Here is a 115,343-nt window from a genome sequence, read left to right on the forward strand (position 1 = left end):
CGCTGCGTTCATCACCGAGTGCGTCCAGCTCGGCATCGCGTTCAAGCTGACCGGCGGACTGCACCGCGCGATCGCCCACACCGCCGGTGACCACGCCACCGGCGCAGAGGAGCAGTACGGCTTCCTCGGCATTCTGCTTGCGGTGCAGGCGGCACTGCTCGGCGGCGACGTCAGCGCGGCCCTCACCGACCGTGACGAAACCTCGGTCACCGACGCGATCCGCGCGATGTCCGAGGCCGACGCGATGACCGTCCGCAACGTCTTCACCAGCTTCGGCTGCTGCGACGTATTCGACCCGATCCACGACCTGGCCGCCCTCGGCCTGATTCCCGAAAGGAACGCATGAGCTCCGCCACCGAACTCTGGGGCATCGACAACCTCCCGTATGGCGTGGCCAGCACCACCGATGGCGGCACTCAGGTCGTCACGCGGCTGGGCGACGACGTCATCGAGCTGGCGACCGTGGCCAAGGCGGACAGCGTCCGCAAGTGGGCCCGAACCTTCAACAACAGTTCGCTGAATCCCTTCGTGGCACAAGGTCGCTCGTCCTGGTCCGCGGCGCGCGAGTGGTTGCAGGCAATCCTGCGGGACGACAAGCGCAAGGGACTCGTCGCGGCAGCCACCAAGCCCCTCACCGAAGTGACGCTGCACCTGCCGGTGCAGATCGCGGACTACGTCGACTTCTACGCCAGCGAGCAGCACGCCACCAACGTCGGGTCGATCTTCCGGCCCGACAGCGCCGCGCTGACGCCCAACTGGAAGCACCTCCCGATCGGCTACCACGGCCGGGCCGGGACGGTCGTGGTGTCCGGCACCGACATCGTGCGCCCGGTCGGACAGCGCAAGGGCAAGGACGACCCGGAACCCGTCTTCGGGCCGAGCATCCGTCTGGACATCGAGGCCGAGGTCGGCTTCATCGTCGGCGGCGAGACCGAGGTCGGCACAAGGGTTTCCGTCGACGGAGCCGGCGATCACCTCTTCGGCGTCGCACTCTTCAACGACTGGTCGGCGCGGGACATCCAGGCCTGGGAGTACGTCCCGCTCGGCCCGTTCCTCGGCAAGTCGTTCGCCTCCAGCCTCAGCCCGTGGATCACCCCGATGGAAGCTCTCGCGTCCGCGAAAGTTCCACTCCCGAAACAGGATCCGAAGCCCCTGGACTACCTGCAGGGCGACGACCTCTTCGGCTTGGACCTGCAGCTCGAGGTGCGGCTCAACGACACCGTCGTGTCGACTCCGCCCTACAAGGGGATGTACTGGAGCCCGGCCCAGATGCTCGCGCACCTCACGGTCAACGGCGCGAGCCTGCGCGATGGCGATCTCTTCGCGTCGGGCACGGTGTCCGGCGACTCGCGCGACCAGCGGGGCAGCCTGCTCGAGCTGACCTGGAGCGGCAAGGAGCCGCTGCAGTTGCCGGACGGCACCACGCGCAGCTTCCTGGAGGATGGGGACACGGTGACGATCACCGCCACTGCGCCCGCCACCGGTGGCGGCCGTATGGCGCTCGGCGAGGTCACCGGGACGATTCAGCCCAGCGCCTGAGAACGCCTGGCGTTGTGAGCGTTTCGGCTGCCCGCCGGCCCGTCAGCGCCTGCCGTATGGCGGCACCGCGCCGCCATACGGTGCCTTGGGCGGGCGAGCGCTCACGACATACGTCTTGGCGGCCTTGTCGTGCAATGACTGGGCACTCTGGTCGCCGAGTGGCACCAGCCCGTCGACGAGGCTGAAGACCGAGCCGAGTGAGGCCACGAAGGGCACGAACGACGTGATGTTGCTGACGCCCTTGACGAGTGAGCGGATCACGACGGCGCGCAGGTCTGGCTTCGCGGTCGACCCGGCGCCGCGCACGCGCACCCCGAGGAGCATGTGCCCGAGCGTCTGACCGCGCCACGCGACCAGCGCGATCTCGTAGACCAGGTAGAGCAGCAACGCGATCAGCGGGAACTGCCACGGCACGTTGTAGACCGCGTCCGGGATCGGCGGTTGCGACCGACCGTCGCGCGCCGCCTCGAGCAGGTCGTCATACCACGTGGTGATCGTGGTGACCCAGGGGTGCAGCCACGTCCACGAGATCGCCACCGCCACGACCGACAACAGGATGTTGTCGACGATGTAGGCGAACAGGCGGCGCCACCACGAGGCGGTCGGCTCGCCGTCGGGCGTCGTCTTGACCTGCCGCGGGGCGTACGCCTGCTGGTGTGCGTATGGCGACTGCGGGCCGCCGGGGTACTGCTGCGACGGCGGCTGCTGCTGGTAGGGGCGCAACTGCGGGCGCTGGCCGTAACCGGGCGCCTGAGCCTGCTCGGCAGCCCGCTTGCGCTCCTGCTCCTCTTCGTACTGCCGGCGCGCGTCGCCGATGCGGGACTGGTCGAGGTTCGGCTTCATCTTCGGCATCGTGCGGTCGCTCCACAGGATGCCGTCCCAGTAGCGAAGCAGGTTCGGGTCCTGGGGGTCGTCATACCAACCCGATGCGCGTTCGCTCATGATCACTCATCCTCTCATTGCGCCCCGACGCGTTGCGCAGGAGGCGCACACGACGACGCGCCTCCTCCCCCGCGTTCGGGGAAGGAGGCGCGTCGTGGTGGAGAGAGGTCGCTCAGGCCCCGGGGGCGAGCTTGTCCTCGTCCTCCTCGATGATCTCCTCGGTCTCGTTGAGGATCTCCTCGACGCGTTCCTTCGGCAGCTGGCAGTACCAGGCAATGGCGAGGATCACGGCCGTCAGGACGATGTTGGCGAGGATGCCACCGTTGAAGCCGTAGACGTTGGCCTCACCCGCGTCCTTGGCCTCGGTGCCCGAGTAGCTGCCCAGGTAGCTCACCAACAGGATCCCCGCGAACCAGACCAGCACCCACCAGCCGTACTTGAACTCCAGCTTGGGCGCGCGACCCTTGTCCGTGACCTGGAAGATGCCCAGGAAGATGTAGCCGATGGCGACCGCCGCCATCATCTTCCACACCTGGTCCCAACCGGCCCAGTACATGATCAGGTTGGTGGCCAGCAGCGCGAGCGGGGCGACGACCCACGGCATACGGCTCTTGTAGGGACGCTCCATGTCGGGCAGCTGCTTGCGGAAGGTCAGCAGGGCGATCGACCCGCTACCGAAGGAGAGCACGGTCAGCGATGTCACGATCGACACCAGTGACTGCCAGCTCGGGAACGGCAGGAAGAAGATGCAGCCGGCGATCCACGCCAGGATGAGGCTCACCCACGGCACACCGTTGGTGTTGACCTTCGCCAGCGCGGCCGGTGCGTTCCGGTTGCGGCCCATCGCGTAGGACATCCGCGCGGTGACGCTGGTGTAGATCAGGCCGGTGTCACCGGGGCTGATGAACGCGTCCGCGTAGAGCAGGCCGGCCAGCCAGCCCAGGCCGACGAAGGTCGCCAGAGCGGCCAGCGGGCTGAAGTTACCGGCGTCGCTGCCGACCTTGATCGCGTTACCGACGTTGGCCCAGCCGTCGTGCGCGAGGGCGGACGGGTCGAGCGCGGCGATGAAGGCGACCTGCAGCAGGATGTAGAGGACGCCGCAGATCAGGATCGAGCCGATCAGGGTCAGCGGAACGTTCTTCTTCGGGTTGTCGGTCTCACCGGCGAGCTCGATGCCCTGCCGCCAGCCGAGGAAGGAGAACGCGATACCGGCAGCCGGGATGGCCTCCATCGCGCCCTTGATGCCGTTGGGTGCGAAGCCGCCGCCACCCTTGGCGTCGACGGTGAAGTTGCCGCTGTGGAACGCGGCGATCATCAGCGCGGCGATGACCAGCACGATCATGATGAGCTTCCACCAGACCAGCACGTTGTTGATCCGGGCGAACCACTTCACACCGAGGAAGTTGATCAGCACGAAGAAGCCCAGCATCAGGATCGCGACGACCAGACCGGCCGGCTTCAGCGTTCCGTTGCTGTTCTCCAGCCAGCCGATGTATGACGACGCGTAGGTCAGCACGGCGGAGACCTCCACCGCGGCAACCGATGCACAGGCGAGCCAGGTGACCCAGCCGAACGAGTAGCTGGCGAACGAGCCCCACGCGTAGTGCGGGTAGCGCGCGACGCCGCCGCTTCGCGGCATCATCACGCCGAGTTCGGCGTAGCTGAGCCCGATGAACAGGAACATGATGGTTCCGACGACCCACGACAGGATCGCGGCCGGACCGGCCAAGCTGGAGGCGTGCAGTGAACTGAACAGCCATCCCGATCCGATGATCGAGCCAATGGCAGTGAAGAGGAGTCCGACAGTGCCGAACTCCTTCTTCAGATGTGGATCATCTCCGGCGATGTTGTCTACCTTGTCGGTGTCAACACTCATAGTTGTGCATCATCCCTTTCGGCTCCCATGCACGGTCCAAATTTCATGTCATGCTCCGCCGCGGACCACAACCTGTGAACTGTGACACACTCGGTGAGCGTTAGCACGCTAGACCCAGAAAGTATCGAAGGGTCAAGCGGCACACCGAACAAGTGCCAAATCGCAACCTCCCGGACCACGGTCGCGTCCCGGACCGCCGAGTAGGCTCGCGCGCATGCTGAAGCTGCTGTTGCTGCTGCACCTGTTGACCGCGATCTTCGCGATCGGACCGCTCGTGCACGCGGTCACCACCGCGTCGCGCGGCCTGCGGCAGGCCGATGCAGCGGCCATTGCGTCCTCGGCCCGGATGGCCAAGATCTACTCGATGGTGTCGGTGCTGGTCGTCATCTTCGGCTTCGGCCTGATGTCGCAGAAGCGGCGCGGCAAGGAACTCGGCTCGTTCGGCGACACCTGGATCTGGCTGTCGGTCCTGTTGTGGGTCGTCGCCGTCGCCCTGACGTTCGTCGCGATCGTGCCGGCCCTGGAGAAGGCCGCGGAGCAGCTCCGTTCCGCCGGCGGGTCGAGTAGCGACCCAAGCGGGTTGAGTAGCCCGGAGGAGCGCAGCGGAGGAGGGCGTATCGAAACCGCCCCGATCAACCTCAAGGCACAGACCGCACGCGTCGCCGCCTCCGGTGGTGTCGTCGGCATCATCTTCGCGGTGATCGTCGGGCTGATGGTCTACCGACCCGGCAGCTGATGACGCCCGACGAGGTCGCCGAATTCCTCGCGACCCTGCCCGGGTGCAAGAAGAAGGGCACCGCCGCCGTACCCGCCTGGTATGTCGATGACCGCATCGTCGCCCGCCTCGTCGCATCCGACGAACTGATGATCCGGTGCGCGTTCGACGTGCGCGAGCGGCTCGTCGTGGACGACCCCAACACCTTCGGCATACCTCCGTCATACGACGCACACATGAAGGTGCAGGCCATGTTGTATGGCGATGCGAGCGCCATACAAGACGCGCTGCGCGAAGCGTGGGAGTTGCAGCGCAAGCGTTGAGCTCAGGCTGGTCGCTTTCTCCTCCGCGAACGTCGGCGCCATGGCCCCCACCCGACTCCGCGAATATCATCCGGCACGGCGCCTTCCGTAGCGCAGCCCAGAGATGCAGCGGGCATCCCATGGGCCTCGGCCGGCCGGCCGGTTGTCCACATCCTGGGGCGAGAAGGGAGGGGATGTGGACAACATTGACGTCCGAAATCCGTTGAACCCCAGGGAAATTCAGGTATAATCGAACGCATGATCGATACACCGGCGGACGGCGAAACAGGCACGGTTGCTGCCTTCGACGCCGCTGCGGTGCGTGCGTTCCATGATCGGCTCGACGAGGCCATCGCGGTCGATGGTCTGGAGGATCTGCTGGCAGAGGCGCGAGCTCTGGAAGAAGCCAAGAACGCCATCACTGCGCGACAAGCCCGACTGACCGTCGAGGCACATGACCGGCAGCGACAGGTGGACATACCGCGAGGGATCGACCGCGCCACGACCGCTCGGAAGGTGGGCTCCGACGTCGCCCTCGCGCGGCGGTCGTCCCCGCACCTCGGGTCCCGACTACTGGGGCTCGCACACGCGGTGGTGGAGGAGATGCCGTGCACATTCCGTGCCCTGACGGCCGGCGTGATCACCGAGCGCGACGCCACCGACCTGGTGGCGGCCACGGCATACCTGAGCCGGGATGACCGGGCGCGCGTGGATGCGGCGATCGCCGATGACCTGGGCACCGTGTCGCATCGACGCCTGGTCGCCGCTGCGCAGGCGGCCGCCTACCAGGCCGACCCGGAAGCAGCCACCGCGCGCCGGGCCAAGGCCGAGTCGGAGCGCCGAGTCAGCCTCCGTCCTGCGCCGGACTGCATGGCCTATCTGACCGCATTGCTGCCGGTCAAGGACGGCGTCGCCTGCTACGCCGCACTCAACGCCGCAGCGAAGGCGCATGGGGACCAACCGCGCGGGCAGGTCATGGCCGACACATTGGTCGAGCGCGTCACGGGCCGTACGCCGGCGACCGGAGCCGATGTCCAGGTCAACCTGCTGATGCCCATCGACAGCCTCACCGGCGATGCGCCCGCGCACGTGCCCGACTACGGACCCATCCCCGGTGACCTGGCACGCGAATGGGTCAGGTCTGACGGCGCGCATGACAACGCGAATGACGATGCTCCCGACGACGCGACCGCTGAGTCGACCGGCAACGCGCACGTGCAGGTCCGACGGGTCTTCACCTACCCCGGCACGGGCGACATCGTCGGCATGGACTCCCGCGCCCGCACCTACCCGGGGCTGCTCGCACACCTCATCAAGCTCCGGGACCAGACGTGTCGCACCCCGTTCTGCGATGCGCCGATCGCACACATAGACCACATCCGGCCCTACGCCGAAGGCGGTCCGACGTCCGAGCGCAACGGCGAAGGATTTTGCGCCCGCTGCAATTACGTCAAAGAACATCCCGATGTCTCCGTCAGCGGCGACGCGACTGAAACCCGCACTGCCACAGGCGGATTCGTCGCTACCAGCAGACCACCGGCGCCACCGGGACAACCACCCCCAACAACATCCATGATCGAACGCACCCTCATCGACATCACTTGGCACCACTCCCTCAGCGGCATGTGACGTCGATCGGTCCGGCAGTGCCCGGCGCAACAAATCCGCTCCGTCACCCAGTGATTGCTAGCGTCGAAAGACTCGCACACGAGGGGGCAGGGCCATGGCAGCACAGGACGCCCCGATGGGGTTCGGCGCAGAGGGTATGTGGGACACCCTCGCGGGCGCATGGGACGACCGCGGCGAGTGGCACGCGACTGTCACCCGCGAGCTGACCGAGGCGATGCTCGAGTCACTCGACCCGCAACCCCACGACACGGTCATCGAGGTCGCGTGCGGGCCGACGGCGGACATCGCCTCGGCAGTGGCGCGGCGACCAGGTTTCACGGGGACGATCCGCGCCGGAGATCTATCCGCGCCGATGGTTCAGGCGGCCGAGCGCAGGGCACTGCGCAACAACCTGGACATCACCTTCCTTCAGCTCGACGTCACCGAACTCCCGCTGAAATCCGGCAGCGTCGACCGTCTCGCAGCGCGATGGATCTACATGTTGTTGCCGGACCCGTTGCAAGGACTCAGCGAGGCTGCACGGGTGTTGCGCCCCACGGGATCCCTGGTGTTCGCCGTCTTCGCCTCGGCAGCGGAGAACCCGTTCTTCATGGTGCCGGGAGCGGTGCTGGCCGAGCATGGCTTGTTACGGCCGCCTGTTCCCGGGCAGCCGAGCATGTTCGCGCTAGCCGACGTCAACGGCACCCACCAGCTCGTGCGCGACGCCGGCTTCACCAGTTCGTCGGTGCGCAACGTCCCGCTCACCTACCGACTCGCCGACCCCGATGACCTGTGGTCGCTGGTCAGCCACTTCGCCGGTCCGATCTCCCTCGCAGTTCGCAGTCAGGACGAGCACACCCGCGACGAGCTCCGAGGCGAGATCGAACGGCGCGCGGAGCAGTTCCGCGACGGCACCGGTTACGCACTGCCCGGCCTGGCACGCATCTTCACCGCGTCCTTCTGACAGTCCTTCTGACGCAACGCTGTCCGCTCGGACCCGGCACACACATCGGCCACGGCCGCAGTTGCGGTCGTGGCCGATGATCTTGCGAACCGCGCCGGAAAGTCACTGGGGGCGTTGGCTTCCGGCGCGGTCCGAAGTCTTCTCAGAGGTTGCCGCGCTTGTCCTGCTCGCGCTCGATCGCCTCGAAGAGCGCCTTGAAGTTGCCCTTGCCGAAGCCCAGCGAGCCGTGCCGCTCGATCAGCTCGAAGAACACGGTCGGGCGGTCACCCAGCGGCTTGGTGAAGATCTGCAACAGGTAGCCGTCCTCGTCGCGGTCGACCAGGATGCCGCGCTTCTGCAACTCCTCGACAGGGACGCGCACCTCGCCGATCCGGGCGCGCAGCTCCGGGTCCTCGTAGTAGCTGTCCGGAGTGTCCAGGAACTCAACACCGTTGGCGCGCAACGAATCCACCGACTTGATGATGTCGCCGGTCGCGACGGCGAGGTGCTGCGCACCGGCGCCGCGGTAGAACTCGAGGTACTCGTCGATCTGCGACTTCTTCTTGGCGATGGCCGGCTCGTTGAGCGGGAACTTCACGCGGTGGTTGCCGTTCGCGACGACCTTGCTCATCAGTGCCGAGTAGTCGGTCGCGATGTCGTCGCCGATGAATTCGGCCATGTTCACGAAACCCATGACCCGGTTGTAGAACTCGACCCACTCGTCCATGTGGCCGAGCTCGACGTTGCCGACAATGTGATCCAGCGCCTGGAAGAGCCGCTTGGGCTGCCCCTCGCGACGCTCGATGGTCGAGGACTGCGCGACATACCCGGGCAGGTAGGGGCCGTCGTACTTCGACCGGTCGACCAGGGTGTGGATCGTCTCGCCATACGTCCCGATCGCGGCGATGCGGATCGTGCCGTGCTCGTCCGTCACGTCCTCCGGCTCCCGCACGACCGTGGCGCCGGCCTTGCGCGCCTGCGCGATGCACTTGTCGACGTCCGGAACCTCCAGGGCGATGTCGACCACGCCGTCACCGTGCTTGCGGTGGTGCTCGACCAGCGGGCTGTCCGGGTCGACCGCGCCGTTGATGACGAAGCGGATCGAGCCGCTCTTCAGCACGAACGACTTGTGGTCGCGGTTGCCGGTCTCGGGGCCGCTGTAGGCGACCAGCTCCATGCCCCACGCGCTCTGGTAGTAGAGCGCGGACTGCGTCGCGTTGCCGGACACGAAGACGATCGCGTCCCACCCGGTCACCGGGAACGGATCCTTGTCGGCGTCGTAGTCGACCAGGCCGACCAACTGCTTCAGCTGCTCCAAGTCCTGGCCCGCAGCGAGTTCATCGGGCGTGAGGTTCACAGTCGTTGTCATGGGTTCACTGTGCGCCGAGTCACATGGTCGCGCAATCCGAGCAACTCCGGCTGATCACGATGCACACTCTGACCGGCCGTAGCCGGTTTTCGTCATACATTGTGACCAGTCGTCAGCCGTTGCGTGCGACCGCTCGGAACATCAGCCGAACAGCCGCGCGAGCTGACGCGACTGCCGGCATACACCGACGCAGCGGAGCGCTCGACCAGACTGCCGCGCCGGTGCGCAGCCGGTGGCTGGACATCTACCTCGCGGGACTCGCGCCGCGCTGACGCGCTTCGCTAGTTTCGACGTATGCCGACGATCGACGACCTCGATGCACGCCTCATCAGCCTGCTGAGCGACAAGCCGCAGATCGGCGTGCTCGGAGCCTCCCGCGAACTCGGGGTCGCGCGCGGCACCGTGCAGGCGCGGCTGGACCGCCTGGTCGAACGCGGGGTGATCGCCTCCCTTGCGCCGACCGTCTCGGCAGTCGCGCTGGGCTATCCGGTGATGGCGTTCTGCACCCTGCAGATCCAGCAGCGCAAGGGTCGCCAGGCGGTCGTCGACCACCTGGACGGCATACCCGAGGTATTGGAAGTACACACGATCACCGGCGCCGGGGACCTGCTCGCACGCGTGGTCGCGCGTGACAACGCCGACCTGCAGCGGGTCATCGATCAGATCGTCGAGACCGGTCTCGTCGTGCATGCCTCGACCACCATCGCGCTGGCCGAGTTGATCTCCCATCGCACGCTGCCGCTGGCCGAGGAGGCCGCGCGTCCGAGCCGCGGCTGAGCCGCAACTGAGCCGCGTCAGCGCTTTCGGCCGACGAACCAGTTGCGGATCATGGTGATTCGCTCGCTGACCTCGTCCGTGGAAGCCCGGTCCAGCGCCGGTCCACCGCACTTCACCCGCAGCTCGTGATGCACGTGGGCGTGCGGCTTGCCGGACTTGGTGGAGTATGCCGCCACGAGCGCGTTCAACTCCTTGCGCTGTGCCGCAAGAGCACGGTGCGCCGCCATCGGCTGGTCGTCCTTCGGCTGGCGCCGGCCGCTGCGCAACTGCTTGTCCTGACGTTGGCGCAGCAGATTAGTCACCTGATCCGGCTCCAAAAGGCCTGGCAGGCCGAGGTATTCGTCCTCCTCGTCGCTGCCCGCCACTGCTCCGAGGCCGAACTGCTGAGCATCGAAGAGCACATGGTCGAACTCCGCCTCCGACTCCAGCGCCTCGAACTTGCCCTCCTGCTCGCCGAGCGCCTTCTCCTCACGGTTCGCCTCCGCGAGCAGGCCCTCTTCCTCGTCCCAGATCGAATCCTCAGCCTTTTCAGGGCGATCCAGCGCGTGATTGCGTTCCTTCTCCATCGTGGCCGCGAGCTCCATGATGGTCGGCACGGTCGGCAGGAAGACCGTCGCCGTCTCGCCGCGGCGGCGGGCACGCACGAAACGCCCGACTGCCTGCGCGAAGTAGAGCGGCGTCGAGGTGGACGTCGCGAAGACACCGACGGCCAGGCGTGGCACGTCGACACCCTCGGACACCATCCGAACGGCCACCATCCAGCGCTCCTCCGAGGACGCGAACTCCTCGATCCGCGACGAGGCACCGCTGTCGTCGGAGAGCACCACTGTGGGACGAACTCCGGTGACCTCGGCCAGGATTCGGGCGTAGGCACGCGCCGCGGTCTGGTTCGAGGCGATGACCAGACCACCGGCGTCGGGCATGTGCCGGCGCACCTCGGTCAGTCGCTTGTCGGCCGCACGCAGCACCGCCGGGATCCACGCGCCCATCGGGTCCAGCGCAGTGCGCCAGGCCGCGGCGGTCGCATCCTTGGTGAGTGGCTCCCCGAGGCGCGCGGAGATCTCGTCGCCGGCAGAGGTGCGCCAGCGCATCGCCCCGCCATACGCCATGAAGAGCACGGGGCGCACGACGCCGTCGCGCAGGGCGTCGGCGTAGCCGTAGGTGAAGTCGCTGGCCGACCGGCGGATGCCGTCGGGTCCCTCCTCGTAACGGACGAACGGGATCGGTGCCGTGTCCGACCGAAAAGGCGTGCCAGTCAAGCAGATTCGTCGTGTTGCCGGCTCGAATGCCTCACGAATCGCATCGCCCCACGACTTCGTATCCCCACCGTGGTGCACCTCGTCGAGAATGATGAGGGTCCGCTTGCGTTCCGTGCGGTAGCGATGCAGGGCCGGCCTACTCGCGACACCGGCATACGTCACTGCGATGCCGTCGAATCCCTTGGCGTGCTGCTCCTGTGCGTTGGTGAACCGCGGGTCGATGTGTATGCCGACCCGTGCCGCTGCGTCGGCCCACTGGGTCTTCAGGTGCTCGGTCGGCGCGACGATCGTGATCTGCTCGATGATCCCCCGCTGCAGCAACTCCGTCGCCAGCCGCAGCGCGTAGGTCGTCTTGCCTGCCCCCGGCGTCGCCACCGCGAGGAAGTCGCGTGGCTGCTCGGTCAGGTAGGTCTCGAGAGCCGAGGCCTGCCAGGCGCGCAGCTTGCCGGCGGTCCCCCACGGCGCCTTCCCCGGGAAGGCCGGTGACAGGTGCGAGGCGGCGGAGGTGCTCACAGCAGCCCCCTCGTTCCTCGTGCGTTGCTATGCGTCCTGAGCCCGACCGGTTCCTCGCTGCGCTCGCTCATAGACCGACAAGGCTAACCTCCACCACCGTCACTCCCGTGACGCGGGGCTGCGGCCTCAGCCCTTGTCGTCGCCGCCGTCCTGCGGCGGGCGGATGCCCTCGTAGATCTCCTTGCAGGTCGGGCACACGGGGAACTTCTCGGGGTCGCGGCCGGGCACCCAGACCTTGCCGCAGAGCGCTGTCACGGGTTCACCGGACAGCGCGCTCTCCATGATCTTCTCTTTCCGCACGTAGTGCGCGAAGCGCTCATGGTCGCCCGGCTCCTGCAACTCCTCCTGCGCATCGGTGCGCTCGCGCTCCAGCGTCGCCGTGGACGTGCTGGGCAGGCTCGGCGCGCTCTCCGGTGAGGACAGGCGGTCCGGTTCGTCAATGGTGCTCATACGACCGATTGTAGTTCGGGGCTCAGTTGAGATCGGGATCCGAGGGGAAGGTGGCGGCGAACGACACCGGGCTGTGCTGCCGTTTCAGGACCCGCGTCCAGAGCCCGCCCGGATCCGCACTGAAGGCATCCCCGGGTTGTGCGTCGACCACGAACCACATGCCGACGTCGATCTCGTTCTCGAGTTGGCCCTCGCCCCAGCCGGCATACCCCGCGTAGATCCGCAGGCTGTCGACGACGGGCGCGATGATCGGTGGCGGGGCGTCCAGATCGACGAGGCATATCCCGCCGAAAAGGCTTCGTATGCCGAGGGATTCGTCTTCGTTGCCGTCGGCCGATGCCAGCGCGAGGGCCGTGTCCAGCGACACCGGACCACCCTGGAATACGCAGTCCGGGGATGACACGTGCTCCTGCCATCCGGGCAGCACGGCGTCCACCTCGGCGCTGAGCGGCCGATTGAGGATGAGCCCGTGCGCGCCCTCCTCGTCGTGATGGAGCACCAGCACGACGCTGCGCGTGAAGACGTCACCCTCGCCGAGCTCGGACTGCTCCTGCGGAACTGCGACGAGGAGTCGTCCGGTCAGGTCGGTCACCCAGCCATTATGAGTGACCGACCTGCGGATGTGGCTGTCTGCGGGGTCAGCGCCCCGAACCGCCCCGCTGGAACCGGTCCCGACCGCCGCCGCGGTTGCCGTCGCGACCACCGCGGTAACCACCACGGTCGTTGCCGAAGCGGCCGTGTCCGCCGCGGCCGCCATACGAACGACCCCCGCGGGAAGCGCGCGGCGGGCTGATCAGGCGCTGCAGGTCGGCGTCGGAGATCGGCGCGCCCTCCGGCGTGCTGCCACCGGCAGCGCGGATGACGTCGTCGCCGGGCCGGGCGTTCTGCACCTCGACGTCGACGCCGGCTGCGTCCAGGAGGCGCTGCATCGTGCGCCGCTGGTGCGGCAGCGCCAACGTCACGACGGTGCCCTTCTCGCCCGCGCGCGCGGTGCGGCCCGCGCGGTGCTGGTAGTCCTTGTGGTCGGCGGGCGGGTCGACCTGCAGGACGACGCCGACGTCGTCGACGTGGATGCCGCGGGCCGCGACATCGGTCGCGACGAGCACCGGCACCTTGCCGTCCTTGAACGCCGACAGCACCCGGTTGCGCTGGCTCTGGTTCAGGCCACCGTGCAGCGATGCCGCCAGAACGCCCTGGTCACGCAGCTCACCGGCGACGCGGTCCGCGCCGAGCTTGGTGCGGACGAAGACGACGGTGCGCCCGGCCCGGTTCGCGACCTCGGCGGTCACCAGCTTCTTGTGGCGCGGCTCGATCAGCAGCGCGTGGTGGTCCATCTCCGCGATCGACGACGTGCCGTCATCCGTGGCGTGCTCCACCGGGTCGGTCAGGTAGCGCTCGACAACCGTGTCGATGCCGCGGTCGAGGGTCGCCGAGAACAGCAACCGCTGACCGTCGGTGGGGACCTCGTCGAGGATCTGCTCGATCGCCTCCAGGAAGCCCATCTCGGCCATGTGGTCGGCCTCGTCGAGGACCGCGATCTCCACCCGGCTGAGGTCTGCGGCGCCGCGCTCCATGAGGTCGATCAGGCGACCGGGCGTGGCGATCAGCAGGTCGACGCCGCGCTCGAGAGCCGACAGCTGCGGCTCGTACGGCATACCGCCGGCAACCAGCTTGTGGCGCAGGCCGATGACGTGGACCAGCGGCTGCAGTGCGTCGCTGACCTGCATCGCCAGCTCGCGGGTCGGCACCAGCACGATGGCACGGGGCTGACCCGAGCGCGCCTTGCCGCCCGCTGCGAGCCGGGTCAGGGCCGGCAGTCCGAACGACAGGGTCTTACCGGATCCGGTGCGGCCACGGCCGAGCACGTCGCGGCCGGCGAGCGCGTCGGGAATCGTCGCGGTCTGGATCGGGAACGGGGCGGTGATGCCGTCGCGTGCGAGCCGCTCGACCAGCGAATCCGGCAGGCCGAGGGCAGCAAAACCGTTGCCCTCCAAAGAGATCGGCTCCACCGGACGTTCCTCGCGCTTCACCGGGCGGGACTCGGCGGCCTGGTCGTCACGACGGGGACGGTCGAAGTCGCGCCGCTGCGGGCGCTCGTCGCGTCGGCCCTCGTGGCGGTTGTCGCGGAACGAGCCCTGCCGGTCGTCCCGGCGGTTGTCGCGGTATGACGGACGGTGGTTGTCGCGGTCGCCATACGACCGGCGGTCATCGCGGCGGCCATCGGTGCGTTCGGTCCCACGATCGAAGCTGCGACGGTCCTGCTGCTTCTCATAGCCACCACGCCGGTCATCGCGACGCTCGTAGCCACCGCGCCGGTCGTCACGACGGTCCTGTCCGCGGTCGTCACGGCGGCCGTAACCGCGCTGGTCGTTGCCGCGCTGGTCGTTGCCGCGCTGCTCGTTGCCGCGCTGCTCGTTGGCGCGACGGTCGTAGCCCCGGTTGTCGCCGTCCCGGCGGTCGTTGCCACGACGGTCATCACGATCCTCGAAACGACGCTTCGGCCGATCGTTCGACGGGCCGTCGAACCGGCGCGGGCCGCGGTCATCGGAACGGCGCGGGCCACGGTCGTCGCGGTTCCAGGAGTTACGCGGGGCGCGGTCGTTGCGGCCACGTGCACCCTCGTCGCGGCGGTCCCGACGGTCGCCGGAGCGATCGTTGTCGCGGCGGTCGCGGTCACCGCGGCCGGCGAACTCGCCGTCCTTGCGGGGCGCGCGGTCGTTGCCACCGAACTCGCCGCGCTGTTTGCGGACGCCGGAGCGCTTGACCTCGAGCTTCTGGGCACGGGTCCAACGTGCCTTCTTGCCGTCCATGGATTTCTTATTGGGCATGCGTCATTTCCTCTGAGTTCTACTGGTGCTGCTGAGCGCACCACGCGAGGCTCGGGCGCGACGGATGATCCGCATCACTGGCGGATGTCGCTGCTCGAGGGGTCCTCGGCGCCGGATGATCTCGGCGCTCACAAAAGGAAAATCAGCAATGAACGCAAGACCGCGTAATTAACGTCTGCAACGGTAGCGGACCCGACCTGTTCCATCCAAAACGAGACAGCCCCATGGGCACGTGATGTCCGTCGCACTCGGGCGCCCGGCGGGCCGGGCGCCCGGCCCGGGGTCAGGCGTGTGAGTCGCCCTCGTCGGCACGGACCGCCTCGGCGACCGCACGGGCGACGACCGTCGACACGTCCGGCTGGAACACGCTCGGGATGATGTATGCCGGGTTGAGCTCCTCGGGCTTCACGACGGCCGCGAGCGCCTCGGCGGCGGCGAGCATCACGTGCGTCGTGACGCGGCTGGCCGCAGCGTCCAGCAGACCACGGAAGACACCCGGGAAGATCAGCACGTTGTTGATCTGGTTGGCGAAGTCACTGCGCCCGGTCGCCACCACCGTCGCGTGCTCGGCCGCTGCCGTCGGGTCGACCTCGGGGTCCGGGTTGGCAAGCGCGAAGACGATCGCGTCATCCGCCATACCGGCGATGTCGTCGCCGTTCAGCAGGTTGGGCGCCGAGACGCCGATGAAGACGTCGGCACCGCGCACCGCATCCTTCAGGGTGCCGGTCACCCGACCCGGGTTCGTCGTCGCCGCGAGCTTGGCCAGGTCGCTGCCCGGAGCGGACTTGATGTCTTCGCGCTCGGGCTCCACCACGCCGTTGATGTCGGACAGCACGATGTCCTTGGCGCCCGCCGCGGACAGCAGCAGGGCGATGGCCGTGCCGGCAGCACCGGCCCCGGACTGGACGATGCGGACCTCGGAGAGCTCCTTGCCCACCACTCGCAGCGCGTTGCGCAGGGCCGCGAGGACGACGATCGCGGTGCCGTGCTGGTCGTCGTGGAAGACCGGGATGTCGAGCTCGTCACGCAACCGGCGTTCGATCTCGAAGCAGCGCGGCGCGGAGATGTCCTCGAGGTTGATGCCGGCGAAGACCGGCGCGACCGCCTTGACGGTCCGGATGATCTCCTCGGTGTCCTTGGTGTCCAGGCACAGCGGGAACGCATCGATGTCCGCGAACCGCTTGAACAGCGCCGCCTTGCCCTCCATGACCGGCAGCGCGGCCAGCGGGCCGATGTCGCCGAGACCGAGCACGGCGGTGCCGTCCGTGACCACCGCGACGGTGTTGCGCTTGATCGTCAAACGCCTTGCATCGTCGGGGTTTTCGGCGATGTCGAGGCAGACGCGCGCGACGCCCGGGGTGTAGACCATGGACAGGTCGTCACGGTTGCGGATCGGGACCTTCGACTCGATCTTCAGCTTGCCGCCGAGGTGCGCCAGGAAGGTGCGGTCGCTCACCTTGTGGATCTCGACGCCCTCGACCGCGCGCATCGCGGCGACCAGCTCGGCTGCGTGGTCCGCGTCCCGCGCCGCCGCAGTGACGTCGATCGTCATCCGGGCGTTGTCGGAGTGGTTGATGTCGAGTGCGGTGACCAGCCCCCCGTTGCGCTCCACCGCGCCGGTGAGCTCGCTCACGGCAGTCGCCCGGCCGGGCAGGTCGACGCGGACGGTGATCGAATTGGACACGGAAGGGAGGGCGGTCATGCCGGACATTCTTGTGTGTCGGCATCAGCCCGCGCCACCGGGGGTCAGCGCAGGCCCGCGATGATCGCCGTCACCTGGTCCTTGGCGTCGCCGAAGAGCATCCCGGTGTTGTCCCGGTGGAAGAGCGGGTTCGGCACTCCGGCATACCCAGAGGCCATCGATCGCTTGAGGACGACGACGTCCGCGGCCTCCCAGACACGCAGCACCGGCATACCCGCGATCGGCGAGCCCTGGTCCTCGGCCGCGGCGGGATTGACCGTGTCGTTCGCACCGATCACGAGCACCACATCGGTGCCGGCGAAGTCGTCGTTGACCTCGTCCATCTCCAGCACGATGTCGTAGGGCACCTTCGCCTCGGCCAGCAGCACATTCATGTGGCCGGGCAGCCGCCCAGCGACCGGATGTATGGCGAACCGCACCCCGATCCCCTTGTCCCGCAAGGCCTTCGTCAGGTCGGCAACGCCGTACTGCGCCTGCGCGACCGCCATCCCGTAACCCGGTGCGATGACCACCGAACTCGCCGCGGACAGCAACTCGGCGACCTCGGCAACGGTCGTCTCGCGGTGACCGCCGAGGTCCCCGGCCTGCGAGGGGCCGGCCTCGATGCCGAACCCGCCGGCGATCACCGACACGAAGGACCGGTTCATCGCCTGGCACATGATGTAGGACAGGTACGCACCGGAGGATCCGACCAGCGCACCGGTCACGATCAACAGGTCGTTCTCCAGCAGGAAGCCCGACGCGGCCGCCGCCCAGCCGGAGTAGCTGTTCAGCATCGACACCACGACCGGCATGTCCCCGCCGCCGATCGACGCGACCAGGTGCAGGCCGAGCGCGAGCGCGATGATCGTCACCACGACCAGCAACCACAAATGCGGCTGTATGACGAACCACACCGTCAGCCCGACGAACAGGGCCAGCGCGCCCAGGTTGAGGAAGTTCTTGCCCGGCAGCACCAGCGGCTTGGATTTCATCCGCGCCGACAGTTTCAGGAACGCGATGATCGACCCGGTGAAGGTGACCGCGCCGACGAAGACGCCGATGAACACCTCGGCGTGGTGAATCCCCAACGTGGACAACGAATCCAGGTGCGTCGCCTCGACGCCGTGCGGGTCGTCCTCGACCGACAGATAACCGTTCCACCCGACCAGCACCGCCGCGAGCCCGACGAACGAGTGCAGCAGCGCGATCAGCTCCGGCATACCCGTCATCTCCACGACACGTGCCCGCCACAGGCCGATCGCGGCGCCGATGACCATGGCCACGATCAGCAGGCCGAGCCCCGATCCCTGTATGTCGCGGTCGATCGCCAGCGCGATCGTCGCGGCGAGGGCCAGCGTCATACCGGCGATGCCGAAGGTGTTGCCCACCTTGGCCGTTTCGTGCCGGGACAACCCGTCCAGCGCCAGGATGAAGAGCAGGGCAGCGACGATGTATGCCGCAGAAGCTGCGGTCGCGACGGTGATCATGAGCGCGAGAACATTCCGAGCATGCGGCGCGTGACCGCGAACCCGCCGAAGACGTTGATCGACGCGAGCAGGATCGCCGCGAACGACACGATCGTGATCGCCGTGTTGCGCTGCCCGATCTGCAGCAACGCACCGACGACGATGATGCCCGAGATGGCGTTGGTCACCGACATCAGCGGCGTGTGCAACGCGTGGTGCACATTGCGGATCACGTAGTAGCCGATCACGATCGCCAGCGCGAAGACCGTCAGGTGCACGGTGAGCGCCTCCGGTGAGATGCCCAACAGGACGAACAGCACAGCCGCGGCGACCAGCACGATGCCCAACCGGCGGCCGGGCGTCAGCGGTGCCTTCTCCGGCTTCGCCACGACCTCCTGCTTCGGTGCTGCCTGCGCCGGCGCCGCCGACACCTGCACCGGTGGTGGTGGCCAGCGCAACTCACCGTCACGCACGACCAGGATCGAACGCTGCACCACGTCGTCCTCGTCGATGACCAGCTGCCCGTCCTTGCCCGGAGTCAGCAGCTTCAGCAGATTGACCAGGTTCGTGCCATACAGCTGCGACGCCTGCGCCGGCAGCCGGCCCGCCAGATCGGTGTAGCCAATGATCGTCACGCCGCCATCGGTGACGACCACCTCGCCGGCCACCGAACCCTCGACATTGCCGCCGTTGGCGGCGGCCATGTCGACGATCACGCTCCCGGACCGCATCGTGGCCACCATCTCCGCGGTGATCAGCCGCGGCGCCGGACGCCCCGGGATCAACGCGGTGGTGATCACGATGTCGACATCCTGCGCCTGCGCCGCATACAGCTGGGTCTCCCGCTCCTTGTAGTCCTCACCCATCTCCTTCGCGTACCCGGTAGCGGACACCTCCGCCTCCGGGTCCTCGATCGAAAGGTATTCACCACCAAGGGATCTGACCTGATCGGCAACCTCCGGCCGCGGATCGGTCGCCCGCACGATCGCCCCCAGCGACACCGCCGTCCCGATCGCTGCCAACCCGGCGACCCCGGCACCACACACCAGCACCTTCGCCGGCGGCACCTTCCCGGCAGCGGTCACCTGCCCGGTGAAGAACCGGCCGAACGCGTGCGCAGCCTCCACCACCGCCCGGTAACCCGCGATGTTCGCCATCGACGACAACACATCCAACGACTGCGCCCGCGAAATCCGCGGCGCCGCGTCCAGCGACAGAGCAGTGATCGGTCGCCGCGCCAGGTCCTCCACCAACTCCGGATGCAACCGCGGAGCGAGTATGCCGACGACCGTCGCGCCCTCGTGCAGCCGATCCAGTTGCGCCGTGGTGAGAGCGTTCACGCCGAGCACCACGTCCGTCGCCAGCGCGTCACCGAGTTCCGCACCCGCCTCGGCATACGCCCCATCAGCGAAGCTGGCCCGCTCCCCCGCCCCGGGCTCGACCACCACGTCATACCCCAGCTTGCGCAGCTCACGAACGGTGGCAGGGGTCGCGGCGACTCGGGTCTCTCCCGTTGCGGCTTCCCTGACGACTCCGACCCGCATGGGGATCCTCTCGCTCGGTTGTCGACATCGTAGGGTCCACGACCGACCGATGGGCCGAACGAGTCACCGACTCCGCGAATACTCCGGACGACTTCTGCCCGGATGCGGGTCAGCGACGGCGGCTGTGCGGCTGCGCGAAGCGGAAGCTGCCCTGCGGATCGTGCTGCTGGTGCAGTGCGTCGAGCCGCTCGCGCGTCGCACCGGACCAGGCATCGACGGGCCGGCGGGTATCGCAGCCGTGGAAGTTGATCAGCGTGCCCCCGGTGGCCCACGGAGCGAGCGCGTCGACGAATGCCCGCCCGGCGGCCGGCGTCACGTCGACCAGCGGAGGCGGGAGCACCCCCACCGCGTAGGCGTTGAACGCGGCCTCTCGCCCACCGACGGCGTTGTCCGTCCCCTGTGCGGTCGCGAGCGCACCACCCATCGGCCTGATCTCGGCGACGATCAGCGGAACGTCGTTGCCGGGTCCTGCCACATCGAGCAGCGCGTCGACAGCAGCCGCCGGAAACTCCGTCAGCAAGCAGCTCGTATCCCACACCGGCAGCGGATCGGTCGGATCGCAGTGGACCGACGCGATCGCCGAATACGGCGTGACCGCAACGGTATCGATGAGGGCCGCGGCGACCGCACGGATCGGCGCGAGCTCTCGCTCGCCCTCCTCGGGCCCGCCGACATACAGAAAACGAAGGTGCACGGTCAGCCGGCCGCGCAACGGCTCCGGGACACCGGGGAGGTCCGGCAACCGGAGCAGGGCGATCGAGGTGTTGGCCCGATCGGAGAGTTGTCCGGCCCACTCGCGCCAGGCGTGCAGCACTGCCGGAGCGTCCTCGCCGTCGAAGAAGAGGCCGCCGCCGTAATAGTGCGCCAGCGGCATCAGCTCGAAGTCGAGCTCGGTCACGATGCCCAGCTGGCACTTTCCGCCGCGCAGTCCCCAGAACAGATCGGGCTCGGACTCGGCGGTGACCTCGTGGACCGCACCGTCGGCCGTGACCAACCGCAGCCGCCGCACGCGATCCGCGGCGAACCCGAACGTGCGGGCCATCGGACCGAAGCCACCGCCCAGGGTGTAGCCCACCACGCCGACCGTCGTCGACGATCCGTTCAACGGTGCGAGCCCGTGCGGCGCCGCGGCATCGATGACCTGCTGCCACCTGACGCCGGCGGCGACCCGGGCGGTCCCGCGGTCCGGGTCGAGGTCCAGGTCGGTCAGCCGGCTGGTGTTGATCAGCACCCCGCCCTCGACCGGGACCGCTGCGCCGTGGCCGGTCGCCTGCACCCCGATCGGGAGACCCTGCTCACCGGCGAATCGGACTGCCTGCACGACGTCCTCGGCGTGAGCGGCGACGACCACGATGTCGGGCTGCTGGGTGACGGCGAGGTTGAAGCCGGACGTGGCATCTGCCCAGTCGGCGTCGTTCGGCACGAGCACGCGCCCGGCGATCGATGGTCGAAGCGAGTCCGCGAGAGCGACGAGCATGGCCTGGGTCCTTCCGCCGTGGGACTCCATGGCACCACGCAGGTGGGGCGGCATCTCATCGAATTGCGCGAATCCGCAGCGCTCGCAACAAACGCCGCAGCGCTGGACGGGTCCGGTGCTGCGGCGTTCATTGTCGGGTGATGGCTGTTGTGGAGGTGGCGGGAATCGAACCCGCGTCCGCTGGCGGCGAGGCAAGGCTTCTCCGGGCGCAGTGCGCTGTGGATTTTCTCGGCCCCAGGGCTCGCGCGCACACGTTCCCTGACAGGCCCAGCCGAGTAAGAGTCCCGTGTCGCCCCTCGGCCTGACGACACAGCAAGTCCTCTAGCTGACGCCAGACACTGAGTCGAGAACTAGCTCAGGCTGACGGACTTCGGAGCTCGCTCAGGCGGCGAGGGCGAAGTCGGTGCGCTTTGAGTCGGCACCTATTGGTTTTGCACGGAGCGTTAACGAGATAACCGTGCATCCTCGGCCCGCTTCCCCTACGACGGCGATCAGCGTCGAAACCGATCACCCCCAAGATGAAACGTCCATCACCACTGTTCAGTTGTCCTGCGAAGCATACGGTTCAACGCCCGCAGGTGCGAACCGATTCCCTCACACGCCGAAGTCGTAGCGAAGCGGGTATGGCGCCTGCCCGTTCTCGGCGACCTTCTGGCCGAGCACCTGATGCAGTTGGATGTGGTTGCGCTCGAAGCCGATCGCCGAGCCGGCGAGGTAGAGACCCCAGATCCTGGACGTCTGGACACCCGCGTCGCGCACGCACTCGTCCCAGTTGGCCGAGAGGTTCCTGCACCACGCGCGCGTAGTGCGGGCATAGTGCTCGCGCAGATCCTCGCTGTGCCGGACCTCGAAGCCCTGGTCCTCCATCGCCGAGATGATCGTGCCGGCACCGGTGATCTCACCGTCGGGGAAGACATACCGGTTGATGAAGCCGCCGCGGGTCAGCGCCGGTGTCTTGTTGTCCGGCCGGGTGATGCTGTGGTTGAGCATCCGTCCGCCGACCTTGAGCTTGTCGTAGTTGAACTTGAAGTAGCTCGGGTAGTTCTTGACCCCGATGTGCTCCGTCAGCCCGATCGAGCTGACCGCGTCGAAGCCGGTCTCGGTGATGTCGCGGTAGTCACCGTGGCGGATCTCGCCGCGGTCGTCCAGGCCGTTCTCCTTCAGGTGCTGCTGCGCCCACGATGCCTGCTCCGCGGACAACGTCACACCGAGTGCGGTGACCCCGTAGTGCTGCACGGCGTGCTTCACCATGCCGCCCCAGCCGCAGCCGATGTCGAGCAACCGCATACCCGGCCGCAGGCCGAGCTTCCTGCAGACCAGGTCGAACTTGTGCTCCTGCGCCTGCTCCAGTGTCGCATCGGCGTCGGGGTAGCACGCGCAGGTGTAGGCCATCGTCGGGCCCAGCACCAGCTCGTAGAAGGCGTTGCTGACGTCGTAGTGGTGGTGGATCGCCTCGGCGTCGCGCTTGCGCGAGTGGCGCAACCCCTCCACGGCACGTCGCCACTGCGGCAGCGCCTCCTGCGCCGGCAACTCCGGCACGCGAAAGCTCTTCCGTCCCAACGACTTCAGGATCTCGGCCAGCTCGCCCACCGGCGGACGCTTCGCCTCGAAGTCGTCCAGGAAGAGCGTGAGGAAGTCGTAGGGATCGCCCGGGTCGATCCCCTCGACCAGCAGGTCGCCCTGGATGTACGCACGCGCCAGTCCCAGCTCGCCGGGAGCCGTGACCAGATAGCGCAGGGCACGCTCGTTCGAGATGTCGATCGTCACCACTGCGTCCGGGTTCCCCCCGCGGGAGCCGTCATACGCCTTGACCGCGAACGGCACATCGGTGCCGAAGATCCGGTCGGAAATCTCCCCAATACTCAGCGTCACCGCCGCTTCACCGCCTTCGTGTAGAGATCGGGCAACCGCCCGTCCGGGTCGTACTTCTTCTTCACTGCCTTGAGCGTGTCACCGCCGTAGAGACCCCAGAAGGTCTCTTCGTCGTAATAGACGTCGCTGTAGAGAGACTTATGCCCACCCATCGTGTGGACGATGCGCTCGATGTCCTTGTTGACGTCGCCGTCGGCCCGTCCGGGGCTGATCTCGACCGTCGACCAGAACCCGACGTTGACGTACTGCTCACCGCGCTTCAGCGGATAGAGCGGCCAGGGCTGATCGCCATGCTCGCCGTCACGAACCGCCAGCGGGCACAACCAGATCGGCTCGATCGGGACGTTGTCGAGGAACCAGTCGAGGAACTCCTCGGTGCGATCGAGGGAGACCTCGACGTCCTGCACGACGCGCTCGCGCGGCAGCTTGCCCTTCGCTGCGTCGAGCCTGGCGAAGTAGCCGTGGGTGTTCTCCCACCGGATCACCTTGCTGTAGACGTCGCTGCGCAGGTAGCGACGCGGCACCAGTCGACGCACCATCGGGTTCTGCAGGCCGAGTGCGCGGTTGCACCAGAACCAGTCGGTGTCCCACCGCCACAGGTAGTCCAGCGCCGTCAGGTAGTCCTCGCTGCGCTGCTGGATGGAGCGATAGAAGATCTGCTGGCCGGTGTAGTCCGAGGTGTATGGCGCGGAGCTGGTCCATCCGCCGAGCACGAGGTAGGACTCCTCGCGCGAAAACACCACTCCGTCAACGAAGTCCACGTCCTCGCCGCCATACGTGCGGTCCTTCAGGACCTGCCCGAGCGTCTCGATTAGCTCACCGATAGTGGTGAACCGGACATGCCGCAGATGAACGTATGGCGCCACCCGCTCCAGCTTGATCTTCAGCCGCACCGAGTAGCCGAGCGAGCCGTAGGAGTTCGGGAACGCCCGGAAGAGGTCCGCATGCTCGTTGTCGTCGGTGGCGGTGATGATCTCGCCCGCACCGGTCAGCACATCCATCTCGAGCACCGACTCGTGCGGCAGCCCGTTGCGGAACGACGACGACTCGATCCCGAGGCCGGTGACCGCGCCGCCGAGCGTGATCGTGCGCAGCTGTGGCACGACATACGGCATCAGTCCGTAGCGCAGCGTCGCATCGACCAGGTCCTCGTAGGTCGTCATCCCCTGCACGTCGGCAGTGCCCGCTCGCGGGTCGACCTCGACGACTCCGTGAAGACGTGAAACATCAAGTCCCGGAACGGGATTGGCTTCGCGTGGACGAAATAGATTGGACGTCTTCTTCGCGAGCCGCACAGGCGCGTCGGCCGGCATCGCTGCCAACTGACGCTGCAGGTCCTCGACCGCCATCCGGTGTTTCGCCCAGCCGACGATCTCGCCGCGTGCACGCGCCACAACTTCCTCCAAGACCGCGCTGTCAGGTTGCGTCCAGCAACCTACTCCCCCACCGGAATCGCGCGGTCGCCAGCCCTCGATAGCTATCCGATGCGACTCACATCACACCCGCCGCGGCGCAAATGACTTGCACTCGCGGGCGGCCGGGTTTACCTTGACATAGAACGAAACAGTTTCGTTTCATCGAGAGTCAGGGAGACTGGTACTCGATGACCTACTCCGCCACGAAAGGAACACCGCAATGAACGCCTCAGTGAGCACCACCGAAGTCGGCACCAAGCCGCGCGTCGAGGGTGACCGCGAGGCGGAGATCCTGGAGGGCGTCATCGCCACGCTCATCGAGGTCGGTTACGACCGGATGACCTTCGATTCGGTGGCCGCGAAGGTGCGCGCCAGCAAGGCGACTCTCTACCGCAAGTGGCCGACCAAGGCCGACCTGGTCGTGAGCGCGCTGGAGCACCTCAAGGCACAGGGCGGCGAGGACCCGCACGGCCTGCCGGACACCGGCAGCCTGGCCGGCGACCTGACCTTCCACTTCTGCGAGGACCAGGAGTTCAACGAGAAGTCGACCCTGCTCTTCGGTTCCGTCGTCTCGGCGATCCACCGCGACCCGGAACTCACCCAGGTCTTCAACGAACGCTTCATGAAACCGCGCATGGGACAGCTGCGTGAGGTCATCGTGCGCGCGCAACAGCGGGGGGAGGTCGGCGCTGACGCCGACATCGATCAACTCGCAGGGATCCTGCCGTCGGCCATCGCCTACCGGGTGATGACCTCGGGCGAGTGTCCCGACGAATCCTTCATCACCTCAACCATCGAGCAGGTCCTGCTCCCCGCTTGCCGGGCCAGCGTGACCGATAAGGGACAGCGGTAGTCCGCAAGACCCGCTTTGCTCTGAATGTCGAAATCGAGCGACTCCGCTCGACATATCTGTAACAGCGTCCACGACCGCCACCCGGCGGCCGGCTGATTCAGCACACCCCGAAGTCACCCGACGATCGCATCCGGTCGCCGGCCGAAAACACCTGTGCCTACTCGTAATCGGGCACCACTCACCGAAAGGAACACCCGATGACCGCAATCGTCGACGTGGTGTCCGAGGAGAAGTCCACGCCGAGGAAGACCAACCTCACCGTGGCGCTCATCGTGATCGCCATGGCGCAGTTGATGATCGTGCTGGACGGCACGATCGTGAACATCGCCACTCCTCACATCCTGACCGACCTGGACTTCACGCAATCGAGCGTGCAGTGGGTCGTGACGGCATACGCGCTGGCCTTCGGCAGCCTGCTGCTGCTCGGTGGCCGACTCGGCGACCTCTTCGGCCGTCGCCGAATGTTCGTCGTGGGCGTCGCGGTCTTCGCGATCGCCTCACTGATCGGTGGCATCGCGCCCAGCGGCCCGCTGCTGCTCGCCGCCCGTGCCCTGCAGGGTGCCGGCGCTGCGCTGGCCTCCCCCGCCGCACTGGCACTGATCAACACCACCTTCCCGGCAGGGAAGGAACGCAACCGCGCCATGGCCGTGTATGCCGCCATGTCCGGGGCCGGCGCTGCTGTCGGCCTGATCCTCGGTGGACTGCTCACCGAGGCCGACTGGCGCTGGACCTTCTTCATCAACGTCCCGATCGGTCTGGCCGTCGCGGCGCTCGCGCCGCGTGTGCTGATCGAGTCCGAGGGCAGTGACGGAACGCTCGACGTCTGGGGTGCCGTGACCGGCACCATCGGTCTCTTCGGCATCGTCTACGGCCTCTCGCACGCAGGACAGCAGGGCGCCTCGTGGGGCGACTTCGAGACGCTCTTCCCGCTCATCGGTGGGTTGGTCGTCGTGGGGATCTTCGTCCTCGTCGAGAGCCGGGTGAAGCACCCGCTGCTGCCGCTGCGCATCCTGGGCGACCGCACCCGTGCGGTGTCCCTCTTCTCGATGCTGCTGATCGGCGCGGGGATGTTCTCGATGTTCTTCTTCCTCGGCCTGTTCATCCAGCAGGTGCTGGGCTACTCGCCGGTGAAGTCGGGCTTCTCGTTCCTGCCGTTCAGCGTCGGTATCGTCGCCGCCGCGGGCATCGCGTCCAACCTGGCCGGTCGGGTCGACCCGCGCTGGCTGGCCGGCTTCGGTGGCGTGCTGACGACGGCCGCGATGTGGGGCTTCACCCAGCTGTCGACCGACAGCGGCTACGCCTCACACCTGCTGCCGTGGGTGCTCGTCATGGGCTTCGGCATGGGGTTCCTGTTCATCCCGCTGACCATCACCGCGACCGCGGGTGTCAGCAAGGACGACTCGGGTGCCGCCGCGTCCGCGCTCAACACCGCGCAGCAAATCGGAGGAGCTGTCGGGATTGCAGCGTTGACAACGGTGTTCACGCACTACGCCACGCAGAAGGGCAATGACCTGGCGGCAGCCGGCCAGGCCGCCATGGAGAAGGCGACGGCAGCAGGTCAGACCCCCACCAAGGGCCAGATCGCCGACGCGACCCACCAGGCGGCACTGCAGGCGCAGACCTACGGGTCGACCCACGCCTTCTGGTATGCCGCGGGGATGCTGCTGATCGGCACCCTGCTCGTCATCGGCCTGCTGAACATCAAGCACACCGAGCTCGCCACCGAGGAAGCCGCGGTCCACGTCGGCTGACAACGCACGAGCACTGCACCACAGGCCATGGCCCGACCCCGTAAGGTCGGGCCATGGCCCGTTCGTTGCACGCCGTCGCCCGGCCGCTGGCCGTTGCGCGCGTCAGTGGGCGTCCGGACCCCGACACGCTCGGCGGCATCACCGCGCCCTTCGGTGGCGTCGTGACGTTCACGGTCGCGGTCGGCGACCGGGTGCGGGCCGGCGACGTGGTCGCGGTCATCGAGGCGATGAAACTCGAGGCCGCGCTGATCGCGCCGACGGCCGGACGGGTCCAGCGGCTCGCCATACCCGACCAGTCCCTCGTCGAGGGCGGCGACGTGGTGCTGGAGATCCGTTGACCCGGGGCCGCGCCGCGGGCGTTGGAACCGGTCGGTCACGGGGCAAGTCATAATGAGCGTCACCGTGAGCTGATCGACAGCAGATCCAAAGGGGAGTGCATTTCATGGCCAGGGCACGTGCGGCATACGTCGCAGCCTCGCTGGTTGTCGGCGTCGGCCTGCTGGCCGGATGCGGCGGGGGCAGCGGCGGCACCAAGGCGGCACCGCCGTGGACCGAGAATTCCACGCAGGAGGGCCTCATCGCCCAGAAGCTGCCGGCGAAGAGCTCCGACCGCAAGGTCGTCTCCGGCGGAGCACCGTGGTCATTCACCCTCGACAAGGCCGACGACCCGAACGTCCCGTCGTCGCAATGGCCGAGCGCCGACAGCGTGCTCACCTCCGATCAGCTCAAGGGCGCGATCCCCGAGGCGACATCGGTCACGCTCGGCACCTGTGTCAAGGGCACCAACGGCCCGACCAGCACCGAGAAGAACGCCTCCTGCACCTGGTCGGTGGAGCTGAAGGACAGCGGCGACTACACCAACGAGGTCGTCGTGTCGATCGTCAGCATCGGCGCCGACGAGAAGGTCACCGAGTCCTGGACATCGGAGCGCAACAAGAACTTCTCCTCGCGCAAGTCCGGCGAGCGCTTCTTCACCAGTGGCTCGTTCAGCGCCAAGGGCAGCTACTACCTCGACAACAACCACTCCTCGGTGCTGGTGTCGGACGGCAACATGGCGGCCTGGATCGACTTGACCTTCAACGGTTTCAACTCGCTGAACGACTCCCGCAACACCATGCTCACCGGAATCTTCCCGGTGCTTGCCAAGGACCTCGCCGACCGTATGCCGAGAAAGTACGCATGAGCTCTCGAATGACCGGACGAAAAACCACCGTTGCCGCCGGCGTCGCCATCGCGATCGCGGTGACCGTCCCGGCATACACCGCGTATGCCGCTGGCACCCCCAGCGCGGCGAAACCCACCGCGAGCAAGTCAACGTCGTCACGGTCGACGAAACCGAAGCCCACGCCGTCGGTGACGCCATACAGCCCGCCGGCGCCGCCGGAGGGTGCGGCTCCCCCCACGGCGAAGACGATCAAGCCATCGGGACACTTCGCCGTCCGGGTGGATCGCACCGGCAAGAAGCCGATGGACAACACCTGGCCATCGGCGACAGGGCTGTTCACCCGGGCCGAGCTGCAGCAGGTCATTCCCGGTCTCACCGACGTCAGCACGACGATGTGCCGCACCGGCAACCTGCCCGATGGCGGGTCGACCACGAAGTCCACCACCTGCACGCTGAACCTGCGGATCTCGGGTGAGTCCGACGACGACCGCAGCAAGCTGATGATCAACATCCGTGGCTTCGGACTGCCGCAGCAGATCGGCAAGCAGTGGACCAAGGACCTCGCGCAGGCACGTGCCCGGTCCGCGAAACGCCCCGGCCTCTATACGTTCTACCCGAACAAGTCGCTCGGCACGTCCGCGGCATACACCGACGGCACGACCACGAAGGTCCTGGTGCAGCACGGTGACGTCGCCGGCGAGATCTGGTTCAGCGGCATCGGGTTCACCACCCTGGACTCCGACTACCTGAAGTCCCGACGCGCCTATCGCACGGCCGTCGTGCCCTCCCTGGTCCAGTTGCTCGGGGCCAAGTTCACCACGACCGCAAAGGCAGCCGCATGAAACGCCTCGCCCTTCTGACCGCCGGTGTCCTCGCCGTGTCCGTGCTCACCGGGTGTGGTGGCAGCGGCGGCGACGCCTCGTCACCGACGAGCACCACCGACGGTCCCAAGCCGCACGAGCCCTACAAGACCGACAAGCCCGGTCAGTGGGACTCCCCCGGTGTCGTCGTCGCCAACAAGGACGGCCGCAAGCTCGTCTTCGACAAGAAGCTCCCGGTCTACGACCCGCCGATCACCGACGGCGGCGTCGCCCAGTCGGACTGGCCGGTCGCCGGTCGCCTGCTGTCGATCAAGGAACTGATCGGGCTCTTCCCCGACGCGACCAAGATCGGCTTCACGCCCGACGGCCCGACCAAGCTGGTCGTCACACCCTCGTTGAAGGGCGACTCCAACTCGGAGAACGCCACCAAGAACACCATCACGATCGACATCACCTCGGTCGGCACCGAGGACTCGGTCCTGACGGCCTACGACAGCAAGAGGTCCAGTGATCGGACCGTCTACACCGACGCCGGCGGCAAGCCCAGCAGCGGACACACCTACTACAAGGACGGCGCGTTCAAGACCCAGCGGTTGAGCATCGAACCCGATGACGGCGACACCTACATCGTCGTGATCGGCAACGGCCGAACGGCCATGCAACTGAAGGTCGCCTACGACGGCTTCTACTCACTGGACGGCGACGGTTTCGACTCCGACACGGTGATGCAGCAGCAGATCATGCCGTTGATCCTGCAGCTGCTCGCCGCCCGCATGTGAGCTACTCGCCCTCGTCCAGGTCATAACTGGGCACGCGCAGCGTCGCCACGAAGGTCGCCACCGCCACCACGATCACCACGACACCGATGGCAGGGGCGCCGTTGGTCGCGACGGTGAAGCCCACGATCACCGCCAGCGCGTTCCACAACAACGACGGCGTGCGTGCGAGGCTGCGCTCGCGCCAGAAGCCCCATGCCAGCAGTCCGCAGCACGCGGCCAGCGCGAGCACCGTCGCACCCTCGGTCGCTGCACGCGCGCCGTTGTCGGTGCCGCCGGCGACCGACTCGATCAGCAGCACGACGGCGAAGATCACCAGCACCAGGGTCTGCAGGGCGTGGAGGACGGCGGGAATTCGCCACGTCGGCGGGGGCCATCGATCGGACACGGTCACGGCATGCACCGTATGCCGCGGCGCCGAGCGCATTGTGTTCACCCCCTGTCAACCCGCCGGCGGTGTGATGGATAACTCACCCTTCGAAAGGAAAATCTTCGCCAAAACGCTTGTGGAAAGTTGTTCGTATCTGTGAAAGTTGGGAACAACGTATGGCGCAGAGGCGTTGCCGAATCGTGAACCGCGGCAGGGTCGAGACCCGTCGACGACGTTCGCACACGGGTGACCCCCGTCACGAACATTCAACACCCTGATCGAATCAGTGCCGCATGGGCTGCCCGCCCGCGCGGCTGAAACAAGGAGCGGAACCACATGGATTGGCGCGATCGCGCTGCATGCCTGGACGAGGACCCGGAGCTGTTCTTCCCCATCGGCAACACGGGACCCGCCTTGCAGCAGATCGAGGACGCCAAACAGGTGTGCCGTCGCTGCGAGGTCATCGACACTTGCCTGAAATGGGCACTGGAGTCCGGCCAGGATGCCGGTGTCTGGGGCGGCCTGTCCGAGGACGAGCGCCGTGCCCTCAAGCGCCGCAACGCCCGCGCCCGCCGCGCCGGGTAGCTCTTCGGCCCGCTCAGCCCTCCTCCCGCAGCCGCGCCACGAAGCGCACCTGTGTCCCGTGTGGTTCCACCCGTGACCAGCTGATCTCCCCGCGCAGGTCCTGCACGAACGACCGCACGATCTGGATGCCGAGCCCTGACCGCGCCGGGTCGAAGCCCTCGGGCAGTCCGGCACCGTCGTCCGTGATAGTCACTTGCAGCAGGTCCTCACCGGCCGCGCTGGTCTTGCGTTCGGCATTCAGCGTCACCTGTCCCCCGTGCGTGGCGAAGCCGTGCTCGATGGCGTTCTGGACCAGCTCGGCAACGATCATCGCGACCGCCGTCGCGTCCTCGGCGTGCAGCGAGCCGAACGTGCCGGTCAGCTCGGCGCTGACCCGCTCCTGCGACCGATTGCTGATCTCGACCGCCGAGCGCAGCGCTCCGGTCGCTATCTCATCGAACGGCGTCGTGTCGTCCCAGCCACCGCTGAGCGTCTCGTGCACCGTCGCGATCGTCCCGACCCGCCGCACCGCGCCCGCGAGCGCCGCACGTGCTTCCGGGTCGTCCAGCCGGCGGGCCTGCAGCCGCAGCACCGCCGCGACGGTCTGCAGGTTGTTCTTGACCCGATGATGGATCTCCCGGATCGTCGCGTCCTTGCTGAGCAGTTCACGCTCGCGGCGACGCACTTCGCTGACATCGCGGACCAGCAGCACCGCACCGGTGCGCCGGCCCCCCTCGGACAACGGGATGGACCGTGCGCTGACGTAGGCACTGCGGGACTCGATCTCGGTGCTCCACGGCACCCGCCCGGTCAGCACCATCATCAGTTCCTCGTCGACCGGACCGCGTTCGGGCAACACCTGACCCAGCGCCGAGGCGAGCCGAACCCCCACCAGCTGATCGTCGTGCCCCAGCCGGTGCAATGCGGACACGGCGTTCGGGCTGGCATAGGTGACGTTGCCCTCGGCATCCAGGCGCAGCACGCCGTCACCGACCCGCGGCGCCCCGCGGCGGCTGGCCGGCGCGGCCGCGGCGTTCGGGAACTCCCCTGAAGCGATCATCCGGGACAGCGCGTCGGCGGTCGCGAGGTAGGTGACCTCCAGCCTGCTGGGCGTGCGCATCGAGGCCAGGTTGGTATGACGCGTCAGCACCGCGACCGCCGTGCGGCCCTGCACGACCGGGATGGCCTCCTCCCGCACCGGAAGCTCGTCCCGCCAGGTGGTCGTGTGCGACCGGACGATCTGCGGGCCGTCATACGCCTGCACGACCGTGCGCTGGCGGGTGTGGTCGATGCGGCTGCCGACGACGTCGTTGACGAACACACCGACGCCAGTGGTGGGTCGCACGTGCGCAGCGGCGACCCAGCTGCCGGCTCTGGTCGGCACCCACAGGATCAGGTCCGCGAAGGACAGGTCGGCAAGCAACTGCCAGTCGCTGACCAGCAGGTGCAGCCAGTCCCAGGCGGACTGATCCAGGTCGGTGTGCTCGCTCAGCACGTCGTTCATCGAGGGCACGTGCCGAGCCTATTCCGGCCTAGCGAGCCGAACCCGACCGCACCACCGAACGCAGCGTGCGCAGCGCCACCGACAGCGGCGCCAGGCCGGCCTCGTCGAGCTCCGCGACACCGACCAGCGCCTGCTGCGCACGGTTGATGGACTCGGAGTTCTCCTCCGCCCACCGGGTCAGCCGCTCGTCCGCGGACTCCGTCGCCGGGGTGTCCGCGATCACCGCGGCCGTGAACGAGTCGAGCACGGCATACAGGTCGTCCCGGACGGCACCACGGGCGAGCGCGTCCCACCGGTCGTCACGCGGCAACCGCGAGACGGCCTGCAGGATGCGGTCGATGCCGAGCCGCTCGGACAGCATGAAATAGACCGCCGCGACGTCGGCGACCGGTGTCCTGGTACTGATCGCCTGCTCGGTGATGTCCAGCAACGAGTAGGAATCGAGCAGCGCCGCGGCCCAGCCGGCCAGCTGCGCCGGCACGCCACCCTCGCTCATCTCCTCACGCCGCCGCCGCCAGCGCTCGTGCTCCGAGCCCTGCAGCATCTCCGGCACCTTCGGTGTCAGCTCGCGCATGACGGCGCCGAACCGGTCGATCTCACCGGCGATGTCGAGCCGGGCCGGACGGCTGTGCACCAGCCAGCGCGTCGCCCGGTCCAGCAGGCGACGGAACTCGAGGTAGAGAGTGGTCTGGGCGCTCGTCGGGACCTTGTTGTCCAGCGCCTCCACCTGCGTGACGAACTCGGTCAGCCCGAAGACCTCACGAGCGATGACGAAGGCCCGGGCGATCTGCTCCGGACCGGCGCCGGTCTCCTCGGCGACCCGGAAGGCGAAGGTGATGCCACCGCGGTTGATCATCGAGTTGACCACCTGGTTGATCACGATCTCGCGCCGCAGCGGGTGCTCGGCCAGCTCCGCGGTGTACTGGTCGCGGATCGGCTTCGGGAAGTATGCCGCCAGCCGCTCCTCGAACCAGGGGTCGTCGGTGAGCTCGGACCGGCTCAGGTCGGCCTTGAGCGCGAGCTTGGAGTAGGCGACCAGTACGGAGAACTCCGGTGAGGTCAGGCCGTCCCCGGCGCTCGAGCGGGTCGCGATCTGTGCATCACCGGGTAGGAACTCCAGCTCACGGTTGAGCTCACCGCGATCCTCCAGCCAGTGGATGAGGCGCTGGTGCACCGGCAGCATCGCGTGCTTCTGCGCGCGGGCGTTGCCGAGCAGGACGTTCTGCTCGTAGTTGTCGCGCAGCACCTGCACGGCGATCTCGTCGGTCATCGAGTGCAGCAACGTGTTGCGCTGCTCCAGGTCGAAGCGGCCCTTGCGCATCAGGTCGGTGACCAGGATCTTGATGTTGACCTCGTGGTCGGAGGTGTCGACGCCCGCGGAGTTGTCGATCGCGTCGGTGTTGACGCGCACGCCGTTCATCGCGGCCTCGATCCGGCCCAGCTGGCTCGCGCCGAGGTTGCCGCCCTCACCGATCACCTTGACCCGCAACTCGTTGCCGTTGACCCGGATCTGGTCGTTCGCCCGGTCGCCGATGTCGGCGGCGGTCTCGGTGGATGCCTTGATGTACGTGCCGATGCCGCCGTTCCAGAACAGGTCGACCGGTGCCAGCAGGATCGCGCGCATCAGCTCACTGGGGGCCATCTTGGTGACGTCGTCGGCCAGGCCGAGAGCGGTGCGTACCTGCGGTGTGATCGGGATCGACTTCGCGGTGCGCGGGTATACACCGCCGCCCTTGGAGATCAGCGAGGTGTCGTAGTCACCCCACGACGAGCGCGGCAGCTCGAAGAGGCGGCGACGCTCGGCATACGAGGTCGCGGCGACCGGCTCGGGGTCCAGGAAGATGTGCCGGTGGTCGAATGCGGCAACGAGCCGGATGTGCTCCGACAGCAGCATGCCGTTGCCGAAGACGTCCCCGCTCATGTCGCCGACACCGACGACGGTGAATTCCTGGGCCTGGGTGTCGGTGCCCATCTCGCGGAAGTGTCGCTTGACCGACTCCCACGCGCCGCGGGCGGTGATGCCCATCGCCTTGTGGTCGTAACCGGCCGAGCCACCGGAGGCGAACGCGTCGTCCAGCCAGAATCCGTAGTCCTGGGCTACGCCGTTGGCGATGTCGCTGAAGCTGGCGGTGCCCTTGTCCGCGGCGACGACCAGGTAGCTGTCGTCCCCGTCGTGCCGCACGACGTCCTTCGGCGGCACGACCTCGCCGGACACGAGGTTGTCGGTCACGTCGAGCAGGCCCGAGATGAAGAGCTTGTATGACGCGATGCCCTCGGCCAGCCAGGCCTCGCGGTCGCTCGCGTCGGGCAGTCGCTTGGCGACGAAGCCGCCCTTGGACCCGGTCGGCACGATCACGGCGTTCTTGACCATCTGCGCCTTGACCAGGCCGAGGATCTCGGTGCGGAAGTCCTCCGGGCGGTCGCTCCAGCGCAGGCCGCCTCGGGCGACCATGCCGAAGCGCAGGTGCACGCCCTCCACGCGGGGGCCGTAGACCCAGATCTCGAACTTCGGCTTCGGGCTGGGCAATCCGGGCACCGAGGCGCAATCGATCTTCAGGCTCAGCACCGGGCTCGGCAGGCCCTTCTCGTCGCGCTGGTAGGCGTTGGTGCGCAGCGTCGCCCGGATGACGCCCATCATCGCGCGGATGATGCGGTCGTGGTCGAGGCTGCTCACCTCATCCAGCGCGGTCTCGACGCGGCGCACGATCTGCGTCTCGGCATCATCACGCGACGCGTCGGAACGCTGCGGGTCGAATCGTGCCGCGAACAGCTCGGTCAGGTCGCGTGCCAGGTCGGAGTTGGCTCGCAGCGCCTGCTCGATGTAGCTCTGGCTGAAGGTGAAGCCGATCTGGCGCAGGTACTTGCTGATCGCACGCAGCACCATGACCTGACGGGAGCTGAGACCCGCGTGCAGCACCAGGGCGCCCAGGCCGTCGCTCTCCGCGTGGCCCTCCCAGGCGTCGCTGAATGCGGTCTGGAACCGGTCGCGAACCTCCGCGGTCGACGCGTCATCGGTCCCCCAGTCGGCCTCGCCCTCGGCGCGCAGGCCGAAGTCGTAGACGTGTACGACGACGCCGTCGGCCCGCTGCATCGAGTAGGGACGCTCGTCGGTGACCTTGACGCCCAGGTTGGTGAAGACCGGCAAAACGTCGGTCAGGACCACCGGGTTGCGGCGGAAGAGCTTGAAACGGCGCTCGCGCCCGTCCGCGTGCGGATCGCGGTAGAGGGTCAGCAGCGTGTCGTCGTCGGACTTCAGCGCCTCGATGCGGCGCAGGTCGGCCACGCCCTGGCGCGGGGTGAAGTCCTCCTTGTAGGCCTCCGGGAACGCCCGGGAGTACAGGCTCATCACCCGCGCGGCGGCATCCTCGCCGTCCTCCTCGTGGGCGACCGCGCCCAGTCGCTCGCCCCAGGTACGGCTGCTCTCCAGCAGCTTCTCCTGCATCGTGTCCTCGTCGACCTCGGGAACCTCTGCGCCGGGGTGCAGGCGGACCACGAAGTGGATCCGCGCCAGCGGTGAGTCGGCGATGCGGGTGGTGTAGTCGACGGCTTCGGCGTCATACGCGTCACGCAGCACCCGCTCGATGCGCAGCCGGACGCCGGTGTTGTAGCGGTCACGCGGCAGGTAGACCAGCACCGAGACGAACCGGCCGAACTCGTCGACGCGGCGGAACATCTGCGACTGGCGACGCTCCTGCAGGCGCAGCACGGTCGTCGAGATCTCGTAGAGGTCCTTGCTGGAGGTCTGGAAGAGCTCGTCGCGCGGGTAGGTCTCGAGCACCTCGAGCAGATCCTTGCCCGAGTGGCTGTCCGGCGAAAAGCCCGTGCGCGCAAGGACTTTGGCGACCCGCTCGCGCACGACGGGCACGCGGCGGACCGACTCGGTGTAGGCGCTGGAGGTGAAGAGCCCGAGGAATCGCTTCTCGCCGACGACGTTGCCCTGCGCGTCGAAGGTGCGAATGCCGATGTAGTCCAGGAACGACGGCCGGTGCACGGTCGCTCGCGAGTTGGCCTTGGTGATGGTCAGCAGCTGCGGCATGCGCGCGATCGCGCGCCCACGGGGGCTGAGCCGGCCGAACGACTGCGAGGACGGCTTGTCGAAGCGCAGGATGCCGAGGCCGGAGCCGGGCGCCGTGCGCAGCACGTCCTCACCGTCGACCGTGTCGAGGGTGTATTCGCGGTAGCCGAGGAAGGTGAAGTGGTTGTCGGCCAGCCAGCGCAGGAATCCCTGTGCCTGCTCCACGGCCCGGGCCGGGACCGGCTCCGGGCGGGAGCCGTCCAGGTCGGCGATGACCCGCTCGCACTCGGCGTGCATCTTCGACCAGTCGTCGACGGCGACACGCACGTCACCCAGCACCCGCTCGACGTCGGCCACCAGCTGACGATCGACGTCCTCGTCCGCGCCGAGGTCGATCTCGAAGTGCATCCACGACTCACTCACAGGGGCGAGCGCGTCGGCGCGGGTCTCCGGCATGGTGTCGGCGTCGTAGACCTGCTGCAGGTGGCCGGCCGCGTCCCGCTGCACCCAGAACTGCGGGTGGATCAGCGCGTGCACGCTGCGGTCGTGCCGGGACAGCTCGGCGATCACCGAGTCGACCAGGAAGGGCATGTCGTCGGTGACGATCTGCATGATGGCGAATGGGCAGGACCACCCGTCCGTCTCGACGGTCGGATGCGATATGCGCACCTTCGTGGTGCCGGGGGCGCGGTCGGCGGCGAGCTGCTTGTGGGACTGCAGTGTCCCGAGCAACCGATCCGGGCCATAGCCGACGATGTCCTCGTCGGCCACGTGGCGGTAATAGCGGTCCAGCAGCCACGGCGGGGTCTCCCCCTGCTGCTCCGACGCGCATTCACGCAAGATTTCTGAACGGGAATTACTGTCCACGGACATAGATGTTCTTCAGCCCTCGTCGCGACGTGTCGGAGACGACGTCGTTGTCGCCCCACGGGGTCACAGTAGACCCGAGCGTGGCGAAGAACACACCCGGGACACGAGCCCCGAGCCAGCCTGTGGGCAGTCTTTCGCAGATCCGCTCGCGCGGCGTTAGTCTGCCCAGGATGCAGACCAGCGACCGAACCCGAGGCGTCGCACTGCTGGTGCCCCGATTGCTGAGCATCCAGACCGATCCGGCCGAGTTCGAGACCGCGGACGCGATTGCCGAGGCGATCGAGCGGTCCGCCGAGGCACTGCTGCGGTGGCACGACGCGCTGGCCGACATACAGCACCGGGGTGTGCCGTCCTCAGGGCACCCCGATCCCGTGCTCGTAGAGCCGCCGGCCGATGGCGCCGCGCATGCGAGCCGCCGGCTTGCCGACCGGGTGTATGCCGGCAGCATCCCCGCCGATCCCGCCGGTCTCGAGGTCGCGGCCAGCGAGTTGCACCTCATCGCCCACACCGTCACCCGCGTTGCGGCGACCTGCCCGCACGAGTCGATCACCCTGCAGGGCAACGAGATCGCCGCTGCTCTGGACGGCCTGTCGACCGCGCTGCGCACTCTTGCGGACACCCTGCGCACCGAGTCGCGGCGCCTGTCCGACGGCGCTGTGGGCGGCGCGGACCAGATCCTCGGCCGGGTCGTGCGCGCGGAGCACGCGGCACGTCTCGCGGCAGCGACGACGCTGCGCGGTTGACCGCGCTCGGCATCCCCGGCCGACTACGCTGCGCGTTATGAAGATCGAGGAGACGTGGAACTACGACGCCCCCGCCGAGCAGGTGTTCCAGATGCTGCTGGACCCGGCGTTCCAGGAGGCCAAGTGCGCCGCGACAGGTGCGCTGAGCCACTCGGTGTCGATCAAGGACGAGACGTCCGGGCACGTCATCGAGACCCATCGTGAGATGGCCACCGACGGGCTGCCCGAGAACGTGGCCCGCATCGTCGGAAAGACGTTGAACATCATTGAGATTCAGCGTTGGGGACAGTCCGCCGAAGACGGCTCGCGAACCGCCGACATCGACGTCTCACTCAGCGGCCTGCCGATCAACTTCGTGGGTCACATCCAGCTGCGGCCGGAGGACCACCTCACCACGATGCACGTCCTGGGCGATCTGCGCGCCCGGATCCCGCTGGTCGGCAAGAAGGTCGAAACCGCTTCCGCACCAGCGATTTCCGGCGGCGTGCAGATCGAAGCCCAGACCGGCCGGGAGTATCTCGCAGCGCTCTGATCAGCGCCCCAGACCACGTCCCAGCGCCGTGACGATCTTCGGACGGAGGTCCGACGCGGCGATGACCTCGTCGACCGACCCGACCTCGACGGCCCGATGGATGCTGTGCACCGCATCGAACTCCGACGCGACCTCGGCGATCTTGGCCGCGCGCAGGTTGGCCTGCAACTCGTCGAGTTCGACTCGCAGTGCTGCGCGTTCGGTCATGTCAGCTCCGTCGAAGCGCTGCTGCAACTCGGCCAACGCCGGGTCGGCGGCAGCCCGCTTGGCGACCTCGGAGGCGAAGACGACCGCGGCTGCGGGCGCACCTCCGAGCACCGAGGCGAACGACCCGTCGACGGCCAGGACGGTCATCTGCGGGTTGAGCCGCTTGGAGAACACCACGAACGCACCGCCGTGGTAGCGGGAGATCACGCAGAACACGATCGGGCCCCGGAAGTTGACGATCGCCCGGCCGATCTCGGCGCCGTACTCCAGTTGCAGGTTGCGCATCGACTCCGGTGAGCCGTCGAACCCGGACAGGTTGGCCAGGACGACGACCGGGCGATTGCCGGACGCGGCGTTGATCGCCCGTGCGACCTTCTTGGAGGACCGCGGGAACAGGGTGCCGGCGGTATAGGCGTCCGGGCCGTCCGTCGGCGGGAAGCCTTGCCGGGCAACGGGTTTGGACTCGATCCCGATCAGCGAAACGGGGTAGCCGCCGATGCGGGTGTCCACGGTGACGGCGGTCTCGGCGTCCGCCATACTCCCCCAGCGTTCGAGCATCGGGTGGTCCTGGTCGGCCACCGCCCGCATCACGCTGCGTATGTCGAATGCGCGCTTGCGGTCGGGGTTCAGCTCCTTGGAGAAGATGTCCCCGACGCAGCCGAAGTCACCGTCGTGCGGGCTGTCGGAGATGTCCCGATCGACCGGGTCGTTGGTCCCCGCGCGGCGCGGGCCCGACTCGCCGGGCACGACATACGTGTGGTCGTAGTGCTGCATCAGCACCATCAGCGCGCGCGCGAGATCGGGGACCCAGTACTGGGCCTGCCCGTTGGGTCCCATCACCCGGTCGTAGCCGCCGATCCCGTAGTTGTCCTCTGCGGACACGCTGCCGGCGAAGTCGAGCGTCTGCTTGCCGGTCAGCACCATCGCGCTGTCGGGCGTCATGATCAGGATGCCCTTGGTGTGCATCAGCATCGTCGCTTCGGCATTCCAGTAGGGCTGCGCCCCGACGTTGATGCCGGCGACGACGATGTTGATCTCACCGCCGTCCTGGGTGAACTCGACGATCCGCTTCAGCGCGACCGCGACCCAGTCCATGTTCTCGGTGCCACTGGTCATCGAGACCCGGGCGCCTGCGGACACCGCGAACCACTCCACGGGCACACTCATCCGCTCGGCCAGATCGATGGCCGCGACGACGCGACTGCACTCGGCCTCGGACAACGCCCCGAGCGACTTGATCGGGTCACCCGCCAGCACCACACGCGTGACGCCCTCGGGGTAGAGCTCCGTCGGTGTGCTGACGACGCCGACGATGATGCCGGCGGTGTTCTGGCCGCGCGGGCGGTCGACCGGCACGAGTGTGCCGTCGTCGTCGAAGTCGTACTCGACGAACGACCCCGACCCGGCGAGGGTCGGCTCGAGCTCGTAGGGATAGACCATCCCGCGCCGGCGGGCACGCAGCACCTTGGCGGCGTAGTCGTCCAGCGGTGCGAGCGGTGTGGTCGGCGGCTCGATGACGTCCGCCGAGACGCCGGCGCCCGGCGTGGCATGGAAACGGATCGCGATCGAACTGGGCGAGCCGTCCTCGCCCTCCACCCGTCCCTGCGCCAGCACTTCCTCGATCCCGGCGCCCTCGGTGAGCGGCGTGATCTTCGACTGCAGCGCGGCCAGGTGCTGGATGTCGGCCTCGACCGGCGGCCAGACCGTGACCCACACATGGTTGACGTCCAACGGCGTCTTCCCACCGCCGTGCGAGGCGCGGACCCTGCGGATGGCCTCCAGGCAGTTCTCGACCGCACGCTCGGCGTGCGGCAGAGCCACGACCACACCGTCGTCGTCGCGCACCACCGCCAGCTGCCGGACCTGGGCGAGCGCGACGAGCCGGCGATCGGCCGGGTTGCTGCGCGCGACGCAGTCGAGCAGCAGCACGTCCTCGGGTGCCTCCAGCCGCGTCACGTCGAACTCGCGCAACCGCCAGAGGTTCAGCCGCCGGCCGACCATCGGGTGCATCCCGCGGACGAGGTCGTCCTCGACCCAGCCGCTGCCGTCCGGCGACGGCCGGAAGGTGAAGTAGTCGACGGCGCGGGGCGCGCCGGGACAGACCGCGAACGACACGCGCCGCGGCATACGGGCGAACGACAGCTGCGACAGCAGGTCCAGGAGTATGTCGCGGGCGTGCTCCGGCTGCTCGGGCAGGTCCGCCCAGCGCAGGTAGATCTCCACGACACTGTCGTGGTCGGTGGCCAGCTGGTCGTCGAGCGCCGGTTGCAGCGAGGCGTCCCGCAGCTGGTCGATGTCGCCGACGGTCGTCACGACCCTCGTCGCTCCGTGCGTCTCGGAGACGTATTCGGCCCGGGCCGTGGGGCGGCCGGCGACTCGCGCGGCCTGCAGGTCGTGCAGGGCGTATTCCAGGTAATGACGGCGGATCAGCACTTCGAGCAACGGCTCGTAGTCGCTGTCGATCGTGCTCGGCTCGGCATACAGCCGATCGCGCAGGAATCCGACGAGCTGCTCGGGTATGGCGGTCAGTGCGGCGATCCGCGCATCCCGGTCGGGGGCGGCGGGATCGGTGAGCGCGGCCACCTCATCGGCGACCCCGCCCAGGATGCTGGACCGCTCGACGTCCACGATCGGCTGGTCGAACCACCGGAAGCGCACCGACCGCGCGAGGTCACCGACGACCGAGAAGCGCCGCTGGGTCGCCCGCACGACCCGCTCCAGCAGGGCACGCGCCCCGCTCGTGTCGCTCGGTGCGGGCACGGAGAGCCAGCTGCGCAACAGCCGCACGGCGATCTCGACGTCGCCGACCTCCTGCTGCGCCAGGAAGATCCGGAACAGGGCCTCCTCCAGCTGCGGGGTGCGATCCAGCTCGGTGATGCCGTAGTGGCGCAGCACGCGCAACAACTTGTCGCGGAAGGACTGCGGCAGGTCGCCGCGTTCGAGGTCCAGCGTGCGCAGATAGGTCTGGAAGTGCTCGCGGGAGCTATGCACCCGCAGCTCGGAGTGGGACTCCTCGCGTGCCGGACGGTTGCGGCTCAGCTCGGCGAAGTCGGCGAACATGTCCAGCAACGCCAGCTCGTCGTCGCTCGGCGCTGCCGTGGTGCCGCGCTCATCGAGGTAGGCGTGCAACGTTTTCAGGCGGTCGTCGGGGGTGACGTCATACCCCATCAGCGCGGAGCGCATGGTGGCCATCGCCGCTGCGTCGCGCTCGGCACGGGTGCGAACCCGCTCGTCGGTCGGCAGCCCGAGGTCGGTGCCGGTGACGTCTTGCGTGTCCTCGGCGTCCTCCCCGGTCGGCTCCAATCGCACGAGCGGAGAACCGGTTTCGACCTGAGTGCCGGCTCGCACCAGCAACTCGCGAACGCGACCGGTGAACGGCGCGGGCAGCACCGTCTCCATCTTCATCGACTCCAGCACGAGCACCGGCTCCCCGGCGGTCACCTCGTCGCCGACCGCGACCGGCGTCGCGACCACCAGTGCGGGTGCGGGCGCCCGCATCACACCACCCTCGTCGCGGCTGACCCGATGGGTCACGCCGGCGACCTCGATGAGCAGCGTCGGCCCGTGCGAGGCGCTGACGAGGCGGAACGTCTCGCCGTCCACGATCAGCCGGCTGTGCACCTCGTCCAGCCGCTCCATCGAGGCCGCGACGGTGTGTGTCGTCGCGCCGCTGGTCACCGCGACCGCGTAGTCGCACGGCCCGACACGACGCACGGCGACCGTGAACGTCTCGCCGCGCAGCTTCAGCTCCGTCGTGCCGTCGGGGTCGTGGTGCACCTGCGGTCGGCCACCGTATGCCGTGTCGAGGAATCCGGCGATCTCGGCGCCCTCCCGCTCGGCATACCCCTCGATCGCGGCGGCGACCAGTGCGATGCCGGCGTGCGGGTGGTCCGCGAGCCCGCCGGCCGCGCGCATCCGGTCGATCCAGCCGGTGTCGGCCCACTCGGGCTTGCCGCGGGTGATCTCGGACTGGTCGAGCAGCTCCAGCACGAAGCTCTTGTTGGTGACACCGCCACGGATGATGACCGTGGTCTCCTCCAGCGCCCGGCGCAACCGGGCGAGGGCCTCGTCGCGGGTGGAGCCGTGGGCGATGATCTTGGAGATCATCGAGTCGAAGTCGGCCGGGATCGTGTCGCCCTCGGTGACGCCCGTGTCGACCCGGATGCCGGGGCCGGCCGGCAGCTCCAACCGGGTGATGTGGCCCGGTGCCGGCGCGAAGTCGCGGTCCGGGTCCTCGGCGTTGAGGCGGGCCTCGACGGCGTGACCGCGCTCCGCGGGACGTTCGCCGGTGAGGGGCTGCCCGCCGGCGATCTGCAACTGGAGCGCGACCAGGTCCAGGCCCGTCACCGCCTCGGTGATCGGGTGCTCGACCTGCAGCCGGGTGTTGACCTCCAGGAAGGCGAACGTGCGGTCCGCCGGGTGATAGAGGAACTCCACCGTGCCGGCGCCCTTGTAGTCGACCGCGAGTGCCAATCGCTCTGCGGCGTCTTTGAGTTCGGTGGTCTGCTGCTCGTCCAGCAGCGGCGACGCGGACTCCTCGACGATCTTCTGGTTGCGTCGCTGCACGGAGCAGTCGCGCACCCCCACCGCCCAGGCGGTGCCCTGGCCGTCGGCGATCACCTGCACCTCGACGTGGCGTGCGCCGGTGACGAGCTTCTCCAGGAAGACCACGCCGCTGCCGAAGGCGCGCTCGGCCTCGTCGCGGGTGCGCTGGTAGGCGTCCTCCAACTCGGCGCGCCCGGTGACCTTCCGGATGCCGCGGCCGCCACCGCCCGCGGTCGCCTTGAGCATCAGCGGGTAGCCGACGCGGTCGGCCGCCTCCAGTGCGTCCTGCAGGGTGTCGACTCCCCCGCGGCTCCAGGGCGCGACCGGGACGCCGACCTCCTCGGCGATCAGTTTGGAGCCGATCTTGTCCCCGAGCCGGCGCATCGCCTCGGCCGACGGCCCGATGAACGTGACACCGAGTCGCTCGCACAGCTGCGCGAAGGCCGGGTCCTCCGCCACGAATCCCCAACCGACCCAGCAGGCATCCGCACGGGTGTCGACGAGCGCGCGCTCCAGCGCTGCGAGATCGAGGTAGGGCCGGTCGGCGGCAGCGCCGATGAAGTGCGCCTCATCCGCCTCGCGGACGAACGCGGCACCGCTGTCGACGTCGGTGTGCAGCGCGATCGTGTGCAAGGGCTCGGCGGCGCCGTCGAAGGCGCGCTGGGCGTTGACATCGCGAACCGCGTGGATCAGGCGCATCGCCGCCTCTCCACGGTTGACGATGGCGATACGGGTCATGTTTCGGGGGACGGATTGCACAGAGCAGACTCTGCCACTTCGCAGCGGTTACTCCACAGTCCATGCCGACGAAAGCCCACGAATGTCGCCCCTGCCTGCCGGATCAGCTTCAATCGGCCAGCGCCTCGCGCACCAGCGGCAGCTCGGTGGCGTCATACCAGGACAGCTCGAGGTCGACGTCGACATCCCGCTCGCCGGCCGGGTCGAGCACGTGGAAGCTGGCGACCCGGCGCCGTGGCGGTGCCCCGGTGATCCGCACGGCCGAGGCCGCGTCCGCCTCGGGCAGCTCGGTGACCACGTCGTCATCGACGTCGACGGATGCGATGACCCGCAGGTCGCGTGCGGCCGCGTCGGTCGCGGCGTCCTGGGTCGCGAAGTACTCCAGTCCCTCGTCGTCCTCGCTCGGCAGCGCGGCGCGCAACCGATCGGTCACGGCGAAGGCGGTCCGGGTCCGCTCCGGCAACGCCCCGGTCTCGTCCAATGCGCGCAGCTCGGCCGCGTCCAGGGGCAGGTAGGTCCTGGTCAGGTTGCTCATGCGAGGTCCTCCGTTTCGTCCAGTAGCTCGGCGAGCGCGTCAGCCAGGCACTGCCCGAACAGGTCCACGTCGGACATCGCTTCCCGGTCGGCGGTGAGGCCGAAGTCCACCCGGCCGTCGTATGACGTGAGGCCGATCGACAGCGTCTGGCCCTTCGGCAGCGGGATGACCGGGTAGCTCTCGACCATCGGAGCATTCCCGGCATACAGGGTGCGTTGCGGGCCGGGGACGTTCGTGATCACCAGGTTGAACATCCGCCGCGACATCGCGTTGCCGAGCCGCGCGCCGAGGGAATGCAGCGTCGGCGGCGCGAAACCCGCGAGCCCGGCGATCGAGGCCGCGTCGATGGCCGACGCACCGTCGTCGAGGTGCTGGCTGGTCGCATAGGCGATCTGGTGCAGCCGCATCTTCGGGCGCGCCTCACCGACCGGGAGGTCGATGAACATCGGCGACACCTCCTCCGCCAGATGGGCGTCGTCGCCGTCCTCGGGCTGCACGCTGAGCGGCACCAGCGCGCGGACCCGCTCGCCGCCGGGGACGATCTCGCCGCGGGCGAGCAACCAGCCGCGCAACGCTCCGGTGATCGTGGCCAGGACGACGTCGTGCACCGTCACCGTCTCCGCGCTCTGGGCGCGGATCCTCCGATAGTCGGCGAGCTCGGTGGAGACCATCACGAACCGCCGGTGCACGCTGATCGAGCGGTTCAGCGGGCTGTCCGGTGCCGGCCGGGTCGCCACCCTCGCCAGCACCCCGGCGGCCGATGCGGCGCCGGCACCTCCTTCACGGACGATGCGCTGCGCACCGGCCGCGGCGCCGCGAACACCACTGCTGGCGAGGTGCGCGACGCTGAGCGGGTTGCGGGCGACGTCACCGACGGCGCCCAGCAGGAGGTCCAGCCCACTCGGGGTCCGGGACGCACGCCAGGTCTGCGGGATCGGTTGCTCGCGGGTCGCCTCGGGGTCGACGATGATCTGGCCGATGTCTATCGCGTGGATCCCGTCGACCAGGGCGATGTGGGTCTTGGTGACGATCGCGAACCGGCCGCCCTCCAGCCCCTCGACGAGGTAGAGCTCCCACAGCGGCCGGCGCGGATCCAGCGCCCGGGCCTGGATCCGGCCGACGAACTCCTCCAGTTGCGCCGCGGTGCCCGGCTTGGGCAGTGCCGACCGGCGTACGTGGTAGCTGACGTCGAAGTGCTCGTCGTCGGCCCACACCGGTGGCAGGAGACGGCCCGGCACATGGCGCACCTTCTGCCGGTACCGCGGCACGAAGGCGATCCGGTTGCTCACCAGACTGACCAGCTGTTCGTACTCGAACCCGCCCTCCGGCGGGTCGAAGATCATCACCGAGCCGACGTGCATGGGCGTCGAACGATCCTGCAGATAGAAGAATGACGCGTCCAGAGCGCTCAGTCGGTCAGCCACGGCCACATGTTTTCACGTCTACCGCGCCGGATCGCGATGTCGGCCCCACCGGCCCCGTCGGGTGGCCGCGGAGACGCCGGTGAGATCCGCGGCGAGCTGGGCGATCGCCTTGCGGGCCGCGGAGCCCGCAGCGTGCTCGGCCAGCACTCGTCCGGCCAGCAGCGCGCCATCGAGGGCCGCGCGGTCATCGGGGATGATCGCCGGCGACGAGACGCCCGCGAACCGCTGCAGCGCCTCGGACACGCGTTGCTCCGGCGAGGAACCGACCGCGGACGACCGGACCCGGTTGGCGACCACCCACGGCTGCTCGGAGATCACGCCGCGCAGTTCGTCGAGGCCCCGGACCAGGCGCTGCAGGCCGACCGGATCGGCCGAGCCGACCGCGATCACCGTGTCCGCGGCACCGAGCGCCGCGAGGGTGGCGGCGTTGCGCCGCGGGGCCGTGGTGTCGTAGCTGAGCTCCTCGTCCTGCTCCAGCGGCGCCGCGACGTCGATGACGATCAGCCGACCGAGCTGCCGGCACTGCTCCAGGACGGCCTCGAGCGCATCGTCGCGGATCTCCGGCCAGCGATCCGCGCGGGGCAGGCCGCTGAGCACGCGCAGCCCCGGGGTCACCTCCGGCGCGACCGCAGCCAGCGCCCGCACGTCCAGGTGGCCGGAGTCGGCCAGCCGGGTCGCTGCGGCAACACCCGGCGCCTCGTCGAGCAGCGCGAGGTGCTGCGCGACCGATGCGGCATACGTGTCGGCGTCAACCAGCACCGTCGGCACACCTAGCCGCGCTGCCTCCGCGGCGAGGTTGACGGCGAGCACTGTCCGGCCGGGCGCGCCGGCCGGGCCCCAGACGGTCACGATCTTCGCCGTCTCCTGCGCAGCGGCCGGCGGGGGCGACGCGGGCAGCGCGACCGGTTGCTCCAGCCACGGATTGGCCGGCACGTATGGCGCACCGTCGTCGGACAGCGCCGCGAGCTCGGCCTCCAGCGAGACGGTCGGGCCGTCGGTTGCGTCCGGGGGCGCTGCCGTGGCGGCTGCCCCCTCGGAGACCGCCTGCACGGCCTGCGCGAAGTCGGCCGGTACGGCGGTGATCGGCAGTTGCGTGCGGACGCCCCACTGCTGCAGCACCCGCTGCTCATCCTCGACGCCCGGCTGGTGCACGCCCACGATCCCGACACCGGCGTCGCGCAGCGTGCCGATCGCACTGCGGTCCAGCCCGTGGAAGTCTGCCGAGACGAGGGCCACGTCGGCGCGGCCGGCGGTGCAGATCGCCAGCAGGTCGGCGACGTCGGCGCAGCGCCGGACGAGGCGCACGCCGCTCGCCCGGCCGAGCGTCGCGGCGACGGCTGCCTCGTGTGCGGCGCTGATCGCTGTGACGGCCGCGGTCGCCATCAGTCGCCCTTCAGCGGCGATCCGGCGGCCGGCACGAGGTCGACCTTCGCGCCCTGGTTGACCGCCGCCAGGACCTGGGCGACCTTGTCGTCGGGGATGAGGACGTGCACCGCGCCACTGTCGGAGGCCACCGAGAACCCGCCACTACTGCTGGGAACGCGCGCCACCACCGCCCGGTCGATGATGCGCGCGGGTGCGGCATACGACTCCTGGCCGACCTTGCTCTCCTGCTTCGTCGAGACCCAGACGTCCACGACCGAGCCCTTGACGAGGTTCGTCGACTGGGCCGCCTCGACCGGCAGGGCAACCGCCTTGACCGGCACCTTCGTGCTCTTGCCGACCGCGGACCTCGGGACCAGCTCGCCGGCGCGCACCTCGCGCAGTACCTCGCCCTTGGGCAACGGGTCGTCCGCACTGAGGTAGGTGGCCCCGGCCTTGTCGATCCGGACCTTCACCGCATGCACATCGGAGGAGCCGACCTTCTGGCCCGGCACCAGCGGGTGGGACGCCTGCAACACCTCGATGGAGTTGTCGTAGTGCCGCATGGCGGCGGCTCCCCCGATGGTCGCGACCAGCACCAGCAGCACTCCGGCCACCAGCCTGCTGTCGCGCCACGACGGTCGCTGCAGCCGCTGGGCCGCTGGTTTGGGCAGCTCATCCGCTGCGGTATGACGTCGGCTTTCCACGTGGTTCTCCCCTTGAGGTACTTGCTCGTCGCGGACGCCCCGTCCTCGACCCCCACAAGACTGTAAAGACTCCCGCACCCCCAGGGGCGGTTTGTCCACAGGCAGTCCGTCGGCGCGGGCCTCGAATGCGTCACAATGAGGTCACTGCCAAGTGTGAGATCAAGGAGGGCACCGCCGTGCCAGCGCGATTCGTGTCCATCGCCGATGTCGCCGAGACGCTCAGCATCTCCTCGCGTCAGGCTTACGGGCTGGTGACCACCGGGGAGCTGCCCGCCATCAAGGTCGGCAAGTCGTGGCGCATCGAGCTGACGGAGCTGGAGTCCTACATCCAGCGGCAGTATGCCGACGCCCAGGCGCGGGTCGCCGCCGGTGATTTCGGCGACGAGGAGCACTGAGCCCCACACGGAGAGCGCTGCCTCAGGCGCGGCGCACAATTCCGATGGCGGCGAACGGCACCACGCGGTGCCCCGTCAGTGCCGTCGCGCGGCGCACCGCATCGGCCGGATGCTCGGCCAGGTCGATGTGATCGGCGCCCACCTTGTCGATCGTTCCGGTGGCCAGCCCACCGGCGATGTCATGGATCGCCACGGCTGCGCGGTCCCGCGCGATCGCGCGTAGGGCGACACCGACGCCGAATCGACGTCCCATCCCCCGGTCGTCGTCGCTGCGGGTCGCCAGCCCGACCAGCGCGGTGATCGCGCCCATCGGCACCAACGCCGCATGCCGGCCGTGCTCCTGCACCAACAGCCAGTCCTTGCCGAGGTCGTCCAGCGTGCCGCGCACCGAACCGGCACCGGTCACGACGGTGATCACGCTTCCGACCGATCGCGCGGCGCGGTCCAGCACCGTCACCTCAGCCCGCTCGCGACGAGTGCGGTCGGCTACTTCGGCCTGCAACTCCCGCCGTTGCTCGGCGAGCAGTTGGGCCTCCAGATCCGCGAACAAATCCTGCCAACGCACGCCGCAACGGTAGCGGGCTGCGCGGTCACCGTGGACAACTGCAGATAGATGTGTTTAAGTGCAGTTATTGTCAGTTGATGTCGTTTACTACCGTTTGCGACCTGATGATGCGTCGCAGTACCGGCGCCAGGAGAGGGGCGGACATGCAGAACACGGGGATCGACGGGGTGGTCGACAGGGGCGCCGCCGGGGGCTGGCACCGCGCACGAGCCGCCGCGCTCGGGGCGACCGCAGCGCTCGTCACGCTGGTTGCGGCATACGGCGCGTGGGGCGGCATGCTCGGCGAGTTGCACCGCCTCGAGCACCGCAGCACCGTGCACACGCCCGACGCACTGCCGGTGCTGCTCTGGGCCGCCCTGGTGCTCGCGCTCCTGTGGGCGGCACTCCTGGTCGTGCTGGCCACCGCGACGCTGCTGCACCGGTCACCGGGCCCGGGTGGCCGTGGTCCGGGCACCGACCGCAGCGGCCCGCGCGCCGGCGGGGTGGTCGGGCGGCTGGCCGCGGTCCTGCTCGCGATCACCGCCTTGTCCAGCCTGTCCGCCACTGCACCGGCCTTCGCCACCACGCCGTCGTCCGTTTCGACCAGTGCGACCGCAACGGCGCCGGCTTGGGCGCCGGGGATTGCCGTTGCCGCCGACCACAACGCGAAACACGCTGCCACCACGGCGGATTCGTGCTCCGACGAGGAAGTTCCCACTCCGGGCTGGGTGCCGGAGAAGCCCACTCGCACCGACCAGGTGGCGCGCGACTGCGCCCCGCTGGTGACGGGGAAACCTGTCGCGGACGACTCCGGCGAGGTGGTCGTCCACCGTGGCGACAGCCTCTGGTCGATCGCGGCCGCACACCTCGGGCCGCATGCCGACGCGCAGGCGATCGCCGCCGAGTGGCCGCGCTGGTATGCCGCCAACCGTCACGTCATCGGGGACGACCCGGACCTGCTCGACGTCGGCACCCGACTGCTGACACCGGACCACGCACTCGAAGGAAGCAACCGATGAGCACCGCCACCGTCCAGCCCCTGCACCTGTCCCCCGCGTCCGGCTGGCAGCCGCCGGCCCTCGACGAGTGCGCCATCGACGTGCTCTACGACGACGTGGTGGCCGCTTCCCGCGACCGGCGGCGTGGCTACTCGCAACCGGCGCTGCGAGTGGTGCTCAACAGCGAGGAGACCGACCCGCAGTTCGGCCCCCAGGCGACGCAGACACATCTGCTGCCCGAGCCGCGCGCCTGGTTGCAGCGGATGGCCGGCGCCCTCCTGGAATGTATGACGGGCGTGCGTTCCCCGGGCCAGATCGCCCGCTGGGTCAGCCCGCTGGTCTACGAGCGCGTCAACGCACGCTCGGTGATCGCCAAGCGTCGCGGAGCGCACCCGCTGCACCGGTCACTGGTCCGCCGCGTGCACGTGTGCGAGCCGGACGACGGTGTCATCGAGGCCAGCGTCGTCGTGCAGCACGACGGCCGCGTCCGGGCGATGGCCCTGCGCATGGTCGGCGTCGACGGCCGGTGGATGGTCACCGCGATGGAGCTGGGCTAGCACCGAAGGGGAGGTCAGGACTTCGACTTGGCCTTCGCCTTGCCGGCTTCCTTCTTCTTCGCCTTCTTCCGGGCCCGGCGCTGCGCGCGGGGCAGGGCGGAGTCGTCCTCGCCGACCACGCGACCGTCGTCGTCGACCTCGTGCGCGGTGGCGCTGCCATCCTCGCCGGGAGCCGAGAAGACCATCTTCTCCTTGGGTGCGGGCAGCGCCGCAGTGATCTCCTCGGGGTCGACCTGCACGTGGAAGAGGTGCTGGACCGACTCCTCCTTGATGGCGTCGTTCATGGCACCGAAGAGCGCGAAGCCCTCCCGCTGGTATTCCACCAGGGGGTCACGCTGGGCGTACTGCCGCAGGTGGATGCCCTCCTTGAGGTAGTCCATCTCGTAGAGGTGCTCGCGCCACTTGCGGTCCAGCACGGTCAGCACCACGCGGCGCTCGACCTCGCGGCTGACCCGGTCGCCGAGCTCCTTCTCGCGCGCGTCATACGCGTGCTGGGCGTCCGAGCGCAGCTCCTCGGCGAGCAGGTCGGCCTGCAGGCCGGCGCGACCGCCGACCTCTTCCTCGATCTCGCGCTCGGTGAGGGACACCGGGTAGAGCTCGCGCAGCGCCTCCCACAGCTTGTCGAGGTCCCAGTCGTCCGAGAAGCCCTCGGCGGTGGCGCCGTCGACATACGCGTCGACGGTGTCGTTGATGAAGTGGCGCACCTGGATCTCCAGGTCCTCGCCCTCGAGCACCTTGCGGCGCTCGGCGTAGATGACCTCGCGCTGCCGGTTGAGCACGTCGTCGTACTTCAGGACGTTCTTGCGGATCTCGAAGTTCTGGGCCTCGACCTGGCTCTGCGCACTCTGGATGGAGCGGCTGACCATCTTGGACTCGATCGGGACCTCGTCCTCGATCTTGGCCGTCTGCATGAAGCGGTCGACCATCGCGGCGTTGAACAACCGCATCAGGTCGTCCTGCAACGACAGGTAGAAGCGGCTCTCGCCCGGGTCGCCCTGGCGACCGGCGCGGCCCCGCAGCTGGTTGTCGATGCGGCGCGACTCATGCCGCTCGGTGCCCAGTACGTAGAGGCCGCCGAGCTCCACGACTTCCTCGTGTTGCTTCGCGACGGCCTTCTCGGCCTTCGCGAGGGCCTCGTCCCAGGCCTCTTCGTACTCCTCCGGCGTCTCCTCCGGCGACAGGCCCTTGCGCTTCAGCGCGGCCATCGCGATGAACTCCGGGTTGCCGCCGAGCATGATGTCGGTGCCTCGGCCGGCCATGTTGGTCGAGACGGTGACGGCGCCCTTGCGACCCGCCTGCGCGACGATCGCGGCTTCACTCTCGTTGTGCTTGGCGTTCAGCACCTCGTGCGGCACACCCTTGCGGCGCAACTGCTCGGAGAGGTACTCGCTCTTCTCGACGCTGGTCGTGCCGACCAGGACCGGCTGGCCCTCCTTGTGGCGCTCGACGATGTCATCGACGACGGCCTTGAACTTCGCCTTCTCGGTCCGGTAGATCAGGTCCGACTGGTCCTTGCGGATCATCGGCTTGTTGGTCGGGATCGTCACCACGCCGAGCTTGTAGATCTGGTAGAGCTCGGCCGCCTCGGTCTGGGCGGTGCCCGTCATACCGGCGAGCTTGTCGTACATACGGAAGTAGTTCTGCAAGGTCACCGTGGCGAGCGTCTGGTTCTCGTTCTGGATCTCGACGCCTTCCTTGGCCTCGATCGCCTGGTGCATGCCCTCGTTGTAACGACGCCCGGCGAGCATGCGGCCGGTGTGCTCGTCGACGATCAGGATCTCGCCGTTCATCACGACGTAGTCCTTGTCGTTCTTGAACAGCTCCTTGGCCTTGATGGCGTTGTTGAGGTAGCCGATCAGCGGCGTGTTGGCGGCCTCGTAGAGGTTGTCGATGCCGAGCAGGTCCTCGACGATCTCGATGCCGGACTCCAGCAGGCCGACCGTCTTCTTCTTCTCGTCGACCTCGTAGTCGCCGTCACCGGGAAGGGAGTTCTCCTTCTTCGGCGAGCGCTTCAGGTGCTGCACGATCTTGGCGAACTCGACATACCAGCGGGTGGCCTCGTCGGCCGGGCCACTGATGATCAGCGGCGTCCGCGCCTCGTCGATCAGGATCGAGTCGACCTCGTCGACGATCGCGTAGTTGTGGCCGCGCTGCACCAGCTCCGCGTCGGACCACGCCATGTTGTCGCGCAGGTAGTCGAAACCGAACTCGTTGTTGGTGCCGTAGGTGATGTCCTTGGCGTATTCGGCCCGGCGCTCGTCGGGCGTCATCGAGGCCAGGATGCAGCCGGTCTCCAGGCCCAGCGCGCGGTGCACGCGGCCCATCTGCTCGGCCTGCGTCTCGGCGAGGTAGTCGTTGGTCGTGATGACGTGAACGCCCTTGCCGGTCAAGGCATTGAGGTATGACGGCAGTGTCGCGACGAGGGTCTTGCCCTCACCGGTGCGCATCTCGGCCACGTTGCCCAGGTGCAACGCGGCGCCACCGGCCAGCTGCACGTCGAAGTGGCGCTTGCCGAGGGTCCGCTTGCTGGCCTCGCGCACGGCGGCGAACGCCTCCGGCAGCAGGTCGTCCAGCGTCTCGCCGGCCGCCAGTCGCTTCCGGAACTTGTCGGTCTCCTCGCGCAGCTCCGCATCGGACAGCCCTGCGAAGTCCTCCTCGAGCAGATTGACCTGCGCGGCATACGCCTGCAGCTTCTTGAGGGTGCGGCCCTCGCCGGCGCGCAGGACCTTCTCGACAACCTTGGGCACAAAAACTCCGAAGTAGTTGGACGACCGCATGGCCGTCGCGACTTGTAGACAGACTCACCCATGCTAATGGTCGGGACCGGGTGATGGGTTCCCGACGTGAAGCATGTGGTTTGCTGCCGGGATGCCGGTCTTCCCCGATGACGTCCCGGAACTGCGCGATGGCGCGGTGACGCTGCGCGCGCACCGCGAGTCCGACCTGCCGCGCATCGTGGAATTCGCCCGGGATCCCCGCACCCGTGCCGGCGTGCCGCTCCCCTCGCCATACGGGATGGAGCAGGCCCGGGAGTTCCTCGACAAGGTGCGTGCGACCTGGGAGTCCGGCACGCGTGAAGGCGCCTGGGCGATCGAGGTCGACGGGCGCTGGGCCGGCTCCATCAACCTGCACCCGCGCGCCGACGGCACCACGGAGATCGGCTTCGGCGTGCATCCGGACGTGCGCGGCCGGGGCGTGACGACCGCGGCTGCCCGGCTGCTGGTGACACATGCCTTCGACGACCTCGGCATGCGCACCGTCGTATGGCGGGCGGCGCAGGGCAACTGGGCCTCACGACGCGTTGCATGGGCGCTCGGCTTCACGCTCGACGGCACCTGGCCGGCGACGCATCACGGACCCGACGGCGGCGTCACCGGCACGTGGTTCGGCCACCTGCATGCCGGCGACCCCCGCTCACCGCAACTGCCCTGGTGGGAGCCGACCGTGCTGGAGGGCGACGGGATCCGGCTGCGGCCGTGGACCGAGGCGGACGCACCCGACGAACCGCTGGACGAGGGGTTGTCCCGCTTCATGCTCGGGTCGGCACCCTCCGCCGAGGGTTTCGATGACTGGCTGCGCGCACGCCGTGAGCGTATGGCGGGTGGCGAGGCCATCGTGTGGTGTGTCGCCGACGCGCGGACCGACCGGCCGCTCGGTGGCATCCAGCTCTTCCGGATGAACCTGCCGATGCTGCGTGGCAGCGCGATGCTGGCCTACTGGCTGCAGCAGTCCGCGCGCGGCCGGGGGCACGCAGCAGCAGCGCTGGAACTCCTTGTGTCACATGCGTTCTCGTCACCGAGCGACGGCGGGCTGGGCCTACGCCGGATCGGCGCGAACGCCGATGTCGAGAACCTCGCGTCGCAACGCGTGCTGCGCGCCGGTGGCTTCCGGGCGATCGGGACGGTATCGGGCCTGCCGGCATACGACGACGGGAGCGTGAGCGACGAGGTCGAGTTCGAGCTGCTCTCAACCGATGACCGGGACTCGCAGCGCGCCCGCGCCCTGCCGGTGCCGACGCTGCGTACCGCTCGGCTGGTGCTGCGCGCGTGGAGCGAGCAGGACGCACCGGCGACGGAGCCCGAGCCCGACTCGCAAGCGGCCGCGGCGATGGGCGTCGAGCCCCGTCCGCCCGCCGCCGGCTACCGCTCCTGGCTGCTGCGTGAGCGCAGCGATGAGCTCGCCGGCACCGGCGTCGAGTGGTGCATCGTGGACGCCGGGACCGAGCGGCCGCTCGGCTCGATCGGCGTTCGCGGGCTCGGCACTCCCCTACGCAGCGGCACCGTCGGCTACTGGCTCTACGACGAGGGCCGCGGCCGCGGCCTGGCCGCCGAGGCGCTGAAAGCCGTTGTCGATCATGCCCTTTCACCCGGCGGACTCGACCTGCTCCGCCTGGACGCGGCGACGGTGGACGGCAACCATGCCTCGATGCTGACCCTGGCAACGGCAGGGTTCCGGCAGTACGGCAACGATCACGGCTCGTTCGTCGCGCACGACGGCACGATCACCGACACGGCCTACTTCGAGCTGCTGGCGGTCGAGCACGCCCGGCAGCCGGGAGACCCCGCCTGAAAAACCATGGCCGCCACCGGTGGCACATGGTTGGCTGCTGCCATGGTCGCTGATCCCGACGAGGTGACGTCCGACGCGCTCGAGCCGCGGGTGCTGGAAGGGCACGGCATCCGGCTTCGCCCGTGGCGCAGGGATGACGCGCGCTCGATCCAGGAACCGGACGAGGCGAGCCGGCTCATGGCGACCCGGATGCAGCCCACGCCGAGCACGTATGCCGACTGGTTGCGCGACCGGCAGCAGCGCATGGCGTCCGGTGCCGGCATCTACTGGTGCATCACCGACGCCGACACCGACCGGGTGCTGGGTCATGTTCAGGTGCAGCGGCTCGACGTCGACTTCACCCGCGGCAACGGCGAGCTCGGCTACTGGCTCCATCCGCAGGCCCGGGGCCGCGGTGTCATGTCCGAGGCGGTCGAGCTGGTCCGGGAGCACGCTTTCGCGCCGCGCGTTTCGGGCGGACTGGGCCTGCATCGGCTGCAGGCGGGCACCGACATCCGCAACTTCGCATCCGCGCGGGTCCTGCGCCGGGCCGGCTTTCGGATGTGGGGCATCGAGCGATCGGTCCTCGCGCTCGAGGACGGCGAGCCGACGGACGCCCTGAACTGGGAGCTGCTGGCCACCGACGACATTGACTCGCAACGGGTTTCGCCGTTCGTCATACCGACGATCGAGCTTGATGGCATTCGCCTGCGCCCGTGGCGCGACGACGACGAGCCGTACCTGCCCGACGAAGTCGACGAGCTCGCCAGGAAGTACATGCCGCTCGCCGCGCAGGTCACCAGGTCTTCGTTCGCCGCGTGGCTGTCCCGGCAGCGCCGGTTCACCGACGAGCGCACCGCCGTCCCGTGGTGCATCGCGGATGCGACCTCCGACCGGCCGTTGGGCGACATCGCGATCTTCAACGTCGGTGAGGGCACGGCCACCTCCGGCGAGGTCGGTTACTGGTTGTTACCCGCCGCGCGCGGCCGCGGCATCCTGCCACGGGCGTTGGAATCCGTTGTGGCACATGCATTCTCGTCAGTGAGGGCCGGCGGCCTCGGGCTCACCAGGCTGTATGCCGAGACGGATCTGGACAACCACGCGTCCCGGTCGCTGCTGCGCGGCGCCGGATTCCGGCAGTGGGGCCAGGACCGTCAGGCCTACACGGCCGCGGACGGACGGATCACCGACGGCGCCTATTTCGAGTTGCTGGCGACCGATGCCCGCGAGGCGCAGCGTTCGGTCCTCCCACCCGTCCTGGGCTTCCCCGACGTCCGGCTGCGCCCCCTGCGGCGCAGCGATGCCGCCGCCATCGCGCACACCTGGGCCGACCCGCGGGTCCGGCAGTGGCTGTCGATCCCGCAGGACGACATCGAGCAGCGCGCCGCCGACTACGTCGCACGCAATCGCCACGTCGACGTCACTGCACACGGCAGCTGGTGGGTGATCTGCGGCTCCGGCAACGAGGAGTTCGCCGGCATGATCGGTCTGCAGAACTTCGCCGACGGCAGTGCCGAGGCCGGCTACTGGCTGTCCGGCGACTGGCGAGGACGCGGGCTGGCGACGCACGCACTGCGTGCTGTCACGGCCTACGCCTTCATGCCGGGCGCCCGAGGCGGCCTCGGGCTGCGCCGGATGACCCTCGCCGTGGCTGTCGGCAACGACGCGTCCATCGCGGTCGCCGAGCGGTGCGGTTTCCAGCAGATCGGGCGGGCACGGTCGGCCGAGGTCCTCGGTGACGGCAGCATCGTCGACCTCTTGCTCTTCGACCGGGTTCGCGAATAACGCGGCGCCGCAAGGCTTTTCGGCCGGACCTCAGTCGAGGTCCTCCACCGAGTCGTCGACGAGTCCCCCGCGGACGGCATACAACGCCGCCTGCATCCGGCTGCGCAACTGCAGCTTGTCGAGGATGCTGCGGACGTGGTTCTTGACGGTGTTCTCGGCGATGAAGAGCTCTTCGCCGATCTTGCGGTTGGACCAGCCTCGCGCGACGAGCCCGAGGACCTCCAGCTCGCGGTCGGTGAGCTCCCCGGCCGGCTCGTCATCGCGCGCGGGTGCGCCGCGCACCATGGCCGAGAACTCCGACATCAGGGTCGAGCCGAGCTCGGGTGACACCAATGCCCGGCCGTCGGCGACCGATCGGATCGAGGTCGGCAGCTGCTCGGGTGCGATGTCCTTGAGCAGGTAACCGATCGCGCCCGCCTTCACGGCCTCGACCAGGTCCGAATGCTCGTCGGACGCGGTGAGCATGAGCACGTGGGTGTCCGGATGGCGTGTGGTGAGCTGCCGGCACACCTGCACCCCGTTGCCGTCGGGGAGGAAGATGTCGAGGACCACGACATGCGGCTCCGACGCCGCTGCCATCTCGAGCGCCTCGACCGCGCTGCCGGTCTCGCCGACGACCTCGATGTCGTCCTCGAGGTCGAGGATCATCCGCAGTCCGTGCCGATAGATCTCGTAGTCCTCGACCAGCAGCACCCGGACCTTCTCGGGACGCGCAGCAAGCGGGGCCGGTGCGGCACCGGCCCCGCCGCTCGTGCGCGAAGTGTCAGTCACGTGTCCTTGTCATGCGTGTGGCGCAGTCCCCGTCACGCGGTGTTCGCCGCCGGCGATTCCTCGACGAGGCTGTCCTGGATGTCGAGCTGTATGACGCCATACGACCAGCCACGCCGACGATAGACCACGCACGGCTTGCCGGTGTCGGCGTCCTGGTAGAGGTAGAAGTCGTGGCCCACGAGCTCCATCTCGTTGAGCGCCTGGTCGACGCCCATCGGTGCACTGGAGTGGACCTTCTCGCGAATGTGGATCGGGCAGTCCTCGTCGCCGCCGACCTTCGCGATGTGTGCGGGTAGGGGCTCGCTGCCCGCGCCGTCCGCCGAGGGCGGGAAGTTCAACGTCGACGTTGCGTCGTGAACCGAGGTGGGTTGTTTCCTGCCGCGGTGGACCCGGCGCTTGTCGCTGGTGCGGCGCAGCCGCTCGCCGAGTCGGGTCATCGCGACGTCGAGCGCGCCGTAGAGGTCGTCCGCGCTGGCTTCTGCGCGGATCACGGACCTCTTCGCGTGGCAGGTGATCTCTATGCGTTCCGCTTCCTTGGCCTGTCGTGGGTTGGCCTCGTGCGTGACGACCACATCGCAGCGACTGACCCGTGGGTCGAACTGAGGCACTTTGCTCAGCTTCTCTTCGATGTGCCGACGAAAACGCTCGGGGACCGTGACATGACGTCCAGTAACGGTGATCTCCATGGTGCACTCCTGGTCTCGACTGCAGTCGGTGAATCGGGTCGGCATCCCTTATCGGCCGCTCGAACACCTCCTCCGGGAGGGCGGACGGAGCACGGTGTCGCTGTGAGTTGATCGCACGACCTGCTCCATGCACCGACGGTAGACCACACATCGCCGGACGTAAACGGGTGCACCCTCAGGTGCCTCGGCGTTGGGTCGCCGCCACCGTTGCGGCGAGCACCTCGATCGCGCCCGCAGCGAGCAGCGTGGCGCGGGCCTCCACCAGCGACGAACCCGTCGTCACGATGTCATCGATCACGACGCAGACCCGGCCGGGCACGAGGGTGCGCCCGGTGCCGGTCAGTCGCATCGCACCGCGCAGGTTGACCGACCGCTCGTGTGCGCTCAGCCCCGCCTGGTCACGCCCGGAGCGAGCCACCCGCAACACCCGCCGGAGGACCAGCCGCCGGGACCGGTCGACGGCACGGCGCCCGAGCTCGACCGTCGGCTCCCGGCCGCGGGCGCGGGTGGACGTGGACCGGCTCGGCATCGGCACCACGAGGAGTTGTCCACCCAGCGCCAGCTCGCGCCGGCAGCTGTCCTCGGCCTCGAGAAGACCGGCCAGCGCCGACCGCAGCAGGCGCGCCAGGTGCGGTCCGGCATCGCCACGGCCGGAATCCTTGAAGGCGCGCAGCAATTCGGCGATCGCACCGTCATACGGCGCCTGCGACCAGGTGACCGGGAAACCCGGCGGGCAGGGTGTCGGCGTCGCCTCGAACGGCTCCGCCGTCACCGCGTCCTCGAGCTCCGCGCGACACTGCGTGCAGAACGCGACACGTTGCTCGCCGCAGCCGGCGCAGGAACGCGGCAGCGCGAGGTCGCAGATCTCCTGGAGCGCAGTGAGGGGCACCGGCCCAGGATGCGGTGCCGGCTCGCCCGCCCGCCATACCGGCCCGGTCACCGGTGCATGGCCGACGGCGTCGGCCGGGGATGTGGACGACCGTCGTCGGTCAGGTGCCGGACGCGATCATGGCCATGACACCCGGCACCTTCTGCCAGCTGGCACCGACCCGGGTCAGCACCGTGTCCGCGTCCGTCTCGACATACAGCGAACTGGCGCCGGCTCCGGTCGCGACCAAGTGCGTTCCGCCCGGCGTCTCGCCCATGCTGCTGCTCAGGCCTCCGATCGGGACGCTCACCGGCTCCACCGTGCCAGTCCCCTGGTCACGGCACAGAACCGCGAGCGTCAGGTAATCGATCCACCCCACGTCCTGGACGCCGGAGAGGCTCGGCGCCACCCGCAACGGCTTGGTCAGCGACTGCGCGTGTCCCTTCTTGTCACGCACGACCCCCGCGACATAGACCTGGGCCGCCCCGCCCTTGACGGTCACCGCGAGGGCGATGCGCTCGCCGTCCGGTGAGAGGCGGATGGCGGTGATGTGCTTGTCGCGCAGCCAGGAGGCATCGACCGGCTGCGGCTGCGCATCGGCGACGGGCAACTCCGCGTCGACGACCCACAGCGTGCCGTATGCCGACGAGTCGCCGCCGTCCTTGGACGTCGATCGCCCGGCCACCCAGAGCTCGTTGACCGAGTCACCTGAGGCCGCGCGGGTGGTGCTGAAGCTCGGCGCGACGAGGTCGGTGCCGAAGCCCGCGATGCGGCTCAGGTGACCGTCCACCCAGCGCCCCAGCACCGCGTCGGCACCGTCGATGGCAGCAACCTGCTGGCCGTCGCCGGAGATCGCGAGGCGGTACCAGTTGTGGTTGATCTCCGGCAGGGTCGGGTGGTCCCGGGAGTGGTTCTTGTTACGCAGGTCGACACCGGAGTCGCCGGCGTCCATCCACTGCAGCTGGGTCTGGCTGGTGCGCCCGACCAGCTGCGCCGGGTTGCCGCTGACCGCGGTGTAGCCGAAGTCCGAAGGCGTGGTCGGATTCTCCGGCAGGCCCGGAGCCTGCAGGCGGGCTCCGCCCACCAGCACCACCACGCGCCGAACCTCGCTCACCTGGCCGAGGGTCGCCAGCATGCTCGCCCACAGGGCGGTTCGCTGGTCGGGCGTCGCCGACAGGACCTCCTCGCTGACGTTGACGGATGCGACGCCGTCGTTGTCGATCGACACCGACGAGCCGGTGAGTTCGCTGCCCTTGGGCAGCGGCGGGAACGTCATACCGTCCATCCACGAGGGCGCGCCGCGCATCACCGCGGCGGCCAGCGAGCTGACCAGGCCGGTCTGGGTGTACCACTGCGTGTCCGGGACGAGGGTGTGCCCGGTGGCCGCCGCGTAATAGACCTCCTGCGGCTGATAGATGCGCTTGAACTGATCGACACTCATCCACAGTCCGAAATCGGCCGGGAGCTTGGAGATCCGCCACTCGCCGTTGACCTTGGTCAGGCGGAAGTCGGCAGTCGTCGTTGCCCCGTCGGGTTCCTCGGTCAGATGGGCCTGCGCGTCGAGAGAGGCATCGCTGTCGGCCGTCGCGGTGACGGTGTTGCTGCCGCTCGCCATCAGGTCACGACTACCGGAGGTCACGACGACCGTCCGCGGCACCCATGACCGGCCGGCGGCCGCGGTGAGGTATTCACGGGCCCGCTCGTAGTTCTGGTTGGTGCCGGCCGTCGCGTCCAGGAAGCCACCGACGATGTCCTTCTGGCTCATCCCGGCGGCCGGCCCGGGGTACTCGATGTTGCCGACGGTCGGCGGCGCGTGGTTGTCGATCGCCCCGCCCGCGTGCACACTGCTCGTCGTCGGCAGTCCGCTGCAGCCGGCCATCGCGAGTATGACGAGCAGGACCAGCCCCACCAGCGGCGGCCGGCGCATCATCGGCCACCCCGTGAGCCGTCACCCGGCCGCGGTGCACCCGCGACGGGGGTGCCGATGGTCAGGCTGTTGCCGCTCGGCATCGCCAGTCCGACGCTGGAGTCGTCGGGGGCGAGCGTGACCGGCGAACGGCCGATCGGCTGGCCCGCACGCACGGGAAGGGTGAGACGGAAGCACGATCCGTTGCCGACCTCACCCCACGCCTGCAGCCAGCCGTCGTGCAGCCGGGCGTCCTCCAGCGCGATCGACAGGCCCAGGCCGGTGCCACCGGTGGTGCGCGCCCGGGCGGGGTCGGCGCGCCAGAAGCGGTTGAAGACCTGCTCGGCGTCGCCCGGTCGCAGCCCGACGCCGTAGTCGCGCACCGCGACCGCGACCGCCGTGGCATTGGCGCCGACGGTGATGTCGACCGGCTTGCGTTCGGCGTGCTCGATCGCGTTGGTCACCAGGTTGCGCACGACGCGCTCGATCCGCCGCGCGTCCATCGGCGCGACCGCCGCACGCCGGGAATGGACGCGCAGCTTCACGCCCTGAGCCTCCGCGAGCCGTTCACAACCGTCGACGACCCGCCCCACGATGTCGCGCAGGTCGACCTGCTCCGTGCCGGCGCCCGTGGCGCCCGCGTCGAACCTGCTGATCTCCAGCAGGTCGGTCAGCAGTGACTCGAAACGGTCGAGTTCGCGGCTGAGCAGTTCCGCGGAGCGGGCTACCGGCGCGGTGAAGTCGTCCCTGCTGGCATGGATCATGTCGACCGCCATACGGATGGTGGTCAGGGGTGTGCGTAGTTCGTGCGAGACGTCGGAGGAGAAGCGCTGCTGCAGCTTCGACAGGTCCTCCAGCTGCCGGATCTGGCGCTGCAGGCTGTCCGCCATCGCGTTGAAGGACGTTGCCAGGCGGGCGAGGTCGTCCTCGCCGGTGACCTGCATGCGCTCGTTGAGGGCGCCGGCCGTCAGCCGCTCGGAGACGTGCGCGGCGTCCCGGACAGGGGTCACCACCATGCGCGTGACGAGGTAGGCGATCCCGGCGAGCAACAGGGTCAGCACCAGGCCACCGAGGAGGAAGGTGGTGCGCACGATGCCGAGCATCTGCGACTCGGCGGTCATCGGTGCGACCAGGAAGAAGTCGTAGTTGCCGGCATTGGGTATGGCGATGCGCGCACCCACGACGACAGACGGGACATGCCGACCCTCGACGTCCATGGAGCTGATCTGCAGTTGTGCGTGGGCCGGGTCCTTCTGCACCGCGGCCCGCACCGACGACGGCACGAGCTTCTCGTCGCCCTGCTGCGTCGAGATGGTGCCCAGCGGCTGGAAGGTGTTGCCCGGGGCGCGCACGATGACGAGGCGGACGTTCTGGTCACCGACGTTGGTGCCGACGCTCGAGGCGAGTTGCTGGGCGATCGCGCGCAGCGATGAGATGTCGGTCCGCGGTGCGTTGTTGAACTGGCTCTGCGCTTCGTTGCGCTGCGTGAGGGCCTCACGCTCGGCGATGCTGGTCGCCCGTGACGCGAGCCCGCTGGCGATGCGTTGGTACATGTAGGTGCCCAGGCCGAGCGCGACGAACAGGCCGAGGAAGACCGTGATCGTGACGACCCGGAAGTGCAGCGATCGCCGCCACAGCCTGGCGATCGCGGCCCCGCATCGGACGGCGAGGCGTTCGATGCGGCGCCAGATCCGCTCAGTCGATGCGGGCAATTCGGGCAATGCGGGCAATGCGGGCTCCGTCAGGCCGGTCCGGCTTTGTAGCCGACTCCGCGCACGGTGAGCACGATCTCGGGGTTCTCGGGATCCTTCTCGATCTTCGAGCGCAGACGCTGGACGTGGACGTTGACCAGCCGGGTGTCACCGGCGTGCCGGTAGCCCCAGACCTGCTCCAGCAGGGTCTCGCGGGAGAAGACCTGCCACGGCTTGCGGGCGAGCGCGACCAACAGGTCGAACTCGAGCGGGGTGAGCAGGATGGGCTTGCCGGCGCGTTGCACGACGTGTCCGGACACGTCGATCGTGAGGTCACCCAGCGTCAACCCCTCCGACTCGACGTCGTCGCCACGGCGCAGCCGGGCCCGAACCCGCGCGACCAGCTCCTGCGGCTTGAACGGCTTGGTGATGTAGTCGTCGGCCCCCGACTCCAGCCCCAGCACCACGTCGACGGTGTCGGTGCGCGCGGTCAGCATGACGATCGGAGTGGTGGCCTCGGCGCGGATCTGGCGGCATACCTCGACACCGTCGATGCCGGGGAGCATCACGTCGAGCAGGACGACGTCCGGCTTGGCGTCGCGGAACGCTTGCAGCGCATGGTCACCCGTGGCACAGAAGGTCACCTCCAGGCCCTCCCCCTGCAGGATGATGCCGAGCATCTCGGCCAGCGATGGGTCGTCATCGACGACCAGAACGCGTCCGTTGGTCACGTGTATGGATCCTTTCACGAGCGAGAGCCGCACCCCCGTTTGTCGGCGGCATACAAACAGCGTATGTCGTCGGCGGACCGACGGAACGCACCGCCGCGGCGGCAGTAGGCTCGGAACCGTGAGTATCAAGGTCGATCAGGATGCGCTTGCCGAGACGATCGCCCGATTCGACAGCGCCTACCTGCTGTCCACCAGGGGTGTCGACGTGAAGGCGGTCGCCGTCGACGTCACCGTGTCCGACGGTGCCCTCCGGGTGCCATGGAGCAAGGGCAGTGCCGCGAACATCGGTGCCAATGCGGCCGTGACGTTGCTCTTCCCACCGACTGAGCACCACGGCTACAGCCTGATCGTCGACGGCACCGGCCGGGATGCCGGCGACAGCATCGAGGTGTCGCCCACGAGCGCCATACTGCACCGGCCGGCGGCCCACTCCGACGGACCGCTCCCACCGGACGGCTGCACCGACGATTGCCGCCGCGTCTGAGCCTGCTCGGTTCAGGTGGTCGTGGCCGCCAGGCCGGACCGGAATGCGAACACCACGAGCCCCGCGCGGTCGCGCGCACCGACCTTGGTCATCGCCCGGCTGACATGGGTCTTGGCCGTCATGGGGCTGATCACCATGTGCGCGGCGATCTCGTCATTGCTCAGGCCGGTCGCGACCAGGGCCACCACCTCGCGCTCCCGCCTGGTCAGCTCGGCAGCCGCCGCGACGTCGACCGGCGTCTCGGGCCGCGCCACGAACTCGCTGATCAGCCGGCGAGTGACGGCCGGCGACAACAGCGCATCACCGCGCATCGCCACCCGCAGCGCCTGCAGCAGGTCGGCCGGCTCGGTGTCCTTCATGACGAATCCGCAGGCACCGGCGCGCAGTGCGTTGAAGACGTATTCGTCGATGCCGTAGTTGGTGAGCATCACGACCAGCACCTCGGACAACTCCGGGTCGCCGGTGATCCGCCGCGTCGCCTCGATGCCGTCCAACTGCGGCATCTGCACGTCCATCAGCACGATGTCCGGACAGTGCTCACGAGCCAGCGCCACCGCCTCGACGCCGTCGGTGCCCTCCGCGACGACGACGATGTCGTCCTCGGCGTCCAGCAGCGCTCGGATGCCGCTGCGGATCAGGGCCTGGTCGTCGACCAGCACCACCCGGATCACGACGCGGTGCCGACCGGGAGTTCAGCGAGCACGCTGAATCCGCGGCCCGTCCCGGGCTCGGCCCGCAGGGTTCCGCCGAGTCCGGTGACCCGCTCGCGCATGCCGACCAGGCCGTAGCCGGGCACGGCCGACGGCTTGGGCGCCGCGGTGCCGTCGTCGTCGACGCGGATCGTGACGGTGCTCTCGTCATACACGACCTCCACCGTGACCGAGGCGTCACCTGCGTGCCGCACGGCGTTGGTGAGCGCCTCCTGCACGACCCGGTAGGCGACCTCGTCGACGTCGGCGGGCAGCCGCCGGACGGAGCCGCTGACCCGTAGGGTCGCCCGCAGGCCGGCGTCGCGGGTCCGCTGCACCAACGCCGGAAGGTGTTCGACCGCAAGGCCGTCCGGCGACTCGACGTCCTCCCTGCGCAGCACGTCGAGGGTCGCCCGCAGCTCGCGAGCCGCGTCCCCGCTCGCCTCCTGTATGGCGAGCAACGCCGCCGACGGCTCCTCGCCCTGCTTGCGGGCCAGGTGGGTGGCGACACCGGCCTGGACCTTGATCACCGAGATGCTGTGGGTGAGCGAATCGTGCAACTCGCGCGCGATGCGCAGCCGTTCCTCGGCGGTCCGGCGCAGCGCCTCCTCCTCACGCGACCGCTCTGCGGCGTCGGCTCGCCGCTCCGCCTCGTGCAGCCGCGCCTTCCACTGCACGGCGGCGACGATGCCAACGGCACCGAACAACATCCAGCCGACGCCCGCGGCCGCACTGACTGCGCGTGCTCTCTCCATGTCCACGAGCTTAGGAGCGTTCGGAAGTCTGCGCGTCCGTCGACGGAAGTATCGATCGGCTACTCCCCACGCGGTACCGACGGCCATCCGGTCCCCCGACCATCGCACCGCCAAGTCACTCCCAAGGGGTGACGCGTCGTCGCCGATCTCTCGACAGCATTGTGCTGCAACGACTTTCGGACAACACCTTTCAGACAAGGAGAAGCCATGGTGGTCAACCTGACGACACTGCCCGACTCCGTGGTGCCCGGTGACGTCGGGTATGACGATGCGGCGCAGGTCCTCTTCGCGAAGGGCAGCCCTGCGCTGGTCGTGCGGCCCTCGAGCCGCGCGGAGGTCGCGGACGCCGTCCTGCACGCGCGGCGCCGCGGCCTGGAGATCGCGGTGCGCTCCGGCGGTCACGGCTTGCTCGGGCACGGGACATCGGACGGCGGGCTGGTGCTCGATCTCGGACGCCTCGACGCGGTGAACGTGCTCGACATGGAGCGCCGGCTGGTGCGCATCGGTGGCGGTGCGACGTGGGGGCAGGTCGATCAGGTGCTCCGCCCGCTCGGCTGGGCGATCTCCTCCGGCGACACGGCCGGTGTCGGCGTCGGTGGCCTCACGCTCGGCGGCGGGTTCGGCTGGCTGCTGCGCGAGCACGGCCTGGCGATCGACAACCTGGTGGCGGCGCGGGTCGTGCTGGCCGACGGGACGCTGGTGACCGCCTCCAGAACGCAGCATCCCGAGCTGTTCTGGGCGCTGCGCGGCGGCGGGGGCAACTTCGGTGTCGTGGTCGATTTCGACTTCGTGGCGGCGGCGGTGGCGACGGTGCATTTCGGTGAGATCACCTATCGGCCGTTCGAGGAGACCGACCTGCTCGCCGGCTGGCGGGATGCGATGCGGGCTGCCTCTGCGCAGGTCACGAGTTCGGTCCTGCTGATGCCCGCTCCCGGCGGCGGCGAACCGATCGCGATGGTGCGGGTCTGTGTCGCCGACGGCGACGCGGACGCCGCGGACCGCGCGATCGAGCCGTTCCTCGCGCTGGGGCAGGTCACCCGCGCGACGATCGAGGAACGGTTGTACGGCGACCTCCTGGAGGCCGGCGGCACACCGCCCCCGGGCGTGCGGATGGTGGGCCGGAACACGTTGGTGCGCGAGCTCGATGACGCGACGCTCGATGCGGTGCACCGCTTCCGCCGGTCGTCGCCGTCGGTCGCTGTGGTGTTGCGCTCGCTCGGTGGAGCCTTCGGCGAAGTTGCCTGTGACGCAACGGCATTCGCGCATCGCGAGGCTGAGGCGATGATCCTGGGTATGACGATGGTGCCCCAACCGGACCTGACCGGACAGGAGGACGCGATTGTCACGTCCTGGGCCGAGGTGGCCGCGCACGGCTCGGGGATATACCTCAACTTCCAGAGCAGCCAGACGCCGGCGGACCTGGCTGCGGCATACCCACCGGCGACCTTTGCCCGGCTGGTCGCGGTCAAACGCGAGTACGACCCCGAGAACGTGTTCGCGAGGAACCACAACATCGCGCCATAACTGAGCGGGTCGAGTAGCGGATGGAGGAGCGCAGCGCGGGAATCCGCGTATCGAGACCACGTGCCAGACGTACTTGGTCTCGATACACCTCCTCCGCTTCGCTCCCCCGGCACTCGACCCGCAGTTGGCGACAGGCAAGATCAGCCAACGGGACGAGAAGTGGACGCCCGACGAACGACGACCAGAACTGAAACAGCCTCGCAACGAACTTGTTCGTTGCGAGGCTGTTTCAGTTCTGCGAGGAGTGAGTCAATCAGACTCAGTAGCGGTAGTGGTCCGGCTTGTAGGGACCGGCCACGTCGACACCGATGTACTCGGCCTGTTCCTTGGTCAGCTCGGTGAGCTGGGCGCCGAGGGCACCGAGGTGCAGGCGGGCGACCTTCTCATCGAGGTGCTTCGGCAGCACGTAGACCTGGTTTTCGTACTCGCCCGGCTTGGTGAACAGCTCGATCTGCGCGATCGTCTGGTTCGCGAACGAGTTGGACATGACGAAGCTCGGGTGGCCGGTGGCGTTGCCGAGATTCATCAGGCGGCCCTCGGAGAGCACGATGATGGAGTTCCCGCCGGGGAAGGTCCACTCGTGGACCTGCGGCTTGATCTCGGTCTTGACGACGCCCTCGATCTTGGCCAGGCCGGCCATGTCGAGCTCGTTGTCGAAGTGCCCGATGTTGGACACGATCGCCTTGTTCTTCATCTGCTGCATGTGCGCGGCGGTGATGATGTTGAAGTTGCCGGTCGTGGTGACGAAGATGTCGGCCTCGCCGACGACGTCCTCCAGGCGCGCGACCTGGAAGCCCTCCATCGCGGCCTGCAGTGCGCAGATCGGGTCGATCTCGGTGACGATGACCCGGGCGCCCTGCCCGGCGAGGGCCGACGCGCAGCCCTTGCCGACGTCGCCATACCCGCAGACGACCGCGACCTTGCCGCCGACCAGGACGTCGGTGGCGCGGTTGAGACCGTCGAGGACCGAATGGCGGCAGCCGTATTTGTTGTCGAACTTGCTCTTGGTGACCGAGTCGTTGACGTTGATCGCCGGGAAGAGCAGGTCGCCGGTCTTGGCGAGCTCGTAGAGCCGGTGCACGCCGGTGGTGGTCTCCTCGGTGACGCCCTTGACCTGGGCGGCGACGTTGGTCCACTTCTTCGGGTCCTGCTCGAGGGTGCGGCGCACCAGGGCCTTGAAGACCTGGAACTCCTCGGCGTCCTCGTCGGTCGTGGGCGGCACCTGACCGGCGGCCTCCCACTCCTTGCCGTTGTGGACGAGCATCGTGGCGTCGCCACCGTCGTCCAGGATCATGTTGGGGCCGTCGCCCTCGGGCCAGGTGAGCGCGAGATCGGTGCAGTCCCAGTACTCCTCGAGCGTCTCGCCCTTCCAGGCGAAGACCGGGACACCCTTGGGGTCCTCGGGGGTGCCGTCGGGGCCGACGACGACCGCAGCGGCGGCCTCGTCCTGGGTGGAGAAGATGTTGCAGGAGCACCAACGCACCTGCGCACCGAGAGCGGTGAGGGTCTCGATGAGGACGGCGGTCTGCACGGTCATGTGCAGGGAGCCGGTGATCTTGGCGCCCTTGAGCGGCTGGCTCGCGGCGTATTCCTCGCGGATGGCCATCAGGCCGGGCATCTCGTGCTCGGCCAGGCGAAGCTGGTGACGTCCTGCTTCGTGCAGGCTCAGATCTTTGACCTTGAAGTCGAAGGACATGGGTGTCCGTACCCCTTAATCGTTGCTGTCAATTGTCCGAGCCGGCGCGCCCCTCTGGGCTGCAAACAACAAGGGTCATCACCCACGCCGGTGCCGGCAGTCTACCCGTCGGACGGCCGCGCGCCCACGTCGTGGAGGTGGTGGACCATGTCGTGCAGGCAGTACTGCCCCAGGGTCAGCACTGTGAAGGTGGAGCCGTTGGACCGGCGACCGGTGCGTGACCACGCCTCGTCCGGGACCGTGTCGAAGCGGGTGGCGAGCGCGTCGGCGTTCGGGCCGATCTGTGCCGCGACCGCGAGTGGTGACTGCTCGGCATACTTCCCGGCGATCGCGGCGGCGTCCTGATCCCAGTCGTCGAAGGGCGGGTCGTCGTGCTCGAGCATCAGCCGCAGGCGCCCGTCGAAGACCTGGCAGACGTCGCGAACGTGGGCGCCGTACTCGAGATCGGACCACACACCCGGGCTCGTGCGCTCGCGTGCGTCGGGTCGTCGCAGCACCTCCGGCCACGGCTCGACCGCACGCAGGATCTGGGCGCCGAGCATGTCCCCGGCGACGGCGCCGGCCTCGAATCCGCATTCGGGGCAAGGGCGTTCGACGACCCAGGTCCAGTCCTTGCTGTCCGGGACGATGTCGTCAGCTGCCATGAGCGCTCCTTCGTACAGTGCTGGTCGTGCTGTTCGCGCCGTTCGCGACTGCGGCCAGCGCGAGGTCGAGTCCGCGCTCGAACGCACCGGAGGCTCCACGCGTCGACAGGTCGGCGGCGCGCCTGTTCTGCTCGACGCCGACCGCGCCGAGCACGTGGTGGACGATCAGGTCGGTGGCCGCCGACGTCGCGGCGGGCGAGTCGCAGAGCTCACCGACGAGCTGGCGCAGTCGTACGAACGCCGGCACCGCGGTGGGGTCGAGCGCGTAGCCCAGCGCCACCACATCGGAGCCGTCGGGCACCGGCAGGACCGCGTCCCGGATGCCCTGCGCCAGCCGGCGGATGCCCGCGGCCGGTGTGCTGCCGGTCGCCGTCGTGACGTCGGCCAGCATCCGCTCCGCCACGCGAACCAGCAGCGTCTGCTTGTTGTCGACGTGCCAATAGAGCGCGCCGGGTTGCACGCCCAGCTCGCGCGCCAGGCGGCGCATGGTGAGGTCGGCCAGTCCGTGTGCGCGCAGCAACCCGACCGCAGCATCGATGACCTCATCGTGGGTCAGTGCCACCGATCCCACCTCCTGGGTTTCGTTCGCGGGTCTCTCGCGGCATACTTGAACGGTGTTCAATAATACTTCGTCCCTCGACGACCGCGTCACCCAGATTCTCGCAGGTGCGCAGGCGACAGCCGACGATGCGCTGGCCGTGTTGCGCGCACCGGACGACGAGGTGCTGGCGCTGACCGCTTCGATCTCCCGGTTGCGGCGCGCGCACTTCGGCAACACGGTCAAGGTCAACTACCTGGTCAATCTGAAGTCGGGCCTGTGCCCCGAGGACTGCCACTACTGCTCGCAGGCACTCGGTTCGGACGCCGACATCCTGAAGTACAAGTGGCTCAAGACCGACGAGGCGATCGAGCAGGCGGCGGCCGGCCTGCGCGGTGGTGCAACCCGGATCTGCATGGTCAGCAGTGGCCGCGGTCCGACGAATCGCGACGTCGACCGGGTGTCCTCGATGGTGACGGCCCTGAAATCGGAACATCCCGAGGTCGAGGTCTGCGCGTGCCTCGGCCTCTTGAAGGAGGGGCAGGCGGACACACTGCGCGCGGCGGGGGTCGATGCCTACAACCACAACATCAACACCGCCGAGTCCCACCATGACTCGATCGTCACGACCCACTCGTATGCCGATCGGGTCAACACGGTCCAGCAGGCCAAATCGGCCGGCCTCTCCCCCTGCTCCGGCCTGATCGCCGGACTCGGCGAGAGCGACGAGCAACTGGTCGAGGCGCTCTTCGCACTGCGCGAGATCGGCTCGGACTCGATCCCGGTCAACTTCCTGATGCCCTTCGACGGCACACCGTTCGAGGACACCTGGGAGCTGACGCCGTTGCGCTGCCTGAAGATCCTCGCGATGGCCCGGATTGTCCGCCCGGACAAGGAGATTCGCATCGCAGGCGGCCGCGAGATGCACCTGCGCTCGTTGCAGGCGCAGGCGTTGCACCTGGCCAACTCGATCTTCCTGGGTGACTACCTCACGTCCGAGGGGCAGGCCGCCGAAGCCGACCTCGCCATGATCAAGGACAACGGTTTCGTGGTGCTGGGCGCCGAAAGCGAGTCGAGTAGCGGCGAGGAACGAGCCGCGTATCGAGACCAGGAGGGCTCGCACGATCCAGCCATCCGGCGCCGCGGCGCGGGGACCGAGCTCCAGCCGAATGCGTGAGGCATCGACCCTTCCCACCCGCACCGGCGGGGACACCGCGCTGCGCGATCGCGGGCTGGTCTGGCATCCGTACGCGCCGCTGAACGGCCCTGCCCCGTATGCCGTTTTGGGGGCTTCCGGGGTGCGCCTGTCCCTGGACTGTCCGGACGGGACCTCGGCCGAGGTCGTCGACGCGATGGCGTCCTGGTGGTGTGCGGTGCATGGTTATCGGCACCCGGCACTCGATGCCGCGGCGCACCGCCAGATCGACGATTTCAGCCACGTCATGTTCGGCGGGCTGACGCACGAGCCGGCTGTGGCGCTCGCGGAGCGGCTCGTCGCGATGGCGCCGGGACCGATGGCGCACGTGTTCTTCGCCGACTCCGGGTCGGTGTCGGTGGAGGTGGCGCTGAAGCTCGCGCTGCAGTTCCAAGCCGCCTCCGGATGCCCTGGGCGACAACGGTTCCTGACCGTCCGGGGCGGCTATCACGGTGACACGTTCGCCGCGATGAGCGTGTGCGACCCGGTCGACGGCATGCACTCCGCCTTCCCGGGCGTGCTTGCCTCACACGTGTTCGCGCCGCGTCCGCCGCTGGCGCGCCTCGAAGTGAACGATGGCCACGAGCAGTGGGTGACGGACGAGGCCGAATTCGACCAGTGGTCGCGGGAGTTCCGGGCGCTCGCAGCCGCGCACGCGAGTGAGCTCGCCGCTGTGGTGGTCGAGCCCGTGCTGCAGGGGGCCGGTGGGATGCGTCCTTACGACCCGCGCTGCGTGCGGGTGATGCGCGACGTGGCCGACGAGCACGGGATGCTGCTTGTTGCCGACGAGATTGCGACCGGATTCGGCCGCACCGGAAGGCTTTTCGCGTGCGAGTGGGCCGACGTGGCTCCGGACGTCATGTGCGTCGGGAAGGCATTGACCGGTGGTTACCTGTCGCTCGCCGCCGTGCTGATGACGTCACGGGTCGGTGCGGCGATCACCGAGTCGTCGTTCGGCGCGCTGTTGCACGGGCCGACCTTCATGGCCAATCCGCTGGCTTGTGCGGTGGCGTCGGCGTCTCTCGATCTGTTGGCTGACTCGTGGGCGGCCGATGTTGCCCGCGTCGGTTCCGGTCTCCGTGCGGGGCTCTCGGCAGCGCTCGACCTCGAGTCGGTGCGAGACGTGCGTACGGTCGGCGCGGTTGGCGTCATACAGCTCGACCGAGCCGTGGACGTTCCGGCGATCACGGCCGCTGCGGTGCGAAACAGCGTGTGGGTCAGGCCTTTTCGTGACCTGGTCTATGCGATGCCGCCATACGTCTGCACGGAGGATGAGGTCGCGACGATCTGTGCCGGGATGGTTGCGGCGGTGCGTGAGGTCCACCCATGACCTGGGACGACTGGCTCGCCGAGCGCGCGGCGCTGCGTCACGAGCGTGGCGTCGAGCGCACTGATCCGGTGGTGCGGGACGACTCGATGATCGACCTGGCGTCGAACGACTACCTCGGACTGGCTCGCGATCCGCGAGTCATCGGCGCGGCGGTGGCTGCCACCGAGCGGTATGGCGCCTCGGCCGCCGCATCCCGTCTGGTGACCGGCACCCTTCCGGTGCATCGTGAGCTGGAGAGTGCGCTGGTCGCTCTTACGGAACAGCCTGCGGCGCTTGCGTTTTCGAGCGGCTACGCGGCGAACCTCGGCGCTGCCTCGGCATTGACCGGGCGCGGGGCGCACATCCTGCTCGACGCGCACGCGCACGCTTCACTGCATGACGCGGCACGGATGTCGCGTTCGCCATACGACGTCTTCACTCACAACGATCCGGCGGAGCTGGACCGTCGGCTGGGTGAACTTGGTGGCGTGCGGGTGCTCGTCGCGGTGGAGTCGATCTATTCGGTGCTCGGCGATGCCGCACCGCTGGCCGAGTTGTATGCCGTGTGCCGCGCGCACGACGCGCTGCTGCTCGTCGACGAGGCGCATGGCATCGGCGTGGCCGGTGACGGTCGCGGCCTGGTAAACGCGCTCGGACTCACCGGATCGCGTGACCTGGTGGTGACGGCGACGCTGTCGAAATCCCTTGGCGCACAAGGCGGTGCGGTGCTGGGAAGTTCTGCGCTACGGCGTCACTTGGTCAACACGGCGCGGTCGTTCATCTTCGACACCGGGCTCGCACCGGCCGCGGCGGGTGCCGCCGCGGAGGCTGCTCGGATCGTCACGGCGGAGACGAACCTCGCATCCGGAGTGCACGATCGGGCGGCGATCATTGCCAGTCGGTGCGGCATCTCCCGCGCCGCAGGAGCCGTCCAGTCGGTGCCGATGCCCGGCCCTCTCGACGCGGTCGCGGCGCGCGAGGAGTTGCGCGCGGCCGGGATCCTCGTCGGCTGCTTCCGTCCGCCGAGTGTCCCGGACGGTGTGTCGCGCTTGCGCATCACCGCGCGTGCCGACCTGCCGCTCGATGTTGTCGATTCCGCCGCTGCACGCGTGCATGCGGTAGCTCAGCGTTTCGAGCGGGTGCCGCAATGAGTGTTCTGTGCGTGTCCGGCACGGACACAGATGTCGGCAAAACCATTGTCACTGCGGCGATCTCGGCGACCTGGCGTTCGCGTGGCAAGACCGTCGTCGTCTACAAGCCGACGCAGACCGGAGTCACCGATGACCAGCCCGGTGATGTCGCGGTGATCTCGCAACTGGCGGATGTTCCCGGGTATGACGGCGTGCGACTACAGGCTGCGATGGCTCCACGTCCGGCTGCCGTGCTGGAGGACGCCACGCTGCCGACGCTCGACGATCACATTGCTCGGATCCATGGTCTGCAGGAGTCGTCCGACGTCGTGCTCGTCGAGGGTGCGGGTGGCCTGCTCGTGGAACTCACCGAAGCGGGCGACACGATCGCCACTCTCGCGGGCGTGCTCGACGCGCCCGTCGTCGTGGTGGTGCGGTCCGCGCTCGGCACCCTCAACCACACGGCGCTCACCCTGGAAGCGTTGCAGGCGAGGGGTATTCGTCCCCTCGGCCTGGTCATCGGATCGTGGCCTGTTGAGCCATCATTGGTGGAGACGAGTAACCGCGCCGACTTCGAGGCCGGGTCCGTGGCGCTGCTTGGCGCCATACCCGCTGGAGCCGGTGCCCTTTCGCGGGACGACTTCGTCACCCGTGCGCCAGGTTGGTTGCCGGGCCTTCCCGCCGTTTCGGGGCAGGAGTGACCGGTGGCCGTGTCTTACCAGTTCCACGCGTGACCGACATGCCGACTGCTGAGCGACCAGGACGCGACGTCGTGCTGATGTGTCGCGTGCTGACTGCGTTCGGAGTCCCCGACACCGTCGTGGCGGTCGAGCGCGTCGGGCGGGCGTGGTCCAACCGCATGTGGTCGGTGCGGACCACCGGTGGAAACTTCGCCGTGAAAGAGATGCTCAACCCGTGGAACGACCCGTTCTGGCGCGAATGGCTCGATGAGGCAATCAGTTTCGAGCACGCCGCGGTCACGGCCGGCGTCCAAGCACCACGGCTCGTTCTGACACCTGCCGGCGAAGCGTTGGTCGACGTCGAAGGGCGGACCTTTCGAGTTCACGAGTGGGTCACGGATGCCGTTCCGTGTCCGGACGGCCCGGTCTCACCCGATGTCGCACGTGCGGTTGCCCGGGACCTGGCGACGATGCATGCGCTGCGGGCCGCGCCGGCTCACACCGGCGTCTTCCCGGTGCCGACGACCACGACCTGTGATGGTTGGACCGGACTTGTCACGACACTGCGTCAGGTGGGTTCGCCATACGCGGACGCCGCGGAGTTCGTGGCGCCGGACATCGCTGTTGTGCGGAGCTGGTTCGACCAGCGGCCGGCGACCGAGGGACGACAGGTCATGTCGCACGGCGACGTCGATCAGAAGAACCTGCTGCTCGCCGGCGGGACTCCGTGGTTGGTCGACTGGGACGTCGCAGCACCGTGGGTGCCTGCCGAGGAAGCGCTGCGAACGGCGTTGCCCTTGGCCGATTGGAGCGAACCCGCAGTGGTGCGAGCCTTTCTGGCGTCGTATGCCGAGGCAGGCGGCGAGGTCGTCGAACCAGCGCGCGAGTTGCTCGGCGTCGATCTGATCATCGGTATCGACTGGCTCGACCGGTGTCTCCGCATCGCGGCCGGACTCCAGGACGCCGATCCGCGGCGCGTCGACCAAGCCCGTGCGCAAGCGCCACGCCAATTGCGCGAGATCCACGACCAGGTCGCGATCGCAACCCATCTCCCCCGCTGGTTGTCCGACCGCTCCCCGTGACCTTCAGTCGTCGAGGGCATCTTCGTCCGGTCGCGTAGCGGCTCGTCTTGGGGGTGCGCCTGGCCAGGTGATTTCCATCAGCCATCGCTCCAGTGCTGATCGTGTGGGTGGGGGCATCCCCGGTGGTGCGGGCGGGTAACTCTGCACGGTGAATCCGGCAGATTCGGTGGTCGTCTGGCTTCCGTCGCCGGTCACCTGCCGGTCGGGGTGCTCCTTGATGTAGTTGCACCGGGCGCACAGCCCTTCACCGTTGCGTTCGCTGGTGGCCCCGCCGGTGGCGTGGGAACGGATGTGGTCGGTATGCCGCACCGGCGCACCGCACCACGGGGTCCGGCACACCTGATCCCGCAACAGAATCAGCAACGCCAGCAACCCCGGGTACCGGCGGGCCTTCGACTCCATCCCGACGATGTCCCCCGTCCCCGGATAGGTGAACAACCGGCGCACCAACGGACCGGTCGGGTCACCCCGACTGAACCATTCGCGGACAAGATCGGCCGGCACCGGCCCGTACCCGGGCACATGTCCCGGCGCATCCCCGGTCAGCGTGTCCAACGGCATCAACAGGTTCACGCTCACATTCGTGGGATCGGACCGGCGACGACCGGTGACCCGCTCCACCAGGGTGTCGGCCATCACCCGGGCGCGGGAGAAAGCTGCGCCCTTCGAGGCCGCACCCTTCGAGGTGGCGCCGGTTTCCGAGTCTCCTGCCTGGCCGGCCCCTGCACCTGCGGCCGCTGTGCCAGCTTCGCGTGCTTCGGCGGCTGCAGTGTCGGCGGCGTCGTTGAGTGCGGCCATACAGGCCAGGGCGTCCTTCACGGGGAGGAACGCGGTCAGGTACGCCATACAGTCCGGTGCCGGCCGCATCGTCACCCGCCGCTGCGATTCGGACCTCACCCGGCGGGCCCGGACCGCGTCGGGGTCGGCCCGGTACGCGTGCTCCCGCGCCGCGGTGAGCAGCCGCGATGAAGCGACTTGCCCGAGTTGGTCGGCGATGCCGGCGTCGACCGCGGCACGACCGTCCCGGGACAAGCCCGCGGTCTCGCGGACCAGCCGGGTGGCGTCCCACTCGGAGATCACCCCGGCCGCCAACGCCGTCAACGTGTGCGGCATATCCGCGGTCAACACTCTCGCGACGTTCAGGAACACCGATCCCGCGTGCGGGGTACCCCGCCGCGCGAACCCGACATCCGCCCCGACCTTCCGCGACGTCACCGCCTCCTCAACACCCCGCGGAACATCACACGCCCGCTGCGCCTCGCTGGCGGCCACGACCGCCCGCGCCTGCCGGGCACTGATCGCGTTACGCAGCTCTTCCAGCGCTCGTACTTCAGCCCAGGGGTCACCGGTGGTGATCGGGGCGTCAAGCCGATCGTGGAACGCGCGCACCGCCGACGCATCAAGGACACCCACCGGGGTGCCTGTCGCGTGTCGCAGTGTGTCGTCCATGTGTTCGAGTATTTCACGAATAGTGCTGGAACACAACGGCTTTCGTGGTCGAGTGTTATCCACATCCCCCTCCGTGCCGGGGTTCGTGGTCGAGGGGATGTGGATAAGTCCTGGGGTTTCGATACGGCCTCCTCCGCTGCGCTCCCCCGCCCTACCCTTCGATACGCCGCTCGTCCCTCACGGCTACTCAGGGCGGCGCTCAACCCACAGGGTTGGCCACACTCGACCCGCGACCGGCACGAAGGCTGGCCAACGATCGATGACCCAACCGAACGAGAAGGCGCGCGCCAGCTGGCGTCGGGTGCGTCGCCGGGCCGGGCCTATGCAGTGAGCGGAGCGCCAGCGGAGCGAACGGAGTGAGACCGGCACGGCGGCGCAGCCGACGCCCCATCCCCGGCACGGCGGCGCAGCCGATGCCCCATCCCCGGCACGGCGGCGCAGCCGACGCCCCATGCCATACGCCCACCGAGCGAGGAAGGCACGCCCCCACGACATACGCCACCCGGCGGCGTAGCCGACGCCCCGGCCACCGACATACGGTGAGCGCATGACGCACTGGCACCCGACGGACCGCGGCATCCTGACGCTGCCGTCCGGCCACACGGTGCGGGGTCGGGGCTTGAGCGCTGATCCCGAGTCGTCGCCGGACCCCGAGTTCGGCCTGTACCTGCTGGCGTCACCTCCGGCCGACCGGCCGTCGTGGGATCACATCTGGGTCGAATGGACCGACTTCGGGCTGCCCGTCGACCCGGCCGGCGCACGCGAGGCACTCCGCTCCGCCTGGCAGCGCGCCGCCGACGAACGCGTCGAAATCGCGTGCCTCGGTGGGCTCGGCCGCACCGGCACGGCCCTCGCCTGTCTCGCGGTCCTGGACGGCCTGTCCGCCGCTGCCGCCATCGCCCTCGTCCGCGATCGGTACGACGTCCGGGCCATCGAAACGCCCGAACAGCTCGATTTCGTCAAGGAATTCGCAGCCGGACAGTTCTCCGCAACTACTCCTCCACGCGGGGCCGATGAGCGCGCATCGCGAGCCGTCCGAGTGAGTGCGTATGCCGTATGCGTCCACGACGGCGCCATCCTGCTCTCCCACCAGGTCTCGAGCGGACCCGCTCAGGACAAGTGGACACTGCCCGGCGGTGGCGTCCATTTTGGCGAGGATCCCGCCACTGCCGCAGCACGCGAATGCCGCGAGGAGACCGCGCTCAGTCCCACCATCGGTCCCGTGCTGGCGATCCATTCCGACACCTACACCGCGACCGACGGTGTCGAGTGGCACGGCATACGCATCCTGTTCGCCGGCACGTTCACCGGCGCGCGGCCGGACCCGACCAGCCCCGACGACGGGGAGATCGACGGGGTCTGCTGGTTCCCTCTGGACGATCTGCCGGTGCCGATCACCGAGTGGGCGAGCCTCGCGACACGGGCCGGTCGCGGCTGACGTCATCGCCCACCGCGGGCCTGGTCCCGTTCAGCAACAAAGCCTCATGCGACCCGCGAGTCACATACCGTGAGTCTGTGACAGTGAGTTCCCGGCGCGAGGCCAACGTCGTCCTCGTTCGTGAAGTAACGCCTGAGTTGCATTCTGCCGTAATGCAATTGGTTGCCGAGCTGTCCTCGTCGGCGCCCTCGTTGCGATACGACGCACTCGAGGCGCTGGTCGCCCACGACGCCATCGACCTCTTCACCGCGTCGGTCGACGGCGATGTGGTCGGGATGCTCACCCTCGCCACGTTCCCGATCCCGACCGGCACCCGGGCGTGGATAGAGGATGTGGTCGTCTCCTCCTTCGCCCGTGGGTCCGGCACCGGCAGCGCCCTCGTGCGGGCCGCCGTCGACCACGCCCGCCGACTCGGGGCGCGGACCGTCGACCTCACGTCGCGCCCCAGCCGGCAAGCCGCCAACCGGCTCTACCTGCGCTGCGGCTTCGAGCTGCGTGACACGAACGTCTATCGCCTGCGGCTCTGACCGAGCACCGATCCGGTGTGGCCGGTCAGCTCGACAGGTCGCCGAGCTGTTCGGCATACCAGGCGCTCCCGACGTGGTCCGCAATCTCCCGCAGCGTCCAGTCCGCACCGCGGGGACGGTCCCACTCCTGCCGGCCGGCCGCGGTGAGCCGCAGGCTGAACGTGCGGGACAGCCGCGTCAGTCGCTCGGTCGCCTCCACGAGATCCACCTCCGTGAAGCGAGCAAGGTCGGCGTCCGTGGTGACGACGCTTTCGTACCATCCGTTCGGGCGGGTCGGAACCCCGGCGAGCAACGCCTCCACCTGTGCGAGATGGTCGATCAGGTGATCGGCATACCGGCGAATCACCTTGTGCGGCGTATAGATCCGCTCTCCACCCTCCGCCAGCCGCGGGCGTCCGTCCCACGCGATCCAGGTCCTGGCCAGCTTCAGCACGCGCTCGGTCGCACGCTCGATCTGCATGCCGGGGTCCGTGTGGTTCAACTCATCGATAGTCATCTGCCGAACGTATGCCGGAATCGTCTCGGCCGGCGCCGAAGTGTCGTTGCGACAGGTTCACGACCGGGTGAGATAGGTCGTGTCGCCAACTGTCGCGATGCCCGGTGCGACGCTGATGCTGTTTCCGGGGAACGGTCCGGACAACGTGCCACCGGGTGACACCGCCCACGACGCGGCGTGTTCGTCCCCCACCGCGTCCTCGGTCGTTCCCGACAAGCCGATCCAGCCGTTCGCGTCGGTCGCGCCGAGCCCTATCGACTGCGCTTCGGGGACAGGCACCACCTGGCGGCTGCCCACCCGCCAGACACCGAGGCCGCCGGAGATCTGCACCGGGATCCATACGGCGGAACCGCGTTGACGCTCCAGCATGTCGAAGTCACCCACAGTGACGCCGGCGGGCGGGCGCACCACGTGGACCGTCCCGCTCCGGACATCAACCTCGGTGAAAACGGCCGGATCACCCGTGGATGCGAGGACGATCGACGACCCGTCGCCGAAGAAGGTGAACGTCGGTGGCACCGCTGCCTTCCAGAGCCGCTTGCCCGAGTTGAGGGAGTCGGCGGTCATGGTGTCGCCGTCGAGGGACACGCAGGTATCCCCGACGAAACGCGCACTGAGCGGAACATGCTTCGGCTTGAGCACCGAGCGGCCGTCCTCGGTGCGCAACACCGTGACCTCGTCCGGCTGCTCCGGATCTGCACCGGTAGCCAGGAACACGCCGGCAGAAGGCCTCTGGAACCAGCTATACCAGTTTCTCGGCTGACGCAGGTCCAGCTCGGCTGCCGCCAGACCGCTGCGCTGCCACACCGTGCCACCCGTCCGCAGGTCATACGCGACGGCCCTGAACCGCGAATGGCGGGTCTGGGTCGTCACCACCACGTCGCCGTGGAAAGTCACGCCGCGAATGTATGGCGAAGCCTTCACCGCCCACAGCCGCTTGCCGGTGCCCGGCTCGTACCCGATCAGCAGCCCACGCGTGTCGGTCTCCGGGTGGTTGATCACGACCGCTGTCGGAGTCGCCACGACGAGCATGTCTCGCTCCGGATCCGGGGAATGCCAACGCATTTCGCCCGTGCTGCGCTCGCGCCCACCGGCACCGGAGAAGAGCAGCCCACCGACCACGCCGTGATCGCTCGCCACCGCCCCGTCGGACTGCCACCTGTCGGGGCCGCTCCACGGCCAGCCGTCGAGCGCGACGAAGGCCGCGCCGAGGACCAGCACGGCGCTCAGCACCCCCGCCACGATGCCTCGCCAATTCCGCAGCGTCGCCCACACGAGGCACCACACCCCGAGCAGCACGCACACCGCACCGGCGAAGTAGACGAACCTGCCGCGATCTGCGGCCACTGCCAGCGCCACCCCGGCGATGCCCAGGACCACCAGCGCCACGCCCACGCGCAGCGCCGGGTGGACACGAGTCGATGTCGTCACGGCTCTCCCCTCCCTATGCAGCCGACTGCGAGTGCTTCTTCGCCGCCCCGCTCCTACGCGGTATGACGTGCAGGACCACCAGCACCATGGCTCCGACGATCGCACCGAAGACCGCCGAGAAGAACGTGTTCACAACCCAGCCCAGCGTCGAGCCGAGCGCACCGGTGGCGTCGTGCACGGCGTGCTCCACCTGGTGCACGAGACTGTATGGCGCATGCCACCCGAGCTCGTCGAAACCGTTCAGCAGGATGTGCCCGCCGACCCAGAGCATCGCCACGATGCCGACCGTCGACAGGACGGCCATGACCTTCGGCATACCGGTGACCAGGCCGCGGCCGATCTTCTCCCGAGCCCCGGTCGCACCGTCGGCGAGCGCGAGACCGATGTCGTCCATCTTCACGATCAGCGCGACGACGCCATAGACGAGCGCGGTGATCAGGATCGCGACGACCATCAGGATCGCCGCCCGCGACACGAACGGCTCGTGATCGACCTCGTTGAGCGCGATCACCATGATCTCCGCGGACAGGATCAGGTCGGTCCGGATCGCGCCGGAGATGACCTTGCCCTCGTCCTTCGGCCCGTCGTCGGCCTCCTCGTGGTGCCCGGTGAACGCCTCCCACAGCTTCTCCGCACCCTCATAACTGAGATACGCGCCCCCGAGCATCAGGATCGGCGTCAGCGCCCACTCGGCGAACTGACTGAGGATCAACGCGACCGGCAGGATGATCAGCAGCTTGTTGCGCAGCGAGCCGATGGCGATCTTCTTGATGATCGGCAGCTCGCGCTTGGCCGCAAGGCCCTCGACATACCGCGGGGTCACCGCCGTGTCGTCCACGACGACACCGACCGCCTTCGCGCTCGCGCGACCCGTCGCCGCGCCGACGTCGTCCAACGACGCCGCTGCCAGCTTCGCCAGTGCCGCGACGTCGTCGAGCAGCGCTACCAGTCCTCCAGCCATGCGCGAAGTCTATGCAGCGAATACGCAGCGGCCTCCCACCTGGCGCGCGTGGTCAGGCATCCCGGCGACGCAACAGGACGAAGGTCGCACCGACCAGCACCACGACCAGCACCATGAGCCAGCCGAACTCGACCCATTGGAACGCCCAGAAGCGGCTGCCCGGCTGGTAACTGGTCCACTGGGTGTACCCGTGATGCAGCAGGTATGACGTGGGATCGGGCTCTCCCGGCTGTGCACCCGCTCCGATCCCGGCGGCGTGCAACACCTTGTCCACACTCTCCTGACTGACCCGCGTATCGCCCTGCTGCCACCACTGTGAGAGCTGCATCGTCCCGTTGACGTGGTCGAGGCTGCGGGTCTTCAGCGGTGGAAGGTAGTGCTGCCGCAACTGGGAAGCCACGAAGGCGAGCCCGAAGGTCACGGCGAACGCGGTGCCGATGGCCGGCACCACCTTCCGGAAGACCAGCCCGGCGAGCAGCGCCGCCGCATACGCCAGCAGCGCCCACGCGATCACCGCGATCCCCGTCGCCGAGAACTCCCCGGCTTGCAGATGCGGCACGGTGTCTGCCCACCACAGCGGTGTGTCGTGCCAGGTCACGAGCAGCCCGAACACGCCGGTGATGAGAGCGGTGCTGATCGCTCCGGCGCAGATCATCGCGATCGCCCAGCGCATCCGCCCGACGCCCTGAGTCCAGACGAAGCGGAACGTCCCGGACTCCAGCTCCCGGCCGATGATCGGTGCGCCGGCGAATGCTCCTAGCAACAAAGGCAATACGACATAGACAACACTGAGCATCGCGACGTTGGAGTGATTGTCGTGGAAGGTCTGCCACGCGAAGCGGCACGCCTGCGAGCTCTGTGGTGTGCAACCGGCGGCCTGGTGGTACGCCGACCTGAGCTGTATGCCGGTGACGATCAAGTAGATCCCGATGGCACCGACGACCGCAGCCGCCGCAAGAAGCGTCCCGCGGTGCCGGCGCCAGCTGACCCACACAAGTCGCCGCCAGGTGACCGGTCGCAGCTCCGCAGGCCGTATGACGTCGAATGTCCGCGAACTCATGGCCGGCCCCTCGTGCCTCGGGTCCTGCCATTCGCCTGAACCATTGGTCGCTCGCTGCGCTCTTTCATGGGACGACCTCGAGTGTCGGGGCTTCCGCCGAATCACCACGCAGGTAGGCGAGACTCAACTCCTCGAGGCTCACCGCACGGGACTGCGCGGCGAAGCGCAACGGGGTGCCCGGATCCATCTCGACCAGCAGGTGTTGTTGGGCGTCGGAGACAGTCCGGTGGACCACCCGGCAGCGCGGGTCGGGCGACCGGTCCCTGGCCAGGGTGACGAACCGATGGCGCTCCAGCAGCTCGTCGACCGGCCCGCAGACGCGCACCTGCCCCTGGCGGAGCAGCACGAGATGCTCGGCGACCCGCTCCAACGCAGGCAGTACGTGCGACGACAGCAGGACCGACACGCCCTCCTCGGCCATCGCTGTCATGGCCGCTGCCATGAAGTCGTGGCGAGCCACCGGATCGAGCGACGCGGTCGGTTCGTCAAGCACGAGCAACCGCGGGTGGCGGGCGAGCGCCAGCGACAGACTCAGCTGTGCCTGCTGCCCGCCGGACAGCTTTCCGGACTTGACGTGTGGCGCGATGCCCAGCTCTGCGAGGCGTTTTCGGGCGTATGCCGAGTCGAATCCCCGATTCAGGTTCCGTGTCAGATGGATCATGTCCGCGGCCGACAGCTGGTGGTAGAGCGGGGCGTCCTGCGCGACGAACGCGATGCCGTCGAGCGCCGCAGGGCATCCGGCGGGCAGCCCGTCCAGAACGGCGACGGTTCCGCTCGTGGGTGCGGTGAGCCCGACGATCATCTTGAGCAGGGTGCTCTTGCCGGCGCCGTTCGGACCGACGAGGGCAATCACCTCGGCCTCCGGGAGCGTGAGCGTGCAGTCGACCAGTGCCTGCGTGCGGCCGTAACGCTTCCCGAGCTCGTGCGTCTCGATGATGCTCATGAGCTGCCCCTCGTCCTGCGTACGTCGTCGGCGCCGCAGTCCCGGCGCTCGTCAAAATCCCGCATCGTGCTCGAGAACAACGCGACGATGCCGTCGCGGTCGAGCCCGGACTCGTCGGCATCCCGCAACCAGGAGAGCAGCGCCTTGCGCAGGCCGGTCACGCCCGCCAGGTCGATCTGGTGCAGCGTCCCGTCGATGAACGTGCCCTGACCGGGGCGTCCGACGGTGAGGCCTTTGCTCTCGAGGTCGCGGTAGGCCTTCAGGACGGTGTTGGGGTTGACCGCCAGCTGCGCGACGACCTCGCGGACCTTCGGCAGGCGGTCGCCCTGCCGGAGATAGCCGAGTCGCAACGCCTGCTCGACCTGGTGCACCAGTTGCCGGTAGGTGGGCACCCCCGAGCCCGGATCGAGGGTGAACACGATCGGCGACGACTCCGCCGCACCTCTATTCAACCCTTTATCTATCTCCATAGATAAAGAGTAGGGCGGTCATCCCCTGACGACAAGAGTCGATCCGCCGAACTTCGGGCTTGTCAGTCGAATTCGAGACCGAGCAGTGCGTTCTCGACGACCTCGGCGAGCGCCGGGTGGATCCAGTACTGACCGCGCGCGACCTCGGGAGCGGTCTGCCCGAAGCTCATCGCCTGGATGATGGGCTGGATCAGCGAGCTGGACATCGGCCCCATGACGTGCGCACCGACGATGAGTTTCGTATGGCGGTCGGCGATCACTTTGAAGATGCTGGTCGTGTCCTCCATCGCCCAGCCGTATGCCGTGTCGCCATACCGCTGGACCTTGACGGTGACGTCGATGCCGGCCTCGCGGGCGGCGGCCTCCGTCATACCGACCGAGGCGAGTTGCGGGTGCGTGAACACCGCGGACGGCACGAACCGGTGGTCGAAGGCCTGCAGGTCGTCCGGGTGGACCAGGTTGTGCGCGACGACCCGCGCCTCGTGGTTGGCCACGTGCTTCAGCTGGTATGGCGAACTCACGTCACCAAGCGACCACACGCCCTCGACATTGGTGCGGCCGAACTCGTCCACTTGGACCCGACCGTCGGAATGCGTTGTCACACCGGCCTTTTCGAGACCCAGTCGCTCGGTGTTCGGCTGCCGTCCGGTGGCGACGAGCAACACCTCACCGCCGATCAGCTCGCCGGACTCGAGCTCGAGCACCACTTCGTCGGACGTCTCCTTCGCACCGACGACGTTGGCATCGAGGTGCACCTCCCACTGCCGCTTCGCCAGCTCGGTGAACGCGGCGCTGATCTCCTCGTCCTCCTTGCGCAGCAGCTGTGAGCCGCGGTTGACGATGCGCACCTTGACGCCGAGCGCGCTGAACACGTGCGCGAATTCCGAGGCGATGAAGCCACCGCCGAGAATGACCATCGATGAAGGCAACTCGTCGATGCGCATGATCGTGTCGCTGGTGTGGAACGGCACCCCGGACGCCGAAATCGCCTCGGGCACCACCGAATGCGACCCGGCCGCGATCACGATCTGATCGGCGGTCACCTCCTCGACCCGGTCACCCACCTGCACGCGCAGCTCGCGCGGCCCGACGAACTCCGCATGCCCTTCATAGGCCGCCGTATTGGAGCCGTTCTCCCGGTATTCGCGGCCACCGGCCTCGATCGGGTCGATCCGGCCGAAGATGCGATCGCGGATGTCGCGCCAGCGCACGCCGTCCAGGGTCGAGTCCACGCCATACCGGCTCGACTCCCGGATGGCGTCGGCGACCTCCGCGGCATACACGAACATCTTGGTGGGGATGCACCCCACATTCAGGCAGGTTCCGCCGAAGAGGCCCTCCTCGATCACTGCCACGCGCTTGTCGTCGAAGTCGGGCGTCACGAGTGAGTTGCCGGAGCCGGTGCCGATGATGGCCAGGTCGAAATGCGTCACCGGACAAGCGTATGCCGCGAGTCCTCGACGCCGCTCCACGGTGACGCGTGGCTCGACATACGAGACACACGTTCACATATTGGACGAATCGGAGCAGTCTTGCCCCATGGCGGAGGACACCCGGTGGCGACGGAATCTCGTTGTCTGCGTGGGCGGTTCGTTCACGACCATCGTCGCCATGACGATGCTCATCCCCTACCTGCCGATCTTCGTCGAAGAGCTGGGCGTGCACGACCGGGACTCGGTGTTGCGCTGGTCCGGCATCGCCTACAGCGCGACGTTCTTCACCGCCGCACTCACCGCGCCGCTATGGGGTGCCCTGGGCGATCGCTTCGGCCGCAAGTCCATGCTCATCCGCGCCAGCCTCGGGATGGCGATCGTGATGTCGTGCATCGGACTCGCGCAGAACGTCTGGCAACTGGTCGGATTGCGACTGTTGACAGGCCTGCTCGGTGGTTATGCCTCCGGTTCGACGATTCTCGTCGCTGCGCAGACACCGAAGGAGCGCAGTGCGTGGGCACTGGGTGTGCTGTCCGGTGGCGTCATGGCGGGCAACATCGTCGGGCCGTTGTTCGGTGGGTTCGCTCCCGAGCTGGTGGGGGTCCGCACGACCTTCTTCCTCGCGGGCGGGCTGATCTTCCTGGCCTTCATCGCCACGACGACACTGCTGCACGAGGACCGGAAACCGCCGGCGCGCAGGGAGACCGAGCACCACGGCACCTGGTCCCAACTGCCGCAGCCGGGCGTGGTGGCGATGCTGCTGGTGACGTCCAGCCTGCTGCTCTTCGCCACCATGTCCGTCGAGCCGATCATCACCGTCTTCGTGCAGGAACTGACCGACGGATCCGATCGCGCGTCCTTCGGTGCGGGCGTGATCATGGCGCTCGGCGCGGCCGGCAGCATCGTGTCCGCTCCGCGCCTCGGCCGGTTGGCCGACCGCATCGGTCATCTCACCGTGATCATCGGCTGCCTCGCGGCCGCCGGTCTCCTGCTGCTGGCGCAGGCCGCCGCGCCGAACGTCGTGGTGCTGGCGATCCTGCGGCTGCTGATGGGTGCCGCACTCGGTGGGCTGATGCCGGCGATCACGGCGGCGATCCGCCACCGGGTGCCCGACCGGATCGTCGGGCGCGTACTCGGCCTCTCGGTGTCCGCGCAGTACGTCGGGCAAGTGACCGGACCGCTGATGGGCGGGTATGTCGGAGCCCATCTCGGCCTGCGACCCGTCTTCGTGATCACGGCCGTGGTGCTGCTGGCCGTCGCCGCCACCGACCTACTGATCGGACGTGCGGTCGCGCAGGTCAGCGACGTGCGGTGACACGGCAGGATCCACGCCGAGACCCAGGGCCAGATAGGTCGACGTGAAGTCGGTCAGCGCCATCAGCTCGGCCAAGCGCGCCACGGGATGCCCTGCAGTCGCTGTGGATTCGATCACATGAGCGCCGGCGCCACGCGCGGTGCCCAGCACCGCTTCGGTCAGCGAGTTGGCCGCGTCGCTCTCCGGCGTCGGCGGACGCACCGGCGCGTCGCGCAACATCATCAGGCCGAGCTTGGGTTGCGCCGGTGCGTCCAGGAACGGGTCGGCGAAGATGTCCGCCTGCCGCGCGGTGGCCGCGCCCGACCCACCTCCTGCGGTGAACGGTCCGTCGAAACACGCGACCACCTGTGACGCCGCATCCGGCAGCTCTCCCCATGTCGCCGGGATGCGCGCCGTCTGCGCCAGCATCGCGGCGGCCCGTCGCGCTGCGACACCGGCGAGCGGGCCGTCGCCGAGGACGACCGGCACGGTCTCGGCGAGCTGCACCGCGATCAGTTTCGCCGGGTTGACGAACGATTCGGAGGACGGCCGGCAGGCTTCGGCCTGCTCGTCGAGCCGGTCCGCGACATCGGGGAGCACAGCCTCCGGCACGTCGATCAATCCCAGACCGTCACCGGCCATCAACACCGGTGTCAGCAACGACCACAGCGACGTTCGCGACGACGTACGGCCGTGTCCCACACCGATGTGGACGCCACGGGCCCGGCGACTGATGTCGGCCAGTGGCGAGTCCTCGGCACCGACCGTGAGCAGCGCGGCGCCGCGGCGGGCCGCCTCACGGGCGACAGCGACGGGCCCTTCGGCCCGCCCGGACAACGACACGGCGATCACCAGGTCGAGCGAGCCGACCCAGCCGGGCAGCGGCAGGTTTCGACGCACCGTCACCGGCACCGGCGACGACGGTTCGGCCAGCATCTCCAGCACGTCGGCGACGACGGCGCTGCCACCGAGGGCGGCCACCACGACCGACCGGGGGCGCTCGCCATACGCGACGCGATCGATGCCGCCCTCGGTCGACAGCGTCACCGCCTCACGGACCTGCGCTCCGGCGGTCGCCAGCGCACGCAGTGTTTCGCGGGAGTCCCGGCGTGCGAGCTCGTCCGGGTCGTCGAGTCCGGCTTCGTCCAGGTAGGGCATCGCAGACGATGAATCAGGCTGTGAAGACTCGGGACTCGTCCGCGAGCAACACCGGCACTCCACCGTCGATGCGGTAGGCACGCCGTTGCCCCGGTCCGCCGCAGTCGGCGACGCACTGCAGCTCGGGTGACCCGTCGGGCCCGGTGGCGTCGACCAGCTCGTGCAACCCGACGGGGCAACGCAGGATCTCGCGGAGCCAGGGGTCAATGGTGGTGCTCATGACAACTCCCTCGTCCCTCGGGCGTCGTCATTCGCCCTGAGTTCGATTGGTCGCTCGCTTCGCTCGCTCATGCGTGGTTCTCCTCACGGATCTGCTGCAGGGCGCCGTCGCGCACGGTCTCCATCGTCGCACGGTCCGCGGCTTCGACGTTGAGGCGCAGCAATGGTTCGGTGTTGCTCGCGCGGACGTTGAGCCACCACATCGGCTCACCGACGTGGGTGATCGTCAGCCCGTCCAGCGTGTCCTGCTCGACCTCACCCTGCTGCCGCGCCCAGTCACTCACGCGTTCGGTGGCCGCCGCGCCGTCCGTCACGCGCGAGTTGATCTCGCCCGAGGCGACATACCGGCTGTATGACGCAGCCAGCTCCGACAGGGGCCGGTCCTGTTCACCGAGGGCCGCGAGCACGTGCATCGCGGCGAGCATCCCGGTGTCGGCGAACCAGAAGTCGCGGAAGTAGTAGTGCGCGGAGTGTTCCCCACCGAAAATCGCCTGGTGCGAGGCCATTTCGGCCTTGATGAACGAGTGGCCCACGCGGGTGCGGACCGGTTCGCCGCCGTGCTCGGCGATGATCTCGGGCACGCCACGGGAGGAGATCAGGTTGTAGACGACCGGGACCCCGGCGCCGGCACGCGCGATCTCCCGGGTCGCGACAAGAGCCGTGACCGCCGACGGGCTGACCGGCTCGCCGCGTTCGTCGATCACGAAACAGCGGTCGGCGTCGCCGTCGAAGGCGAGGCCGATGTCGGCTCCGTGCTCGACGACCGCGCGTTGCAGGTCCCGCAGGTTCTCCGGCTCCAGCGGATTGGCCTCGTGGTTGGGGAACGTGCCGTCCAACTCGAAGTAGAGGGGCACGACCTCGAGCGGCAGCTGCGGCAACCCCGCTCCGGTGTCGAGCACCGCGGGCACGGTGTGCCCACCCATGCCGTTGCCGGCGTCGACCACGACCTTCAGCGCGCGACCGTCCGACAGGTCGACCAGGTCGCGCAGGAACCTCGCGTAGTCACTCAGCAGGTCCTCGCGAGTGATCCTCCCGGCTTCGATGTCCCCGGGTGCCTCGGCCGGGTCGTCCAGGCTCGCCTGCGCGAGCTCGGTGATCTGCGCGAGGCCGGTCTCCCGACTGACCGGGCGAGCGCCCGACCGGCACAGCTTGATGCCGTTGTACTGGGCCGGATTGTGGCTTGCCGTGAACATCGCACCGGGCAGGTCGAGCGCACCGCTCGCGTAGTAGAGGCCGTCGGTCGAACACAACCCGATCTGCACCACATCCAGGCCGATCGAGGCCGCACCGCGGGCGAACGCGTCGGCGAGTGCAGGCGAGCTGGGGCGCATGTCATGACCCACGACGACCGCGGTCGCTCCATCCGGGACTGCGACCACCTGCGCGAAGGCCGCGCCGATCGCGAAGGCCACGTCGTCGTTCAGTTGCTCGGGCACGAGGCCGCGAACGTCATACGCCTTGCAGAAGTCGGCGAGTCGGGGCGAGGTCACAAAGGACGAGCCTACCGGGACGAATCCAGGCCCCGCAGCACGGTCAGCACCGGCCGGCCGGCCTCGGTGGGCGGTGTCTCGGGCGCGGGCGGCGGAGCTGCCGCAGCGCGCACCGCGTCGGCGAGCGCGAGCAGGTCATCGGGAGTGGGCTCCGGCTCGGACAGGTCGATGGCGAGGCGCACGACGTTCCAGCCGCGCGGGGCGGTCAGCCGTGTCGTGTGATCGGCGCACAGGTCGTAGGTGTGCGGCTCCGCGTAGGTCGCCAGCGGTCCGAGAACGGCGGTCTGATCCGCGTGCACATAGGTGAGGGTCGCGACCGCGGCGGCCTTGCAGGCGGTGCGGGAACACAGGCGCTTCACTCTCGGACCAGTCACGGTGCTCGACTCTAGGACACCGCGACCTCCCGTGGCAGGTCGGCACGCCGCCGAGCTGTCGGATCGAAATCGGTTGAGCCGATTAGAGTCGTGGTCATGAGCGTCGATCGGCACGGCCGCGGATTTCGCGGTCCCCTGGCATGGCCGCCGGTGCCGGCCATGCGCAGCAGATCGGCCCAGTTCGACGAGCTGGTCCTGGACGGCGTGGAGAATCTCGAGCGGCGGCTGAAGCGCAGCCTCGACAGCATCGAGTTCGCCGTCGAGGACGTGCCGTCGACCGATCCCCCGCCCTGGGAGGCCGACCTCGCCCTCGGGCGTGCCCACCCGGCGCAGCGCGGCCGCGCCGCCCGTGTGGTGCTCTACCGCCGCCCGATCGAGTCGCGCGCGACGGAGGACGCCGACCTCACCGACCTGGTGTGGGAGGTCCTTGCCGAGCAGGTCGCGCACGTGATCGGCATACATCCCGACGACCTGGAGGACTGATGGCACGGGCCACCGACCCACCACCGTTGATCCCGGGCCTGCCCGGGGTCACCCGCCCGCCGGTTCTGGTCACCGGCGGCACCGGCACGATCGGCTCGCAGGTCGTGCTCGAGCTGCTCCGATCCGGTGTCGCCGCAAAGGTTCTGACGCGTATGCCGGGGCACGGCACGACCGGTGGCGAGGAGATCGAAGGTGACCTCGCGACCGGTGCCGGACTCGCCGAAGCCGTCGACGGGGTGCAGTCGGTGATCCACTGCGCGAGCAACGCCGCGCACAGCCAGGACGTCGACATCGACGGCACCGCGCGGCTGTGCGACGCGTTGGCCGAACACAATCCCGAGGCCCGCCTGATCCACGTGTCGATCATCGGTTGCTGGGAGAACCCGCTGCCCTACTACCGGGCCAAGGCCGCCGCCGAGACCGCCGTCACCAGCTCGGGTCGCAGCCACGTCATCGTGCGCGCGACCCAGGTGCACGAGCTGGTGCACCGACTGGTGGGCACGCAGTTCGCGGGATTCGGTGTCGGCATGCGCGGGCTGCGTTTCGCACCGATTGATTCTCGTTGGCTGGCAAAGCAATTGGTCGATCATGCGCTTGACGAGTCGCTGTCGGTTGCAACCGCGGAGTATGCCGGGCCGGAGATCCTCACCGCGCGGGAGCTGGCCGTGCTGACCGCGCACGTCGAAGGACGACGCACCCCACGTCAGGTGCGGCTGCCGGCGGTGGGCGGCACGATGCGCCGCTTCGCCGAGGGTTCCAACCTGCCGGGTCCGAATGCGGTCCGGGGCGGCGCGACCTACGCACAGTGGTTGTCCGAACAGCGAGCCTGACGCCGCTCGGCTTCAGCCGCGTGCGGCGACCAGTCGCTTCGTGGACTGGCTCAGCGGTGTCTGCTGCAACGGCACCGTGGCGAGCAGTCCGGCATTGTCGCGGCTACCGCCGATCGTCACGGCAGCATGCAGCGCACCACCCGGCGCGGGTCGCACCCACACGGCGACCGCGCCCTTGACGCCGACCACAACCGGGCGATCTGCAGGAATACCAACGGTTTTGGTCTCCGCACCCGATGCCGTCACCGTGACGATGTCGGCCTTGGTCCGCGTGGGTGCGGTCAGCATGAGCGACGTCGAGCGGCCGGGTATGCCGGTCGGCAGGGCGATGCCGGCGGGTCCCTTGGTGGCTTCCACCGCCGGCGACCACGCCAGGTCGGTCGTCCCCGAACTCGCGGTGCGACTCATCGCCGCAGCGACGACCGGGACGTCACCGGTCACCTGCACGTCGTAGCCGCCCGCGGTGAGACCGGTCAGTCGCACGGCCTCGGAGGCCCCCGCCGCGACAGTCGAGACCTTGTCGAACACGACGTCACCGGAGGGGCTGACCGCACGCACCCGCACGATGCCCTCGTCCTTGCCGGGCACGGCGACGCGAACCTCAGGTGCCGCACCAGTCGCCGAAACCGCAGGAATGTCAAGCTTTTTCGCGGGTATGACAGGCGAACTCGTCGTGTCCTCACCGACCGGTATCTCACCGTCGAGCCAGGAGTCGGTCAACGAGGCCGACACTCCCGCCCCGGTCGCCGTGACGTGCACGGCAGCGGACGCCAGGGACTTGCCGAAGTCGCCGAGCACCAGAGTCTTGCGCTCGCCGGGCGCCAACACCGTGCCCTTGACGGTCGCGTCCGAGTCGACACCATCGGCGCCGACCACCGTGGCGTTGACCGTGCTGGCGGTGGCCCCGGTGTTGACCAGGGTCAGGCGGGCGATCCGCCCGGGGGCATCGCCACCGCCGAAGTACCAGCCGTCCTGGACCGGCGAGCCGCAGGGCGAGACGGCCAGTCCTCGCGCGGTGACACGATCGTCGAGTTGGGTCTGGGTCGCGACGAGTCCGGTGGCGAGGCCGCCCTTGCCGACGACGCTGCTCGCGGCCCCGGCGGGCAGTGCTCCGTCGGTCGCCGCGCCACGCACCAGGTCCAACCGTCGGGCGTCCTTGCCGGTCAGGCTGACCGACCCGCTCGTCGCCCGCGCCGCCAGCCAGGCGGCAGGGGCGGATGCGACCTGCACGTGGCCGGCCGTCTCGGCTCCGGTGCACGACAGGGAGACGTCGCTCAGCGTGCTGGACGTCGAGTCGGCCGCGACCTGCCGCACGTCCGCCGGACGGGTCGCGTCGGCCGTGTCGGTCGCCTGGGTGGCTCCCCACACGAGACCGGCACCTGCGGCGACGGCGACGGTCGCGCGGATGGCTCCGAAGACCTTCACAGCGTCCTCCGTGACCGGCGGTTGCCGAAGGGGATCGCGAGGAAGAGCAGGAGGGCGGCGAGCGCACCCTGGCCGAGCGCGACGCGCGGGTGCTGGACGCCGGGGTCGATCGACAGGCGGCCACCGGAGGCGGGCATCGGGTAGGCGAGCCGACCGTCGGCCGCCACCGGCTGCACCCGGTGCCCGTCGACGGTGACCGTCCCGTGGTGTCGCCAGCCGACGCCTTCGGCGATGACGAGTTCGCGGCCGGCAGGTCCGGCGGGGATCCGGGTCTTGGACCGGGCGTGCGCCACGGTGGACGGCACGGCGTCGAGGGCTTGGCCGTCGCGCTCCAGCCAGGCCCGGCTGCTCGCCACGACAGCGGCCCCACCCTCGGCGGTGGCGGGGTCGACGCGCCATACGGCTGCGCGGGACGCCTGGGAGATCCGGGTCAGCCCTGCCACGCTCTGCAGCCGGTCGGTGATCGCGGAGCGTGCGCCGGGGCCGTCGACGAGGACGAACCCGACTGCCAGCGCACGCAATTGCTCGGTGGCCGCGTCGGCCTGGTCGGGTTGCAGCAGGTCGGTCGCGGCGAGTGCCGTCCGGGAGCCGCCGCTGGGCACCGGCTGGCGCAGCCCGGTCGCCGGAGGACCGGTCTCGCGACCACTCAACCGGTAGGTGACCGTGCCGGACTTCGAGACGGTGAGTCTCAGCAGCCGGACAGCGCTCGGACCGGTGAGCTGTGTGCTGACCACGCTGGGCGTGTCGGCGGGTGCCGGCCGCAACGACTCCGTGGGCTGCGCCTGCCATGCGGCGAGGCCGGCGATGGCTGCGAAGACGACACATGCGGCGGCGGTGACACCGACGGCCAGCCGGTGCGCGAGGCGGGGAGCGCGTGCGGAGCGCTCCGCGAGCAGGCCACGCAGGCCGAGCAGTGCGGCACCGATCAGCGCCGCGGCGAACACGTCGAGGCCGATGCCCGCCCAGGGTGTGCGCACACCGTCGGACCACTGCACCAGATGCAGGTGCCCCGCGGCGAGACCGGCGCCCAGGCCGAGCAACCCGACCAGCGCGAGCCCGGTCGATGCCTTGCCGAAGCCGGACCGGAGCAGCCCGGCCACACCGAGCGCGAGCAGCGGGACACCGGCCCACACCGTGTAGGAACCGGCACCACCGGGATGCAACAGCAGCAGATGCCAGACCGGCGTCGCGTGCACCGTGTCGAGAGTGCCCGGGCCGGCGAGCACGGCACGCCAGTCGTCGAGCAGGTCGCGCGTCCACCAGCCCAGCACCAGCCACGGCAGCACCGCGACGGCGAGGCCACGCAGCCGCGCCCACCCGGGTCCGATGACGGCCACCGCGAGCGCGACCACCGAAGTCACGATCAGCAGGGCCGGAACGAGCGATCCGACGACCGCCGCGACCAGCACCGTGCCGCAGGTGACCGGGACACTGGCCCGGCGGCGACCGATCTCGAAGGCACCGGCGATCGCGAGCGGGAAGAGGATGTGCGCCACCACGGGGCCCAGCCGGCCACCGGCGACCGCGGTGGTGAGCGTCGGCAAGGTCGCCCAGGCCAATGCTGCGGCGGCGCGCGGCCAGCGCGCATGGGTGGCGATGCGCCCCGCCCGGTAGGCGACCAAGCCGGACAACGGCATGGCCAGCACCAGCAGCCAGGTGACCACCGCGGCGGCCGAGGCCGCGCCGTCGACGCCGGGGAGCTGTTGGGCCACCCAGGCCAGCGGCGCGAGCAGCACGAGGTATGGCGTGGCGGCCCCCGCCTCACCGAGGCCGGGCCCGGTCCAGGCGTCGCGCCACATCCGCCATACGCCGGAGGCATCGGTCGTGAAGGGCTGCAGTGCACCACCGGTCAGGCCGTTGCCGGTGCCGCGCACGGCACCGCCGGTGATGAGGTCGCGCCAGCAGACACCGGCGGCGACCAGCAGCACCAGGAACACCCACAGGCCGGGGTTGCGCAGCACACCGGTGCGACCGGCGACGGGCGTCAGCCCCGAGGGCATCGACTCGGCGTCATCGTCCACCGGACCCGTCTCGACCGGCTCGGTCACGGGTATGTCGCGCCGTGTTGCCTCGGGAGTGATCGCGTCGCCGATCGTTCCGACGGCGTGCTCCATCGCGCCGCGCCACGGCACGAAGATGTTGCGCAGATTGCGCCGCCGGGTGCTGGCGCGGCCGATGAATCGCCACCGCGCGCCGATGATCCGGAGCAGGCCGAACGGTGCTGTCGCCTGGGCGAATTCGGCCAGTGAGCGCCGGGGTCGCTTCAGCAGCAGCGTGAGCAGCCCGAGGAACGCGCTGCTCAGGAAGACCCACAGGGCCATGAACGGCAGGCCGAGCAGCGAGCACCGCGCGAGCGCGACCTGCCGGTGCCGGCGCAGGGTGCGCGGGCTGCGGGGCGCCGGGCGGTCGACGTCGCTGTCCTTGCCGACGAGGTCCTGGTGGACCCGCGCGCTGGGGACGACGACGACCTGGCGGCCGACGAGGTGGGCGCGCCAGGAGACGTCCAGCCCGTCGCCGTCACCGTCGAATGCGGGGTCGAACCCGCCGAGGCTGAGGTAGACGTCACGCCGGATCAGCATGCCAGCGCTGCTGACACCGAGGACGTCGCGGCGATCGTCGTGCTGGCCCTGGTCGGGCTCACCCTGCATCCGCGAGCCGACGTGCCGGCCGGTGCGGGTCACGTCGATGCCGACGTTGACCAGCCGGGTCGGGTTGTCGCTGTCGAGCACCTTGCAGCCGGCGATGCCGATGCGGTCGCTGCCGGCCACGACGGTCGTGAGCTCCGCGAGGGCTTCCGGATCGGGGGCGCTGTCCTCGTGCAGCAGCCAGAGCCACTCGTCGCGGTCGCGGGGGCGGACCGGTCGCTTGCGCGCGCGGCGACGCGGGCGCAGCGCGACCACGGCGTCCTCGCCCGGGTCGGGCAGCGCGGTCACCGCGGTGTCGACGATCTCGGCGAACGGCGTGCCCGGGGGCACGGTCACCACGGAGATCGCCCAGTCGGCGGCGCCGATCTCGGGGGTGTCCGCGAGCATCCCGGGCAGGTCGCGCCCCGGAGTCGCATCGATCACGATCAGCCGGTCCGGCAGCTGGGAGGAGGCGGCCAGCGCCTGCAGGGTCTCGGAGAGTCGTGGGTGGTCACTGTGCTGCACCACGAGCAGCGCGGTGACGGCGAGCGCGACGCTGCCGTCATCGGTCGCCAAGAACCCGGCACTGGTCAGCTCGGCTGCGTGCCGGGTGGGCCGGGCTTGTGTCGTGGTCAGACTGCCCGCTTCTTCAGCTTGCGGCGCTCCCGCTCGGACAAACCGCCCCAGATCCCGAAGCGTTCGTCGTGCGCGAGGGCGTATTCGAGGCACTCGGACTTGACGTCACACCCGATGCAGACCTTCTTGGCCTCACGGGTGGACCCGCCCTTCTCGGGGAAGAACGCCTCGGGGTCGGTCTGTGCGCACAGCGCACGTTCCTGCCACGAAAGCGCTGTCTCTTCTTCTTCCTGCTCGAGCCCCTCGTGCAAGAGGGTCAAAACTGTGAACTCCTGCACGGCTCCTCCTCATTGTCGGTATGACCTGACGACCTAATTACACGCGTGTCATTCCGATACGTCAAGCCCGCGACCTGCTAACTACCGTTCGCAGACTTCCGCACGGTGCAAGGGTTTTCGCCGAGCATGCGACCATTGGTCAATGCGCATCACCGCTCTCGCCGGAGGTGTCGGCGGTGCCCGATTCCTGCGCGGCCTCCTGCACCACCTGTCCGGCCGCTCCGACGGCCCGCATACGCTGACCGTCATCGGCAACACCGGCGACGACATCTCGCTCTTCGGGCTGCGCGTCTGCCCCGATCTCGACACGCTGCTCTACACCCTGGGCGGCGGCGTCCACGAGGCGCAGGGCTGGGGCCGCGCCGACGAGACCTTCGCGGTGCAGGGCGAGCTCGCGGCATACGGCGCCCAGCCCCAGTGGTTCGGCCTCGGCGACCGCGACTTCGGCACGCACATCGCCCGCAGCCAGTGGCTCGGTCAGGGTATGACGCTCAGCGCCGTCGTCGAACGCCTCGCACAGCGCTGGAAGCTGCCGGAGCAGGGCGTGACGCTGCTGCCGATGACCGACACCCCCGTCGAGACGCATGTCGTGATCGAGGACGAGGACGGCTCCGAGCGCGCCATCCACTTCCAGCAGTGGTGGGTGCAGCACCAGGCCGCGCTGCCCGCCAAGCGCTTCGTCGTCGCGGGGCTCAACCAGGCCGCCGCCGCACCCGGCGTGCTCGACGCGATCCGCACCGCCGACCTGATCCTGCTGCCGCCGAGCAACCCCGTCGTGTCGATCGGCATCATCCTGTCCGTGCCCGGCGTGCGCGACGCGATGCGCGGCACCACGGCTCCCGTGGTCGGCGTCAGCCCGCTGGTCGGCGGCGCCCCGGTGCGTGGCCATGCGGACGCCTGCCTGTCCGCCATCGGTGTGCCCGTCACTCCGGACGGCGTGGCCGGCCTGTATGCCGACTTCCTGGACGGGTGGCTGGTCGACAAGGCCGACGAGGCCTCGATGACCGGCACCGAGCCCGCCATCCGGGCCATCCCCCTGCTGATGACCGACATCGAGGCAGCCGCCGAGATGGCCTCTGAGGCAATCGAACTCGGCCTTTCGCTGCGTCGATGATCACCCGCCGATGATCACGATCCGTCCCGTTGGCTTCGACACCGAGGTCACACCGGATCTCGACCTGCCGGCCGTCCTCGCGGAACATCTGCGGCCGGTCCTCTCCCCCGGCGACGTCGTCGTGGTCACCAGCAAGATCGTCTCCAAGTGGCTCGGGCTGTATGCCGCTGCCGACGTCGACCGCGCCGAGCTGGTGCTGCAGCAGTCGCACGCGGTCGTTGCCGAGCGCGCGACCGCCGACAGCATCACCCGGGTCGTCCACGCGAGCGCCGGACCGGTGATGGCCGGAGCGGGCATCGACGCCTCCAACTCCGCGGATGAGCGGTTGCTCCTCCTGCCGGATGACGCCGACTCCGTCGCCCGCCGGCTGCGCTGCGAGTTGGCCCGATCACTAGCGCGCCCAACCGATTTCGCGGTGGTCCTGTCCGACACGTCGGGCCGCGCCTGGCGCGCCGGGCTGACCGACTTCGCCCTGGGCGCGGCCGGGCTCAACCCGCTGGACGACCTGCGCGGCCTGGCCGACACGACCGGCCGCGACCTGGCCGTCACCATCCGCAACATCGCCGACGAGGTGGCGTCCGCGGCCGATCTGGTCAAGGGCAAGGTCGACCGCGTCCCGGTCGCCGTGCTCTCCGGGCTCGGGGCATTCGTCACCGACGAGGACGGCGCAGGGGTCGCGGGCCTCGTGCGCACCGGGCCCACCGACTGGTTCGGACTGGGCCGTGCCGAGGCCGTCCGGGCCGCGCTCGGGGTCGCCCCCGGCACTCCCCTGGCTGCCGAGGTCGGCGTCGAGTCGGTCCTGGAGGAGCCGTTGCAGGACAGGGTCGCGCGCGCCCTGCGAGTCGCCCTCGCTGCCGGCGACGCCGTGGACGCAGAGCTGCCCGCCGCGGCCGGCGACGCTGTCGTCATACGGCTTCGAGGCGCGGATCCCGTTGCGCTCGGGCGGGTTTGGGCCCGCCTCGAGGTGGCGTTGGCGGGCGAGCGGCTCGGGTGCTCGGCGCGCCGCGACGGTGGCGACGACCTGCTGGTCGAGGTCACCTAGGCAGGTGCGTGGGTATGGCGAGCCGCGCTCCATGCCGCGGAGCTCCGAGACGCCCGGCCATGACGAGGTATTGGACGCGGTAGCGGTGCCCGGCATACGGGAGCAGCAGCCGGTGCAGGCCCTCGTCGTCCACCGGTGCGCCGGTCAGCGCATGACCGATGTCCTTGGCGACGTGATAGTCGCCATAGCTGACCGCATCGGCATCCCCGGCCGCACGCTGCATGGTCTCGGCAGCGGTCCACACACCGACGCCGGGCACGGATCGCAAGCGCTGCCAAGCCTTTTCACGGGGCAGCACGATGCATTCCTCGAGTCTTGGCGCGACCTGCAACACCCGCTGCACGGTGTCGGCGCGACGCCCGTCGACGCCGGCCCGCAGCCACTCCCAGGACGGGATGCGTCGCCAGGCCGCGATGTCCGGTGCGACCATCAGCCGCAATGAGCCGATCAGGTCGGCCGGACCGGGAGCGGGCTCGCCGTACCGGCGGACCAGCTGCCGGTAGGCGCCGAACGCCTGCTTGCCGGTGACGCGCTGCTCGATGATCGCCGGGATCAGGCTGTCGAGCACCAGCCGCGATCGCGCGACGCGCCAGTGCTGCTGCACCCGCGCGACGCGCCGGAGCGTGTCGTGGTGGACCTCGAAGCTGTCCGGCTCGTCGGCGGCCCCGAGCAGTTCGGGTAGACCGGCCAACAGCCACTGCGCCCCTGGCCCCCATGCCTGTGCGACGACGCGCTCGCCGTGCGGCGCGGGCTCGTGATGGAGCCGCAGCGTCCCCGGACCGTCCGGGGTGCGGGCGGTGCGCCATACGACTCCGGGCGCGGCGTGGAAGGTGGGATCGCCCGAGCCGTGGCGGTAGGTGGCCAGGATCGCGCCGAGCGGGACCGGCCGCCCGGGGGCGAAGTCGGCGGTTGCCGCGTGTGGGGCCGTCACCGCCGCCGGAAGGTGAGCAGTGCCAGGCCGAAGTTGCCGCTCTCCGCGGCCGCGACGGTGTTGGCCTGACGGCCCTCCTCGAGGGCCAGGTCACCGACGAGCGACAGGCCCTGCTCGTCGGCGCGGGCGATCAGCGAGCGCACGTCGGCGACCGCGATGCCGCCGGCGTCACGGGGGCCGAGCCGCAGCGAGACCATGATCAGCCCGCCGCGACGCAACGCGGCGGTGCCGCGTGCGAGATCCTCATCGACGGTGGCCGGGTCGCTGGAGTGCGGGTGCAACCGGACGACCAGATCGACCGAACCGGCGTCGATGTCGGTGCCGACCACATCGGGACGCATCACGTCGACCGCCAGCGGCGCGAAACCGATCTTCGTCGCCCACCGGGAGAAGACCGACCGGGGTCCGGCGGTGTCGACGACCACCGAGTGCCGGCGCCCGTCGTCGACCACCCGCAACAGGGCGGCCAGGGCGCCGAACGCGGCCCAGGCACTGGTGTCGTCGAGAGTGCGCGCGAGACCGAGACGGCGTGCCGCCTTGCGGGCGAGCCGTGCCTCGTCGCCGTCGAGCAACAGGCCGGTGCTGCGCACCCCGCTGAAATCGGCGGCGCGCAGCGAGACCTTCTGCTCGACCGGGCGTGGCAGCTTGGACGCGGTGTCCTTGGCCGCCTGCCGGGCACGACCGACCACACGTTGCACTGCAGGTGAACCGGAAAGGCGAGCTGCGGACGAGTGGACCTTCACCCTTCGACTCTAACCGGAGACGCTGACGGGCGAAGGCAGGTAGCGGGTCAACAGCCCGCGTTGCACCGGCCCCAGGGCGGTCTCGAGATGCTCCAGTCCCGGTGTGACCACCCGCGTCGTGGCCATCCCGTGCAGCGCCGCGAGGTTGAGCAGCGCGGTGCTCGTGCCCCCGATCGCTCCCGAGGCGCCGACCACGTCGGGGTTCAGCTCGGCCGGCAGGTCGCCCGCGAGCGTCTCGAAATCGCGGTACCGGGCGCGGTCCTCGGCAGGATGCGGGCACACCACCAAGCGCTTGCCGCGCCGACGGGCGGCCACGCCGATCGCCTCGATGTGCCGCAGGTACGCCGTCTCGTCGAGCACGCCGATCTCCACCCACGGCGAGCTGAGGAACACCACCCGGTCATCGAGCGGGTTCGGCCGCTGATCGCCGACGTGAGAACCGAATTCGGCTCTGATGCGCGGCTCGACGGCGTACTCGTGTTGCGCGTCATACATCGCGAACCTGGTGCTGGTCAGCCCGCGCACCGCACCTTCGACGGCCAGGGCTCGCGTCGTGGTCCACGGCTCCCGGATGCCCTGCCGGCGCCACGCGGCACGGCGGGTGCGCCAGTCGCCATACGTCCCGATGCCCTCGTCGGTGACCACGGTCCGGATCGGTCGTCGCGGCGCCGCGCGACGCAGGGTCAGCCATGCCTTGATGCCGGGTGCACCGACCGACAGGTAGGTCAGCGGCTCGTCGGGGACGTCCGCGAGCGCGGCGACCGTGTCCACGATCCGCAACCGCGCGCCGCCGGGCAGGGCGAGGAACCTGCGGATGTCGTCGGAGCCGACGTACGCCTTCCCGAGGAACCGCCCGCCCGCGAGGTAAGTCACCCGCAGCGGGCCCTCGGCCCCACGCAGGTATGCCGCAAGATGCACCAGATGCGTGCGACTGCGCACGCCGGTGATGACGAACTGCACGTCATACCACCGGCGGACGGCCCGTCCGGGCCAGCCGGCAGACCGTCCGCCACGTCATCGGGCGCCGGTCACCGGCGTCCGTGCGAACGCCTTCCACGAATCCCCCGATCCACGTACGCAGCGCCCGATGGTCATGCACCCGGACGACGGTGATGCCGGTCCAGAAGCCGAGGTAGACCGGCACCAGCACCGCCGGCAGATTCCGCTTGGCGACCCAGACCCGGTTGCGGGCGTTGGTGTGGAAGTAGACCTCGTGCCGTGCGGCGTCGGTCGCCGGGTGATGTATGACGACGGACGGCGCGTATTCGATGCGCCAGCCGACGTCGGCCAGCCGCCACGCGAGGTCGACGCCCTCGTGACCGAAGAAGAAGTGCCCCGGCCAGCCACCGACCTGCTCGAACGCCTTGCGGCGCACCAGGACCGCCGCTTCCCAGAACCACGCCGCCGGGCCGGGCCGACCGCCGCCGCGCACCTGGAAACGGGGCACCCACCGTCGTGGTGACGGCTTGCCGTCGGGATCGACACCGCGCGGTTGCACCACCGCGATCCGGTCGTCCGCGCGCATGCGCGTCGCCAGCTCGGCGATCACATCGGTCGTCGGGAGGGCCGCGTCGTCGTCATAGAAGTAGATGAACTCGCCGCGGGCCTCACGCGCCGCGACGTTCCTCCCCTCGGGGATGCCGACGTTCTCGGGCAGGTGGACGCTGCGCACCCAGTCCGGTAGTCCTTCCGGGCGCCAGCCGTTGCCCACGACCACCACATCGAGTTCGACGCCCTCCTGCGCCCGCAGGGTCTCCAGAGCGTGGCGCAACTGCGTGGGCCGGTCCCCCATGTGCAACATCGCGACACCGACGGTGGGCACCCCCGAGACTGAATCCGGTGTGCCGAGAGTGCTTTCCACCCAGTCTCTCCCTCGTCATCTCCCCATGAGGGGCTCGCGATTCGAAAGCTACGAGTCGCGCTTGAACGGAGTGGGGAGCGTTCCTGAACATCTCGACAACCCTGCTGGTGCACCGGGTGGCGGACGCGTGCCCCGGCGAGCGCCGGGAATGCGCCGTCGGCAACGTTGCTTGCATCGATATGAGCCTCGGTATGAGCAGCGGTATGAGCAGCGATCGCACCTGGCGCATCGACCGGTCGTGGAACGCCGACCTGCCCGCGGGGGCGACATTGGAGCCGAGCCGCTCGTCGCTGTGGTTGCTCGTGCGATCCGGGTCCGTCGTCCTCGGCGCTCACGACCCGGTCGAGCACCCGATCGAACTCCGCGCCGGCGATGCGGCATACGTGCATCACGCCGCGTTGCATCCGGTGCATGCCACCGACGACAGTCGCTTGCTGGTGGCGGATCTGCGAGCGCAGAGCCGGTCCGTGACGCGGCTGATGGTCGCGCGCGGCTTCGCCGGCACGCAGAGCGGCATCGTTGCGCTGCTGTCGGCCTGCCCGGTGCGCGGCGAGATGAAGATCGAGCGCCCCGGCGTCACCACTGCGTATGGCGAACTGCTCGGCTCAGCAATGCTTTCCGAGCAGGAGCGGACCATCGATGAGCGACTGCCCCGGTCGTCCGCCGATCCGGTCGTGCGCGCCGCTGCGACCGCCATGGCCGACGACCCGACCCGCAACTGGACGCTGCCCGAACTCGCGGCACTGTCCCATGTCGGCACGACGACCCTGGTCCAGCGGTTCCGCCATACGACCGGACTGGCGCCGATGCAGTTGCTGCGCCGGTTGCGGATGCGGCAGGCGATGAGCGAGCTCGCCGGCTCCGACGCGGCGGTGGCGGCCATCGCCCGGCGGTCGGGCTACGGCTCGGCCGAGGCGTTCGTGCGCGCGTTCCGTGCCGAGACCGGCCTCACGCCGGGCCGCTGGCGTCAGTCGGCGCGCGGGACCAGCCTGATCACGGCGAAGCCCACCGCGGCCAGCGTTGCGGCGACCGCCCCCACGGCCATGGCGGTCCAGACGTCCCGGTGATCGACGACCAGCCCGCCGACGATCGCACCGAGCGTGATCGCCACCTGGAACGCCGTCACCTGCAGTGAGACCGCCGACTCCACGCGCTTCGGCTCCATGCGCGACACCCACAGCTGCGTCGTCACCGGCACCATGTTGAAGCCGGTGCCCCACGCCACGACGGCCAGCGCGACCACGACCGCGGACGGATGCGCCGCCATCAGCGCCAGTCCCGTCATCAGGACCGCCGGGGCCAGCGCCACGCCCAGCCGCAACCGGGTCGACAGCCAGCCACCCAGCAGGTTGCCGGCGAGTCCCCCGAGGCCCCAGGCCAGCAACAACACCGTCACCAGCGACGGCGTCACCGCCTGCAGCGCCACCCGGATGTAGGGATATGCGGCGAAGTTGCCGAATGCGGCCAGCGCGACCATCGCCACGCCGGCCATCAGCCGGCGGTTGCCCAGGGCCTGGCGCATCATCGCCGCTCCCGCACTCGGATGGGCCGGCACCGGCGGCAGCAACCGGGCCACGGCCAGTCCGGAGACGGCCGTCACAGCGATGAGTATGACGAACACCCCGCGCCAGCCGATGCTGTCGCCGAGCACCGAGGCCAGCGGCACGCCGATGATCGTGGCGAGACTGGTCCCGAGCGACATCGCCGTCGAGATCAGCGCGGGACGACCGGTGATCTCCACCCCCACGCCGAAGGTGAACGACCAGTAGCCCGCGATCGCGATACCCAGCAGCACCCGTCCGGCGAGGAGCAGCGGCAGCGTCGGTGCGAGTGCGACGAGCACGTTGGAGATCAGCGCCAGTGCGAGCAGGCCGAGCAGCACCCGGCGGCGGTCCGCCCGCGGCAGTACGGACGCGATCGTCGGTGCGGTGATCGCCCCGGCCAGCGCGGTGGCGGCGACGGCCAGGCCGGCACGCCCCTCCGTGACGTGCAGGTCGTCGGCCAGCAACGGCAGCACGCCGGCCGGGACGAATTCGGCGCCCACCAGGACGGCCGTGCCCGTCGCCAGGACGAGGGCGATCACCGCGGGGTGCGGATCGTTCGCGGACCGGTCCTCGTGCTCAGCGGTCGTGACGGCGACGATCCCGGTCCGGGTGCCGGTCTGTTCGGTGCAGCTCATGTCCCAAGCATCCGTCCGGCACCGGCCGCGCGGTGGATCCGGTGACCCGACTCATTGATCGTGCGGCCGCGCGTCGACCCGCAGGCCACAGCACACCAGCACGTCATCGACGCGCACGTGCTTCATTCGAACCTGTCGCGCGATCGCGCCGGGCACGATGAGTCCCGGCCACTCGAGCCACGAAAGCACCGGCAGGTCAAGCAGTTTCGCGGCCACCTCGCACTGTGTCCATCGCGGCCACACGACCGCGGGGTCGGTGCTGCGGGTGCGCTTGGCGACGCGGCCGGGGACCGGTTGCGCGACCGGCTCGGCGTCGATCGCAGCCCGGCCGGCCAGGTCATCCGGGACGAGCCACGCCACTCCGCTGCCGTCCGCGAGATGCGAGCGCACGCCGGCGCCGCGCTCCCGCAGCAGCTCGCTGGGTCCGAACCGGAGGCGATCGGGCACGGCATACCGCTCGAGCAGGTCCTTGGCGGAGGCCGGTGCGCCCGTCTCAGGGTCCATCTCAGATCGAGCTGCCGCCGTCGATGGTGATCACCTGGCCGTTGAGGTTGGTGTCGTCGAAGAGCAGCGACCGCACGACGGGTGCGATGTTCGCCGGTGTCACCATCCGGCCGGACGGTGTGCGGCGCGCGATCGTCGACAGTTGCTCGGTGCCGAGCACCGACGACATGTCGGAGGCGAAGAATCCGGGTGCGACGGAGTTGACCAGGAAGCGGCCGTGCATCTCGCGGGCGAGGGTCCGCATGGCCGCGTCGAGGCCGCCCTTGGTCGCGGCGTACGTCACCAGACCGGAGTAGCCGCGCTGAGCGCAGACGGACGTGACCATGACGATGCGACCGCGGCCGGTCGTGGCCATCGCGTGCCGGATGAACGCACGGGTCAGCACCAGCGGGGCCGTGAGGTTGGTCTGGACGATCTGCCCGATGCGCTCCGGCGAGGTGTGCAGGTGCATCGAATCCTGGCCGATGGCAGCGTTGTTCACCAATGAGTCGATCGGCCCGAGGGCTGCCTTGGCGTCCTTGAGAAACGCCTTCACGCCATCCTGGTCGTTGATGTCGACCGGTGCGGCGAAGAGCCTGTCGCCATACTCCTGCTCGAGCTGCTCGATCTCCGGGGTCAGCTTCCGGGAGAACGTCGCGACCTTCGCGCCCCGTTGCAGGGTGTCCCTGACCAGCTCCAGGCCGAGGCCCTTGGTGCCGCCGGTGATCAACACGCACGAGGCGGCGGGGATCGGTTGCTGGGTCGGACTCGAGTCAGACATCGGACTTCAGGCTCTCCTTGATCGGGATCTCGGGCAGCACGCGCAGCCGGCGCGGCACGGAGTAGTCGGGCAGTTCCTCGGCACACCAGGAGGTCAGGTCGCCGGTGGTCGCCGCGGCGTCATCCGCGAGGACCACATCGGCGACGACGACCTGGCCGACCAGCGGTGCCTTGCGACCGCGCACGGCTGCCCACACGACATCGGGATGGTCCAGCAGGCGCCGGCGGACCGAGGAGCCGGATGCCTTCGAGCCGCCCACGTTGATCTCGTCGGACGCGATCCGGCCGACAATGGCCACCCGGTCATCGGACAGCTCCACCCGGTCCCCCGTGTGTATGGCGGCCGGCATCCCGTGCGCCGCGTGCGGCGAGGCGATGACCAGTTCGTCGTCCTCGACACTCAGCAGCGGCCGGTCCGGCGTCTGCCGATCCAGCCAGGACCGCGGAAAGCCCGCCCGCCCGTCGTGGACCGCGATCGCGGCACCCGCTTCGGAGGATGCATAGATCCAGGAGATCCGCGCCGCGGGGAATGCCTCGCGCAACCGGTCGAGGATGCCCTGGTCGACGGGTTCCCCGCCGAGCGTGACCTGCTCCAGAGGCAGCCGGCTGATGATGTCGCCGGAGCGCCACATCGCCTGCCGCCAGAAGGTGGGGGTGCCGGACGCCGCGGTCACACCGTGCTCGAGGGCGAGCTGGGGCCAGCTGTCGAGCTGGCCGGGCTCGAGGAAGACGATGTCCTGTCCCGGGACGGTGAGCGACAACGTGACGACCTGCCACCACGCGTAGGCGCCTGTCGTGTAAGGACACAACCAGGTGCGCGGCGGCTGTCCGCCGGTCACCGTCGTGAGCGAATCCAGTGTGTGCGCAACCTGTTTCGGTCGGCCGGTCGAGCCACTGGTGAGCAACCACAACCGGCCGACCGCGGCGTCATGGTCCGGGTCGGCACCGGACGTGGTGTCCTGGGTCACGGTCGCGAGTCCGCCGGCCCGGAACTGCGCCGCTTGGGTCGGGTCGACCCGCCGGTCGGAGGTGATCAGGGTTTCCCGGTCGCCGTCGGTCGCGTGCTGCCAGACTGCGCGCACAGCCGTCGTGTTGTCGACCGCGAGCACCGCGGAGGCACGGGGCAACTCGGGCCACGGCGGCAGGTCCGCCCAGGTGCCGGCGTACCCGCTGGTGACGATCCGGTTCCCCGCGCCGGCGGGGAGGCTCATGCCGCTTGCAGCTGGTCGATGAAGTCCAGGACGTCGCTGACGGTCTCGACCGAGCGCAGCTCGGGAGCATCGAAATTCAGCTCGGTGTCCAGCTCGTCCTCGACGCGCAGGGCCAGCTCGGAGAAGTCGAGCGACCGGAAACCGATCCCGTCCAACCGTGTGCTGTCGTCGGCCGGCAGCTCCTTGCCCTGTGCGGCGAGAACTTCACCCATCATCGTGCGCACGTGGTCACGGCTCAGACCGGACATCGGGCCTCCCTCTGCGTTTCACCGGTTGTTGTTCACCGGTTGTTGTCATTGCGGTCGCCTGGACGGCATACGTTCCAGGCGCTGGTCCTTGATCCGACGACATTGGAGAAACGCTCGATGCTTCGCCCTGCCACTGACGCCGACAAGGAGAACGTGCGGGTCTGGCGGAACCATCCGCAGGTCCGCGCGGTCTCCCTGACACAGGACATCATCACCCCCGAGGAACACGCAAACTACTGGAAATCCTTGGATGGCAGTGCAATTCGCCGAGTGTTCATCTTCGAGTACGCCGATGTTCCCGCAGGTGTGGTGACCTTCTTCGACATCGACGATGCAGCACACACGGCGATGTGGGGTTACTACCTCGACAACGACGGGTTGCAGGAGCGTGGCCAGCTGCTGCCGGCCTGGATCAAGATCCAGCGGGAGGCCGTGAAGGTGGCGTTCGGTGAACTGCAGCTCGACGAGCTGTATGGCGAAGTGCTCGACGCCAACGCGGCCGTGCGGTCGATGAACACCCGCAACGGCTTCGAGGAGATCAACGCCGAGGAGCGCCTCATCGACGGAGAGCCCGTCACCGTGCACACGATCCGCCGCAGGAGGCAACCGCATGTCTGATCCGGTCGACATCACGATCGGCAAGCACACGATCGGACCGGGACACCGGCCGTTCATCATCGCCGAGGTCTCGGGCAACCACGACGGCTCGCTCGACAAGGCGCTGGACATCGTTCGGATGGTTGCCGATTCGGGTGCGCAGGCGGTCAAGCTCCAGACCTACAAGCCCGAGACGATCACCATCGACTCGGACGCGCCCGACTTCCGGCTGTCGGACGGGCACGAGCTGTGGGGCGGCCGGACCCTGTGGGACCTCTACCAGGAGGCGCACACCCCTTGGGAATGGCACCAGCCCATCTTCGAACTGGCGAATTCCCTTGGCTTGGCCTGCTTCTCGTCACCGTTCGACCCGACCGCGATCGACCTGCTGGAGTCGCTTGACACCCCGGCATACAAGATCGCCTCCTCGGAGATCGTCGACCTGCCGCTGGTCCGGCTCGCCGCCAGCAAGGGCAAGCCGATGATCATCTCCACCGGGATGGCGTCGATCAGCGAGATCGACGCCGCCGTGGCCGCCGCGCGCAGCACCGGCAACGACCAGATCGTGGTGCTCTCGTGCACCGCGGACTACCCGGCCAATCCGGCGGACTCCAACCTGCGCGGAATCCCGGTGCTGCGGGACGCGTTCGGCACCCACATCGGGCTGTCGGACCACACGCCCGGCATCGGCGCGCCGCTGGCCGCGGTCGCGCTCGGCGCGGTGGTCGTCGAGAAGCACGTGACGCTGGCGCGCGAAGGTGGTGGCGTCGACTCGTCGTTCTCCCTCGAACCCGCCGAACTTGCCTCTCTCGCACGCGAATCCGAGGTTGCCTGGCAGTGTCTCGGGCAACCGCGCATCGGCGCCACCGAGGGCGAGCGCGAGGGCCTGCGCTTCCGCCGCTCGCTGTATGTCGTGCAGGACGTGCGCGCGGGTGACCGGGTGACCGCGGACAACGTGCGCTCGATCCGCCCCGCGGGCGGCCTCGCGACCGACGCCTTCGACGTGGTCGAGGGGCGCACCTTCACAACCGACGTGGCGCGTGGCACCGCGCTGAGCTGGGATCTCGTGTGAGGCTGCAGCACAGCGGTGTGCAGCTCGACCCACCGTCGGGTGCGCTGCTGCTCGGCGGGGATCAGTTGCACTGGTCGGATCTGGAGCGCGTCGAGCCGTCCAGTGCGACGTCCTACCTGCTGAGCAGGCTCATCACCGAGCGGCGACCGCGCACCGTGCTGTTGCTCGGCCCACGGGCGGCCGGGCAGCTCGACGCGGTCGCCAGCCCGGAGGTGAGCGTGCTCGTGCGCGGCCTGCCGGATGCTCGGCAGTTGTCCGGACTGGCTCGTGAACGCGACGAATTGCGCGTGTTCTGTGGTGCTTTCGATCGCTTTCCGACCGACCGTAGCTACGACCTGGTCGTGTGCCTCGACGGCCCGACCACGTTGGCAACACCCGACTCCCCCGGTGCGTCCCAGGCCGAGTTGCTGCGCCTGGTCACGTCCGTGCTCGCCCCGGACGGCACGGCAGTGCTGTCGATCGACAACACGCTCGGACTCGACGAGTTGCTGCGCCTGGAGCTGCGGACCACGTTCGACGACGACTCGCAGTGGTTCCGTGGTGCGCCCGACTTCGCGCAGCGCTCGCCATACCGGCACGAGGTGCCTGCGCTGCTGGCCGACGCGGGATTGCAGGTCCAGCAGGGGTTTTCGGCATACACCTCTGCGCAGGCGCCGGTCCTGCTGGTGAGTGACGGCGTCGCGGACGAGTCCGCCCGCTCCGGGACCGTGCGCCGGACCCTGACCGCGCTGCTGCAGCACCTGGAAGCCAACCGGCACAGCCGCACGCCGGCCCTGGCTGACCCGTATGCCGTCGCCCGCAAGGTCGTGGCGGCGGGCCTGCTGTCGCAGGTCGCACCCGCGTGGCTGCTGGTCACGGGTCACGCGGCGTCCGGCGCCACGACCGCGCAACTGCCCGACATCGTGCTCGGGGACGACGTCGCGGCATCCGAATGGGCGGCCGTGCTGACGCTCGATCGCACCGCGGAGGGCTGGTCCCGCAACGCTGCCGGCGCGCACGGCGATCTCCCGCTCGCGGAGCGCCGGTTGCGTCGCGACCTCCGCCGGTTGGGCGTCTCGGACTTCAGCCGCGACGGGGAGTCGCTGCAGGAACGCCTACGCGTCGCCGCCGGCCGTGGTGACGTGCACTCGCTGCGCGACGCCATCCGCGGGTATGCCGAGTGGATGCTAGACCCGGACTTCGCCGACCCGAGCACCCGCTTCTTCGCGACACCCGACAACGTCGTGGTGGACGCCGGAGGCTCGCACGGGTTGCTCGACGGGAGCTGGTCGTGGGCCGAGGCCCTCGAGCCGGAACTGGCTGTGGTGCGCGGGCTGCGGGTGTTCGCCCGCCACCTGCTGCGCAGCGGCGCCGAGCACCGCTGGCGTCCGGACATCAGCCCGGACGAGCTGACCCGGACGCTGGCCGCGATGGCGGAGCTGCCGGTCGATCCGGCCGTCATCGACCGCATCGCGCAGCGGGAGGCCGAGATCAGCGCCGTGCTGCAGCAACTGAGCGCGGTGGACGAAAGCCATTCGTACGCAACAAATCTCGCCGGTGGCGCCTCGCAGTTCACCGCAACGCCCGGCCCGGCCCGCGGCTATCGCGAGAGCCTCGCGCTCACCGGTCGGATGTCGCAGGAGTTGCATGAGCGCGGCGAGCAGGTGCAGTGGCTGGAGTCGTCCTTGCGCGACCGCGACCGTAGGGTGGCTGCGCTGGAGCGGGAGTTGTCCTCGGTGCGTGGCTCGGTCAGCTATCGCGCCGGCCGCAAGATCACCGCACCCGGCCGCGGCGCTGGCCAGGCGGTCGTGCGTGCCGGGCGCAAGGGTGCCCTGTCGATGCTCCCGCCGGACTTCGCACCACGTGCCGAGCGCGCGTTGCGCAAGCTGCTGGATCGCTGAGTCCGACCTGGAGCAGGTGCCGCGTGCCGTATCGGGCCGGCGTCCCGGGATGCCCACCCGGACAGGGTTTACGGGACGCGCATCGCCACGCCGCCGCGGGATCATGTCGTGCCGGCGGGGCCCACCGTTTGTGGAACGTCCTTCGGGACGGGCTCGGCGGTGCGGTGTGTGCGAACGGCGAGCCGAATGGTCGCAACGGGCTTAGTCGTCTTCGTCTGCGGGATCGAGTCGTTCGCTGATACGAACCGCGACCAGCGCCGCCGCAAACGTGATCGCGAGCTCGACGTACCACGGGTCTGTGAACTTCACGGCGAGCATCGTGATGAAGGCGAAGATGAACCACACCAGGTATTTGACCGCGCGTTGCATGGCGCGAAGCCTATGGGTGTCGCCAGCTGCCAGCAGACCTAATGGCGTATATCCGCGGATGCTGAATCTGTTGTCGGCGCAGTCAACTACCGGTCGCGACAGGCGATCGGTATACGGTCACGCCCCGCGTGACGATACTTAAACGCGCTCCAGGAAGGTCACAACAGGTGTAGAGCTCACGTCAAAGCGGGCTCAGCTCGGCTTCCCATCGGCCGGTGCCCTCCAGTTCGTCGACGAACGCACGCCCTGCGACAGCGGCCTGGAACCAAGCCCTCCGCTGCGCCGGAAAGACTCCATCACCCATTCCGACAGCTCTCCGCCGTGCCGAGTCACCGCTGCCGCCAACCACGTCTCATGTCAGGAGCGCTGCGGTACGGGTACGTGACGTAAACCTCGTACTCACTCCTGGGCCCCATGGTCCGAGACTAATCCAGGCCCGCTGGCCCGTGAGCCGATCCGCTATCGGGGCCGCTTACGACCGGCCAACGCCGGCGGCTGCGGTATGTCGAGCAAAGACAACCCGACCCAGTCGATCGCAACGACAACGAGTCAAACCAGTGCTCGCCTGCCGTTCGGTCGGATCCGCTCAACTCGTCACCAACCGTTGGCCACAAGCAATGCCCGCACGGGCGATCGATGAGCCACTCCGCGCCGCGATCCGCACCGAACGTGGAGATCACGACGGCCTGCCACTCGTATGACCGCCGCAGGGCAAAGCTACCCAACCTGACGGCCTTGTGGACAACCGTAGCCACACGAGGGGGATGTGGATAACACTCGAGCGCGAAAAGCGTTGCATACCAGGACAATTCATGGCATAATCGAACACATGAACGACACATCGCAGGGCGCGGAAGCGGGCACTATTGGCGCCCTCGACGCGTCTGCGGTGCGCGCGTTCCACGACCGACTCGACAGTCCGGTCACCGGTAATGACGTGCTGGCCGAGTTGCGGGCGTGCGAGGAGCTGAAGAACGCTCTGGCCGCCCGGCAGGCCCGTCTTGCGGTGGCCGTGCACGAGAACCAGTCGGCGCGAGACGTGCCGCGCGGCATCTCGAAAGCGGATACCGCCCGAGAAGCCGGTTCCCGAATCGCCCTCGCCCGGCGCTGCGCGCCGCATCTGGGCTCTCGGTTGCTCGGGCTCGCGCACGCCGTGGTCGAGGAGATGCCACACACCCGCAGGGCACTGGCCGCCGGGGTGATCACCGAGTGGGACGCCACCGTGTTGTGCCGGGAAACCGCCTGTTTGACGCGTGAGGGTCGGGCCGCGGTGGACGCGGCAGTCGCCGAACTGCTCGGCACGGTCAGTCACCAGCGGCTCGAGGCCGAGGCCAAGAAGCACGCCTACCAGACCGACCCCGCCGCGGTCACCGCGCGGCGAGCGCGGGCCGAGACCGAACGCCGCGTCACCCTGCGCCCGGCGCCGGACTGCATGACCCGGTTCAGCGCGCTGCTACCGGTCAAGGACGGAGTCGCCTGCTTTGCGGCACTGTCCGCGTTCGCCGACGCCACTGCAACCCCGGACCATCCGCGCGGGCAAGTCATGGCCGACACCCTGGTCGGGCGTGTCACCGGACGCTTCCCCATGGGTGCGAAACAACCTGTGGACAATGCGGACTCGTCCGCAGCCTCCGAACCAACTGTGAACAACGACGATCCGTCCGCTACTGCCGAACCGGCCGGCGCACCTGCATCGCCCGAGCGGTCGGGAGCGCCGAACGCGGCCGCCGCACCGAACACAGCCGGGCAGCCCGATGGACGCGGACCCGAGTCGGCCGCTGCCGACAACCCACAACCCGCGCGGAGCCCCCAGAGCTGGAGTCCCCAGAGCTCGCCGAAGCCGCAGATCCGGATCAACCTGCTGATGCCACTGGGCGCCCTGACCGGTGACGTGCCGGCCTACCTGCCCGGCTACGGCCCGATACCGGCCGACCTGGCGCGGGAGTGGCTGACCGACCCCGAGCTGGCGGTCCAGGTCCGGCGCCTGTTCGCCTTCCCCGACAGCGGCGACCTGGTCGGGATGGACTCCCGAGCGCGCACCTACTCCGGTCTGTTGGCCGAGTTCATCCGGTTGCGCGACCAGACGTGCCGCACGCCGTTCTGCTCCGCGCCGATCCGGCATACCGACCACATCCAATCCCACGCCGACGGCGGGCCCACCAGCGAACGCAACGGCGAGGGTCTCTGCGAGTGGTGCAACTACGGCAAAGAACATCCCGACCACCACGTCACCGGTCACGCCGGCGAAACAACCACCCGCCTCGGCGGCCTCACAGCCACCAGTCGACCGCCCGCGCCACCGGGGATGCCACCAGCGACCGCGTCATACGTCGAACGCACCCTGATCGATGTCCTTTGGAAGCACTGGACCAGCTAACCCGCAGTGACACACCGCGTTGTGCACAGCCCTGCACGAGCGCGCCCAGCCCAGCCCACCCCGCGAGCCCGAGCCAGTGGACGTTCCACATGCGGATCCTCAAATGGCTTAGCCAATTGCTTGATTCAGCTCGACGGCCTCGCAAGTTTCGTCTGGCGATCACGCAATCCGACGCATGCGACAACACAGCCACCGACGATGGAAGGAATTGCCCACCATGACCAGCCGATCTGGATTGCTCGGGTGACGCCCCAGAAGACAAGCAGTGCGCCAAGCGCGACGGTCACCCACCGGTGGCGCGATCGACTCTCGGCTCTCATATTGCGAAGATTACTTGCACGACAACGTCTTGGTAGCTCGTCCTGGCGATCTCGGGTACCCGTTTGCCGATCCGCGTACGGCGGCGGGTCTCAAACGGCGTGGCATGGTGTGGCTCTTGCGTCAATAGTTCTGCGCAGAGCTTTCGCGTGAGATCCTGGGCTTCATGCGCCAAGGGTGGCTTTGCGCGTCTGCGCTCATCGCGACGCTGCTGAGCGCCTGCGGCTCTCCAGGCGGGAGCCCAACCCGTAGCCAACGGCCGATCACCGTGACGATCGGCATCGTGTACGCCGGGGGTCCAGCGCCCGGCAATTCCAAGCAACTCGTACCCGGAACCATCCGACTACGGGGACCGGCAACTGACAAGTCCAGGCATGTCGCCGACGGTCAGACCACGACCTTTTCGGTGCAGCCGGGTGGGTACACCGCAACTGCCCGAACCGGGAATGCCCAGTGCGCCAAGCTGAAGATCAAGGTGACGACCCGCGCGGTCGGAAACGGGTCGCCGTTGCTGGTTCGCTGCCACGTGAAGTAGGCCAGGCCCCGGGCCGCTGCGTAGACACAGACCTGCCCGATTGCGGATCCCTAGCGGGGCAAGCCGATTGACGGCATGGACGAATCCGGTTCACACGGAAATGACCATCCGACGGAACTCAGGCAGCAGCGGTTTGATGGCCCGGCATCCGGCCCGGTGTCAGGTCCCAGTGCACGCCGTCGGGTTGTATTTCGGCGGTGTACCCCTGCCGATGGACGGTTTGATGGTGTCGGCAGCAGAGCAGTGCCGAATTGGTCAACGAAGTCTCGCCACCGGCCCACCATGGCTTCACGTGGTGGACTTCGCAAAAACCCGGTGGCCGGTCACAGCCAGGGAAACTGCATCCACCGTCACGCAGGATCACCGCGGCCCGAATTGCCTTGGTGGCCAATCGTTCTCGTCGCCCCACATCCAGGGGCTGGCTCGGGCCGCCGAGCACGACGGGGATGAGGTCCGCGGTGCACGCGAGCCGGCGGGCAGCACCCGCGTCGAGCACGTCACCGGTGCTGGTGGTTGCGCCGTGACCGCCCAGGAGTTCCTGCAACCCCATCGTCAGCAGCACAGTCGCCGCACCGGCCTGGGTGCCTTCCCCAGCAGCCGCGCGGGCACCGGCACCGACCAGCTCCATCAACGCATCGGCCCGACGTTTGCCCGGCGACCGCTCATCCCGCACCGACTCACCGGAGCCCTTCGTCGAACCGGAGCCTGTCGACGCGTCGGCCTCTTGCTGCGTGTCGTCGGCGCCGAGGCCGAACGCGACACCGGCCCCGCCGGTCCGGCTCGAACCGGTCGACGCATCGGGCCTCGATACACGGTCTCCCCCGCTCCGCTCCTCCGCCGCTACTCGACCCGCATACTCCGGCTTCGCCGGTCGGGGTGCGGATTTGGCGTTGATCGCTTCCTTGAGGATCGCCGCGTTCGCCGGTGACAGCTCCGCGACCAACCGGGTCATCCCCGTCCCCGTGGTGGACCAGGACAACGACTCGGTGCCTTCGAGCTTCTCGTCGTCCTTGGACAGTTTGTCCGGTGCGAACTTGTCGATGATCCGCCGAGTCAGTTTCGTCAGCCCGCCACATCCGAGTGCGGGGTCGATCTGCAGGAACCAGCCCAACACCTCGCCGCGTTCGGCGGTCGGGATCACCGGCCCGACCTTGTCGGCCTGGGTCAGGGCGGTGCGCGCGGATTCGACCGAGCACGACCCGGCCAGTAGTGCTTGGGTGATGACGGTGTTCTTGCGGTGTTGGCATGCGTCAGCCACGGACGCCATCGCCCGGAGTGTCCGGGGCTCCACCGGCACCCCACCGGACAAGTGCCCGGCCAGCCATTGCCCGGTGGTGGCCGCACTGCGCCCCTGTCGACCGCCTCCGCGGTCACGAC

The 115,343-nt window shown here is 69.0% G+C and carries 101 protein-coding genes and 1 other RNA gene (1 of these 102 only partly in view); 41 read left to right on the plus strand and 61 right to left on the minus strand.

Going from position 1 to position 115,343, the window contains the following annotated elements; genetic code table 11:
• Positions 1-346, plus strand: partial view of a hypothetical protein gene (locus tag VG502_RS13110; protein WP_325550509.1) — the end only. 482 nt of this gene lie to the left of the window's left edge; the window shows 346 of its 828 coding nt (coding positions 483-828); its start codon lies beyond the left edge, outside the window; the stop codon is at positions 344-346.
• On the plus strand, positions 343-1,539 hold the full coding sequence (gene fahA / locus VG502_RS13115; protein ID WP_325550510.1) for a fumarylacetoacetase: 1,197 nt from the start codon (positions 343-345) through the stop codon (positions 1,537-1,539). The genes VG502_RS13110 and fahA overlap by 4 nt, the downstream gene beginning before the upstream one ends.
• A gap of 42 nt (positions 1,540-1,581) precedes the next feature.
• Here fahA and VG502_RS13120 read toward each other — a convergent pair whose 3' ends face one another.
• The gene (locus tag VG502_RS13120) at positions 1,582-2,481 is read right to left on the minus strand and encodes an RDD family protein (protein WP_325550511.1); all 900 of its coding nucleotides are present in this window, start codon (positions 2,479-2,481) and stop codon (positions 1,582-1,584) included.
• A gap of 112 nt (positions 2,482-2,593) precedes the next feature.
• On the minus strand, positions 2,594-4,297 hold the full coding sequence (locus tag VG502_RS13125; RefSeq protein ID WP_325550512.1) for an APC family permease: 1,704 nt from the start codon (positions 4,295-4,297) through the stop codon (positions 2,594-2,596).
• A 214-nt stretch (positions 4,298-4,511) separates the two neighbouring features.
• Between VG502_RS13125 and VG502_RS13130 the strand changes: the two genes are divergently transcribed.
• The 4 genes from VG502_RS13130 (at position 4,512) to VG502_RS13145 (ending at position 7,886) form a co-directional block, all read left to right on the plus strand.
• On the plus strand, positions 4,512-5,033 hold the full coding sequence (locus VG502_RS13130; RefSeq protein ID WP_325550513.1) for a hypothetical protein: 522 nt from the start codon (positions 4,512-4,514) through the stop codon (positions 5,031-5,033).
• On the plus strand, positions 5,033-5,335 hold the full coding sequence (locus VG502_RS13135; RefSeq protein ID WP_325550514.1) for an SAM domain-containing protein: 303 nt from the start codon (positions 5,033-5,035) through the stop codon (positions 5,333-5,335). The genes VG502_RS13130 and VG502_RS13135 overlap by 1 nt, the downstream gene beginning before the upstream one ends.
• Before the next feature lie 237 nt (positions 5,336-5,572).
• Positions 5,573-6,943 carry an HNH endonuclease gene (locus VG502_RS13140; RefSeq protein ID WP_325550515.1) on the plus strand — a complete coding sequence of 457 codons (1,371 nt, stop codon included), beginning with the start codon at positions 5,573-5,575 and terminating at the stop codon, positions 6,941-6,943.
• A 94-nt stretch (positions 6,944-7,037) separates the two neighbouring features.
• Positions 7,038-7,886, plus strand: coding sequence for a class I SAM-dependent methyltransferase (locus VG502_RS13145; RefSeq protein ID WP_325550516.1), 849 nt, complete (start codon positions 7,038-7,040; stop codon positions 7,884-7,886).
• Positions 7,887-8,028: 142 nt separating this feature from the next.
• On the opposite strand, the gene hppD is transcribed toward VG502_RS13145, so the two are convergent.
• A complete protein-coding gene (gene hppD / locus VG502_RS13150; RefSeq protein WP_325550517.1) occupies positions 8,029-9,234 on the minus strand; it encodes a 4-hydroxyphenylpyruvate dioxygenase in 1,206 nt (401 codons plus the stop codon).
• A 23-nt stretch (positions 9,235-9,257) separates the two neighbouring features.
• Here hppD and VG502_RS13155 point away from each other — a divergent pair, with 23 nt between their 5' ends.
• Positions 9,258-9,506: a hypothetical protein gene (locus tag VG502_RS13155; RefSeq protein ID WP_325550518.1), complete on the plus strand. Its 249-nt coding sequence runs from the start codon at positions 9,258-9,260 to the stop codon at positions 9,504-9,506.
• A gap of 22 nt (positions 9,507-9,528) precedes the next feature.
• Positions 9,529-10,011, plus strand: a complete 483-nt coding sequence (locus VG502_RS13160) for an Lrp/AsnC family transcriptional regulator (protein ID WP_325550519.1) — start codon at positions 9,529-9,531, stop codon at positions 10,009-10,011.
• A gap of 17 nt (positions 10,012-10,028) precedes the next feature.
• Here the strand turns inward: VG502_RS13160 and VG502_RS13165 are convergent, their stop codons facing one another.
• The 11 genes from VG502_RS13165 to VG502_RS13215 form a co-directional block, all read right to left on the minus strand.
• Entirely contained in the window at positions 10,029-11,783 is a 1,755-nt protein-coding gene (locus VG502_RS13165; protein WP_325550520.1) for a DEAD/DEAH box helicase, read from the minus strand.
• Between the two features lie 126 nt (positions 11,784-11,909).
• Positions 11,910-12,233, minus strand: a complete 324-nt coding sequence (locus VG502_RS13170) for a DUF3039 domain-containing protein (protein WP_325550521.1) — start codon at positions 12,231-12,233, stop codon at positions 11,910-11,912.
• Positions 12,234-12,255: 22 nt separating this feature from the next.
• Positions 12,256-12,825, minus strand: a complete 570-nt coding sequence (locus tag VG502_RS13175; protein WP_325550522.1) for a YqgE/AlgH family protein — start codon at positions 12,823-12,825, stop codon at positions 12,256-12,258.
• Positions 12,826-12,871: 46 nt separating this feature from the next.
• Complete coding sequence (locus VG502_RS13180) at positions 12,872-15,061, minus strand: DEAD/DEAH box helicase (RefSeq protein WP_325550523.1); 2,190 nt, start codon at positions 15,059-15,061, stop codon at positions 12,872-12,874.
• Between the two features lie 283 nt (positions 15,062-15,344).
• Positions 15,345-16,763 (minus strand): NAD-dependent malic enzyme, encoded by a 1,419-nt coding sequence (locus VG502_RS13185; RefSeq protein WP_325550524.1) that lies wholly within the window; start codon positions 16,761-16,763, stop codon positions 15,345-15,347.
• A gap of 44 nt (positions 16,764-16,807) precedes the next feature.
• The gene (gene pntB, locus VG502_RS13190; protein WP_325550525.1) at positions 16,808-18,232 is read right to left on the minus strand and encodes a Re/Si-specific NAD(P)(+) transhydrogenase subunit beta; all 1,425 of its coding nucleotides are present in this window, start codon (positions 18,230-18,232) and stop codon (positions 16,808-16,810) included.
• The gene (locus tag VG502_RS13195; RefSeq protein ID WP_325550526.1) at positions 18,229-19,755 is read right to left on the minus strand and encodes a Re/Si-specific NAD(P)(+) transhydrogenase subunit alpha; all 1,527 of its coding nucleotides are present in this window, start codon (positions 19,753-19,755) and stop codon (positions 18,229-18,231) included. Before VG502_RS13195 ends, pntB begins: the two co-directional genes overlap by 4 nt.
• Positions 19,756-19,864: 109 nt before the next feature.
• Positions 19,865-21,232, minus strand: coding sequence for an FAD-binding oxidoreductase (locus VG502_RS13200; protein ID WP_325550527.1), 1,368 nt, complete (start codon positions 21,230-21,232; stop codon positions 19,865-19,867).
• Positions 21,233-21,379: 147 nt separating this feature from the next.
• Positions 21,380-21,747: a transfer-messenger RNA gene (ssrA, locus tag VG502_RS13205) on the minus strand.
• A 79-nt stretch (positions 21,748-21,826) separates the two neighbouring features.
• Positions 21,827-23,104: a cyclopropane-fatty-acyl-phospholipid synthase family protein gene (locus VG502_RS13210; protein WP_325550528.1), complete on the minus strand. Its 1,278-nt coding sequence runs from the start codon at positions 23,102-23,104 to the stop codon at positions 21,827-21,829.
• A complete protein-coding gene (locus tag VG502_RS13215) occupies positions 23,101-24,498 on the minus strand; it encodes an FAD-binding oxidoreductase (RefSeq protein WP_325550529.1) in 1,398 nt (465 codons plus the stop codon). Before VG502_RS13215 ends, VG502_RS13210 begins: the two co-directional genes overlap by 4 nt.
• A gap of 241 nt (positions 24,499-24,739) precedes the next feature.
• On the opposite strand from VG502_RS13215, the gene VG502_RS13220 reads away from it, so the two are divergent.
• The 6 genes from VG502_RS13220 (at position 24,740) to VG502_RS13245 (ending at position 29,888) form a co-directional block, all read left to right on the plus strand.
• Positions 24,740-25,372 carry a TetR/AcrR family transcriptional regulator gene (locus VG502_RS13220; RefSeq protein ID WP_325550530.1) on the plus strand — a complete coding sequence of 211 codons (633 nt, stop codon included), beginning with the start codon at positions 24,740-24,742 and terminating at the stop codon, positions 25,370-25,372.
• A gap of 197 nt (positions 25,373-25,569) precedes the next feature.
• Positions 25,570-27,123, plus strand: a complete 1,554-nt coding sequence (locus VG502_RS13225; RefSeq protein WP_325550531.1) for a DHA2 family efflux MFS transporter permease subunit — start codon at positions 25,570-25,572, stop codon at positions 27,121-27,123.
• A gap of 53 nt (positions 27,124-27,176) precedes the next feature.
• Positions 27,177-27,461, plus strand: a complete 285-nt coding sequence (locus tag VG502_RS13230; RefSeq protein ID WP_325550532.1) for a biotin/lipoyl-containing protein — start codon at positions 27,177-27,179, stop codon at positions 27,459-27,461.
• A gap of 104 nt (positions 27,462-27,565) precedes the next feature.
• Positions 27,566-28,306: a hypothetical protein gene (locus VG502_RS13235; RefSeq protein ID WP_325550533.1), complete on the plus strand. Its 741-nt coding sequence runs from the start codon at positions 27,566-27,568 to the stop codon at positions 28,304-28,306.
• Positions 28,303-29,130 (plus strand): hypothetical protein, encoded by an 828-nt coding sequence (locus tag VG502_RS13240; protein ID WP_325550534.1) that lies wholly within the window; start codon positions 28,303-28,305, stop codon positions 29,128-29,130. Before VG502_RS13235 ends, VG502_RS13240 begins: the two co-directional genes overlap by 4 nt.
• Complete coding sequence (locus VG502_RS13245; RefSeq protein ID WP_325550535.1) at positions 29,127-29,888, plus strand: hypothetical protein; 762 nt, start codon at positions 29,127-29,129, stop codon at positions 29,886-29,888. The genes VG502_RS13240 and VG502_RS13245 overlap by 4 nt, the downstream gene beginning before the upstream one ends.
• 1 nt (position 29,889) lies before the next feature.
• On the opposite strand, the gene VG502_RS13250 is transcribed toward VG502_RS13245, so the two are convergent.
• Positions 29,890-30,279, minus strand: a complete 390-nt coding sequence (locus VG502_RS13250; protein WP_325550536.1) for a hypothetical protein — start codon at positions 30,277-30,279, stop codon at positions 29,890-29,892.
• A gap of 312 nt (positions 30,280-30,591) precedes the next feature.
• Here VG502_RS13250 and VG502_RS13255 point away from each other — a divergent pair, with 312 nt between their 5' ends.
• Entirely contained in the window at positions 30,592-30,840 is a 249-nt protein-coding gene (locus VG502_RS13255) for a WhiB family transcriptional regulator (RefSeq protein ID WP_123270792.1), read from the plus strand.
• 13 nt (positions 30,841-30,853) lie between these two features.
• Here the strand turns inward: VG502_RS13255 and VG502_RS13260 are convergent, their stop codons facing one another.
• Together VG502_RS13260 and VG502_RS13265 are read right to left on the minus strand one after the other, a co-directional pair.
• A complete protein-coding gene (locus VG502_RS13260) occupies positions 30,854-32,323 on the minus strand; it encodes a sensor histidine kinase (protein ID WP_325550726.1) in 1,470 nt (489 codons plus the stop codon).
• A gap of 28 nt (positions 32,324-32,351) precedes the next feature.
• Positions 32,352-37,178: an NAD-glutamate dehydrogenase gene (locus VG502_RS13265; RefSeq protein WP_325550537.1), complete on the minus strand. Its 4,827-nt coding sequence runs from the start codon at positions 37,176-37,178 to the stop codon at positions 32,352-32,354.
• 200 nt (positions 37,179-37,378) lie between these two features.
• Here VG502_RS13265 and VG502_RS13270 point away from each other — a divergent pair, with 200 nt between their 5' ends.
• Together VG502_RS13270 and VG502_RS13275 are read left to right on the plus strand one after the other, a co-directional pair.
• A complete protein-coding gene (locus VG502_RS13270; protein WP_325550538.1) occupies positions 37,379-37,951 on the plus strand; it encodes a hypothetical protein in 573 nt (190 codons plus the stop codon).
• Between the two features lie 37 nt (positions 37,952-37,988).
• Complete coding sequence (locus VG502_RS13275) at positions 37,989-38,483, plus strand: DUF2505 domain-containing protein (RefSeq protein ID WP_325550539.1); 495 nt, start codon at positions 37,989-37,991, stop codon at positions 38,481-38,483.
• On the opposite strand, the gene VG502_RS13280 is transcribed toward VG502_RS13275, so the two are convergent.
• From VG502_RS13280 to VG502_RS13300, 5 genes are all read right to left on the minus strand, one after another.
• On the minus strand, positions 38,484-43,973 hold the full coding sequence (locus tag VG502_RS13280) for an ATP-binding protein (RefSeq protein ID WP_325550540.1): 5,490 nt from the start codon (positions 43,971-43,973) through the stop codon (positions 38,484-38,486). It lies immediately after the preceding gene.
• Between the two features lie 109 nt (positions 43,974-44,082).
• Positions 44,083-44,508, minus strand: coding sequence for a DUF6912 family protein (locus VG502_RS13285; protein ID WP_325550541.1), 426 nt, complete (start codon positions 44,506-44,508; stop codon positions 44,083-44,085).
• A complete protein-coding gene (locus tag VG502_RS13290) occupies positions 44,505-45,932 on the minus strand; it encodes a WS/DGAT/MGAT family O-acyltransferase (protein WP_325550542.1) in 1,428 nt (475 codons plus the stop codon). The genes VG502_RS13285 and VG502_RS13290 overlap by 4 nt, the downstream gene beginning before the upstream one ends.
• Positions 45,933-45,950: 18 nt before the next feature.
• Positions 45,951-47,315 (minus strand): CpaE/TadZ family protein, encoded by a 1,365-nt coding sequence (locus tag VG502_RS13295; RefSeq protein ID WP_325550543.1) that lies wholly within the window; start codon positions 47,313-47,315, stop codon positions 45,951-45,953.
• Positions 47,315-48,001, minus strand: coding sequence for a hypothetical protein (locus VG502_RS13300; protein ID WP_325550544.1), 687 nt, complete (start codon positions 47,999-48,001; stop codon positions 47,315-47,317). Before VG502_RS13300 ends, VG502_RS13295 begins: the two co-directional genes overlap by 1 nt.
• Positions 48,002-48,177: 176 nt before the next feature.
• Here VG502_RS13300 and VG502_RS13305 point away from each other — a divergent pair, with 176 nt between their 5' ends.
• A complete protein-coding gene (locus VG502_RS13305) occupies positions 48,178-48,396 on the plus strand; it encodes a helix-turn-helix domain-containing protein (RefSeq protein WP_325550545.1) in 219 nt (72 codons plus the stop codon).
• A 22-nt stretch (positions 48,397-48,418) separates the two neighbouring features.
• Here the strand turns inward: VG502_RS13305 and VG502_RS13310 are convergent, their stop codons facing one another.
• Positions 48,419-48,961 carry a hypothetical protein gene (locus VG502_RS13310; RefSeq protein WP_325550546.1) on the minus strand — a complete coding sequence of 181 codons (543 nt, stop codon included), beginning with the start codon at positions 48,959-48,961 and terminating at the stop codon, positions 48,419-48,421.
• A gap of 143 nt (positions 48,962-49,104) precedes the next feature.
• On the opposite strand from VG502_RS13310, the gene VG502_RS13315 reads away from it, so the two are divergent.
• Together VG502_RS13315 and VG502_RS13320 are read left to right on the plus strand one after the other, a co-directional pair.
• Complete coding sequence (locus tag VG502_RS13315; RefSeq protein ID WP_325550547.1) at positions 49,105-49,959, plus strand: LysM peptidoglycan-binding domain-containing protein; 855 nt, start codon at positions 49,105-49,107, stop codon at positions 49,957-49,959.
• Entirely contained in the window at positions 49,956-50,495 is a 540-nt protein-coding gene (locus VG502_RS13320; RefSeq protein ID WP_325550548.1) for an Rv3235 family protein, read from the plus strand. Before VG502_RS13315 ends, VG502_RS13320 begins: the two co-directional genes overlap by 4 nt.
• A gap of 14 nt (positions 50,496-50,509) precedes the next feature.
• Here the strand turns inward: VG502_RS13320 and secA are convergent, their stop codons facing one another.
• Entirely contained in the window at positions 50,510-53,242 is a 2,733-nt protein-coding gene (gene secA / locus VG502_RS13325; protein ID WP_325550549.1) for a preprotein translocase subunit SecA, read from the minus strand.
• A gap of 103 nt (positions 53,243-53,345) precedes the next feature.
• Between secA and VG502_RS13330 the strand changes: the two genes are divergently transcribed.
• Together VG502_RS13330 and VG502_RS13335 are read left to right on the plus strand one after the other, a co-directional pair.
• Positions 53,346-55,064, plus strand: coding sequence for a GNAT family N-acetyltransferase (locus VG502_RS13330; RefSeq protein ID WP_325550550.1), 1,719 nt, complete (start codon positions 53,346-53,348; stop codon positions 55,062-55,064).
• Between the two features lie 42 nt (positions 55,065-55,106).
• Positions 55,107-56,828, plus strand: a complete 1,722-nt coding sequence (locus VG502_RS13335) for a GNAT family N-acetyltransferase (protein WP_325550551.1) — start codon at positions 55,107-55,109, stop codon at positions 56,826-56,828.
• A gap of 30 nt (positions 56,829-56,858) precedes the next feature.
• Here the strand turns inward: VG502_RS13335 and VG502_RS13340 are convergent, their stop codons facing one another.
• The 6 genes from VG502_RS13340 to mtrA all read right to left on the minus strand — a co-directional run bounded on the left by VG502_RS13340 (position 56,859) and on the right by mtrA (position 63,487).
• A complete protein-coding gene (locus VG502_RS13340; protein ID WP_325550552.1) occupies positions 56,859-57,599 on the minus strand; it encodes a response regulator transcription factor in 741 nt (246 codons plus the stop codon).
• A 32-nt stretch (positions 57,600-57,631) separates the two neighbouring features.
• Positions 57,632-58,330 carry a ribosome hibernation-promoting factor, HPF/YfiA family gene (gene hpf / locus VG502_RS13345; protein ID WP_325550553.1) on the minus strand — a complete coding sequence of 233 codons (699 nt, stop codon included), beginning with the start codon at positions 58,328-58,330 and terminating at the stop codon, positions 57,632-57,634.
• Between the two features lie 130 nt (positions 58,331-58,460).
• Positions 58,461-59,174: a ComF family protein gene (locus VG502_RS13350; RefSeq protein ID WP_325550554.1), complete on the minus strand. Its 714-nt coding sequence runs from the start codon at positions 59,172-59,174 to the stop codon at positions 58,461-58,463.
• 100 nt (positions 59,175-59,274) lie between these two features.
• Positions 59,275-61,083: an LpqB family beta-propeller domain-containing protein gene (locus VG502_RS13355; RefSeq protein ID WP_325550555.1), complete on the minus strand. Its 1,809-nt coding sequence runs from the start codon at positions 61,081-61,083 to the stop codon at positions 59,275-59,277.
• Entirely contained in the window at positions 61,080-62,789 is a 1,710-nt protein-coding gene (gene mtrB / locus VG502_RS13360) for an MtrAB system histidine kinase MtrB (protein ID WP_325550556.1), read from the minus strand. The genes VG502_RS13355 and mtrB overlap by 4 nt, the downstream gene beginning before the upstream one ends.
• A gap of 11 nt (positions 62,790-62,800) precedes the next feature.
• Positions 62,801-63,487 carry an MtrAB system response regulator MtrA gene (mtrA, locus tag VG502_RS13365; protein WP_325550727.1) on the minus strand — a complete coding sequence of 229 codons (687 nt, stop codon included), beginning with the start codon at positions 63,485-63,487 and terminating at the stop codon, positions 62,801-62,803.
• Positions 63,488-63,599: 112 nt separating this feature from the next.
• On the opposite strand from mtrA, the gene VG502_RS13370 reads away from it, so the two are divergent.
• On the plus strand, positions 63,600-63,965 hold the full coding sequence (locus tag VG502_RS13370; RefSeq protein WP_325550557.1) for a pyridoxamine 5'-phosphate oxidase: 366 nt from the start codon (positions 63,600-63,602) through the stop codon (positions 63,963-63,965).
• A gap of 11 nt (positions 63,966-63,976) precedes the next feature.
• Here the strand turns inward: VG502_RS13370 and VG502_RS13375 are convergent, their stop codons facing one another.
• Complete coding sequence (locus tag VG502_RS13375) at positions 63,977-64,636, minus strand: response regulator transcription factor (protein ID WP_325550558.1); 660 nt, start codon at positions 64,634-64,636, stop codon at positions 63,977-63,979.
• Positions 64,633-65,409 (minus strand): sensor histidine kinase, encoded by a 777-nt coding sequence (locus VG502_RS13380; protein ID WP_325550559.1) that lies wholly within the window; start codon positions 65,407-65,409, stop codon positions 64,633-64,635. The genes VG502_RS13375 and VG502_RS13380 overlap by 4 nt, the downstream gene beginning before the upstream one ends.
• A gap of 207 nt (positions 65,410-65,616) precedes the next feature.
• Between VG502_RS13380 and VG502_RS13385 the strand changes: the two genes are divergently transcribed.
• Entirely contained in the window at positions 65,617-66,933 is a 1,317-nt protein-coding gene (locus VG502_RS13385; RefSeq protein ID WP_325550560.1) for an FAD-binding oxidoreductase, read from the plus strand.
• A 259-nt stretch (positions 66,934-67,192) separates the two neighbouring features.
• On the opposite strand, the gene ahcY is transcribed toward VG502_RS13385, so the two are convergent.
• The 3 genes from ahcY to VG502_RS13400 all read right to left on the minus strand — a co-directional run bounded on the left by ahcY (position 67,193) and on the right by VG502_RS13400 (position 69,835).
• Entirely contained in the window at positions 67,193-68,629 is a 1,437-nt protein-coding gene (gene ahcY / locus VG502_RS13390; protein ID WP_325550561.1) for an adenosylhomocysteinase, read from the minus strand.
• 101 nt (positions 68,630-68,730) lie between these two features.
• Entirely contained in the window at positions 68,731-69,273 is a 543-nt protein-coding gene (locus VG502_RS13395; RefSeq protein ID WP_325550562.1) for a DinB family protein, read from the minus strand.
• Positions 69,263-69,835, minus strand: coding sequence for a TetR family transcriptional regulator (locus tag VG502_RS13400; RefSeq protein ID WP_325550563.1), 573 nt, complete (start codon positions 69,833-69,835; stop codon positions 69,263-69,265). The genes VG502_RS13395 and VG502_RS13400 overlap by 11 nt, the downstream gene beginning before the upstream one ends.
• Before the next feature lie 52 nt (positions 69,836-69,887).
• On the opposite strand from VG502_RS13400, the gene bioB reads away from it, so the two are divergent.
• From bioB to VG502_RS13425, 5 genes are read left to right on the plus strand one after another with little or no spacing between them, the layout of a single operon-like run.
• On the plus strand, positions 69,888-70,988 hold the full coding sequence (bioB, locus tag VG502_RS13405; protein ID WP_325550564.1) for a biotin synthase BioB: 1,101 nt from the start codon (positions 69,888-69,890) through the stop codon (positions 70,986-70,988).
• On the plus strand, positions 70,981-72,336 hold the full coding sequence (locus tag VG502_RS13410; RefSeq protein ID WP_325550565.1) for an adenosylmethionine--8-amino-7-oxononanoate transaminase: 1,356 nt from the start codon (positions 70,981-70,983) through the stop codon (positions 72,334-72,336). Before bioB ends, VG502_RS13410 begins: the two co-directional genes overlap by 8 nt.
• Positions 72,333-73,466, plus strand: a complete 1,134-nt coding sequence (locus VG502_RS13415; RefSeq protein WP_325550566.1) for an 8-amino-7-oxononanoate synthase — start codon at positions 72,333-72,335, stop codon at positions 73,464-73,466. Before VG502_RS13410 ends, VG502_RS13415 begins: the two co-directional genes overlap by 4 nt.
• A gap of 11 nt (positions 73,467-73,477) precedes the next feature.
• Complete coding sequence (bioD, locus tag VG502_RS13420) at positions 73,478-74,146, plus strand: dethiobiotin synthase (RefSeq protein ID WP_325550567.1); 669 nt, start codon at positions 73,478-73,480, stop codon at positions 74,144-74,146.
• 38 nt (positions 74,147-74,184) lie between these two features.
• Entirely contained in the window at positions 74,185-75,207 is a 1,023-nt protein-coding gene (locus VG502_RS13425; protein WP_325550728.1) for a phosphotransferase, read from the plus strand.
• A 3-nt stretch (positions 75,208-75,210) separates the two neighbouring features.
• On the opposite strand, the gene VG502_RS13430 is transcribed toward VG502_RS13425, so the two are convergent.
• Complete coding sequence (locus VG502_RS13430; protein ID WP_325550568.1) at positions 75,211-76,656, minus strand: HNH endonuclease; 1,446 nt, start codon at positions 76,654-76,656, stop codon at positions 75,211-75,213.
• A gap of 547 nt (positions 76,657-77,203) precedes the next feature.
• On the opposite strand from VG502_RS13430, the gene VG502_RS13435 reads away from it, so the two are divergent.
• Both VG502_RS13435 and VG502_RS13440 read left to right on the plus strand, forming a co-directional pair.
• On the plus strand, positions 77,204-78,094 hold the full coding sequence (locus tag VG502_RS13435; protein ID WP_325550569.1) for an NUDIX domain-containing protein: 891 nt from the start codon (positions 77,204-77,206) through the stop codon (positions 78,092-78,094).
• Positions 78,095-78,246: 152 nt separating this feature from the next.
• Positions 78,247-78,621 (plus strand): GNAT family N-acetyltransferase, encoded by a 375-nt coding sequence (locus tag VG502_RS13440; RefSeq protein WP_325550570.1) that lies wholly within the window; start codon positions 78,247-78,249, stop codon positions 78,619-78,621.
• 25 nt (positions 78,622-78,646) lie between these two features.
• On the opposite strand, the gene VG502_RS13445 is transcribed toward VG502_RS13440, so the two are convergent.
• From VG502_RS13445 to VG502_RS13475, 7 genes are all read right to left on the minus strand, one after another.
• Positions 78,647-79,117 (minus strand): flavin monoamine oxidase family protein, encoded by a 471-nt coding sequence (locus VG502_RS13445; RefSeq protein WP_325550571.1) that lies wholly within the window; start codon positions 79,115-79,117, stop codon positions 78,647-78,649.
• Between the two features lie 57 nt (positions 79,118-79,174).
• Positions 79,175-80,548 (minus strand): PQQ-binding-like beta-propeller repeat protein, encoded by a 1,374-nt coding sequence (locus VG502_RS13450; RefSeq protein WP_325550572.1) that lies wholly within the window; start codon positions 80,546-80,548, stop codon positions 79,175-79,177.
• Positions 80,549-80,561: 13 nt separating this feature from the next.
• Positions 80,562-81,509, minus strand: coding sequence for a DUF808 domain-containing protein (locus VG502_RS13455; RefSeq protein WP_325550573.1), 948 nt, complete (start codon positions 81,507-81,509; stop codon positions 80,562-80,564).
• Between the two features lie 52 nt (positions 81,510-81,561).
• On the minus strand, positions 81,562-82,569 hold the full coding sequence (locus VG502_RS13460; protein WP_325550574.1) for an ABC transporter permease subunit: 1,008 nt from the start codon (positions 82,567-82,569) through the stop codon (positions 81,562-81,564).
• 64 nt (positions 82,570-82,633) lie between these two features.
• On the minus strand, positions 82,634-83,512 hold the full coding sequence (locus tag VG502_RS13465) for an ABC transporter ATP-binding protein (protein ID WP_325550575.1): 879 nt from the start codon (positions 83,510-83,512) through the stop codon (positions 82,634-82,636).
• A complete protein-coding gene (locus tag VG502_RS13470; protein WP_325550576.1) occupies positions 83,509-83,982 on the minus strand; it encodes a GntR family transcriptional regulator in 474 nt (157 codons plus the stop codon). The genes VG502_RS13465 and VG502_RS13470 overlap by 4 nt, the downstream gene beginning before the upstream one ends.
• A gap of 62 nt (positions 83,983-84,044) precedes the next feature.
• Positions 84,045-85,415: a mycothione reductase gene (locus tag VG502_RS13475; RefSeq protein ID WP_325550577.1), complete on the minus strand. Its 1,371-nt coding sequence runs from the start codon at positions 85,413-85,415 to the stop codon at positions 84,045-84,047.
• Positions 85,416-85,521: 106 nt separating this feature from the next.
• Between VG502_RS13475 and VG502_RS13480 the strand changes: the two genes are divergently transcribed.
• Entirely contained in the window at positions 85,522-86,730 is a 1,209-nt protein-coding gene (locus VG502_RS13480) for an MFS transporter (protein WP_325550578.1), read from the plus strand.
• On the opposite strand, the gene VG502_RS13485 is transcribed toward VG502_RS13480, so the two are convergent.
• The 4 genes from VG502_RS13485 to VG502_RS13500 all read right to left on the minus strand — a co-directional run bounded on the left by VG502_RS13485 (position 86,686) and on the right by VG502_RS13500 (position 89,950).
• The gene (locus VG502_RS13485; RefSeq protein WP_325550579.1) at positions 86,686-87,867 is read right to left on the minus strand and encodes an SIS domain-containing protein; all 1,182 of its coding nucleotides are present in this window, start codon (positions 87,865-87,867) and stop codon (positions 86,686-86,688) included. The genes VG502_RS13480 and VG502_RS13485 overlap by 45 nt on opposite strands.
• Positions 87,868-87,880: 13 nt before the next feature.
• Positions 87,881-88,087, minus strand: a complete 207-nt coding sequence (locus tag VG502_RS13490; RefSeq protein WP_325550580.1) for a Trm112 family protein — start codon at positions 88,085-88,087, stop codon at positions 87,881-87,883.
• A 67-nt stretch (positions 88,088-88,154) separates the two neighbouring features.
• Positions 88,155-89,576, minus strand: coding sequence for a phosphomannomutase/phosphoglucomutase (locus VG502_RS13495; protein WP_325550581.1), 1,422 nt, complete (start codon positions 89,574-89,576; stop codon positions 88,155-88,157).
• A gap of 11 nt (positions 89,577-89,587) precedes the next feature.
• Entirely contained in the window at positions 89,588-89,950 is a 363-nt protein-coding gene (locus VG502_RS13500; protein ID WP_325550582.1) for a DUF3499 domain-containing protein, read from the minus strand.
• A 96-nt stretch (positions 89,951-90,046) separates the two neighbouring features.
• Here VG502_RS13500 and VG502_RS13505 point away from each other — a divergent pair, with 96 nt between their 5' ends.
• Both VG502_RS13505 and VG502_RS13510 read left to right on the plus strand, forming a co-directional pair.
• Positions 90,047-90,433 (plus strand): metallopeptidase family protein, encoded by a 387-nt coding sequence (locus tag VG502_RS13505; RefSeq protein WP_325550583.1) that lies wholly within the window; start codon positions 90,047-90,049, stop codon positions 90,431-90,433.
• On the plus strand, positions 90,433-91,263 hold the full coding sequence (locus tag VG502_RS13510; protein WP_325550584.1) for an SDR family oxidoreductase: 831 nt from the start codon (positions 90,433-90,435) through the stop codon (positions 91,261-91,263). The genes VG502_RS13505 and VG502_RS13510 overlap by 1 nt, the downstream gene beginning before the upstream one ends.
• Positions 91,264-91,275: 12 nt before the next feature.
• Here VG502_RS13510 and VG502_RS13515 read toward each other — a convergent pair whose 3' ends face one another.
• The 3 genes from VG502_RS13515 to VG502_RS13525 are packed head-to-tail and all read right to left on the minus strand — an operon-like array spanning position 91,276 to position 96,208.
• On the minus strand, positions 91,276-92,688 hold the full coding sequence (locus VG502_RS13515; RefSeq protein ID WP_325550585.1) for a DUF5719 family protein: 1,413 nt from the start codon (positions 92,686-92,688) through the stop codon (positions 91,276-91,278).
• On the minus strand, positions 92,685-95,888 hold the full coding sequence (locus tag VG502_RS13520; RefSeq protein WP_325550586.1) for a glycosyltransferase family 2 protein: 3,204 nt from the start codon (positions 95,886-95,888) through the stop codon (positions 92,685-92,687). The genes VG502_RS13515 and VG502_RS13520 overlap by 4 nt, the downstream gene beginning before the upstream one ends.
• 56 nt (positions 95,889-95,944) lie before the next feature.
• Complete coding sequence (locus VG502_RS13525; RefSeq protein WP_325550587.1) at positions 95,945-96,208, minus strand: WhiB family transcriptional regulator; 264 nt, start codon at positions 96,206-96,208, stop codon at positions 95,945-95,947.
• 160 nt (positions 96,209-96,368) lie between these two features.
• Between VG502_RS13525 and cofD the strand changes: the two genes are divergently transcribed.
• On the plus strand, positions 96,369-97,340 hold the full coding sequence (gene cofD / locus VG502_RS13530; protein ID WP_325550588.1) for a 2-phospho-L-lactate transferase: 972 nt from the start codon (positions 96,369-96,371) through the stop codon (positions 97,338-97,340).
• Between the two features lie 10 nt (positions 97,341-97,350).
• Positions 97,351-98,382: a coenzyme F420-0:L-glutamate ligase gene (locus VG502_RS13535; RefSeq protein WP_325550589.1), complete on the plus strand. Its 1,032-nt coding sequence runs from the start codon at positions 97,351-97,353 to the stop codon at positions 98,380-98,382.
• On the opposite strand, the gene VG502_RS13540 is transcribed toward VG502_RS13535, so the two are convergent.
• From VG502_RS13540 to VG502_RS13555, 4 genes are read right to left on the minus strand one after another with little or no spacing between them, the layout of a single operon-like run.
• A complete protein-coding gene (locus VG502_RS13540; protein ID WP_325550590.1) occupies positions 98,375-99,313 on the minus strand; it encodes a DNA-3-methyladenine glycosylase family protein in 939 nt (312 codons plus the stop codon). The genes VG502_RS13535 and VG502_RS13540 overlap by 8 nt on opposite strands.
• The gene (locus VG502_RS13545; RefSeq protein ID WP_325550591.1) at positions 99,310-100,056 is read right to left on the minus strand and encodes a hypothetical protein; all 747 of its coding nucleotides are present in this window, start codon (positions 100,054-100,056) and stop codon (positions 99,310-99,312) included. The genes VG502_RS13540 and VG502_RS13545 overlap by 4 nt, the downstream gene beginning before the upstream one ends.
• A gap of 9 nt (positions 100,057-100,065) precedes the next feature.
• Positions 100,066-101,016 (minus strand): hypothetical protein, encoded by a 951-nt coding sequence (locus tag VG502_RS13550; RefSeq protein WP_325550592.1) that lies wholly within the window; start codon positions 101,014-101,016, stop codon positions 100,066-100,068.
• A 1-nt stretch (position 101,017) separates the two neighbouring features.
• Positions 101,018-101,917 (minus strand): glycosyltransferase family 2 protein, encoded by a 900-nt coding sequence (locus tag VG502_RS13555; protein ID WP_325550593.1) that lies wholly within the window; start codon positions 101,915-101,917, stop codon positions 101,018-101,020.
• Between the two features lie 203 nt (positions 101,918-102,120).
• On the opposite strand from VG502_RS13555, the gene VG502_RS13560 reads away from it, so the two are divergent.
• Positions 102,121-102,984, plus strand: coding sequence for an AraC family transcriptional regulator (locus VG502_RS13560; RefSeq protein ID WP_325550594.1), 864 nt, complete (start codon positions 102,121-102,123; stop codon positions 102,982-102,984).
• Here VG502_RS13560 and VG502_RS13565 read toward each other — a convergent pair.
• Genes VG502_RS13565 through VG502_RS13585 form a run of 5 tightly spaced genes read right to left on the minus strand, consistent with a single transcriptional unit; the run spans position 102,885 to position 106,818 of the window.
• The gene (locus VG502_RS13565) at positions 102,885-104,096 is read right to left on the minus strand and encodes an MFS transporter (protein WP_325550595.1); all 1,212 of its coding nucleotides are present in this window, start codon (positions 104,094-104,096) and stop codon (positions 102,885-102,887) included. The genes VG502_RS13560 and VG502_RS13565 overlap by 100 nt on opposite strands.
• 51 nt (positions 104,097-104,147) lie before the next feature.
• Positions 104,148-104,600 (minus strand): hypothetical protein, encoded by a 453-nt coding sequence (locus VG502_RS13570; protein ID WP_325550596.1) that lies wholly within the window; start codon positions 104,598-104,600, stop codon positions 104,148-104,150.
• Between the two features lies 1 nt (position 104,601).
• Positions 104,602-105,360: an SDR family NAD(P)-dependent oxidoreductase gene (locus VG502_RS13575; protein WP_325550597.1), complete on the minus strand. Its 759-nt coding sequence runs from the start codon at positions 105,358-105,360 to the stop codon at positions 104,602-104,604.
• Complete coding sequence (locus tag VG502_RS13580) at positions 105,353-106,570, minus strand: class I adenylate-forming enzyme family protein (protein ID WP_325550598.1); 1,218 nt, start codon at positions 106,568-106,570, stop codon at positions 105,353-105,355. Before VG502_RS13580 ends, VG502_RS13575 begins: the two co-directional genes overlap by 8 nt.
• Positions 106,567-106,818, minus strand: coding sequence for an acyl carrier protein (locus VG502_RS13585; protein WP_325550599.1), 252 nt, complete (start codon positions 106,816-106,818; stop codon positions 106,567-106,569). Before VG502_RS13585 ends, VG502_RS13580 begins: the two co-directional genes overlap by 4 nt.
• A 117-nt stretch (positions 106,819-106,935) precedes the next feature.
• On the opposite strand from VG502_RS13585, the gene pseH reads away from it, so the two are divergent.
• The 3 genes from pseH to VG502_RS13600 are packed head-to-tail and all read left to right on the plus strand — an operon-like array spanning position 106,936 to position 110,367.
• Positions 106,936-107,436 (plus strand): UDP-4-amino-4,6-dideoxy-N-acetyl-beta-L-altrosamine N-acetyltransferase, encoded by a 501-nt coding sequence (gene pseH, locus VG502_RS13590; protein WP_325550600.1) that lies wholly within the window; start codon positions 106,936-106,938, stop codon positions 107,434-107,436.
• The gene (gene pseI / locus VG502_RS13595) at positions 107,429-108,487 is read left to right on the plus strand and encodes a pseudaminic acid synthase (RefSeq protein WP_325550601.1); all 1,059 of its coding nucleotides are present in this window, start codon (positions 107,429-107,431) and stop codon (positions 108,485-108,487) included. Before pseH ends, pseI begins: the two co-directional genes overlap by 8 nt.
• Entirely contained in the window at positions 108,484-110,367 is a 1,884-nt protein-coding gene (locus tag VG502_RS13600) for a hypothetical protein (protein ID WP_325550602.1), read from the plus strand. The genes pseI and VG502_RS13600 overlap by 4 nt, the downstream gene beginning before the upstream one ends.
• Positions 110,368-110,568: 201 nt before the next feature.
• Here VG502_RS13600 and VG502_RS13605 read toward each other — a convergent pair whose 3' ends face one another.
• Entirely contained in the window at positions 110,569-110,736 is a 168-nt protein-coding gene (locus VG502_RS13605; RefSeq protein ID WP_325550603.1) for a hypothetical protein, read from the minus strand.
• Between the two features lie 829 nt (positions 110,737-111,565).
• Between VG502_RS13605 and VG502_RS13610 the strand changes: the two genes are divergently transcribed.
• Positions 111,566-113,113: an HNH endonuclease gene (locus VG502_RS13610; protein ID WP_325550604.1), complete on the plus strand. Its 1,548-nt coding sequence runs from the start codon at positions 111,566-111,568 to the stop codon at positions 113,111-113,113.
• A 971-nt stretch (positions 113,114-114,084) separates the two neighbouring features.
• Here VG502_RS13610 and VG502_RS13615 read toward each other — a convergent pair.
• The gene (locus tag VG502_RS13615) at positions 114,085-115,263 is read right to left on the minus strand and encodes an HNH endonuclease signature motif containing protein (protein WP_414655741.1); all 1,179 of its coding nucleotides are present in this window, start codon (positions 115,261-115,263) and stop codon (positions 114,085-114,087) included.
• Positions 115,264-115,343: the final 80 nt, after the last annotated feature.

Source organism: Flexivirga sp. (assembly GCF_035551235.1).
GTDB lineage: Bacteria > Actinomycetota > Actinomycetes > Actinomycetales > Dermatophilaceae > Flexivirga.

Bases quoted from the DNA above. Each gene is read 5' to 3' on its own strand.
- fahA (WP_325550510.1), top strand. From the start codon at position 343: ATGAGCTCCGCCACCGAACTCTGGGGCATCGACAACCTCCCGTATGGC.
- VG502_RS13120 (WP_325550511.1), bottom strand. From the start codon at position 2,481: ATGAGCGAACGCGCATCGGGTTGGTATGACGACCCCCAGGACCCGAAC.
- VG502_RS13125 (WP_325550512.1), bottom strand. From the start codon at position 4,297: ATGAGTGTTGACACCGACAAGGTAGACAACATCGCCGGAGATGATCCA.
- VG502_RS13130 (WP_325550513.1), top strand. From the start codon at position 4,512: ATGCTGAAGCTGCTGTTGCTGCTGCACCTGTTGACCGCGATCTTCGCG.
- VG502_RS13135 (WP_325550514.1), top strand. From the start codon at position 5,033: ATGACGCCCGACGAGGTCGCCGAATTCCTCGCGACCCTGCCCGGGTGC.
- VG502_RS13140 (WP_325550515.1), top strand. From the start codon at position 5,573: ATGATCGATACACCGGCGGACGGCGAAACAGGCACGGTTGCTGCCTTC.
- VG502_RS13145 (WP_325550516.1), top strand. From the start codon at position 7,038: ATGGCAGCACAGGACGCCCCGATGGGGTTCGGCGCAGAGGGTATGTGG.
- hppD (WP_325550517.1), bottom strand. From the start codon at position 9,234: ATGACAACGACTGTGAACCTCACGCCCGATGAACTCGCTGCGGGCCAG.
- VG502_RS13155 (WP_325550518.1), top strand. From the start codon at position 9,258: ATGGTCGCGCAATCCGAGCAACTCCGGCTGATCACGATGCACACTCTG.
- VG502_RS13160 (WP_325550519.1), top strand. From the start codon at position 9,529: ATGCCGACGATCGACGACCTCGATGCACGCCTCATCAGCCTGCTGAGC.
- VG502_RS13170 (WP_325550521.1), bottom strand. From the start codon at position 12,233: ATGAGCACCATTGACGAACCGGACCGCCTGTCCTCACCGGAGAGCGCG.
- VG502_RS13180 (WP_325550523.1), bottom strand. From the start codon at position 15,061: ATGCCCAATAAGAAATCCATGGACGGCAAGAAGGCACGTTGGACCCGT.
- VG502_RS13185 (WP_325550524.1), bottom strand. From the start codon at position 16,763: ATGACCGCCCTCCCTTCCGTGTCCAATTCGATCACCGTCCGCGTCGAC.
- pntB (WP_325550525.1), bottom strand. From the start codon at position 18,232: ATGATCACCGTCGCGACCGCAGCTTCTGCGGCATACATCGTCGCTGCC.
- VG502_RS13195 (WP_325550526.1), bottom strand. From the start codon at position 19,755: ATGCGGGTCGGAGTCGTCAGGGAAGCCGCAACGGGAGAGACCCGAGTC.
- VG502_RS13200 (WP_325550527.1), bottom strand. From the start codon at position 21,232: ATGCTCGTCGCTCTCGCGGACTCGCTTCGACCATCGATCGCCGGGCGC.
- VG502_RS13220 (WP_325550530.1), top strand. From the start codon at position 24,740: ATGAACGCCTCAGTGAGCACCACCGAAGTCGGCACCAAGCCGCGCGTC.
- VG502_RS13225 (WP_325550531.1), top strand. From the start codon at position 25,570: ATGACCGCAATCGTCGACGTGGTGTCCGAGGAGAAGTCCACGCCGAGG.
- VG502_RS13230 (WP_325550532.1), top strand. From the start codon at position 27,177: ATGGCCCGTTCGTTGCACGCCGTCGCCCGGCCGCTGGCCGTTGCGCGC.
- VG502_RS13235 (WP_325550533.1), top strand. From the start codon at position 27,566: ATGGCCAGGGCACGTGCGGCATACGTCGCAGCCTCGCTGGTTGTCGGC.
- VG502_RS13240 (WP_325550534.1), top strand. From the start codon at position 28,303: ATGAGCTCTCGAATGACCGGACGAAAAACCACCGTTGCCGCCGGCGTC.
- VG502_RS13245 (WP_325550535.1), top strand. From the start codon at position 29,127: ATGAAACGCCTCGCCCTTCTGACCGCCGGTGTCCTCGCCGTGTCCGTG.
- VG502_RS13255 (WP_123270792.1), top strand. From the start codon at position 30,592: ATGGATTGGCGCGATCGCGCTGCATGCCTGGACGAGGACCCGGAGCTG.
- VG502_RS13260 (WP_325550726.1), bottom strand. From the start codon at position 32,323: ATGAACGACGTGCTGAGCGAGCACACCGACCTGGATCAGTCCGCCTGG.
- VG502_RS13270 (WP_325550538.1), top strand. From the start codon at position 37,379: ATGCAGACCAGCGACCGAACCCGAGGCGTCGCACTGCTGGTGCCCCGA.
- VG502_RS13275 (WP_325550539.1), top strand. From the start codon at position 37,989: ATGAAGATCGAGGAGACGTGGAACTACGACGCCCCCGCCGAGCAGGTG.
- VG502_RS13280 (WP_325550540.1), bottom strand. From the start codon at position 43,973: ATGACCCGTATCGCCATCGTCAACCGTGGAGAGGCGGCGATGCGCCTG.
- VG502_RS13285 (WP_325550541.1), bottom strand. From the start codon at position 44,508: ATGAGCAACCTGACCAGGACCTACCTGCCCCTGGACGCGGCCGAGCTG.
- VG502_RS13295 (WP_325550543.1), bottom strand. From the start codon at position 47,315: ATGGCGACCGCGGCCGTCACAGCGATCAGCGCCGCACACGAGGCAGCC.
- VG502_RS13315 (WP_325550547.1), top strand. From the start codon at position 49,105: ATGCAGAACACGGGGATCGACGGGGTGGTCGACAGGGGCGCCGCCGGG.
- VG502_RS13320 (WP_325550548.1), top strand. From the start codon at position 49,956: ATGAGCACCGCCACCGTCCAGCCCCTGCACCTGTCCCCCGCGTCCGGC.
- VG502_RS13330 (WP_325550550.1), top strand. From the start codon at position 53,346: ATGTGGTTTGCTGCCGGGATGCCGGTCTTCCCCGATGACGTCCCGGAA.
- VG502_RS13335 (WP_325550551.1), top strand. From the start codon at position 55,107: ATGGTCGCTGATCCCGACGAGGTGACGTCCGACGCGCTCGAGCCGCGG.
- hpf (WP_325550553.1), bottom strand. From the start codon at position 58,330: ATGCCGACCCGATTCACCGACTGCAGTCGAGACCAGGAGTGCACCATG.
- VG502_RS13355 (WP_325550555.1), bottom strand. From the start codon at position 61,083: ATGATGCGCCGGCCGCCGCTGGTGGGGCTGGTCCTGCTCGTCATACTC.
- VG502_RS13380 (WP_325550559.1), bottom strand. From the start codon at position 65,409: ATGGAGAGAGCACGCGCAGTCAGTGCGGCCGCGGGCGTCGGCTGGATG.
- VG502_RS13385 (WP_325550560.1), top strand. From the start codon at position 65,617: ATGGTGGTCAACCTGACGACACTGCCCGACTCCGTGGTGCCCGGTGAC.
- ahcY (WP_325550561.1), bottom strand. From the start codon at position 68,629: ATGTCCTTCGACTTCAAGGTCAAAGATCTGAGCCTGCACGAAGCAGGA.
- VG502_RS13395 (WP_325550562.1), bottom strand. From the start codon at position 69,273: ATGGCAGCTGACGACATCGTCCCGGACAGCAAGGACTGGACCTGGGTC.
- VG502_RS13410 (WP_325550565.1), top strand. From the start codon at position 70,981: ATGCGTGAGGCATCGACCCTTCCCACCCGCACCGGCGGGGACACCGCG.
- VG502_RS13415 (WP_325550566.1), top strand. From the start codon at position 72,333: ATGACCTGGGACGACTGGCTCGCCGAGCGCGCGGCGCTGCGTCACGAG.
- VG502_RS13425 (WP_325550728.1), top strand. From the start codon at position 74,185: ATGCCGACTGCTGAGCGACCAGGACGCGACGTCGTGCTGATGTGTCGC.
- VG502_RS13430 (WP_325550568.1), bottom strand. From the start codon at position 76,656: ATGGACGACACACTGCGACACGCGACAGGCACCCCGGTGGGTGTCCTT.
- VG502_RS13435 (WP_325550569.1), top strand. From the start codon at position 77,204: ATGACGCACTGGCACCCGACGGACCGCGGCATCCTGACGCTGCCGTCC.
- VG502_RS13440 (WP_325550570.1), top strand. From the start codon at position 78,247: ATGCAATTGGTTGCCGAGCTGTCCTCGTCGGCGCCCTCGTTGCGATAC.
- VG502_RS13445 (WP_325550571.1), bottom strand. From the start codon at position 79,117: ATGACTATCGATGAGTTGAACCACACGGACCCCGGCATGCAGATCGAG.
- VG502_RS13455 (WP_325550573.1), bottom strand. From the start codon at position 81,509: ATGGCTGGAGGACTGGTAGCGCTGCTCGACGACGTCGCGGCACTGGCG.
- VG502_RS13460 (WP_325550574.1), bottom strand. From the start codon at position 82,569: ATGAGTTCGCGGACATTCGACGTCATACGGCCTGCGGAGCTGCGACCG.
- VG502_RS13465 (WP_325550575.1), bottom strand. From the start codon at position 83,512: ATGAGCATCATCGAGACGCACGAGCTCGGGAAGCGTTACGGCCGCACG.
- VG502_RS13470 (WP_325550576.1), bottom strand. From the start codon at position 83,982: ATGGAGATAGATAAAGGGTTGAATAGAGGTGCGGCGGAGTCGTCGCCG.
- VG502_RS13480 (WP_325550578.1), top strand. From the start codon at position 85,522: ATGGCGGAGGACACCCGGTGGCGACGGAATCTCGTTGTCTGCGTGGGC.
- VG502_RS13485 (WP_325550579.1), bottom strand. From the start codon at position 87,867: ATGCCCTACCTGGACGAAGCCGGACTCGACGACCCGGACGAGCTCGCA.
- VG502_RS13490 (WP_325550580.1), bottom strand. From the start codon at position 88,087: ATGAGCACCACCATTGACCCCTGGCTCCGCGAGATCCTGCGTTGCCCC.
- VG502_RS13505 (WP_325550583.1), top strand. From the start codon at position 90,047: ATGAGCGTCGATCGGCACGGCCGCGGATTTCGCGGTCCCCTGGCATGG.
- VG502_RS13510 (WP_325550584.1), top strand. From the start codon at position 90,433: ATGGCACGGGCCACCGACCCACCACCGTTGATCCCGGGCCTGCCCGGG.
- cofD (WP_325550588.1), top strand. From the start codon at position 96,369: ATGCGCATCACCGCTCTCGCCGGAGGTGTCGGCGGTGCCCGATTCCTG.
- VG502_RS13535 (WP_325550589.1), top strand. From the start codon at position 97,351: ATGATCACGATCCGTCCCGTTGGCTTCGACACCGAGGTCACACCGGAT.
- VG502_RS13560 (WP_325550594.1), top strand. From the start codon at position 102,121: ATGAGCAGCGATCGCACCTGGCGCATCGACCGGTCGTGGAACGCCGAC.
- VG502_RS13565 (WP_325550595.1), bottom strand. From the start codon at position 104,096: ATGAGCTGCACCGAACAGACCGGCACCCGGACCGGGATCGTCGCCGTC.
- VG502_RS13570 (WP_325550596.1), bottom strand. From the start codon at position 104,600: ATGGACCCTGAGACGGGCGCACCGGCCTCCGCCAAGGACCTGCTCGAG.
- VG502_RS13575 (WP_325550597.1), bottom strand. From the start codon at position 105,360: ATGTCTGACTCGAGTCCGACCCAGCAACCGATCCCCGCCGCCTCGTGC.
- VG502_RS13580 (WP_325550598.1), bottom strand. From the start codon at position 106,570: ATGAGCCTCCCCGCCGGCGCGGGGAACCGGATCGTCACCAGCGGGTAC.
- VG502_RS13585 (WP_325550599.1), bottom strand. From the start codon at position 106,818: ATGTCCGGTCTGAGCCGTGACCACGTGCGCACGATGATGGGTGAAGTT.
- pseH (WP_325550600.1), top strand. From the start codon at position 106,936: ATGCTTCGCCCTGCCACTGACGCCGACAAGGAGAACGTGCGGGTCTGG.
- pseI (WP_325550601.1), top strand. From the start codon at position 107,429: ATGTCTGATCCGGTCGACATCACGATCGGCAAGCACACGATCGGACCG.
- VG502_RS13605 (WP_325550603.1), bottom strand. From the start codon at position 110,736: ATGCAACGCGCGGTCAAATACCTGGTGTGGTTCATCTTCGCCTTCATC.
- VG502_RS13610 (WP_325550604.1), top strand. From the start codon at position 111,566: ATGAACGACACATCGCAGGGCGCGGAAGCGGGCACTATTGGCGCCCTC.